Consider the following 99,119-nt stretch of genomic DNA (forward strand, 5'->3'; position numbering starts at 1 on the left):
AGGTAGAACAGGCCCATCTTCGGGTTCAGGGCGCACGAGAGCACCCCGGCACCGAACGCGGATCCGGTCGAGGCTGCGACCGGTCCCGTCGCCGCGGGCCCTGCCGCCCGCCGCCGGAGCAGGGCCCGGACCCCGAGGTAGAGCAGGTACAGCCCGCCTGCGATCTTGACCACTCGGTAGGCGGACGCGGACTGCTCGAGCAGTGCCGCGACGCCGAGGGCCACCACCACCGCCCAGAACAGGCTGCCGATGGACACCCCGACGGCGGCCGCGACGCCGGGGCGGGTGCCGCCGATGCTGTAGCGGAGCACCAGGAACGAGTCGGGTCCCGGCATGAGCGCGAGCAGCAGGCACAGGCCCGCGAAGCTGAGCAGGGTGGCCGTGGTCATGGCGAAAGGAAACCGCGGATCAGGATTCGAATCAAATCGGTGTCATGGGCGCAGCGCGGCGAAGTCGGCGCCGGTCATCTCGACCGACAGCTCCCACAGTTCCCGCGCCAGCTTCGGGTCCCGCGCGCTCTCGTTGCGACCGCACCGGGTCACGGGTCCGCGCATGCCCCGCAGCTGCTCCGGGCCCAGGTAGTCGCCGTTGTCGACATCGGGCATCGTCGCGCCGTAGAGCTGGCTCAGCGCGCCGTCGGCCTCGCTGTTGACGACGATCCGCATGCCGAGCCGGGTGAGCGACGCGAGGCCGGGTATCGGCGGCAGCATCGCGTCGAAGAGGTTGGTCGCGGCCACGCCAGGGTGTGCACCGATCGAGATCAGCGGGCTGCCCGCGGCCGCGGCCCGTCGGGCGAGCTCGGCGCTGAAGATCAGGTTCGCGAGCTTGGACTGCCGGTACGCGGCCATGCGCTCGTACGGACGTCGCTCGAAGTTCGGGTCCTCGAGGTCGATGGTCCCGCCGTAGTGCGCGATGCTCGCCAGGGTGACCACTCGCGGCGCCGGGGCCCGCAGGAGCAGCGGCAGCATCGCGTCGGTCAGCGCGAAATGGCCGAGATGGTTGGTGCCGAACTGGGTCTCGAACCCGTCTGCCGTCGTGCTCTTCGGGATCGCCATCACCCCGGCGTTGTTGATGAGCACGTCGACGGAGTCCACCGCCGCCGCGGTCTCGGCGGCCGCGGCCCGCACCGAGGCCAGGTCCGCCAGGTCGAGCCGGACCAGCACGTGTTCGGCGGTGGATCCGGCGGCGCGACCGGCCGCCCGGACCGATTCCAGCGCGCTCGCGGCGCGCTCGAGGTCGCGACAGGCCAGCACCACCCGGGCGCCCGCGCCCGCGAGCGCGGTCACGGCCTGCAGCCCGAGGCCGTTGTTGGCGCCGGTGACCATGATGGTCCGGCCGCGCTGGTCGGGCAGGTCCGCGACACGGAACCGCGGCTCGGCGAGCGGCCGCCTGGCCGCGCGCCCGGCCTCGATGACCGGCCCGGGGTCCGGTCGGCGGGATGCGGGCGGCTCGGATGCGGGCATGGCTCCTCCAGACGGTGCGGCGCGGTCCTGGCGTGCCCGACCCTACGGCCGACCGCGCCGCCACGCCCGGAGATCGCTCAGCCGCGGCCGAGTCGCTCGTCCGCGGCCGCGTGGGCGGCGGCCAACGGCGTGATGCCCGCGCGCTCCGCCCGGTCGAACAGCTCGCCGAGGGTGCTGCCGATGAGGTTCACCCGGGCCAGAACCTCGTCGTAGCCCCTGTTCTCGCCGTCGGCCAGGATCGCGAACAGGGCACCGCCCGCATTGGCGACGAAGTCGGGTGCCCACAGGATCCCCCGTGCGGCCAGGCGATCCGCGCCGTCCGGGCGAACGAGCTGATTGTTCGCCGGACCCACGACCGCGCGGCAGTCGAGGCCGTCGATCACCTCGTCGGTGAGCACGCCGCCGACGCCGGCAGGGACGAAGACGTCCGCGGGCACGGCCGGGGCGTCCTCGGGCCGGACCCAGCGGGCGCCGATCTCTTGCGCCAGCGCCAGCTTTCCGCCGTCGATGTCGCTGACGGTGAGGACGGCGCCCTCGGCCGCGAGCGTGCGGGCGAGCCGCGAGCCGACCTGCCCGAGTCCGCTGATCGTGATCCTCAGGCCCGCGAGGCCGGAGCCGGGGAACGCGCGGTCGACGGTCGCGCGCAGGGCGGAGTAGACGCCGACCGCGGTCGGCTCGGCCGGTTCGCCGATCCCGCCCGAGGCGGTGGGCAGGCCGAAGACGTGTGCGGTCCGTTCGCGGACGATCTGCATGTCGGCCGCGCTGGTCCCGACGTCCTCGGCGGTTCGGTAGCTCCCGCCGAGAACGTCGACGATGTCGGCCAGGTCGAGCATGGCCGCGCGGCGGCGGTCCCCGTCGAGGACCTCGCCGGGTGCCAGGGTGATAACGGACTTGCCGCCGCCGGTGTCCAGGCCCGCGACCGCGCATTTGAGGGTCATCGCGGCGGACAACCGGAGCGCGTCCTCCATGCCGGACTGCCAGTCCGGGTACTGCCACACCCGGCAGCCGCCGAGCGCGGGCCCCAGCCGGGTGGAGTGCACGGCGACGGTGATCGGGAGGCCCGAGCGCGGTCCGCATTCGAGGGCGACGTGTTCGTGGTCGAAACCGCTGCGCTCGGTGCGGGTGACGGGGCTGGCTTCCAGGGTGGTCATCGTTGACGTCCTTCCGATAGCTGGGCTGGGTGGCGATCAGGGCAGTGTCGAGATGCGCTGTGTGTCGACACCACAGTCGATATGGCTGGCAGAACAGTCAATAGTGAGATTCCTGGCTGATCGCAGTGATCAGTCAGATGGGGTGACCCCGGTCACGGGTGTGACGCAGCGCTCAGTTGTCCGCCGATCGGCGGACCCGAGGTTCCACCGGAGGACCGGCCGATCGGCGGACAGACGCCAGCCCCGCCCCCGGCGAGAGTTGATCCGTACCCGAACCCAGGAGGAAAACCCCATGACGACAACACAGGCGGCGCCGCAGCTCCGGCGGGTGCTGTTCATCGGAACCCCGGCGGCCTTCGTCGAGACCGAGCGGTGGCTCGTGCGGCACGGCCTGGAGTCCACGCGGGCGCTCGGTGACGACCTGCTCGGCGCGATCGTCACCGAGGACGTGCTCGACGGGATCTGCTCGGCCGCCGACGCTGCGGCGGTGCAGCACGTGCGCGCGCTCGGGGTGCCGTGCGTACGGATGGAGCCCGGTGCGCCGGTGATGCTCCTCGCCGCCTGTTAGGTCTGGGTCGGATCAGAAAGGTTGAACAACAAGTCATTTCATTTGAATGAGACAGGCCATCGGGCGTCAGGGGCCGGCTCGCGGATCGCGCGAGCCGGTCTCTGCTGTTGACAACCCGCTTTCCGAACTGCCATCCTCGCCGTAGGTCATGAGTGCCAGCAGATAGCCCCGGCTTGCTGGCCGGCAACCCTCCACCGCGGTGGGGTGCCCCGGGTGACGACCTGGCTGTGGTCCAACACCGGACCCGGCAAGCGCGGGCTCGTTGTCTTCCACAAGCACACGGGTCCCTGACCGAGGGATGTCTGATGACTGCTGTACTCACCGCCACCGCCGTTCGCTCCGACGAGCGCTGCTCCACCGACCGGCCGTTCGCCGAGGTCTCCGGCGCCGACCTGACCGTCCCGCTGTCCGGCGGCGGGACCTGCACGTACGCGAACTTCGACTACGCGGCAAGCGCGCCCGCCCTGGCGCAGGTCACGGCGCGCGTGCAGGATCTGCTGCCGTACTACGCCAGCGTGCACCGGGGCGCCGGGTACGCCTCGCAGGTGTCCACCGCCAGCTATGAGGGAGCACGCGACGTGGTCGCCGGGTTCGTCGGGGCCAGGGCGGACGACGTGGTGGTGTTCACCAGGAACACCACCGACTCGCTGAACCTGCTCGCCGGCTGCGTGCCGGGCGACACCGTCGTCCTCGACATCGAGCATCACGCAAATCTGTTGCCCTGGAAGAAGAACGGCGCGCGGATCGTCCGGTCCGCTGACACCGTCGCCGAGACGGTGCAGCGGATCGTCGCCGAGCTGTGCAGCAAGCCGGCCGCGCTGCTCGCCGTCACCGGCGCCTCCAACGTCACCGGTGAGGTGCTGCCGATCGCCCGGCTCGCCGAGGTCGCGCACGCCTGCGGGGCGCGGATCCTGGTCGACGGCGCCCAGTTGCTGCCGCACCGGCGGGTGGACATCGCCGAGCTCGGCATCGACTACCTGGCCTTCTCCGGCCACAAGCTGTACGCGCCGTTCGGGGCGGGCGCGCTCATCGGCAGGCGGGACTGGCTGGACGCCGCCGAGCCGTATCTGGTCGGTGGCGGCGCGACCCGCGACGTCTCGGCGGCGGGCGTCGACTGGGCTCCTGCCCCGCAGCGGCACGAGGCAGGGACCCCCAATGTGCTCGGCGTCGCGGCGCTGGCGGCGGCCTGCACGGCGCTGGCCGGGCTGGACGCGGACGCCTCGGAGCGGCACGAGCGTGCCCTGTGCGCGCGGCTCGTCGACGGGCTGCGCGGCATCGACGGTGTCGAGCTGCTCCGGATCTGGTCCGACTCACCGGATTCGGTCGGCATCGTCACCTTTGCCGTCGACGGCTGCACGCCGCGTGAAGTGGCGAGCTACCTCTCGGATCGGCACGGCATCGGGGTACGCGACGGTCGGTTCTGTGCGCACCCGCTGCTGGCCCGGCTCGGCAGGCCGGACGGTGCGGTTCGGGCGAGCCTCGGGCTGGGCAGCCATGCGGCCGACGTGGACCGGTTGGTCGCGGCGCTGCGGGAACTGGTGGACGGTCGCCGACCCGCGGCGGGCCTTGCCGGGTAAACTCGCGCCATGGCACCCGTGACGACCGTGGCGACTGACGCTCGGTGGTGCCGTCGGCATGTGGATCTCTGCCGTACCGCGTCGGGCATGTGTCTGGGCTGAGCTCGTCCCCAGCTCATCAGCTCGCACGCATCCCTCGAGGAGACCCATGTCCACCATTTCGACTTTCCGTACCCGGCCGCTGCATGTCGCGGTCGAATTGTCCGGCGCCGGACACCATCCGGCATCCGCGGCGCACACCGACTTCCGGATCCCGCTCGGGCTCACCGACTATTGGGTGGACCTGACCGCGCCTGCGGACCCCGATGCGCAGCTCGACCTGGCCGCGGTTCCCGGCACCGTTGTCCGAATCCGGGCGCACGACCTCCGCGGGGCACAGCAACAGCGTGACCGGATCCGGGCGGACGTCGCGGCGGATGGCCGGGACCCGGACTCGGTCACCGTGCTGCTCGACGTCGAGGTGCTCCTCGGCGATGATTCACGTTCCGCACGAAGGGAACTGGCCCTGCTCGACGGTGGGCTCCGGGGTGCCCGGCTGCCCGACTCGATCTCCTACGTCGGGACGGCATCGGGGCTGGCCGGGCTGATCGCCGACATCAGCGCGGCTGGGGTCGCCGACGGGGTGACCCTGCTGCCGCTGGTCCTGCCCCGCGTGCTCGACCGAGTGGTCGACGACGTGCTGCCGCTGCTGCACGAGCGCGGCCTCACCCGGCCATCGGCGACGCTCGGCGAGGTGCTCGGTCAGTTCGGGTTGACTTCCGGCAGAAGCATTCTCGCCTCGTAACTGGCACATGGTGGCGGGAGCCGTCGGTCGGTCATGCCGGCCGGTGGCTCCCGCCGTCGTATGCGGTCAGGCCGCCACGGGCTCGGTGATGATGCGGACCCGGGGGTCGGGATCGAAGCGGTAGCCGGTGCCGCGGACGGTGGACACCAGCCAGCCGTAACGCCCCAGCTTCATCCGGACCCGGGAGACGTGTACGTCCACGCTGCGCCCCGCCCGCTCGCGCTCGCCGAGATTGCCGCTCAGCTCGAGCAGCCGACGCCTGGAGACCACCACCCGCGGCCGTCGTGCCAGGTGGGAGAGGATCTCGAACTCGGTGTGGCTCAACGAGACCGGCACGCCGCGGGTGAACACCTGACGGGCCGGGAGGTCGATGACCAGCGGCGCGTCGATGACCGCCGGCTTCGAGGGTGCGGCGGCGGGTGTGGGTGCGGTGTCCATCCGGGCCCGGGTGCTGACCCCGGGGAGGAGCTCCTGCGCGGTCGCGCGAAGGGCGTTCGCGAGGGCGACCAGCTGCTGCCGATCGGTGGATCCGGTGTTGCTGAATTGCAGGGTGAGGATGAGGTCGGGATTCGAATCCCGCTGTCCCAGTGTGGAATCAATCATGGGTAACTCCCAGTTCAATTGTGATGGTGTGCGCCGGTCGTGGTTAACGACAGCTGCGACACTCACTCCGAACGGGGGAGGTGAAGGTGGAGGTGGGCATGGTGATGTTCGCCGCCGGGATCATTCGCCGAGCGGGGTCGGGCGGAAGTACTGGCCGTCGTGGTACAGCAGGGGAGCCGCGGCCGCCTCCGCGTCGTCCTCGTCGTGCACCCGCGTGACCAGCCCGATGACCAGCGTGTGGTCGCCGATCGGGATGAGCTGGTGGACGGTGGTCCGCAGCCAGATCGGAGTGCCGTGCAGCACCGGCTCGCCGGTCTCGAGGCGCTTCCACAGCGATTCGTCCGCGAAGCGCTGATCGGCGCTGCGCGAGAAGCGCTGGGCCAGGTGCTGCTGGTGTTCGCCGAGCAGGTGGATCACCAGCGAGTCGGCGCCGTGCAGCGCCTTGATGGACGAGGAGGTGTGCGCGATGTTGAACGAGACCAGCGGCGGGTCCAGCGAGATCGACGCGAACGAGGTGGCGGTGAAGCCGACCGGCCCAGCCCCTGAGTCGAGCGTGACGATGGTGACGCCCGCCGGGTAACGGCGCATCGCCGCCCGGTACTGGTCGGCGGTGATGCCGATCGGGTCCTCGGGGGTGGCTGCGTTCGGCAGGTTCTCGAGTGGCTGTGACAACGGATTCTCCGGATCTTCGGCTGCGCTAGATGCACGCACCAGCGGTGCGTGCGACGAGTCGGATCAGCTCGGACACCGGCTCGCGGAGGTGCGGCACAGGTCGACGTGTCGCCGGCTCCACACTCCGTCAGTCACTTCGCCTCCAGGGATCTGTTTTCGCCCACTATAGGACCCGGGTCAGTCGACGTCGATGGCCAGCCCGGCCGTGATGCGGAGCAGCTCGGTGAAGGTGGTGCGGAACACGGTCGCGGGATGGCCTGCCGCCGCCCACAGTTCGGGGTACTGGGAGAGCGCAGCATCCACATACGTCGGCAGATTCGTCGGGTGCCCGACCGGGGCGACGCCGCCGATCGGCTGGCCGGTCACCTCCAGGACCGTGTCGGCGGGTGCCCGGGTCAGGGCGCCCTCGAGCCGTTTGCCGGTGTGCTCGATGTCGACCCGGTGGGCGCCGGAGACCAGCAGCAGGATCGGGTCGTCGTCGAGCAGGAACACCAGCGATTTCGTGATCGCGCCGACCTCGACGCCCAGCGCGGCTGCGGCCGCCTCGGCGGTGTGGGTCGACTCGTCCTGGGTCACCACCACACCGTGATGGCCACGGGAGATCAGGACGCGCGCGACGTGGGCGGCGTTCGGGTGCAGGAGCCTGGCCATGCCCCACAGTAGGACCGGCACGGCGGCTGCGCACGGCATGCGGGCCGCCGTGTCGCGGCACTCACGCCGCGGCGGCCGTCTGCCTGGTGTTCCTCGCGGTGCAGCCGAGCATGAGCGCGACACCCAGCACGGCGTAGATGACGAGCGTGACGATCGGCTGGCCGACTCCGGTGCCCTGGAAGTAGACGATCGAACGCACGCCCTCGGTGCCCGCTCCAGGGGTGATCCAGCGCCCGATGGCGGCGTAGAAGCCCGGCAGCACGTTGGAGCCGAAAGCACCTCCTGCGCTCGGGTTCCCGAGCACGACGAAGATCAGGATCGCCAGCGGCACCGCGAGGATCCCCACCGACGCCCGCAGGCCCATGGTGAAGATGCCGGTCGCGAAGACCACGCCCGCGCCGAGCAGCGAGAGCGGCAGCAGGTGGCCGGTGAAGGTGCCGAGCAGGTGCGTGGTGATGAGCGCGCCGAGGAATCCCGAGATCGCGGCGTACCCGGCCATGATCGCGATGTGCCTGCCAGCCTCCCGCAGGGTGCGCGGTGCGCCGATGAGCAGTCCGATGGCGGCGGCGAGCAGGTAGCCGCCGACCACCCAGCCGAGCGAGAGGTAGAAGCCGGACAGGCCGCGGTTGTCGTGCACCGCGACCGGCACCTCGTCGCGGACGACGAAGGTGCGGTGCTCGGCGGCGTCGACCTTGGTGAAGATGCCCTCGAGGGCGGTCGCGGCCGAGCTGCCCGCGGCGTTGGCTGTGATGAGGGTGTCGGTGCCGGTGGGGCTGATGACGTAGGCGCCCATGATCTCGCGGTCCCGGATCAGCGAGCGCGCGTCGTAGGTGTTGGCCGCCGTCCTCGCCTCGACCGGGTGGCCGTCGATGAGGTTGAGCTCGTCGGTGACCTGCTGGCCGATGCCGTCGGGCAGGCCGATCTCGGCGACCACCGCGATCGGGATGTCGCGCGGGGTCGGCTGGTGGAACGCGGCCACGTAGCTGGTGATGAAGCCGAGCTGCAGCAGCAGCACGCCGAGGACCACCGCGATCATGATCTGCCGCGGGCTGTAGCGATCGGTCGGGCTGGTGGACCGGTGCGGTTCGGTGGTGGTGGTCGTCATGGCTTCCTTGCTCTCGCGGCGCATCCTTGCCGATACTCTCGGTATTGAATACCGTAGGTATCGTGAATGAGATCGGTCAAGGGAGAGCTGCGTCACCGCCGGGTCCGCTCGCCCGGCCAGGACGCGACGTGGTGCGCCAACGGCTGATCGACGCGGCCGCCGAGGAATTCGTCGAGAACGGCTTCGCCGCGGCCACGCTGGCGGACATCGCCCGCAGGGCGGGGTTCACCAAGGGTGCGGTGTACTCGAACTTCGAGTCCAAGCAGGACCTGTTCGCGGAGCTGTTCGCGCAGCGGTCCCTCGAGCTGGCCGGGCGGGTGCTCGCCGAGATCGCCGGGCTCAGCCCCACCGCCGCCGCGGGGCGTGGCGGCGAGACGATCAGCTCCTGGCTGATCTCCGACCCCGGCTGGGCGCTGCTCGTGCTCGAGTTCGGCCTGCAGGCCGCCAGGGACCCGAAGATCGCGCAGGCCTACCTGCGCGAGCGGCGGCACCTGCGCGGCCAACTCGAGGAGCTCATCGCCGAGCGGGCGGCGGACTGGGGCGTCGGCAGGCGCCTCGACGCCCGCAATACCGCGATCACGCTGATGGCGCTGATCTCCGGGCTGATGCTCGAGCACGCGGTCGACCCCGAGCAGGTCGACCGGCATGCGGTACAGACGGCGGTGTCCGAGCTGTTCGCCGGGGCGATCGCGAGCGCAACCCGCGGTTGAGTGGGCCCGCCCGCCTGCCACCCAACCGCGGCGCCGCGGTCAGTACACCGAGACCGGCGGGCGTCGGTCGGCCCACGGCATGGCCCGCTCGAGATCGCCCGCCAGCGCCAGTAGCGTCCCCTCGTCGCCGTACCGGCCGACGAACTGCATGCCGATCGGCCAGCCCTGCGTCGACTGGGCGAGCGGAAGCGAGATGGCGGGGTGCCCTGTCGCGTTGAACACTGCCGTGAACGACGCGTACTCGAAGATCCGGTCGTACCAGCCCCGCGCGTCCAGCGCCGGGTCGTCGGCGTCGAGGCGCCCGAGCGGGACGGTCGGCAGGCTCGTCGTCGGCGTCAGCAGGACGTCGAATCCGGTGAGGAACCGCGCGACCTCCCTGGTCACGGTGTTGAACACGCGTTCGGCGGCGTAGATGTCGAAGGCGGACAGCGTCTTCCCGTGCTCCACGCACGCGAGGGTGGTCGCCTCGAGGTGTTCCCGCCCTGGGGTCAGCCCCAACTGCGCTGCGGCACCGGTCACGGCATCGCCGAGGAAGCTGCACCACGCATCCAGGTTGGCGCGGTCGAACGCCGCGGAGTCGATCGACGGCGCCGCCTCGTGCACGTCGTGGCCAAACTCCGACAACTGCTGCGCGACCAGCCGCACCGCGGCCGCGCTCTCGGCGTCCACCGCGCGGTCCGGGTCGGCTGGGGTCGTGGTGAAGGCGATCCGCAACCGCCGAGATCCGGTCCGCGCCTGCTCGGCGAAGGGCCGCTCCTGCGCGGGGAACAGGTAGCGGTCGCCCGGCTCGGAGCCGTGCACGGCGTCGAACAGCGCGGCGCAGTCGCGCACGCTCCGCGTGATCGCGAACTCGACGCCGAGGCCCATCAGCGGATCGGCGAAGTCCGGCCCCGCGGTGATCCGGCCCCTGCTCGGTTTGAGGCCGACGGCCCCGCAGGCTGCGGCCGGGATCCGGATCGACCCGCCGCCGTCGTTGGCGTGCGCCATCGGCAGCGCGCCCGCCGCGACCAGCGCGGCCGAACCTCCGCTGGAGCCGCCGGCGCTGCGGGTGAGGTCCCACGGATTGCGGGTCGGGCCGCCGTAGGCCAGCGCCTCCGTTGTGGCGTTGAAGCCGAACTCGGGGGAGGTGGTGGTCGCCATGGTGGCCAGGCCGGCCCGGCGGAAGCGGGCCATCAGGTAGGTGTCGTACGGGTAGGTGACGCCAGGGCCGAACAACCGGCTGCCGCTGCGGGTCGGGACGCCCTCCGCGTGCGCGATGAGGTCCTTGATCGCGAAGGGAACTCCCGCGAAGACGCCGGTCTCGTCGTAGCCGAGCGGGGTCTCGTACCGCTCGCCCGCGATCGCGGACAACTGCGGGTCGACCCTGTCGAGCGCCTCGCCCGCGGCCGCCGCGACCTCTGCCGCGCTGACCTGCCGGTCACGGATCAGGGCCGCAAGGCCCGTTGCGTCCTGTGCCGCGTACTCGCCGATGTCCATCCGGTCCTCCTCGATGTGGTTGCTGGTTCCGCGGACGGTAGGGCGAGGCGGCGCGCCCGGCCTCCGTCGTTCTACGGAGGCGTTCCGCGGACAAGCGCGAACCGCGGCGGTCGCGATCAGGGGCCGGGCATACTCCTGCCATGAGAACGTCGTCCGCGCGCGAGCGTCTTGGTGCCGCCGTACGTCTGCGCGCGGAGGTCGGCGCGGGTTCGCGGGCCCCGGAGGCGGGCAGGCTGCTGTTCGCGTTGCGCGCCGCGGTCCCGCACGACCACGCGGCGCTCTCCCGTTGGGACCCGATGCGGCGACAGCATGTGACCTCGGCGAGCTTCGGCTATCCGCTGGAGGCGGCCCGGGTGGTGAACGAGCGCATGCAGGACCTGGCCCTGTTCGCCGAGCTGCAGCAGCACCGGATCCCGCTGCGGCTGCACGACATCGAGCCCGGCCGTAGGTGTGGGGCGATCTTCGACGACGTCATCGGGGCGCACGGCTACCGCGACGGGCTCAGCCACTGCCTGTTCTCCCCGGACGGACGGTACGTCGGGATGCTGAACCTGAGCACCTATGCGGAGGGCGGCATGGACGACCAGTCGCTCGCGCTGGTCTCCCTGCTCGCGGAGACGTTGGCCGAGTCCATCGACCCGCTGGCCAGCTCCGGGGGTGGCCGGGTTCGCGTCGAGCCCGGCGAGGAGGCCTTCGTTGTGGACGTCGCGGGTCGGCCGTGGCCGGTCACGGCTGGCGCCTCGCCGCGCCTGCTCGGGGCAGGGCAGACGTGGCAGGAGTTGTGCGCGGCGGGCACGGAGTTCCGGATCCTGATCGTCGACGGCGAGGTGTACCGGGTCCGTCTGGAGTCGGTCCGGGCCGGCACGCTCGTCCGGTATCGCGGCGTCGACGCCCCCGCCGAGTTGACGCTGCGCGAGCTGGAAGTGCTGGTGCTCGTCTCCGGTGGCCGATCGAACGCGCAGATCGCCGCCGCCCTCGGCGTCGGCGCCGCCACGGTGGCAACCCATGTCGAGAACATCCTGCGAAAGACCGGCTCGCCGAATCGGACGGCGGCGGCCGTGTTCGCGACGAGGGTCGGCCTCAGCGCCGTGCCCGCGCGTCAGTAGTCGACGTAGCCGCCCTCAGGGCCGAGCATCCGCTCGATCCGGCTCCGGTTGATCTTCGCGAGCTCGCCGAGCATGGTCTTGAGTTCGGTGTCGGGGGAGTTGCCCAGCCGGTGGGTCAGGTCGTCGAGCAGGTCCGTGGCGCCGCGCCCGGCGGCGCACCACAGATAGACGCGCCCGAACTTCTCCTCGTAGCGGGCGGTCGCCGCCAGCACCGCGGACATGGTGGCCTCGTCCGGCGCCCAGACCGCACACTGCTCCTGGCTCGAGGCCGTGGTCTGGGCCCGGCGGGCGATCCCGGGATGACACTCGAGGGCGCGGTCGATGTCGACCTCGGACAGCTCGAACAGCTCGGAGTCCGCCGCGGTGAGCAGGTCGAGGTGCGAGCCGTACGGCCTGCCCGCCGCGACCTGCCGGGCCCAGGTCGCCGAGCAGCAGCACTCGAACAGCGCGTGCACCGCACCCCGCTCGGACAACGCGTTGAACCTGTCGAGCCCGATCCCCTGATGCATCAACATGGCATCTCCGATCTCGCCCGGCCCCGGAAAGCCGATTCTGCGCCTCAGTCTGACCCCGGAAAAGACCCCGCGGGCGGAGTTTGCGCAGCCTTAACGCGCGCCGCCGGGGATTGTTACTCTTGAGTAATGACCGAGCAGACCTGGAACGCCTTCACCGTCGAGCGCAAGGACCGCGTCGCACAGGTGACCCTCATCGGGCCCGGCAAGGGCAACGCGCAGGGTCCCGACTTCTGGCGCGAGCTGCCGCTGATCTTCGCCGAGCTGGACGCCGACCCCGAGGTGCGCGCGGTGGTCCTCGCCGGATCGGGCAAGCACTTCTCCTTCGGCCTCGACCTCGCGGCGATGGCCCCGATGATGGCGCCTGTCCTCGGCGACAAGGCGCAGGCCGCACCCCGGACCGCCTTCCACGACGACATCAAGAAGATGCAGCGCTCGATCAACGCCGTGGCCGACTGCCGCAAGCCGGTCGTCGCGGCCATCCAGGGCTGGTGCATCGGTGGCGCCGTCGACCTCGTCACCGCGGCCGACATCCGGTACGCGAGCGCGGATGCGAAGTTCAGCATTCGCGAGGTGAAGGTCGCGATCGTCGCGGACATGGGCACCCTCGCCCGGCTGCCCGCGATCATCGGCGACGGCCACATGCGCGAGCTCGCGCTCACCGGCAAGGACATCGACGCGGCGCGGGCCGAGAAGATCGGCCTGGTCAACGACGTGTTCGCCGATGCAGACGCCGTCCTGGCCGCCGCGCACGCGACGGCAGCCGAGATCGCCGCGAACCCGCCGCTGGTGGTGCATGGCATCAAGGACGTGCTCGATCACAGCCGGTCGGCAGGAGTGGACGACAGCCTGCGGTACGTGGCGGCATGGAACGCGGCGTTCCTCGCCTCCGAGGACATCGGTGAGGCCATGGCCGCGGTGTTCCAGAAGCGCACCCCGGACTTCAAGGGTCGCTGACCTTCTTTCGACGGTGGGAACCGGCTTCCGGCCGACCTGATGCCGGTTCCCATCGTCGCCGCTTGCCCAACGGCGTGCCCCCGTCACATACTTGCGGCCGGAAACTAGTTGAGTGACGCAAGCATTGGGGTGCGTGATGCGAGACGAGATCGAGCCATACGCCGACGAGATCGGCAATTACCTGGTTCGGCTGCAGCGGGTGCGGGACCGGACCATCGCCCACGCCAAGTCAACCGACGGGATCGACCCGGCGGCCTACGCCTGCCTGTTCCGCCTGCTCAAGGACGGGCCGATGCGGTCGGGCGCTCTGGCGGAGTCGATGTACACCGACCCGTCGACCGTCAGTCGCCAGGTGGCACAGCTCGTCGAACGCGGGCACGTGCAGCGCCAGGCCGATCCGACCGACGGCAGGGCCAGCGTACTGGCCGTCACCGAGTCCGGGCGGGCCGCCGCGGGCCGGATCCGCGACCTGCGCAACGAGCGGCTCGGCATGATGCTCGGCGATTGGCCCATCGAGGACCTGCAGGATTTCGCGCGCCTGATGGACCGGTTCGTGACGGATTATGAGCGGATGCGCCCGCTGTTCACGCCGGAGCGGAGCCTGCGGAGCGACCCTGTGGCAGAGCGGAGCTTGCGGAGCGACAGCGACAGCGAGCGTGGCGTCCGATGACCAATTCGCCCGAACGCACCGCCCCCGCACCCGTAGCGGGAGAGTTCAGCCACCGCGAGATCCTGGTCATCCTGAGCGGACTGATGCTTGGCATGTTCCTGGCCTCGCTCGACCAGACCATCGTCTCGACGGCGATCCGGACGATCGCCGACGACCTGCAGGGTTACGCGCTGCAGGCGTGGGTGACCACCGCGTACCTGATCACCGCCACGCTCTCCACCCCGCTGTACGGCAAGTTGTCCGACATGTACGGCCGCAAGCCGTTCTTCATGGCCGCGATCGTCATCTTCGTGCTCGGCTCGCTGCTGTGCACCCTCGCCCAGTCGATGTACGCGCTGGCGGCGTTCCGCGCCTTCCAGGGCCTCGGCGCGGGCGGGCTGATGTCGTTGGCACTCGCCATCCTCGGAGACATCGTCGGGCCGCGCGAACGCGCCAAGTATCAGGGCTATTTCCTCGCGGTCTTCGGCACGTCCAGCGTGCTGGGGCCGGTGCTCGGCGGCCTGCTGGCCGGCCAGGAGACCATCCTCGGAATCGACGGCTGGCGTTGGGTTTTCCTGGTCAACGTCCCGATCGGCGTGTTCGCGCTGGCGGTGGTCTCGAAGGTGCTGCACCTGCCGAGGGTCCACCGCCCCGGGGTGCGGATCGACTGGTGGGGCGCGCTCGTCCTCGCGATCGGCATCGTGCCGCTGCTGGTGGTAGCCGAGCAGGGTCGCGAATGGGGCTGGGACAGTAGCCTTTCAATCGCCTGCTACGTCATCGGTGTGCTCGGCGTGCTCGGGTTCATCTTCGTGGAACGGGGGATGCGCGACGCCGCGTTGATCCCGCTGCGGATGTTCCGCAATTCCACCTTCGCGATGGGCGTGGTCATCTCGATCGTCGTCGGTGCGGCGATGTTCGGCGGCATCACGCTGCTGCCGCAGTACCTGCAGGTGGTTCGCGGGTCGAGCCCCACCCTGGCGGGCATGCAGATGCTGCCGATGGTGCTCGGACTCATGGCGGGTTCGATCATCTCGGGTCAGCGGATCTCCAAGACGGGGCACTACCGGGCGTACCCGCTGATCGGCGCCTCGCTGCTCACGCTCGGCATGTTCCTGCTGCACTTCGTGCACGCGGATTCGGCGCTGCCGCTCGTCATGGTCTTCATGGCGATCACCGGCTTCGGTCTCGGCAACCTGATGCAGCCGCTGACGCTGGCGATCCAGAACGCGTTGCCCCCGCAGGACATGGGGGTGTCGACGGCGGCCGCGACCTTCTTCCGGCAGATCGGCGGCACCCTCGGCGTCGCGGTGTTCCTGTCGATCCTGTTCACGCAGCTGACCCCGAACATCAGCAACGAATTGCGTTCGGCCGCCACGGATCCGGCTTTCCAGCAGGCGGTCGTGGACGGCCTGCACAGCTCGAACCCGGCCGATGTGGCGTTGTCGACCGGGCTGGCGAACCAGGATGTGACCTCGGCGGGTCAGGTCCTCGAGGACAGCTCGATCATCCAGCAGCTGAGCCCGGCGCTGGCCCAACCGTTCAAGGTCGGGTTCTCCGAGTCGATGTCGACGGTGTTCCTGTCGGTGACCGGTGTCGCGCTGGTCGCCCTGGTGCTGGTCTTCTTCTGGAAGGAGGTCCCGCTGCGCACGGCAGGGGGACTGGCGGCCTCGGCGGCGGCGAGGAAGGAAACCGGCGAGGGCGCCGAGGAGTGAGAACGGTATGTGCACGAGAGGCCTCGTCCGGTAGCCGGGCGGGGCCCTCGTGCGTCGGCGTGGCTCAGACTCGGCGCATCACCGAGACGACCTTGCCCAGCACCACGGCCTCGTCGCCGTCGATGACCTCATAGGCACGGTTACGCGGTTCGAGGTAGATGTGCCCGTTCCTGCGCCGGTACACCTTGACGGTGGCCTCGCCGTCGATCATCGCGGCAACGATCTGACCCGAATGTGCCTCGTGCTGTTGCCGCACGACCACGATGTCGCCGTCACAGATCGCGGCATCGACCATCGAATCGCCGCGCACGCGCAGGCCGAAGACCGTGCCGGAGCCGACCAGTTCGCGCGGCAGCGTCAGCATGTCGTCGGCATGCTCCTCGGCGAGGATCGGGGTGCCTGCCGCGATGTCACCGACCACGGGCACGGTCACCGAACTCTCGGCGGACTCCCGGGTCGACGATCCCCGGAGGAACAGACGCACGTCGATCGGCCGTGAGACCGAGTCGCCGCGCCGCAGAAAACCGTTCTCCTCCAGGCTCTTCAGATGCTTCGACACCGTAGAGGAGGATCGCAGGCCCACCGCGTCCCCGATCTGCCTGGAGCTGGGTGCGTAACCGTGCGCGACCACGAAATCTCGGATGACAGCCAGGATCCGCTGCTGACGGGGCGGCAGCGTCGAGGTGTCGAGGTAGTCGAGATCGTCGTCATATCCGGTCACCCGGCGAATGGTAGTGGTGGAGGGCGACAACCAGCGGACATGGGTGAGGGGCCGCCACCGGGTCTCGCTCTCGGGGCAAACAAAAAATGTGGGATCCCGCCCGGAGAACGGGCGGAATCCCACACTTTCGGTGATTTGGGCTCAGTGGCCGCCGTTGGCCTTCAGGCGCTCGATCGCCTCGGTGATGACCTTCTCGGCCTCCGCGCGGCCGACCCAGTCGGCGCCGGTGACGTGCTTGTTCGGCTCGAGGTCCTTGTAGTGCACGAAGAAGTGCTTGATCGCGTCCAGCTCGAACTGCGAGACGTCGGCGAGATCCTGGATGTGGTCCCAACGCGGGTCGCCCGCGGGCACGCACAGCACCTTGTCGTCGCCGCCTGCCTCGTCGACCATCTTGAACATGCCGACGGGGCGAGCCTCGACGATCACGCCGGGGAAAACCGACTCGGGCAGCAGCACCATCGCGTCGAGCGGGTCGCCGTCCTCGCCGAGGGTGTTCTCGATGTAGCCGTAGTCGGCGGGGTAGCCGAAGGAGGTGTAGAGGTAGCGGTCCAGCTTGACCCGGCCGGTCTCGTGATCGACCTCGTACTTGTTGCGCTGACCCTTGGGGATCTCGATGGTGACGTCGAACTCCACGCCTCTTCCTCGCTTTGTCTCGGTGGATGGTGCGGGGTCAGGGTAGCCGGTCCGGGATAATGTGGAGGTACATAGACGGACCTGCGGCGCAGCGACGGGCCGGAAAAAACAAACGGAGGGGTGTTGGCAAAGCTCGGATCCAAGGACCGGAAGCTGGGGTCCTTGGCGGCGCGACGGCGCAAGCGGGTCCGGCTCCTCCTGTCCGCGGGGCTGGTCCTCGTCGTCGGCGCGGGCGCGGCCGTGTTCGCGGGCCAGCGATTCAACGGCGAATCGTCCGCCGACGCGGCGACAACGACCATGCCCGAGCCGCCGCCGATCCTGCCCGACCCCAAGGTCGCGCCGGTTCCTGCGGACGCCCCTGTGCCGAATCCCGCCGCCCTCGCCGCCGTCCTCGGTCCGGCGCTGGCCGATCCCGGTCTCGGCAACTTCACCGGCGCCGTGTCCGATGCGGCGACCGGCACCGTGCTCTGGAGCCAGCGTCCCGAAGTTCCGATGACCCCGGCGTCGACGACCAAGATCGCCACCGCGACAGCGGCGTTGCTCGCCCTGCCCCCCGAGCACCGGGTGGCCACCAGGGTGGTGCAGGGAGCCGTGCCCGGCCAGATCGTGTTGATCGGCGGCGGCGACCCCACCCTCACCGCGCAGCCGGCAGGGCAGTCCGGCTTCTACCCGGGCGCGCCCCGCGTGGAGGATCTGGCCGCCCAGATCCGGGGCGCCGGGACCCCCGTGGACAGCATCGTGGTGGACACCAGCGCGTACGCCGGGCCGACCATGGCGCAGGGCTGGTTCCCCGCGGACATCGGTGCCGGTTACATCGCGCCCATCGAATCGCTGATGCTCGACGGCGGGCGGCTCAACCCGCTCGAGGACGAGTCGCCCCGCACCGCCACCGCGTCCCTCGACACCGGCCGCGCGCTTGCCGCCGCGCTCGGCGTCGACCCCGCCAAGGTCACGCCCGGGGTCGCGCCTCCAGGCGCGGCGCCGCTGGCCTCCGTCGAATCCGCCGCACTGCGCGACCGACTCGGTCAGATGATGGGCCACTCGGACAATGTGCTCGCCGAGGCCATCGGCCGGGAGATCGCCATCGCGGTCGGGACGGAACCCTCGTTCGGGGGCGCGGTCACCGCGATCGGCCAGACCCTGAGCTCCGCGGGCATCGACACCAACGGGATGACGCTGCACGACGCCAGCGGGCTCTCCGTGGACAATCGCATCCCGGCGCGGCTGCTGGACCAGGCGCTCACCGATGCCGCGGGCGATGCCGACCCGCGACTGCGGCCGATGCTGGACTACCTGCCGGTGGCCGGGGCCACCGGGACGCTGTCCGAGCGCTACGCCTCGGGCGATCGCCGCGGTGCCGGGTGGGTCCGGGCCAAGACCGGGACCCTGTCCAATGCGAGCGCGCTGGTCGGTTACGTCACCGACGTCGACAACCGGGTGCTGACCTTCGCGCTGATGTCCAATGACCGGCCGCCGGAGGTCAGTCGCCCTGCCCTCGACGCGATCGCGTCGACCCTGCGTTCCTGCGGGTGCCTGTGAGCCGCGAGGCGGCGAACTCACCACGATCCGGCGGATTCGCCGGCGTCGTCGACTGGGACCTGGCTTCCCGAACCGGGGTGCGGCTGACCAAGCCGGGCCCGAGCACCACGAGATTTTCCGCGGAGGCGGCGGTCGCGGAGCTGTCCGCGGCCTCCATCCGCGCCGAGGGTCCCGTCCGGGACGTCACCGGCCTGGCCGACGGGCTGCCCGTCCCCGAGGCGCAGGTGGTGGATCGGCCCGGCTGGATCCGGGCCGCGGCCCGATCGATGGCCAACCTCACAGGGGACGACGCGGTCACCGACCGCGGCCTGCTCGGCGGCGTGCCCGCCGGGTTGCAGGCCGGCGCGATGCTCGCGTTCCTGTCCTCGGCGATCCTCGGCCAGTACGACCCCTTCACCGGGGAGCACGGCACGCTGCTGCTGGTGGCGCCCAACGTGGTCAGCGTCGAGCGGGCGCTGAAGGTGGTGCCGAGCGACTTCCGGATGTGGGTGTGCCTGCACGAGGTCACCCACCGGGTCCAGTTCTCCTCCTCGCCCTGGCTGGCCGGCTACATGCGGGACAACGTCGCGGCGATCGGTGAGGGCGGCGACGAGTCCGTCGCCGAGCTGCTCGGCAGGCTGACCACCGTGCTGCGTCAGCGTCGGGGCGACGACGCCGCTCCCGAGGACCGCGGGGTGCTCGGGTTGCTGCGCGCCACCCAGACCGAGTCCCAGCGGGCGGCTCTCGACCGGTTGCTGATGCTCGGCACCCTGCTCGAGGGGCACGCCGACCACGTGATGGACGCCGTCGGGCCCGAGGTCGTGCCGTCGGTGGTGGCGATCCGGCGGGCGTTCGACCGCCGTCGCGCCCGGCAGGTGAACCCGCTGCAACGGCTGGTCCGCGCGCTGCTCGGGATGGACGCCAAGATGGCCCAGTACGTGCGCGGCAAGGCCTTTGTCGACGCCGTCGTCGGCCGGGTCGGGATGGCCGAGTTCAACGCGATCTGGACCGGACCCGACACCCTGCCGTTGATGGCCGAGATCGACGACCCCGAGAGCTGGATCGCCCGGGTCCTCGCATGAGCCGCCCGCGGCTGCTGCCGGAGGGACCGGCGTTGCTGGAGGTGCGGCACGCCGTCCGGCGCTGGGTCGCCGCGCACGGCGCGGACACGGGTGTCGCGGTGGCCCTGTCGGGCGGGGCCGACTCGCTGGCGCTGACCGCCGCGGCGGTCGCCGAGTCGGGACCCGTGCACGCCCTCGTGGTCGACCACCGGCTGCAGGAGGGTTCGGGCGCGGTGGCCGAGCAGGCCGCGGCCCGCGCCCTCGACCTCGGCTGCGCCTCGGCTCGGGTGCTGACGGTGAGCGTCGACCGCGACGGCGGGCTGGAGGCGGCCGCCCGCCGCGCCCGCTACCAGGCGCTGGGCGACGCCAGGGCAGGCAGGCCGGTGCTGCTCGGGCACACTCTCGACGACCAGGCGGAGACGGTGCTGCTCGGGCTGGCCCGGGGCTCGGGACCGCGTTCGCTCGCCGGGATGCGCGACTTCGACGCGCCATGGGGTCGGCCGTTGCTCACGGTGCGCCGCGGCGTCACGGCCAGGGCCTGCGAGGAGCTCGAGCTCGACCCGTACCGGGATCCGCACAACCTCAGTCCCGAGTTCACCAGGGTGCGGTTGCGCTCGGAGGCGTTGCCGCTGCTCGAGCAGATCCTCGGCGGCGGCGTGGCGCAGGCGCTGGCCCGCACGGCCGACCAGCTGCGGGAGGACGGCGAGGTGCTCGATGCGATCGCGGTCCGGGTGCTCGCCGACGCGGAGTCCGAGGGCGGGCTGGACGTGGCCGGGCTCGTCGACATCCATCCGGCCGTGCGGCGAAGGGCGCTGCGTCTGTGGCTGCTCGGGAACGGCGCGCGGGACCTGACCGATCGGCAGCTGCGGGCCGCCGACGACCTGATCGGGCGGTGGCGCGGGCAGGGCGGCGTCGCGATCGGCGGGGGAAGTCCGGGAGCCAGGTTGGTGCTGTCGCGGCGGCATGGCAGGCTAACGCTCGGGCAGACAGCGATCGGCCCCGACCGGTGAATGAACAGTTCCGTCCATGACCAGGTCAGTCGAAACGAAGGGATTCGCGCCGTGTACGAAGGCGACATCGCATCGGTGTTGATCTCCGAGGACCAGATCCAGGACAAGATCACCGAATTGGCCGGGATCATCGCCGAGCGCTATCCGGTCGGCGCACCAGAGGGCGATCTGCTGCTGGTCGGCGTCCTCAAGGGCGCGGTCTTCTTCATGACCGACCTGGCCAGGGCACTGCCGATCCCGACCCAGATGGAGTTCATGGCCGTGAGCTCCTACGGCTCGTCGACCTCCTCGTCCGGTGTCGTGCGGATCCTCAAGGACCTGGACAAGGACATCGCCGGACGGCACGTGCTGATCGTCGAGGACATCATCGACTCCGGTCTCACGCTGTCCTGGCTGATGCGCAACCTGCGCACCCGCAATCCCGCGTCGCTCGAGGTGGTCACCCTGCTCCGCAAGCCGGACGCCATCAAGGTGGACGTCGAGGTCGCGAACGTCGGCTTCGACATCCCCGACGAGTTCGTCGTCGGCTACGGCCTCGACTACGCCGAGCGGTACCGCGACCTGCCGTACATCGGAACGCTCGAACCCACGGTCTACGGCGGCTGACGGGCCATACTCGTGGCATGTCCACGGATCTGACCGCCGCCGCCATCGCCGCGCGGGTGCGCTCCGGCGCGCTGACGCCCCGCGACGCCGTTCAGTCGGCCCTGGCCCGGATCGCCGAGCGGGACCCGGAGCTGGGCGCGTTCGTCACGGTCCGCGCCGAGCAGGCCCTTGCCGAGGCCGATGCGGTCGGCGCGCGCTCCGACCTCGCCGCGCTGCCGCTGGCGGGTGTCCCGATCGCGGTCAAGGACAACGTCCCGGTGGCGGGACTTCCCCTCGGCAACGGCTCGCGGGCGAGTTCCCGCGAGCCCTCGCCCGCGGATCATCCGGTGGTCGCGCGCCTGCGCGCGGCGGGAGCGGTCGTGGTCGGACTCACCTCGGTGCCGGAGCTGTGCCTGTGGGGGAGCACCGACACCCCGGTCACCGTCACCAGGAACCCGTGGAACCCCGGCCGGACGACCGGCGGTTCCTCCGGCGGTTCGGCGGCCGCGGTCGCGGCAGGCATGGTTCCCGCGGCGCACGGCGCGGACGGGATGGGCTCGATCCGGATCCCCGCCGCCTGCTGCGGGCTGGTCGGCATCAAGCCCGGCCTCGGCGTGGTGCCTGCCGAACTGGGCGTCGACTCCTGGTTCGGGATGGCCGAGAACGGCCCGCTTGCGACCACGGTCGAGGACGCGGCGCTCATGCTGTCGGTGATGGCGGACCGCCGGGAGCTGGCGACCGTCGCCGAGCCAGGGCCGTTGCGGATCGCGGTGGCGACCGGTTCGCCGCTGCCGATGGTCCGGGTCGATCCGTACTGGCGGGCGGGCGCAGAGAGCGCGGCCGCGGTGCTGGGCGGGGCCGGCCACCACCTCACGACGGCTCGGCTGCCCTATCCCGCGAACCCGATGGTGATCCTGGCGCGCTGGATGGGCGGTGCCGCGACCGACGCGGCCGGACTCGATCCGGCGTTGCTGCAGCCACGGACGCGCAGGCACGCCGCCGTCGGGCGCGCGCTGATCCGGTTCGTCGACCCGACGCAGGTGCGAAAGGTGGACGCCGCGTTGCGCCGGGTCTTCGCCGACTCCGACGTGGTGATCACCCCGACGCTGGCCCGGTCCCCGATCGAGGCGCTGCGCTGGAGCGAGAAATCCTGGCTCTCGAACCTCGCGGCCAACATCCGCTATGCCCCGTTCCCGTCGCTGTGGAATCTGGTCGGCTGGCCCGCGGCGAGCGTGCCGGTGGGGATCCATCCGGAGTCGGGTACCCCGCTGGGCGTGCAGATCGCCGCCCCGCCCGGTGGGGAGGCGCTGATCCTGTCGGTGGCTGCGCAGTTGGAACGGTTGCGGCCGTGGGAGCGCACGGCGCCTGTCTGACGGGCGCGGTGTCAGCCGACGCCGAGGGCCGTCAGCAGCACCAGCACGACGGTGACGACAGCGAAGAACCCGTGGCCGGCGACGGCTGCCACCGGGAAATGTTTCTCCGGCGCCCCGTTCGGGGCCGTCCCCGGTGCCGAATCTCCGCCGTTCCCCGCGCCAACCCCGGCAGCGCGGTATACGGGAATCCAGCGGATCAGCATCGTGAAACCGAGGAGGGCAACCGGGACCAGCAGCGCAAAGGCGGTCCACGCGAGGGCGTCCTCGTCGACGACGAGATACACGATCCACACGACCAGTCCGATCACGGCCAGGACGAAATGCCCGAAGATCACGGCCGGAGGGAAATGGCTGTTCCGTGGTTGCCGCACACCGCCTTTGGCGATCCAGGTCGCGAGCAGGTAGAAGCCGCCTGCGGCCGTCAGCAGCCAGGTCACAAGAGCTGCGATACCCATGTCATCTCCTAGGCAGTGGTGGACCGATCGGGTCTACGGTGCCGGTCGGGTCGGGAAGGGTGCTCGAATGCGTCGGCCTGGGTCGCTTCGTCCACAACCCGCACACCATCGCGAAAGACGAGGCGGCCGCCGAGATAGCCCGCGGCGGACAGCCCGGCCAGTGACACCGCCGAGAGGACGAGCTGGCCGATGCCCACCGCGTCCGGGGTTCCGTAGTCGGCGTGGCGCCACACGAGGTTCACCGCGTACGAGATGGTCACCGCGAGATTCAGCGACATGTGCGCCACACCGGTTCGGAATGCCGGGGTCCCCGTCGGGATGGCCATGAAGTCGAGGAACCCGATCGTCGCTGCGGCAAGCGCACCGAGCAGGCCGATCGAGATGAGCCACAGCGACCCCTTGGTCAGAAAACCCGGATCCCCGACGATTCGAGAAGCGACGTCGAACACCAGGCTGCTGACCCACGCGCCGATCGGCAGCGTCACCAGGATCGGGTGGAACGGATGCCCATACGGCCCCGCGAGTACCGCGCTCACCGGGCGCTTTCCGTGATCTGCTTGCTCAGACATGCATTCACCGACCTACTGGATCGCAGGCTCATGTATCAGCCTGTTCCTAGCTCAACCGTCGGTCAAGACGCGGGCCCGTAGGAGTCTCGGTGACGACCTCACCGCCCCGCCGGTCATGCGGACCGGGTGGCCGGTTCGTGCGAGACGACCCGCTCCAGCGCGCGCAGGTCCTTCTCCAGCAGCCGGAACAGCCAGTACACGACGATGAAGGCGGCGATCGCCCCGACACACAGCAGGCGGACGGCCACGATCACGGAGGTGATCTCGTCGGGGGACAGGAAGGTCACCCCGGCCACCCCGATCAGCGGCACCGAGGCGGCCAGCGCCAGGTAGCGGACGCTGCGCCTGCTGAGCCCGCGCAGTTTGCGGGCGTCGTCGCTGCTGGTGATCCCCTGCGGCAGCATCATCGGATAGATGCACCGCACCAGGTAGAAGGTCACCAGGAAGAAGGGATAGGCGACGGCGATCGCCCCGCACACGACAAGCGACCCGATGAAATGGATGATGGCGCCCGCCGGGAGGTGGCCCGCGACGATCTGCAGGGAGATCGGGTAGGTGATGCCGGCCAGCAGCCAAGCGCTGAAGATGATGAGGACGGCCCGGTCGGCCAGCAGCAGGGTGTCGCTGCGCGCCTTGGCCAGGGTCTGCTTGTCGTAGATGCGGCCCTTGCGCAGTCCGCGCGGCATCCGCATCGGATATCGGCTCAGGTACACCACAACGGCGATGCCGATCGGGTACAGGATGCCGTTCATGACGGACTGGACCCCTTCGAACTTCTGCTGGGCCTCGAGCGACAGGTTGCTGACGATCAGCGACTTGTTGTGGTGGTAGTTGTAGACGCCCGCCAGCACGTTCGGCACCAGCATGGCCGCAACGGTGATCGGTATCACGTAGCGCCGCAGCCGCATCCGCCAGCTCCGCGGAGGGGGGTCGACGAGGTCGCGGGCCCTTGGGTCGAGGCACAGTTCGAACTGCTGGGCCAGCTCCGCGCCCGTCGACCACCGCCGGTCCGGGTCCGGCGAGAGGCAGGTCAGCAGCACCCGCTTCAGTGCGGCCGGGCAGTCGGGCGGCAGCGTGGCCTGCGCCTCTGGGCCGACGCCGCGCTCGCGGATGTCCAGCATCCGTTCCAGCGACTTCTCCGACTGGCCGCTCGCCGAGCTGTCGTCGAAGGGACGCGAGCCGGTGAGCAACTCCCACAGCATGACCCCGAGCCCGAAGATGTCGCTGCGGGTGTCGAGGTCGCTCGCCGTGCCGGGCAGGCCGGGATGGCAGGCCTCGAGCTGTTCGGGCGACATGTAGGCCAGGGACCCGCCGAAGTAGGCGACGGGGCTCGTGCCTGCCACGGCGTCGCTGAAGCTGATGTTGAAGTCGGCGAGCTTCGGCACCCCGTCGGCGGTGAGCAGCACATTCGCCGGCTTGATGTCGCGGTGCAGCACACCGTGTTTGCCCGCGTAGTCCAGTGCCTCCGCTAGCCGGCGGCCCAGCCACGCGACGGTCTCCGGCCAGCTGAGGGACGCGATCTCGGGCCGGACGCTGGAGTCGCTGGGGCGGATCTCGCCCTTGGCCTCGAGCGATTCATCGATCACGTCCAGCAGCAACTGCCCGCTGCGGTCCTCTGGCGGTGTCGCCTGCACCCGCCGCAGCACCCCGAGCAGGGTGCCCCCGGGGACGTACTGCATGTAGAGCAGCTTCAGCTTGTGTTCGTCGAGGACCCGCTGGTCGAACACCCGGACGATGTAGTCGTGGTCGAGTTGGGCCAGTGTCTGTGGTTCGGTGCCGTGATCGTGGGACATCTTCACCGCGACCAGGCGCTGCATCGAGAGTTGGCGGGCGAGGAACACCCGGGCGAACGCGCCCCGCCCCAGGCCCATCAGCAGGTCGAAGTCGTCCACCCGCTGGCCGACGTCGATGTCGTCGAGCGCCGTCTCCGCGGCGGGCTTCGCGATCAATGTGGACTTCTCGTCGATGGGACGCTGCGATTGTTCGATCACCTGGGACTCCTCCGGGAAGTCCCGCGAGTAGTCGCTCGCCTCCACGGTGAGCCCGGTCTGGCGCCGCAGACGGAACTCCTCCTGGATCAGCGCGGGCGGCAACGGCTCGGACTTCAGTTCGGGGAACTCCTCGCGGTAGGCGGCCAGACGCTTGGGCTTGTCGAAATCCAGCCAGCGGTACCGCAGGTCGACCGCGATCAGTTCGATCAACGCGTCGCGTCGCTGGTCCGCCCGCTCGGGGAGGTAGTCGGGGAGATTCGGGGGAGTGCCGGTGGCCTCCCACTTGGCCGTGAAACGGGCGACCGGGGACTGCGCCACGACCGTCGAGTCGGGCGATGGTTGCGCCGTGACCGTCGAGTCCGGCGATGATGGCGCCGCGACCGTAGGGTCCGGTGCCGGTCGAATGGTCCGTTTCGTCACGAGAACCTCGGACTGTCTCGTGCGCCTGTGGCGCTCGATTCCGTGAGGGATGCCCCTCGTCAGGATAACGCCGCTCGGGCGGGACCGCCGAGGGTGAATGCTGGACCGGGTTCGCCGGACACCACGCGTTCGAGGGCGTGCAGGTCCTGCTCGAGCTGCCGGAACATCCAGTAGGCCGCGACGAACGCGACGATCGCCCCCAGACAGAGCACCCGGATCGGCACGACGATCGCCCCCAGGTCGGCTGCGGGCAGGAACGTCGCCCCCGCGACCCCGAGTAACGGGACGGAGGCGGCGAGAGCCAGGTAGCGGTTGCTGAGCCGCTCCAGCCCCCGCAGCCGCCGGGTGTCGTCCCCGCTGATGATGCCGGGCGGCAGCATCACCGGGTACAGGCAGCGAACCATGTAGAAGGTGACCAGGAAGAACGGGTATGCCATCACGATGGCGCCGCACACCACCGTCGAGGCGAGGAAGTGGACATACGATCCCCGCGGGACCCCGGTGGCGACCTGCATCGCGAACAGGTTCACCACGGTCGAGACCCACCACGCACCGAAGCAGACGACCACCATGCGGGAGCCGAGCAGCAGGGTGTCCGCGCGTGCCTTGGCAAGGGTCGTCGGATCGAAGGTGCGCCCGTGTGACAGTGCCCGGGTCACCGCGATCGGACGACGCCACATGTAGGCCAGCAGTACCACCATTGCGGGGAAGACGATCGCGGTGATGAGCAGCTGGAACAGTCCGAATTGCTGTACCGCCGCAGGGGACAGCTTGCTGACGATCAGCGTTCGGTTGTGGACGTAGTTGTAGAGACCCGCGAGTAGGTTCGGGAACACGAGCCCGATGAAGATGATCGGTGCCGACCACGGCCGCAGTCGCAGCCGCCAGCTGCCCGGAGGCGGATCGACCAGATCACGGGCCTGCGGATCCAGACACAGCTCGAACTGCTGCGCCAGATCCGCGCCGGATTGCCACCGGTCGCGAGGGTCGGGTGCGAGGCAGGTCAACAGCACCCGGCGCAATGTGGCCGGGCAGTTGGGTGGCAGCGCGGCCACCACGTCGGGGTCGATCCGGCGGCTGCGCAAGTCCAGCATGGTGCTGAGCGAGGTGTCCGACTCGTCGGCGTCGATCGCGTCGCGGAACGGGCGCCTACCGGTCAGCAGTTCCCACAGCAGGACGCCGAGCGCGAAGATGTCGCTGCGGGTGTCGAGGTCGGCGGCGCTCCCGGTCGCGTGTGGATGCCGGGCAGCCAGTTGCTCCGGTGACATGTAGGCCAGCGAGCCGCCGAAGTACGCAGCGGGGCTGACGCCGCCGAGCTGGGCGCTGAAGCTGATGTTGAAGTCGGTGAGCTTGGGGACTCCCTCGGCGGTGAGCAGTATGTTCGCGGGCTTGATGTCGCGGTGGATCACTCCTTGCCTGCTCGCATGGTCGAGCGCAAGGGCGAGGCGCCTGCCCACCCAGGCGACCGTCTCCGGCCACGACAGCGTGGCGAGCTCTGCCCGCACGCTGGAGTCGGTTGGCCGGATCTCACCCCTGGCCGCCAGTTCCTCGTCGATCGCGTCCAGCAGCACCTGGCCGCCGCGTTGCTTTTGCGGGCTCCCTCGGATCCGGCGCAACACGGCGAGCAGGGTGCCGCCGGGGACGTACTGCATGTAGAGCAGTTTCACCCCGAATTGCTCGAGATACCGCTGGTCGAAGACCCGAACGATGTAGTCGTGGTCGAGCTGGGCCATCGTCTGTGGCTCGGTGCCGTGGTCCTGCGAGATCTTCACCGCGACCAGTCGGTGCATGGAACGCTGGCGGGCGAGGAAGACCCGGGCGAATGCCCCGCGGCCGAGCCCCATGAGCAGGTCGAAGTCGTCGATGCGCTGGCCGACGTTGATGTCGTCGATCGATCCGGTCCGTACGGCGCGCTCGTCGTCCATCCGTTCGGGCGACAGGGTCCGAACGTGCCCCCTGCGAGTCGGATCCCCCACGATCGTCCCCTCAGGCATCGACCGGCCGGTCCGATCCATCAGCGGCTTACCGCCTTCTTGTAGCGGTGGATCGCCAGCGGCACGAACACCACGAGTATCCCGACGATCCAGGCGATGGAGGCCACCACCGGGTTCTGCAGGGGCCACACGTCCGGCACGACGAGCGCGGGATTGGTGTTGCCGAACAGTTCACGGACCGCCTGTGTCACAGCCGAGACGGGGTTCCACTCCGCGATGACCCGCAGCACCGTCGGCAGATTCGTGGTGGGGACGAAGGTGTTCGCGATGAACGACAGCGGGAAGATCACCATGAAGCTGGCGTTGCTGTACACCTCCGGCGTCCGGATCCACAGGCCGACCACGGCCATCACCCAGGACAGGGCGTAGGCGAACAGCAGCAGCAACACGTACGCGGCCGCGGCCTCGAGCAGGGAGGTGTGGATCCGCCAGCCGACCGCGAGGCCGGCCAACGACATCACGACCAGGCTCACCACGTTGATCAGCACGTCGCTGGTGGTGCGCCCGACGAGCACCGCGGACTGGGCCATCGGCAGTGACCGGAACCGGTCGATGAAGCCCTTCTGGATGTCCTCGGCGAGCCCGAGCCCGGTCCAGGTGGCGCCGAAGATCACCGACTGGGTGAAGATGCCCGCGATCAGGAACTCCCGGTACGACATCCCCGGCACCTCGATCGAGCTACCGAAGACGTACGCGAACAGCAGCACGAACATGATCGGTGACAGGGTCGTGAAGATCAGCAGGTCCGGAACCCGCCTGATCTTGATGACATTGCGCTTGGCGATCGTCGCCCCGTCGCGGACCGCCATCTCGATCCCGTTCACGATGCACGCTCCTTCCGGTGGGCACCACCGACGCGCTCGACTTCGCCGACCGGGCCGGCGCCGTCGGTGTCGTTCCCGTCGGAGTCGTTCCCGGTGCTGTCGGCCTGGTGGCCGGTCAGCGCGAGGAACACATCGTCGAGGGAGGGTCTGCGCAAGGCGACGTCGGTGACGGTCACGTTCCGCCTCGACAGGCTGCCGAGGGCCTCGACGAGAGCGCTCGACCCGTCGGCGACGGGAACGGTGATCCGGCGGGCGTGGTGGTCCACCTGGAGGTCGCCGTCCGACAGCGGTGCCAGCGCCGCCCGCGCATCGTCGAGGCTGGCGCCCGGGTCGAGGGCGAGCTCGATCCGCTCCCCGCCGACCTGGTCCTTGAGCTCGTCCGAGGTGCCTCTCGCGATCACCCTGCCGCGGTCGACCACGGCGATGGAGTCGGCGAGTCGGTCCGCCTCGTCCATGTACTGGCTGGTGAGCAGCAGCGTGGTGCCCCCGGCGACGAGTTCTTCGATGACATCCCACAGGCCGAGCCGCGCCCGGGGGTCGAGGCCGGTCGTCGGCTCGTCGAGGAACAGCACCGGCGGGTTCGCGACCAGCGCACCGGCCAGGTCGAGGCGCCGCCGCATGCCGCCGGAGTAACCCCGGACCGGCCGGTCACCTGCCTCCACGAGGTCGAACTGTTCCAGGAGTTCACGCGCCCGGTCCCTGCTGAACTTGGTGCCCAGGTGGTAGAGGCGCCCGACCATCTCCAGGTTCTCGAATCCGGTCAGGTATTCGTCCACCGCGGCGTACTGCCCGGACGCACCGATCCGCGAACGCAACTCCTTGGCGTCGGCGACCACGTCCAGTCCGTCGACGGTGGCGTGCCCGCCGTCGGGTTCGAGCAGCGTCGTGAACACCCGGACCGCCGTGGTCTTCCCGGCACCGTTCGGGCCGAGTAGCGCGAGGACGGTGGCCTCGGGCACCGCGAGGTCCAGCCCGTCGAGGGCGACGACCTTGCCGTACCGCTTGACCAGTCCCTCGGCCACGATTGCATCAGCCATGCCTACCTCCGCGCGACGTGGATGGTTGGGGCTTGCCCTGCAACGATCGCACTCCGGTCCGGCGGCAGCAACCGTTTTCGCTCGTCTTTGTGGCCACCCGTGGGGTGGTCGATCCCAACCCCGGGGTGTCTGGTTGCCGGCGTCGGGACGCAGGACCATCGAGTGACCAACCAGATGAGGCGGTCAATGCGTATGTACAACTCCTCGGTGGACGCCCTGTTCACCGGCGCCCAACTCGAATTCACAGCTGCCGCGATCGCGGCTCGGGTGCGCTCGGGTGCGCTGTCTCCGATCGACGCGGTCGAAGGAGCGTTGAGCCGGATCTCCGAACGCGATCCCGAACTGGAGGCGTTCGTGGCCGTGCGCGGCGAGCAGGCCCGCGCCGAGGCGGTGGCCTTGGCCGGACGGCCGGGCCTGTCGGCGTTGCCCTTGGCAGGCGTGCCGATCGCGATCAAGGACAACATCCCGATGGTGGGGCATCCGCTGGGGAACGGGTCCATGGATATCGCTGCGGAGCTGTCGACCGAGGACCACCCGGTGCTCGACCGGTTGCGTCGGGCCGGGGCGGTACCGGTGGGGCTGACCAGGCTGTCCGAGCTGTGTGTGTGGCCCTCGACCGACTCGCACGAGTCGATCGTGCGGAACCCGTGGAACCCCGAGCGGAGTGCGGGTGGTTCCTCCGGCGGGTCGGGGGTCTCGGTGGCCGCCGGGATGGTGCCGGTGTCGCACGGGTCCGATTGTCTCGGCTCGATCCGGATCCCGGCCGCGACCTGCGGGCTGGTCGGCATCAAACCCGGCAGCGGCCTTGTGCCCCGTGAGCTGGGCGAGAACTGGTTCGGGATGGCGGAGAACGGCCCGCTGACGACGACGGTCCAAGACGCCGCGCTGCTGTTGTCGGTGATGGCGGACCGCCCGGAACTGGCGGAACTCGCCGATCCCGGTCGGCTGCGGATCGCGGTGGCGGTTGGCTCACCGTCGCCGATGACCCCGGTGGATCGGCACTGGCGGGAAGGGGTGGAACGTGCCGCGCGGGTGCTCGGCACGGCCGGGCACACGGTCACGACCGCGAAACTGCCGTACCCGCTGAATCCGATGCCGCTGGTGGCGCGCTGGACGGCGGGCACGGCCGCCTATGCGGAGGGTCTCGATCACTCGTTGCTGCAGGCGCGCACCCGAACGCACGCCGCGGTCGGGCGCGCGATGCACCGGCACGTCAAGTCGCATCACGTGGACAGGCTGGAGACCGCGATGCGCGGGTTCTTCAAGGACTTCGACGTGGTGCTGACGCCGACGCTCGCACGGCCGCCGATGCAAGCGCACCGATGGAGCAAGCGCTCCTGGGCGTCGAACGTCATGGTCGCCGCGCGTTTCGCGCCGTTCACCCCGGTCTGGAACCTGGTCGGCTGGCCGGCCGCGACCGTGCCTGCGGGGATGCACCCCGAGTCCGGAACCCCGCTGGGCGTACAAATCGTGGCGCCGGCCGGCGGGGAGGCCCGGATCCTGGCGCTGGCCGCACAGCTGGAGGCATTGCAGCCGTGGCCGCGGGTCGCGGTGGGGTGAGCGCCGAGGGTCAGAACGGCCAGGCGGGCAGTTCGGGGAGCCCGGCGCGCGTCGGCCTGCCGACCAGCCAGGCCAGCAGCTCGGCCCTTGGCAGGTCGGGCGGCACGACATCGGGCTCCGCCGCCGCGAGCTCGGGCAGATCCCGCGCCAGGATCTCCTCGACGAACGCATCGGGCCAGTTCCCGGCGGTGTATCCGGTACCGAGATCGAGGTGGTGGATCTCCAGTTCGCACCACCGCAGCACCGGGATGTCGCGCCCTGTGACGGGCTTGCGCCAAGACACCGGGGTGTCGAGCTGGTCGGGCCCGATCTCCCGCAGCGATTCGATCACCCGTCGCCCGGCGAATCGCAGGTCGGCGGCCAGCAGCTCGACGGGGCGGTCCGCCCCCTCCTCGATGGCGGCGCCCCGGGCCTCCCGTTCGCCCGGGTACATCTCGGGTCGGGTCCCGGACAACACGCCAACGGCCAGCCGGTTCAGTGCGTCGGCGTTGCGCGCGACGTGCGTGACGACGTGACCCCGGCTCCAGCCCGGTAGCAGCGAGTCGCCGCGGGCCTGCTCGTCCGACAGGTCGGCGACCGCGGATTCCAGCCGCGCCTGTGAGTGCTCGATCTCCGCCAGGACCTCGGGGTACGGCAGCGTCATGGCCGCAGCCTATCGACATCCGGATCCGGCTGCCGGCGGTGGCGGGGCTCACGGAACCATCCGGTGTGCCCGCGCGTTCTACTTGGCAGAAGCCGCTGCGACAGCTGCTCCGGGCCGATGCCCGCGCTAACGGACACTGCTCGCGGCGGTCGCGGTAACCTTGAACCTCCGGTGAGCAGCCGGAACCCGGCGCACTGTGCTCGACCGGAACTGGAAAGGACTGGCCTGCAGAGGCTGAACCTGTATGAATCGCAAGACTGTGTTTCGCAACCTGGCGATTGTCGCCGGCATCCTGCTGATCATTTACGCGTTCAGCTATTTCGGTAACGACACCCGCGGGTACAAAAACGTCGACACCTCGGTGGCCATCGCCCAGCTCGACGCGAAGAACGTCACCGATGCGCAGATCGACGACCGCGAGCAGCAGCTCCGCCTCACCCTGAAGCAGGGCAACGACGCGACCGACAACTCGGACCAGATCCTCGCGAAGTACCCGAGCGCCGCGTCCGAGCAGATCTTCACCGCCGTCCAGAACGCGGGCGTGGAGAAGTACAACACCAAGGTGAGCCAGGAGAGCTGGCTGACCTCGATCCTGCTGTTCGTGCTGCCGATGGTGATCCTGCTCGGCCTGTTCGTCTTCGTGATGGGGCGGATGCAGGGCGGTGGCCGCGGCGGCGTGATGGGCTTCGGCAAGTCGAAGGCCAAGCAGCTCACCAAGGACATGCCCAAGACCACGTTCGCGGACGTCGCGGGCGCCGACGAGGCCGTCGAAGAGCTGTACGAGATCAAGGACTTCCTGCAGAACCCGGCCCGTTACCAGGCGCTCGGCGCGAAGATCCCGAAGGGCGTCCTGCTCTACGGCCCTCCCGGCACCGGTAAGACGCTGCTGGCCCGCGCGGTCGCAGGCGAGGCCGGGGTGCCGTTCTTCACGATCTCGGGCTCGGACTTCGTCGAGATGTTCGTCGGTGTCGGCGCCTCCCGGGTGCGCGACCTGTTCGAGCAGGCCAAGCAGAACAGCCCCTGCATCATCTTCGTCGACGAGATCGACGCGGTCGGCCGTCAGCGTGGCGCAGGCCTCGGCGGCGGGCACGACGAGCGCGAGCAGACCCTCAACCAGCTGTTGGTCGAGATGGACGGCTTCGGCGACCGCACCGGCATCATCCTGATCGCCGCGACCAACCGCCCCGACATCCTCGACCCGGCGCTGCTGCGTCCCGGCCGCTTCGACCGCCAGATCCCGGTGAGCAACCCGGACCTGGCCGGCCGTCGGGCGATCCTCAAGGTGCACTCGCAGGGGAAGCCGCTCGATCAGCACGCGGACCTCGAGGGCCTGGCCAAGCGGACCGTCGGCATGTCGGGCGCGGACCTGGCGAACGTCATCAACGAGGCCGCGCTGCTGACCGCCCGCGAGAACGGCGCCCTGATCACGGAGGCGGCGCTCGAGGAGTCGGTGGACCGCGTCATCGGCGGCCCGCGCCGCAAGAGCCGGATCATCAGCGAGCACGAGAAGAAGATCACCGCGTACCACGAGGGCGGGCACACCCTGGCCGCATGGGCGATGCCGGACATCGAGCCGATCTACAAGGTCACCATCCTGGCCCGCGGCCGCACCGGCGGACACGCCATGACGGTGCCCGAGGACGACAAGGGCCTGATGACCCGCTCGGAGATGATCGCCCGGCTGGTGATGGCGATGGGCGGCCGCGCCGCCGAGGAGCTCGTCTTCCACGAGCCGACCACCGGCGCATCCTCCGATATCGACCAGGCCACCAAGATCGCCCGCGCGATGGTCACCGAGTACGGCATGAGCGCCAAGCTGGGTGCGGTCCGCTATGGGCAGGAGCAGGGCGATCCGTTCCTCGGCCGGTCGATGGGGATGAGCTCCGAGTACTCGCACGAGGTCGCACGGGAGATCGACGAGGAGGTGCGCAACCTCATCGAGGCGGCGCACACCGAGGCGTGGGCGATCCTCAACGAGCACCGCGACCTGCTCGACGTGGTGGCCACCGAGCTGCTCGAGCGCGAGACCCTCACCCGCAAGGATCTGGAGCAGATCTTCTCGGGTGTGGAGAAGCGGCCGAGGATCACCGCGTTCAACGACTTCGGTGGCCGGACGCCGTCCGACAAGCCCCCGGTGAAGACGCCCCGTGAGCTGGCGATCGAGCGCGGCGAGCCGTTGCCCGACGACTCGGTGCGGCAGCCGACCTTCAGCAAGCCCCGCGAGACGGTTCCGCCGACCGCGCCGGTCCCCGGCCCCCAGAACGGGTACCCGATGCCGGCCCCGAACGGCGGCTACCAGCCGTACCCGGATCCGCGGCAGCAGCCACAGCAGGGCACGATGCCGGACTACGGTGCGCCCGCCGGTTGGTCGGCGCCGGGTTGGCCGCCGCGGGATGCGGGGGAGGGCCAGCACCAGCAGCAGCCGCAGCACGCCCAGAACCCGCAGAACCCGTACGGCGGGTATCCGCAGTGGAATCCGCCGCAGGCGCCGTCCGAAGAGGGCGGGCCGGCAACCGAGCGCTGGGAAGGGCCGAACGGTCAGCAGTAGTCCGGCGGTTACTAGGCTTACCCACTGATCGCGTCGCACCGGCGTGATCGGTGGGTAACGGTCGGCGAGAATGGAGGTTCGATCGGGTGTCGGTCAATCAACTCGGTGGTGCGAATTCCCGTGACGCATCGACGTCACAGGAACGCGACGCGGTGGAGTCCGATGAGCGTGGCGCCGCTGCGCCGCTCGAGTGCATCGAGACCGGGCGCGTCTTCGACCAGCCGCGCGCCGAGGCCGCGATTCGTGAGCTGCTGATCGCGGTCGGCGAGAACCCGGATCGGCCGGGTCTGCTCGACACCCCGGCCCGGGTGGCGCGGGCGTACCGGGAGGTCTTCGCGGGCCTCTACACCGATCCGGATTCCGTGCTCAACACCACCTTCGACGAGGGACACCAGGAGCTGGTGCTGGTCCGCGACATCCCGATGTACTCCACCTGCGAGCATCACCTGGTGTCGTTCCACGGTGTCGCGCACGTCGGCTACATCCCGGGCTCCACCGGCCGGGTCACCGGGCTCTCGAAGCTCGCGCGACTGGTCGACCTGTACGCGAAGCGTCCGCAGGTGCAGGAGCGGTTGACCAGCCAGATCGCCGACGCGATGGTGCGCAAGCTCGATCCCCGCGGGGTGATCGTCGTGGTGGAGGCCGAGCACCTGTGCATGGCGATGCGCGGCATCAGGAAGCCGGGAGCCAGCACCACCACCTCGGCCGTGCGTGGTCTGCTGCAGTCCAGTGCCGCCTCGCGTGCCGAGGCTCTGGACCTGATCCTGCGCAAGTGACGGTGCCGATGCCGGGCCGCTGCGTGGTGATGGGTGTCCTCAACGTCACCAGCGACTCGTTCTCGGACGGCGGCCGCTACCTGGACCGGGACGCGGCGATCGAGCACGGCCTCGCGCTGAGCCGGCTTGGCGTTGACGTCGTGGACGTGGGCGGCGAATCGACCCGGCCCGGCGCTGCGCGGGTGGATCCGGAGGTCGAGGCCGAGCGGATCCGTCCGGTGATCGCTGCCCTTGCGGCCGAGAACATCACGGTCAGTGTCGACACCATGCGCGCCTCGGTGGCTGCGGCCGCGATCGAGGCGGGGGCCACCATCGTCAACGACGTCTCCGGTGGCCGTGCCGATCCGGCGATGGCCGCGGTGATGGCGGACGCGGGCCTGCCCTGGATCCTGATGCACTGGCGCTCGGCGGGCGAGTACGTGCACGCAGGCGGGGTGGAGCACTACGGCGACGTGGTGGCGGAGGTCAGCGAAGAACTGCTCACCCAGGTCGACCTGGCGGTTCGGGCCGGCGTCGATCCGGGCAAGCTGATCCTCGATCCCGGGCTGGGGTTCGCGAAGACCGCCGAACACAACTGGGCGCTGCTCGGCGCGTTGCCGAGGCTCAACGCGCTCGGCTTCCCGGTGTTGATCGGGGCCTCCCGCAAGCGTTTCCTCGGCAGCTTGCTCGCGGATGACCACGGTGACCGCGCCCCCGACGGGCGCGAGGTCGCAACGGCTGTCGTCTCGGCGCTCGCCGCGCGGGGCGGCGCCTGGGGCGTGCGCGTGCACGACGCGCGGGGATCCCTCGACGCGATCGCCGTGGTGAACGCGTGGACCGCGGCTGAGGAGAAGCACGATGGCTGATCGAATCGAGTTGCGAGGGCTGCGGGTTCGCGGCAATCACGGTGTCTTCGAGCACGAGAAGCGGGACGGCCAGGACTTCGTCGTCGACATCACGGTGTGGATGGACCTGGCGCCGGCCGCGGCCTCGGACGATCTCGCCGACACCATGCACTACGGGGAGCTCGCCGAGACGGCCGCCGCGATCGTGGCAGGCCCGTCGCGCGATCTCATCGAGTCGGTGGCCGGGGAGATCGCCGACGCGGTGCTGACCGACGATCGGGTGAACGCGGTGGAGGTGACGGTCCACAAGCCGTCGGCACCGATCCCGCTGACCTTCGTCGACGTCGCCGTCGTGGCGCGCCGTTCCCGCAAGGGCCTGCGCGGATGAGTCGCGCGGTGCTCTCCATCGGGTCGAATCTCGGTGACCCGCTCGAGAATCTGCGGTCCGTCGTCGACGCGCTCGGTGATCGCCTTGTCGGGGTGTCGGGGGTGTACGCCACGGCGCCCTGGGGCGGCGTCGAGCAGCAGGATTTCCTCAACGCGACGCTGATCGTCGACGATCCCGAGTTGGACTGCCACGGCTGGCTGCGGCTCGGGCAGGAGTTGGAGGCCGCCGCGGACCGGGTGCGCGAACAGCGATGGGGTCCGCGCAGCCTGGACGTCGACGTGGTCGACTGCGACGGCCTCGTCAGTGCCGACCCGGAATTGACGTTGCCGCATCCGCGAGCCCACGAGCGGGCGTTCGTGCTCGTCCCGTGGCTGGAGATCGACCCAGATGCCACACTGACCGTGCGTGGAGTGAGGGTGCCCGCGCGAGAGCTGCTCGGCTGCCTCGACGCCACCGAGCGTGACGGCGTGCGGCGGACCGATCTCCTGCTGGTGCGGCCGTGACGGCGGTGTGTCGATGATGTCGACGACTCGGATCCGGGACCTGCTCGGACTCGCGGCCTTCGCGGCCATCGCGACCTGGCTCCTGGTTCGCGCCTTCTACGGATCGCTTCCGCCGATCCCGCTGTTCGCGGGCGCCTCGCTCTACCCCGTCGCCGCCATCGAGGTGGGCGTCGCCTTCATGATCCGGTCGCGGGTCAGGGGGCATCAGCTCGGGCAGGGCCCGCGCCAGCTCCACCCGATCACCGCGGCACGCGCGGTGGCGCTGGCCAAGGCATCGGCGCTGGTGGGGGCCGCCAGCTCGGGAGTCTGGCTCGGATTGCTCCTGTATCTGCTGCCGCAGCGCTCGACGGTGCAGGCGGCCTCCGACGACACCGCAGGCACCGTTGTCGGTCTCGTCGCGGGCGTGGCGTTGGTCGCCGCGGCGCTCTGGCTCGAGCACTGCTGTAAGGCCCCGGAGGAACCGCCGGACGAGCCCGCGCTCTAGCGGCGGCTCAGCGGGATTGGCGCTCGACGACCCACGCTGCGATCTGAGCTCGGGAGTTGAAACCCAGCTTCGCCAGCACGTGCTCGACGTGCCCCTGCGCGGTCCGCTGCGCGATCACCAGCTTGGCGGCGATGGCCTTGTTGGTCAGGCCCTGCGCGACCAGATCGGCGACCTGCAGTTCGCGTGGCGTCAGGGTCGTCGCGGCACCGGTCGGTTCCGGGTTCTCCTCGCCGAGGTCCTCCCCGAGCGCGAAGGCGATCGTCTCCTGCGCGGTCCAACGGGCGCCGTCCCGAAACGCCGACTCGAACGCCGACTCACCCAGTGCCCGGCGGGTCCGCCGCTCGCACTCCTCGTGGTACGACTCCAGCTTCGGCACGACGGCTCCCGGGCTGCCCACCCGCTGCCACATGGTCCGCGCCGCGCCCAGCAGCAGCGCGGCGCGGCGGGCCCGGTCCGTCGCGATGGCGATCCAGGCCTTCGCCTCCACGCACATCGCGGTCGCGAGCATGTCGTCGGTCTGCCGGGCGAGCTGCAGGCCCCTCTCGAGCAGCTCATCAGCCCGCCGCGGATCGGTCTTCCACAGCGCCAGCCCGAGGGCACAGACCGCGTAGGCGCGGTAGACGAATTCGCCGCTGGCCCCGCTGATCGCGAGGGCATGTTCCTGGTACTCGATGGCCCGGGCGGGATCGTCGAGCAGCCCGTATGCCACGGCGAGCCCGAGCAGGGTCGAGATCTGCCGGATGGGATTGCCTTGCGTGCGGAATACCTCGAGGGCCTCCTCCAGACAGGCCACCGCGCGGGGGACATCGCCTGCGAAGGCGGCCAGGTAACCGGCGGCATGCATCACGACCCCACGGACCGCCGGGTCACCGAGATCCTCGGCGAGGCGGAGCGCCTCCTCCGCCTGTGCCGTCGCGGTCGTGATGTCGCCCTGGTTGCCCGTGAGCAGGCAGTTGGCGCACAGCGCCTTGATCCGATGGGCGGTCGGGACCTCTCCCGGCAGGTCGAGCGCGCGGTCGAGCCAGTGTCGGCCCTCGCTGAGCAGACCGCGGGAGAGCCAGAACGGGAACATCGCGATGGCGATCCGCATCGCGTGGTCCGCCTCGCCGGGTTCCTTCGCGCTGAACTCCATGGCCTCGCGCAGGTTCGGTTGCTCCCTGGCGATTCGGACCATCAGTTCCGGCTGCCGGGGACCGATCCACTCGGAGCGTGCTCCCAGCATCAGCCCCTCGTACCAGTCCCGGTTCCGCCGGAGCAGTGCCTCGAATTCGCCCGCTTCGCGTAGCTTCTCGCGCCCGTACGCGCGCAGGGTCTCGAGCATCCGGTACCGCACCTCGGAGCCCGCCTCTTCGCGGATCAGGATCGACTTGTCCACCAGCGAGGCCACCACGTCGAGCAGGTCGGGCGGATCGACCAGGCCGCCTGTACAGACGCCCTCGGCCGAATCCAGCCCGAAGCTGCCCGCAAACACCGCGAGCCTGCGCCACAGCACCTGCTCGGCACGCGTGCACAGTTCGTGGCTCCAGTCGATGCTCATCCGCAGAGACTGTTGCCGGGTCAGCGAGCCTTGCCTGCTGACGGTCATGTACAGGTCGTTGAGTCCTTCCAGGATCTCCTCGGCGGGGATGGACCGCATCCGCCTGGCCGCCAATTCGATCGGCAGCGGCAAGCCGTCCAGCCGCCGACAGATCTGCACGATCTGCGCCAGGTTGTCCTCGGTGAGCGCGAAGCCGGGCAGCGCCGCGGCGGCGCGCTCGGCGAACAGCGCCACCGCCTCGTATTGCGGCACGTTCTGCAGTTCTGGCGTGGGACCCCGGTCCGGGACCGCCAGTGCGGGCACCCGCAGCACGGCCTCGCCGCCGATGACGAGCGGTTCCCGGCTGGTCGCGAGGATGCGCAGGTCCGGACAGGACCGGAGTAGAGAATCCGCGAGCTTCGCGACCGCGTCGATCAGGTGCTCGCAGTTGTCCAGCACCAGCAGCAGGGTGCGGGTGGTCAGGTACTCGGTGAGCAGGACCAGCGGCGGGTGCGCCGGATGTTCTCGCAGGCCCAACGCGGTGGCGACGGTGTCGGGCACCAGCGCCTCGTCCTGGAGCTCTCCGAACTCGACGAGCCAAACCCCGTCCTCGAACGCGCGGCGCGAGTCCTCCGCCACCCGCAATGCGAGTCGGGTCTTCCCCACGCCGCCGATCCCGGTCAGCGTCACCAATCGGGCGCCGGAGAGCAGCCGCTTGGCCTCGGTGAGTTCGGGTCGACGCCCGACGAAGCTCGTCGGTTCGATGGGTAGGTTCCCGATGGCTCTGGCCCGCGTGCCGGGCGGCATCACACCGTCCCTCTCGTCTCGTGATCCCTTCTGGCAACGGTACCGTTCGGCCGCGCATCTCCGGGCGGTCTCCGCCCAGGACATGCCTCCCGAATCACGCCGGCTCCGCTTCGGCCGGACACGGGCCCGGCCCGTTGTGACGGCGGGTGGTCGGTGCGGACGGCTATCCTCGGCTGCATGACTGTTTCTGGTCGCGCGGCCTCGCTTCGGCGGTACAAGCGCAGCACGAGCCAGATGTTCGTCGCCGCGCTGGTGGCACTGGCGGTGATCGCGAGCCTGTTCATGATCTTCAGCAACAGCGTCCAGTTGCTGCGTGTCGGCCTGGTCGTCGCCCTGTGGGCGGCGGTCATCGCGGCGATCGCGATGACGAAGTACCGCCGCGAATCCGCCGCCGACAAGGCGAAGGTGCGCGATCTGCAGACCGTGTACGAGTTGCAGCTCGAGCGCGAGATCACCGCGAGGCGTGAGTACGAGATGGGCGTCGAGGCCAAGGTCCGCAGCGAGGCGGATCTCGATGTCTCCGAGATCGCGGCCCTGCGGGCGGAGCTGGCGGCGCTTCGCGGCAGCCTCGAGGTGTTGTTCGAGGGCAGGCTGCCCGTCGACCGGGTCGCGCTGCAGGCCGACGCCACCCGGATCCCGGAGCTGGCGAGCGCGGCGCGGCCGAAGACGTTCACCCCCGACCCCGCCTACTCGGCCGCCCCAGGCGCGGGGCCGACGTTCGCCACTCCGGACGACGACCCGGTCACCGCCGAGGTCATGGTTGTCGGGGAGCCCGAGACCGAACCGGAGCCCGCCGTTCCGGCAGCGGCATTCCCCATTCCGAGGCAGGTGCCCCCGCCGCGCCCGGCCAGGCAGCCCGCGGCCACGCAGCCGCCGCCCGAGCCGGTGCCGCCGATCCCGGTTCCCGAGCCGGTGCCGCCGACCCCTGACCCCGCACCGCTGCCCGAACCCGAGCCCGTCCCGGTGCCCGAGCCGGGGCCGACGCCCCAGTCCGCGCCCACGGACGAGGTCTCGTCCCGCAGGGCTCGGCGGCGTGCCGCCGAGCCGGAGCCCGCGGCCGAGGCCGATGGTGAGCCTGCCGTTCCGGTTGGCGCGCACTCGAAGGGGCTCTCGGTGGCCGAGATCATGGCGAACATGAAGAGCGCGGAGGCCGAGACGGACGAGCCGAGGTCCGGTCGCCGCCGCCGCGACTGAGCCGGGGCGTGCTTTAGATCACTCTGTTCCGCCATGGCGGCCGTCCCGGCGCTGCGGCTATCCTCGCTGTGAACGTCTGGTACCCGCCCTGCGGGACTGGAACGAACGAGAGGACAACGGTGACCTCCTCCGAGATCACTCAAGACCCCGCGCCCGCACGATTGACCATCGGAATCGTCTCGGCGGGACGCGTGGGAACGGCGATCGGTGCCGCGCTCGAGCGCGTCGGCCACATCGTCGTCGCCTGTTCCGCGGTATCCGATGCGTCGATTCGCAGGGCCGAGACCAGGCTCCCCGAGACCGAGATCCTGCCCGCCGCCGAGGTGGCGTCGCGTTGCGAGTTGTTGCTGCTCGCCGTCCCGGACGATGAGCTCGCTGGCCTGGTCGGCGGCCTGGCGGCAACCGGTTCGGTCAAGCCCGGCACCCTCGTCGTGCACACCTCGGGCGCCAACGGCATCGGTGTGCTCGCGCCGCTGACCGCCCTCGGTGCGCTGCCGATGGCGATCCATCCCGCAATGACCTTCACCGGGCACGACGAGGACACCGCTCGGTTGTCCTCCGCGTGTTTCGGCATCACCGCGGCGGACGAGATCGGCTACGCGATCGCGCAGTCGCTTGTCCTCGAGATCGGCGGGGAGCCCGTCCGGGTCCGCGAAGAGGCCCGTCCGCTTTACCACGCGGCGCTCGCGCACGGCAGCAATCACCTGGTCACCCTGGTCGTGGACGCCGTTGCCGCGCTCCGCGTCGCGCTCGCGGGCGAGGAACTCCTCGGCCAGCAGCTCATCGACGACCAGCCCAACGGGGTGGCCGAGCGGGTGCTGGGCCCGTTGCTGTCCGCCGCCCTCGACAACGCGCTCAGGCGCGGTCCTGCGGCACTGACGGGGCCGGTCGCCCGCGGTGACGCCGCGGCGGTCGCGACCCACCTCCGGGTCCTGCAGGACGTCGACCCCCGGATCGCGGCCGGCTACCGCGCCCTCTCACTTCGGTCCGCTCAGCGGGCCGGGTCCAAGCCCGAACTCATCGAGATCCTGGAGGGCCGCTCGTGAACGGCTACGCACGCGGTGAACTGACCGTGCACCACGAACCCGCCGAGCTGACCAAGGTCACCAAGGCGCTGCGCGGCGTCGGACGCCAGGTGGCATTGGTCCCGACCATGGGTGCGCTGCACGCGGGGCACCTGGAGATCGTCCGTCAGGCCAAGCTCCGTGGCGGCGTGGTGGTGGTGTCGATCTTCGTCAACCCGTTGCAGTTCGGCGCGGGCGAGGATCTCGACGCGTACCCGCGCACTCTGGACCGGGACCTCGAGCTGCTGCGCGAGGCCGGGGTGGAGTTGGTGTTCGCGCCGTCGGTTGCCGCGATGTACCCGGCAGGCCGGCGCACCATGATCCACGCGGGTCCCCTCGGCAGCGAACTCGAAGGGGCGAGCCGCCCGACGCATTTCGCCGGGATGCTGACCGTCGTGAACAAGCTGTTCCAGATCGTCGGACCCAACCTCGCGTACTTCGGCGAGAAGGACTACCAGCAGCTCACGCTGATCCGGCAGATGGTCCGCGACCTGAACCTGGACGTCGAGGTCTATGGCGTCCCGACCGTGCGCGAGCAGGACGGCCTCGCGCTGTCCTCGCGGAACCGATACCTCGACGAGGCCCAGCGCACCGCGGCCGCGACCATCTCCGCCGCACTGGTGGCGGGCGCGCACGCGGCGGCAGGGGGAGCAGAGGCGATCCTCGCCACCGCCCGTGAGGTGCTGGCGACGACCCCCGAGGTGGACGTCGACTACCTCGAGGTGCGCGGCGTCGACCTGGGACCGGCGCCCGAGCGCGGGGACGGGCGACTGCTCGTCGCGGCCAAGGTCGGTGGCACCCGATTGATCGACAACGTCGGCGTCGCCGTCGGCACCGGATTCCTCGAACGGGAAGAGGATTCCCGTACCTCCCAGACGACAGCGGCCGGGTAAGAGCGCCCCTCCACCGACCTGAATTTCCAGCCAGACCCGAAGGACACAACATGTTTCGCACCATGATGAAGTCGAAGATCCACCGCGCCACCGTCACCCACGCCGATCTGCACTACGTCGGTTCGGTCACCGTGGACCAGGACCTGATGGACGCCGCCGACCTGCTCGAGGGTGAGCAGGTGTGCATCGTGGACATCAACAATGGCGCCCGTCTGGAGACGTACGTCATCGCGGGTGAGCGCGGTTCCGGGGTGATCGGGATCAACGGTGCGGCAGCGCATCTGGTGCACCCCGGCGACCTGGTCATCCTCATCGCCTACGGCGTGATGAACGAGCAGGAGGTCCGCGACTACCAGCCGCGCGTGGTCTTCGTCGACGCCGACAACAAGGCCATCGAGCTCGGTGCCGACCCGGCGCACGCCCCCGAGGGGTCGGGCCTGATCACCCCGCGGATGCTCTCCACCCTCGAAGACGCCTCGGCGCTGGTGTAGCCGTGCTGCTCACCGTCGACGTCCGCAACACCAACATCTCACTCGGGTTGTTCACCGGCACGGGCGACCACTCGAAGTTGGTGCGGGACTGGCGGATGCGCACGGATCCGCGGATGACGGCGGACGAGTTGGCCTGGATGCTGCGGGGCCTGCTCGGGGAGCGAGTGGACCAGATCGTCGGGGTGTCGGCGCTGTCCACAGTCCCGTCGGTGCTGCGGGAACTGCGGGTGATGCTGACCCGGTACTGGGAGCACGTCCCGCACGTGGTGGTCGAGCCCGGTGTGCGAACCGGGGTGCCGCTGCTGGTCGACAACCCGAAGGAGGTCGGGGCCGACCGGATCGTCAACAGTCTTGCCGCGCATCACCTTTACGGCGGGCCGTGCATCGTCGTGGACTTCGGGGTCGCGACCTGTGTCGATGTGGTCTCGGCGAAGGGTGAGTTCCTCGGCGGGGCGATCGCGCCTGGCCTGGAGACCTCGACGGACGCGCTCGCCTCGCACTCGGCTGCGCTGCGGAAGTTCGAGCTGGTGCGCCCGAGGGCCGTGGTCGGCAAGAACAGCGTCGAGTGCATGCAGGCCGGGGCGATCTTCGGGTTCGCAGGCTTGGTGGACGGTCTGGTGCGCCGGGTGCGCGCCGAGGTGCCCGCGTTCGCGGGCGACGACGTGAACGTGATCGCAACGGGGGAGAGCGCCCCACTGGTGATGCCGGAGTCGGAGACGATCGCGCACATCGAGAGGGACCTCGCGCTCGAGGGCCTGCGGATCGTCTATGAGCGCAACCAGGCCCGACGGGCCGCGAAGCACCCACCGGTGGCCTGACCGCCGATGGTCGGAGGGTTTGCCAATTCGGGGTTCTGTGCCACACTGGTTGGCGTGAATCGCCGCATGGTTGCTCAGGAGTGTTGTCGAGGCTGAACGCCGCCTCGACTCGTTGAGGCACGTCTCACGGCCTTGACCAATTCACCCTCCTGGAGTTTCTCCCATGCTTTCCACATCTGTGGTCTCTTCTTCGGTGCCGTCACCGGTCACCGCACTGTCCTCGCCGAGCCGCCTGCGGCCTGCCGACCTGCTGCGCATCACCGATCAGGGCGCGCAGGACGTGCTCGACGGCCGCTTCGCCGATCTGCTGCCAGGGGCCGGCTCGTGGCCGACGGACGAGCGCTGGTCCACCCGCCTGCACGCCGACGATGACGTCGACGTCTGGCTGATCAGCTGGGCGCCAGGCCTCGCGACCGAACTGCACGACCATGCCGGATCGCTCGGCGCGCTCACCGTGCTGAGCGGTGTCCTGGCCGAATACCGTTGGAGCGGTGGTGAACTGAAGTACCGCACGCTCGGCGCGGGCGATCAGGCCTCCTTCCCGCTCGGTTGGGTGCACGACGTCATGCAGGCCCCAGGCGACCCGGTGGATCCGGTCGCTCCGACGCTGAGCGTGCACGCCTACTCGCCGCCGCTCACGGCGATGTCCTACTACGAGGTGACCGATCAGGGCACCCTGCGGCGCACCCGCACCGAGCTGACCGATCTCCCGGAAGGACAGTCGGCATGACCATCGACCAGATGCTCGAGAAGGCCCGCGCGAGCTACCGCCGCATGTACGTGTTCGAGGTCGCCGAGGCCGTCGCCCGCGGCGCGATCATCGTCGACATCCGGCCGCAGGCCCAGCGTGCCGCCGAGGGGGCGTTGCCCGGCGCGCTGGCGATCGAACGGAACGTGCTCGAGTGGCGCCTCGACCCGACGAGCAGCGCACGCATCGCGCTGGCCGTCGATCACGACGTCGAGTGGATCGTGGTCTGCTCGGAGGGCTACACGTCCAGCCTGGCGGCCGCGGCGCTGCAGGAACTGGGCCTGCACCGGGCGACCGATCTCGTCGGCGGGTACCAGGCGCTCCGTTCCGCCGGTCTGCTCGGCGTCGCGACGCGGGCCCGGCACTACGTTCGGGAGGCCGCGGCCGTCGCCGCTCACTGAGGGCGCATTATGCTGGTCACCCGTGAGTGATGCAGCAATTCAGCAGGCCGATGACACCCCCGAGCAGCTCCGGATCCGCCGAGAGAAGCGGGACCGGATCCTGGCGCAGGGTCAGGAGGCCTACCCGGTCTCGGTGCCGCGCACGCACACGCTCGCACAGGTGCGCGCGCAGCACCCTGACCTGGAGCCGGACACGGCCACGGGCACCGAGGTCGGCGTCGTCGGCCGGGTGATCTTCGTCCGCAACACCGGCAAGCTCTGCTTCGCGACGTTGCAAGAGGGCGACGGCACCCAGCTGCAGGCCATGATCAGCCTGGCCTCCGTCGGCGAGGACGCGCTGGCGGCGTGGAAGTCGGACGTCGACCTGGGCGACTTCGTCTTCGTGCACGGCGAGGTGATCAGCTCTCGCCGCGGCGAGCTCAGTGTGATGGCCGACGCCTGGCAGATCGCATCGAAGTCGCTGCGTCCGCTGCCGGTCGCGCACAAGGAGATGAACGAGGAGTCGCGGGTCCGTCAGCGGTACGCCGACCTGATCGTGCGGCCCGAGGCGCGGGAGATGGCCCGCAAGCGTGTCGCGGTGGTCCGTGAGCTGCGCAACGCGCTCGAGCGGCGTGGGTTCCTCGAGGTGGAGACCCCGATGCTGCAGACGCTGGCCGGCGGCGCGGCGGCGCGCCCGTTCATCACCCATTCGAATGCCCTCGACATCGATCTGTATCTGCGGATCGCCCCGGAACTGTTCCTCAAGCGATGCGTCGTCGGCGGTATCGAGAAGGTTTTCGAGATCAACAGGAACTTCCGCAACGAGGGCATCGATTCGACGCACTCGCCGGAGTTCGCGATGCTCGAGACGTACGAGGCATACGGCACCTACGACGATTCCGCGACGATGACACGCGAATTGATCCAGGAGGTGGCGCAGGCCGCCTTCGGGACCCAGCTGGTGACGCTCGCGGACGGCACCGAGTACGACCTCGGCGGCGAGTGGAAGACGCTCGAGATGTACCCGTCGCTGTCCGAGGCGATCGGGGTGTCGGTCACCCCCGAGACGACCGTCGACGAACTGCTCGCCCTCGCGGAGAAGGTCGGACTCGAGGTGCCAAAGGACAAGGGGTACGGCCACGGCAAGCTCGTCGAGGAGCTGTGGGAGCACCAGTGTGGCGACCAGCTCTTCGCGCCCACCTTCGTGCGGAACTTCCCTGTGGAGACCTCGCCGCTGACCCGTCAGCACCGCAGCGAGCCGGGCGTGACGGAGAAGTGGGACCTCTACGTGCGCGGGTTCGAGCTGGCCACCGGCTACTCGGAGCTCGTCGACCCGGTGATCCAGCGTGAGCGGTTCGTCGACCAGGCGCGGCTGGCGTCGGCTGGCGACGACGAGGCGATGGCCCTTGACGAGGAGTTCCTCGCCGCGATGGAGCAGGGAATGCCGCCCACGACGGGCACCGGCATGGGGATCGACCGTCTGTTGATGGCGTTGACCGGTTTGGGAATCCGCGAAACTATCCTCTTCCCAATTGTGCGCCCCTCGGCTCGCTGACCTCTTTCAATTGCTGAATTGCTTTTCTCCGGTATTGCGTCCGTCGGAATGGGCGTAGACTCGTCGCAGCCGGCGCGGGGAAGCGCAAAATTGCAGTTCATTGAAAGGAAACTCGATCCATGGCGAAAAAGGTCACCGTCACCCTGATCGATGATGTGGACCAGGAGGCTGCCGCCGACGAAACGGTCGAGTTCGGTCTCGACGGCGTCACCTACGAGATCGACCTGTCGTCAGCGAATGCCGCAAAACTGCGGGAGCAGCTTGAGGTTTGGGTTTCCCATGCACGACGGTCGACCGGGCGTCGGCGTGCCAAGGCCGCGGTGGCCGGCGGCAAGAGTCGGGTGGCGATCGACCGCGAACAGAGTGCGGCGATTCGCGAGTGGGCGCGGCGCAATGGCCACAAGGTTTCGGCCCGCGGTCGTATCTCGGCGGAAATCACCGAGGCGTACAACAAAGCCAACTGATCTCCCTGGAGTTTGTGCTCTCGTTTCGCCCGCCCCATCGCATACAGGCTGTTAGCCTCGCGGTCGGGCGGGCGGACGAGGGAGCAACTCGAGGGGAGTGTCATGCGCTGGCGAATTGTGATCGGTTCATTGATTTCGGCGGCCACCTTGTTCTGGGGCACAGTCGCCGTGGGCGCGGCGCCCCTCCCCGAACCCGATACCTTTCTTTCGGGCGTTCTGCCGGAATTGACCAATCCGGGCGGATCGGCACCCGGCAGCAATGACTGGTCGTGTCGGCCGACCGCGGAACACCCCTCGCCCGTCGTTCTGGTGCACGGCACCGCAGGCAACCGGCAGGACAACTGGGCCGCATACGCGCCGATGCTGGCGAACGAGGGTTTCTGTGTCTTCGCCCTCACCTACGGCAACTTCGCCGATCTGCCGTGGCCGCTGAGCGCGATCGGCGGCATGCTCCCCATCGACCAGAGCACCGAGCAACTCGCGGCGTTCGTGGACCGGGTGCTCACCACGACCGGTGCCGACAAGGTGGATCTGGTCGGCCACTCGCAGGGCACCGTGGTGGCCAACAACTACGCGAGGTTCGGGGGCGGGGCGGCCAAGGTCGGCCGGATCGTGTCGTTGGCACCGCCGTGGGACGGGACCTACGGAGTCGACGGGTTCAGCCTCGGCGCCGCGCTGCGCGGGTTGGGGGTCGACGACGAGTTCCAGCTGGGATTCCCCGCATGCAAGGCCTGTCCCGAGATGATGCACGGCTCCGGATTCGTGGACCACATGCGGTCCGGCGGCCTGTACGTGCCGGGGATCGAGTACACGAACATCGTCACGCGCTACGACGAGATCGTGGTTCCGTACACCTCCGGAATCGAGCCGGGGCCGCAGACGACCAACATCGTGCTGCAGGACGGCTGCGAACAGGACTATTCCGACCACCTGTCGATCGCAGGCGCGCGGCGCGCGCGGACGATGGTGCTCAACGCGCTCGACACCGCGCATCAGCGCGAGGTTCCGTGCGTGTTCGTGCCGCCGGTCGCCGGCTGAGTCCCTCGGCGGGTCCGAGCTGCTGCGCACACCTTCTGGCGCCGCCGCACACGCGTTGGGCGCCCAATCGCCGTGCGATGTCGGGAAAAGGTGTGCGACCGTGACGTCGACATCTGCCCCTGTTCGCTGCTGGCGTAGAGCAGAGCGGAAACGAAACCCCTGGCTGCTGCGTTAGGACCAGTAAGCAGGCACACTGTCCCGCAGTGAATGGGATGGAGGCGGCGCAGGTCGTACCACTGGCCACTAGAGTAGAGGTGCGGCTCGTGGATTCCGTGTAGGGATCTACCCCAAGAAGAACGTGAGGGAGAGCGATGTTCGAGAGGTTCACCGACCGCGCGCGGCGCGTTGTTGTCCTGGCCCAAGAAGAGGCCCGGATGCTCAACCACAACTACATCGGCACAGAGCACATCCTGCTCGGCCTCATCCACGAGGGTGAGGGCGTGGCGGCGAAGTCGCTGGAGTCGTTGGGTATCTCCCTTGAAGGCGTGCGCAGCCAGGTGGAAGAGATCATCGGCCAGGGTCAGCAGGCCCCGTCCGGTCACATCCCCTTCACCCCGCGCGCCAAGAAGGTGCTGGAGCTGAGCCTGCGCGAGGCGCTGCAGCTCGGCCACAACTACATCGGCACCGAGCACATCCTGCTCGGCCTCATCCGTGAGGGCGAGGGCGTGGCCGCCCAGGTGCTGGTCAAGCTGGGCGCGGACCTGAACAGGGTCCGTCAGCAGGTCATCCAGCTGCTGTCCGGCTACCAGGGCAAGGAGCCCTCCGAATCGGGCGGCACCCGCGGCGAGGCGGGCACCCCGTCGACGTCGCTGGTCCTCGACCAGTTCGGCAGGAACCTGACCCAGGCCGCCCTCGAGGGCAAGCTCGACCCGGTCATCGGCCGCTCGAAGGAGATCGAGCGGGTCATGCAGGTGCTCAGCCGCCGGACCAAGAACAACCCGGTCCTGATCGGCGAGCCCGGCGTCGGCAAGACCGCCGTCGTCGAGGGCCTGGCACAGGCCATCGTCAACGGCGAGGTCCCGGAGACGCTCAAGGACAAGCAGCTGTACACCCTCGACCTGGGTTCCCTGGTCGCGGGCAGCCGCTACCGCGGTGACTTCGAGGAGCGCCTGAAGAAGGTGCTCAAGGAGATCAACACCCGCGGCGACATCATCCTGTTCATCGACGAGCTGCACACGCTGGTCGGTGCGGGCGCGGCCGAGGGCGCCATCGACGCGGCCTCGATCCTCAAGCCCAAGCTGGCCCGCGGCGAGCTGCAGACCATCGGTGCGACCACCCTCGACGAGTACCGCAAGTACATCGAGAAGGACGCCGCCCTCGAGCGCCGGTTCCAGCCGGTCCAGGTCGGCGAGCCGACGGTCGAGCACACCATCGAGATCCTCAAGGGTCTGCGGGACCGTTACGAGGCGCATCACCGTGTCTCGATCACCGACGGCGCGCTGGTGGCTGCGGCCACCCTGGCCGACCGGTACATCAACGACCGCTTCCTGCCGGACAAGGCGATCGACCTGATCGACGAGGCAGGCGCCCGGATGCGCATCCGCCGGATGACCGCGCCGCCGGACCTGCGCGAGTTCGACGACAAGATCGCCGACGCGCGCCGGGAGAAGGAGTCCGCGATCGACGCGCAGGACTTCGAGAAGGCCGCGAACCTCCGCGACAAGGAGAAGCAGCTGGTCGCCCAGCGCTCCGAGCGGGAGAAGCAGTGGCGTTCCGGCGACCTGGACGTCATCGCGGAGGTCGACGACGAGCAGATCGCCGAGGTCCTTGGCAACTGGACCGGCATCCCGGTGTTCAAGCTCACCGAGGAGGAGACCACCCGTCTGCTCCGCATGGAGGACGAGCTGCACAAACGGATCATCGGCCAGGAGGACGCCGTCAAGGCGGTCTCCAAGGCGATCCGCCGCACCCGTGCCGGCCTGAAGGACCCGAAGCGCCCGTCCGGATCGTTCATCTTCGCCGGCCCCTCCGGTGTCGGTAAGACCGAGCTGTCCAAGGCGCTCGCGAACTTCCTGTTCGGCGACGACGACGCGCTCATCCAGATCGACATGGGCGAGTTCCACGACCGCTTCACCGCCTCGCGGCTGTTCGGTGCCCCTCCCGGGTACGTCGGCTACGAGGAGGGCGGCCAGCTCACCGAGAAGGTCCGGCGCAAGCCGTTCTCGGTGGTGCTGTTCGACGAGATCGAGAAGGCGCACCAGGAGATCTACAACACCCTCCTGCAGGTGCTCGAGGACGGCCGTCTCACCGACGGTCAGGGCCGCACGGTCGACTTCAAGAACACCGTGCTGATCTTCACCTCGAACCTGGGCACGTCGGACATCTCCAAGGCCGTCGGGCTGGGCTTCTCGTCCGGAACGGGCAGCGAGTCGAACTACGAGCGGATGAAGCTCAAGGTCAACGACGAGCTCAAGAAGCACTTCCGGCCCGAGTTCCTCAACCGCATCGACGACATCATCGTCTTCCACCAGCTGACCAAGGATCAGATCATCCAGATGGTGGACCTGATGATCGGCCGCGTCGAGAAGCAGCTGAAGAACAAGGACATGGACATCGAGCTGACCGAGCAGGCGAAGTCGCTGCTCGCCAAGCGCGGGTTCGATCCCGTCCTGGGTGCGCGGCCGCTGCGTCGCACCATCCAGCGCGAGATCGAGGACCAGCTCTCGGAGAAGATCCTCTTCAACGAGCTCGGTGCAGGCCAGATCGTGCTGGTCGACGTCGAGGGCTGGGACGGCGAGAGCTCCGGCGAGGACGCGAAGTTCACGTTCACCGGTAGCCCGAAGCCGGTCAAGGTGCCCGATTCGCCTGCGGAGGCGCTGGCGGGTGCAGGCGAGGCCCCCGTCGAGGGCGGTTCCGCCGACTAGGTTCACATACGACAAACGCCCCGCGAGCGAGAGCTCGCGGGGCGTTTTCGTGTCTCGTCCGGAGAGCACCGGAGGCGGCGAGGTCACATCACGCGACGGCGGTCCCCTCGAGCTCGACCATCAGGTCGGGGATCGCCAGCCGCGTCACCCCGAGCATCGTGGTGGTCGGTGCCACCCCGGCGGCCCCCAACCGCGACGCCAGCAGCCCGTAGTGCTGGAAGAGCAGATCGACGTCCGTGGTGTAGACGTTGAGCCGGACGAGGTTCGCGAGGGACATGCCTGCCTCGCTGAGGACGGCCTCCAGGTTGTCGATGCTCAGCGCCAACTGCGGGGCCATGTCGCCTGCATGCTGGGGCCTGCCCTCGCCGCTCATCGCGGTCTGCCCGGAGCAGTACAGGGTCCTGGTGTGCCCGGAGACGATCTCGCCTTGGTTGTAACCCAGCTCCGCCGACCACGTCCACGGGTTGACCGCTGCCCGTTTCATTGCCCCATCGGCTCCGGTCGATTCATCGAGAGTGCGTACGTCCATCGGCTCGGTGGCCATCTTCTCTGTCATGCCGGCAAGCCTCGCAGCCAATACACGACACCTTGTGTCATGTATTGCTGCCATAATTTTCGTCATGCGAGCTGACCGGTTGGTCTCGCTGGTGCTGCTGCTGCGCCAGCACGGTCGGCTGTCCGCGGCCACGCTGGCTCGCGAGCTGGAGGTGTCCACCCGGACGGTGCTGCGCGACATCGAGGCGCTGTCCGCGGCAGGCGTCCCGGTCTACGCCGAGCGCGGCAGGCACGGCGGCTTCGCGATGTTGCCCGGTCTCCGTAGCGAGCTCACCGGACTGAACCACGACGAAGCGCTCGCCCTGCTGGTCGCCGGATCACGGCGCGGCGCACAGGCATTCGGCCTCGGTTCGGCGCTAGCCTCGGCCATGCTCAAGGTGGTCGACGCGCTACCGGAGAACTACCGGGACACCGCGACCGGCGCGGCCCAGCGCTTGCTCATCGATCCAGAGGCCGACCTCCTCTCGCGCCGGCTGGTCGCCGAGGAGGTGCCGGACGGCATCGTGGCCGAGGTCCGCCGCGCGGTGCTCGCCGGACACAAGCTGCGCATCCACTACGCGGCCGAGGGGCAGACACCACAGTGGCGCACGGTGGATCCGATCGGTCTGGTCACCGCACGCGACCAGGGCTACCTGCTGGCCACGAGATCGGGCGCGGATCGCACCTACCGGCTGTCCCGGGTCCTGGCCGCCGTGGAGCTGCCCGAGCCCGCACAGCGACCGGACCGGGTCGATCTGGACCGGGCCTGGCAGGAACGCGCCGTGCAGTTCCGGACCGGCGGCGAACAGGTCGCCGTGCTGGCACGGGTGGACCCGACTCGGCGGAAGGACCTGGTTGACACCGCGTTGGCCGTCCTCGCCGAGGAACCCGACGCAGACGGCTGGCTGCGCATGGAGGTGACCTTCCAAGACTCGAGGCACGCCGAATGGGCGCTGTGGCAACTCGCCACGCATGCGGAAGCCCTTGCACCGCAGTGGTTGCGCACCTCATTGCGCACCCGCGCCGCCGCGACCGTCACCCGCTACGGCGCCGACCTCGACATGATCGATGCCCGTCCGGCGCCGGAATCCGGTTGACCCCGAGTGCCGTTCGGGGCGGACACCCCACTCGAGTGCCCGCCCCTGTTCGAGCTCAGGAGAGCGGGGTGATCGGGAACGGCAGATCCGAGGACCCGGCGCCGTCGTCGACCTTGACCTCGACCAGTACGGTCTCGATGCCGCTGCCGGCGACGTCCTGGCCCGCGGCGTAGGCGCGGGTGCCGTCGAAGCCGAAGTCGTTGTCGGAGATCAGGATCAGTCGGTTTCCGCGCAGTGCGGCGCCCTCGATCTTGCCGGGCACGCCCGCGACGCCCGCGAGGTTTGCGAACAGCGTCTTGTCGGCGCTGGTGATCAGCGCGCGGGCCGGGTCCAGGTCGACGGCGTGGAAGCGGGCCTCGGTGTCGGTGCGCTCCTCGACGAGGACCCGGTTCTGCGACAGCGGGATCAGCGCCGAGATCTTCAGGTCGCGCCCCCTGGTGCCTGCCGCAAAGGTGGACGGGTCGTCGAATTGGTACCCGAACTCGTGCACGGTGGTGCGGGTCGCGGTGTCGAAGGTGAGCAGCTCCGTGACGGTGCGGTCCTTGTCGCCGCTGACCACGACCGAACTCTGCAGCGCGACGGCGACGGTGTGGCCGTCCGGCAGTAGGGCGATGTCCTCGAAGCCGCGGTTGACCTTCCTGTCGGCCAGGCCGGCGGGGAGGCTGCCGGTCACCGGGTACGCGACCCCGGCCGCGGTGTAGTCGTCCTCGAGTCCCGCGGGCACGTGCCGGGCGACGACGTGGCCCGTGGCGTCGGCCTCGACGATCGAGGGGCCGTACTCGTCGACCAGCCAGAAGTGGCCGTCCGGGGTGCGGACCACGCCTTCGGTGTCGAGTCCGTTGGGGTTCAACGGGAGCAGCGTCGCGGCATCGGCGGCGTACGGCTTCTCGTCGCGGGGGAGGTTCGAGAGGCCGGTGACGGGCGCGCCTGCCGGGGTGGTCAGCGGCAGCGTCTCGAGCACGGCGATCCGGTCGCCCTGGACCCGGATCCTGACCAGCGCGGGGGTGAACTCGGGGACGACGAAGGTGCGTCGGTCCGCGCCGTCCACCTTCACCTCGCCGTTGGGTCCGCGATCGGTCACGGTCCAGTACTCGCCGCCGCCGATCGGGAAGATGCCGCTGCCGATGCCGCCGAGGTTGACGCCCCGGTCGTCGGTGATCTGCCGCGCCACGTCGGAGAGCGGGGTGGCGGGCAGCGTCGCGGACGACTTCACGATCGGGGCCGCGGGCGGCGCGGCCGAGGCGGGAGCGGCCGCGACGGCGGCGAGGACCGCGGCGGCCGCCGCGGTCAACATTGTTGTGTGAGTGCGCATGAGGGCTGAACCTAGGGGCGCCGGGTGACCATCAGCCGTCGTCAGGGCGAACATCGGGGTGCGGTGCCGGACCGGTCAGGAGGTGCTGGATGACGGGACCCGCCCACCGCGTGATCTCGGCGTGGCTGGCCTCGGCGATGCCGGGGGTGGCGAGCACGTAGCGGGCGGTTGCCAGGCCGATGATGAACGACCCGAGCATGCCGATCCGCCGGGCAGGTTCGTCGGGAGTGACGACCGACAGCGCTGGTGCCACCTGGGTGACGAAGACCGCTCTCATCGTGGCCGCGGCGCTCTCGCTGGTCATCGCCGAGCGCAGCAGAGCGAGGAAGGTGCTCTGCCCCTCCCATACGGCGAAGAAGCGGGGCAGCAGGACCTCGGCCAGCCCGTCTGGTCGGATGCCGCGCAGGTCCGGGAAATCGAGAGTGACATGGGCCGCGGCCGCGAACAGGTCTTTCTTGCTGCCGAAGTAGCGAATCACCAGCGCGGGATCGATTCCCACGTCGGCCGCGACGGCCCGCAGGGTGGTGCGTTCGAAGCCGTCCGCGGCGAAGCGTGCCCTGGCCGCGGCGAGGATGTCCGCGCGGGTCTGTTCGGCGTTCCTGGTGCGGGCTGGTCCGGTGTCACCGATGCGCGTGCCGCTCATGCCCCCGAACCTATCCCGCACGATCCGCTATGTCACCGACCGTGGACTTACCGGCCGGGGCGGCGTAGCGTTTATGTCAACACTCGGTGACATAGCGGGAGTGTGAGTCATGGAAAACGTCGATGTGGTCGTGGTGGGCGGTGGCCCGACCGGTCTGACCATCGCGGGCGATCTGTCCCGCGCCGGCCGCGAGGTCGCCGTTCTGGAGCGCTGGCCGCAGATCAATCCGTCCAGCCGGGCCTTCGCGACGATGGCCCGCACGCTCGAGGTGCTCGACAGCCGCGACCTGGCGGACGGTCTGCTCGCCATGGGCACCACGATTGCCGAGGTGCACCTGTTCGGCGGCGCGACACTCGACCTGACGCGGCTGCCGTCGCGATACCGGTATGCCCTGATCACTCCGCAGACCAACGTGGACGGTGCGCTCCTGCGGTACGCCAGTGAGCAGGGTGCCACCATCCACCGGGGTACCGAAGTCGTTGGTCTGGAGCAGGACTCCGATGGTGTCACCGTCACCACCCAACCCAAGGGCGGCGGCGCCACCCGAGCCTGGCGGGCCCGCTACGTCGTCGGCGCCGACGGCGCCCACAGCACGGTCCGCGAGTTGCTCGGTGTCCCGTTCCCCGGCAAGACGGTCCTCGAGTCCGTCGTCCTCGCGGATGTCCGTCTCACGAACGGCCCAGCGGGCCGCGGGCCCCTTCTCGGCAGCACCGCCGACGAATTCGCGTTCCTGGTGCCGTACGGCGACGACGGCTGGTATCGGTCCGTGACGTGGGACCGCGACCATCGCCTCCCGGACAGCGTCGGGGTGGAGCCCGGCGAGGTCGAGGAGGTCCTCGACCGGACTCTCGGCCGTGCGGTCGGGCTCGGCGAGATCAGCTGGCGGTCTCGGTTCCACTGTGACGAGCGGCAGGTCGAGAACTATCGACACGGACGCGTGTTCCTCGCAGGCGACGCCGCCCACGTCCATTCGCCGATGGGCGGCCAGGGCATGAACACCGGCATCCAGGACGGCGCCAACCTGGCCTGGAAGCTCGACCTCGCGCTCGGTGGCGCCGACGACGCGATCCTCGGCACCTACCAGGCCGAGCGACACCCGATCGGCCGCCTCGTGCTGTTCCAGAGCGGCGCATTGATGCGGGCCGTGACCCTGAAGCCGGTCCTGGCGCGGTGGGCCCGCGACTTCCTTGCGCCGAAGATCCTTGCGATCCGGCCGATCTCGAACCCGATCGCAGGCGCCTTCTCCGGCGTCACCCTGCGCTATCGCCACGGTCGCGGGCAGCACTCCCTCGTCGGCACCCGCGCCACCGAGGTGCCGCTACGGCGGGGGCGACTGACCGAGGTACAACGCTCCCCGGGATTCGTGCTCGTCCGTCGGCGCGGCGCGGCCCGCCGCGACACCGACGTTCTCCAAGTCGAACGAACCGACGCCGGCCCCGATCTGCTGGTGCGTCCCGACGGATACATCGCCTGGGTCGGGACCACGGCAGGCGACGACGGGTGGCGCACGGCGCTGCGTTCGTGGACGGGTGTAGCGGCATAGCTCGTGTCAGGAGTGGTCATCCACGCCCGGGCGTCTGGGGCGAGAGCTCCACCGGATCACCGCCAACGGTGGCCCCGCGTCGCGCGAGTGCGATGGCGAAGGCCGCGGTGCCGACCAGCACGAACAGGCCGGTGTCCCCGGCGAGGTACTCGTTGACGACGACGGGACGGTCGGTGGTGATCGCGTAGGTGGCGAGAACGGCGAACGAGGCGTTGTGCGCGAAGTGCGCGAGGACGGCCGGCCACACACTGCCGGAGCGAATGCGCAGGTACCCGAACAGGAATGAGAACGCGACCACGGTGCTGCCGAACAGGATCAGCACGAGGGCGCGTTGTCCTTCGGCGTGGTAGTTGGGCGTCAGCAGGATGTACGGCAGGTGCCAGCAGATCCACACGACGCCGACCACGAACATGGCCCACCGCTCGCCGAGGAACTCCAGACGCGGCTGCAGGTATCCCCGCCAGCCGATCTCCTCGGCGAACGCGAGGATCGGCCCGGTGATGCAGAGGAGGAGCGAGGACCGCAGCCAGTCACCCGAAGGGGCGGTGAGACTTCCGGCGCCCGCCAGCACGACGCCGACGATCGCGAGTGCCGACACCCCCGCGGTCGCCAGGAGCGTGTAGGGCCAGTACCGCAGGCCGAGGCGGGTCATGCCCAGCGGGCGCCACCCGGCGCGACGGTAGCCCTCGCGGGTGACGACCAGCATCATGACCAGCACCGTCAGCAGTGGCGAGACCGCGAGCAGCAGACCCTCGGCGATGTTCGCGGTGCCGAGCGCGACCGCCAGGACGAGGGCGATGTAGACGATCGACGCGGTGCGATCGGGCAGGCGGGGGAACACGCGGGGAGCTCCTTTCGAGGGACCAACCCGCCCAGCCTCACGCAGGCACCATGCCAGGAGCATCCACCCCGCAGCTGATCTCGTTCCGGCCGATCTCCTACCGTGGGACTACTACGGTCGATCATCGTCCGGGGCAGTCGAACTCGTGATGACGACGATGTGGGCGGCCCGCCGCGTCCGGTCCGCCCCGAACAGCGCCGCCTCCTGCCGGGCCCAGCGGGCCCAGTGCGGCCGGAACATGTCGCCGTCGCGCAGCAGCGCGCGCCGCATCCGTTCGCCCGGGTCGGCGTCGACCCACACCCGCACGGCGTAGTACCCGCGGGCCCGCCCGCTGGTCGCGCCCGCGCCCTCGACGATCAGGTATCGGTGGCGGCGGACCGCGCGCCACTCCGCGTATCCGCCCAGATGCCAGTCGTAGCGCCGATAGCGCGGGACCCGGCCGTGCTCGGCGGGGGAGAGGACCCACCGGACGAGCCGGGGAACGGCCGCGGCGAGGCCGTCCCAGCCCGGGTACAGGTCGTCCATCCGGACGACCGGCGCGTCGTCCAGTGCCGCGGCGACCCGCTCGGCCAAGGTGGACTTCCCGCCGCCCGCGGGACCGTCGATGCCGACCAGGGTCGGGCCGCGCCGCCGACGCCGCCTGCGATGGGCGGCTCGCGCCTGCGCCGCGATCCGGGTGACACCGCCGACCGGCGGCGGGATGGTCGGATCGTCATCGGTGGCCATGGACAGCACGCTATGCCGTCGGTGCGGTCAGTGATCTCCGAGCCGGTCGAGGGGGTTGAGGCGCAGCGGGATCCGCATCCCGCCGCGCCACAGCACCGCCATCGTCGAACGTGGCCTGACCCGGCTCTCGTGCCGGGCGAGCGCGCCGAACTCCGCGCCGAGCCCGTCGCGGGGGAGTGCCGCGATGACGGTGCGCAGAACCTCCGGCGGCAGGTCCCGAACCCGATACCCGGCGACGTCGAGGTGGGCGGCGTCGTGCAGCAGGGCGGCCTCGGGGCCGTGCCCGGTTGGCGTGCGCGGGTCCATGTGGCGCACGATCGCGGTGGCCACCGTCTCCGCCGATGCGGGGGCGCCGCGGGCAGCCACGAACCGCCTGGCCTCCTCGGCCCCCAGCAGTGCGAAGCAGCCGACATGCGCATCGGCGGGGGCGCCGAGCGCCGTGTCGTGCAGGACGCACGCGACGAACAGTGCCTCGGGGTCGGGTTCGAGCCCGTCCACCGCGCGAAATCGCATGGCCCACTGCCAGCACCGCAGGCTGTGCGCGAGGATGGCCGGGCTGAGCACCTCGCGGGCGTGCTCGAGGGCCTCCCTGGCCAGGGCGGAATCCGGCGGATCGAACAGCGGCGGTGCCGCCGGGCCGGACTTCGCCACGCCCGCCAATTGGCTTGGCAGCGCACGGGTCTGGATGGCCGCCGCCTGCAACACGACCCGGAGCCGATCGGCCCGGCCCAGTTCACCTCTGAGCATGTGCTGACTCCTTCAATCTGCGGTCGCCGTCCGCCCGCGCCATCTCGATGAGCGAATCCGCGCTGCCGCGGGTGACCGTGCGGCGATGCTCGAGGCTGAGCACGCCGTTGACGGTCGCCCAGGCCAGCAGCACGATCTCCTCGGTGCCAGGGACGGCGGGGCCGATCGCCGCCACCAGCTCGCGGGTGATCCCGATCAGCGTCGCGTCGATGCGCGCTCGGGCCTGTGCCACGACCTCGGAATCCCGGTCGTCGACGTCCGTCAGACCGAGGATCCGGAAGGCCAGCGGTCGGGAGCGGTGGAACGACACGTACGCATCGAAGGCCACCAGGAGACGGTCCTCGGCGGTGGTGCCGGTCAGCGCCTCTCGCATGCCCTGCGCGTGCTCGGTCGCCGTGCGGCAGGCGAGCGCGGCGTACACGTCGGCCTTGCCGCCGGGGAAGTTCGCGTAGATGGAGCTGAGTGCGACATCGGCCTGGTTCGCCAGGGCGTCGACGCTCGTCGCACGGTAGCCGTCCCGGGTGAACAGCAGATCAGCGGCGTCGAGGACCGCCGTGTGCGTGCGGCGGCGCCTGCGGTCCGCGGGCGGGTCTAGGCTCATGACAGAAACCGTAGTACAGTTCCGAAAACGTAGTCAAACTCTGATTTAGGGGTGAGGTCATGTCCGAGGCAACAATCCAGGCACCCACCACGGGGTCGGAGGCGATGCGGCTGTTCCTCCCGCACTCGCCCTTCGTGCAGCACCTCGGTATCGAGCTCGTCGACATCGGCGACGATCACGCACGCCTGCGCATGCCCTTCCGCGACAACCTGGTCACCGTCGGCGAGATGGTCCACGGCGGCGCGCTCGCCGCGTGCATCGACATCGGCATCATGGCAGCGGCGTGGGCAGGACCGAGGGTCCCCGAAAAGCTGCGGGGCGTCACGGTTTCCATGTCCGTCGAGTTCCTCGAGCCTGCGTTCGCGGAGGACGTCGACATCATCGGAACGCGCGTACGGAGGGCCGTCGCCTGAGCAGCTGCACCGTGGACATCGTGACCACCGGCGGGGGCACGCTGGTGGCCAAGGGCATGGGCACGTATCAGGTCGGCTGATCGGCCTGCGGGGGACTCACTCGCGCTCGAAGCGCTCCCGCACCGCCTTCATCTTCGCCCGGAGTTCCACCTCGTCGATGACACCCAGGTCGATCAGCGCGTGCGCGGTGACCACGGCCGAGCGGGCGCGGACCGGGAAGTCGAGGTAGATGGTCTCGCCGAGTTCGTCCTCGGCCTCGCGGCGCTCCAGGTTGTCCAACGCCCCCCGCCAGGACAGGCACTCGCACGTGGCCTGCATACTCGACTCCCACGGCGCCGGCTTCCCGTCCAGCTCGGCCAGGCTCGACTCGCGCCGCGATCCTGGCTCGAGCGTCTCGAACAGCACCCGGTATCCCTCGCTCATCACGCACCCACCTTCGACGGGGCATCGGAGGCGGTCCAGTCGACCTGGGGCAGCGCGACCCCGATCATGGTGTCGCGGGTGACGATGGCGGCGAGCTGTTCCTCGGTCCAGCCCTCGGTGCCCTCGGGCCGCATCGGCATCACCATGAACCGCGACTTCTGGTTGGAGTCGTGCACCCGCACCTCGACCTCGGGCGGCATGTGTAACCCGAACTCCGCGAGCACCTCTCGCGGCCAGCGGACCAGGCGCCTGCGGTAGTTGGGGGTGCGGTACCAGTCCGGCGACATGCCGAGCACCGGCCGCGGGTAGCAGGAACACAGGGTGCAGACGATCACGTTGTGCACCGTCGGGGTGTTCTCCAGGACGTAGAAGTACGTGTAGTCGCTCGGGGTTCCCGACCCGGTCGGATCCCGCCAGTCGATACCGACCTCCTTGCAGGTCTCGGTGCCGTCGGCGAGCAGTCGCGCCTTGAACTCGGGGTCCGTCCACGCCTTGGCCACCAGCCGCGATCCGCCTGCGGGGCCGACGGACTCGGCCCACTCCGAGAAGCGGCGGTGATCCTCCGCCGAGAACAGGCCTTTCTCGATGGCCAGTTCCCGGACGGCCGTCTCGAGGACCTCGAACTCGCTGATCTCACCGGATTCCTGGATCGGTGCGTGGTGATCGTCGTGTGTCTGGCTCACTTCGGCTCCTCCTCGGCGGGTTCCAGCCACCGCTCCGAGCACTCGGTCTCGAGGGTGTCGGCGTCAAATCCGGTGTATTTGGGCCAGAGGTCGCGCTGCAGGAACCGCACGACGTAGAAGGGTTCCTTGCGACCGTCCTCGCGTCCCCACGCCTCGTCCTCGGGGATCACCCACTCCGGGCGGTGTTCGACCACGACGCCGGTCCGGCCGCGGGTGTACGCCTGGGTCCTGGTGTGGAACATCGAGGTCGCGTCCCTGACGGTCACCCGGTCCCCGATCTGGAACTTCGTCATGACGCCGCCCCCGTCCGTGCCCGCACCTCGTCCAGCTTGGCCGACAGTTCGTCCGGTGTGATCAGGCCCTTGTTGATCAGGGTCTTCGCGGCGACGGTGGCCCATCGGGCGTAGTAGGGGAGTCCGAAGTAGAGCGTCGCGCCGAGATCGTTCTCGGCCCGGCGTCGCTCCTCGGAATTCCACACGCCGCGCCAGCCCAGGCATTCACAGGTGACGTAGGTGCGCATCTCCCATGGCTCTTCGTCCTTCTCCTTGTACTCGATCGGCAGGTCGGGTTGGCCGCCGACGTCGTGGAGGACGTGCCGCAGTGCGGCGAACATCTCGTTGGAGATCTCGTAGGGCGAGTCCAACGGATTGCGGTAGACCGGTGCGATATCTGCGACGCGGGTCTGAAGCGCGTCGAAACTGTTCGGTGAACTCATCGAGATCTCCGTCGTTCGTCGAGCCTCGGCCGGTCCGTCAGGAACGGGGGCCGTGTTGTCCGAACCGGTGGCTCATGCTCGCCGGTTCGGTTAATGGCAGGGCAGGCCGAGCAGGTGCCTACCGTCGTGCATCAGTTCGTGCATGTACATGCCGGAGCGGGAGATCGCCCCCTGGTCGAATCCGACCAGGTAGAGCGTGAGCAACGCGAACAGGATCACGCCGATGGCGAGGACGATCGCGCCCATCGATTCCACTGTCCCGCTTGGCGAATGGACTACTGCCATGGTTCCTCCTGGTAACGGGACGTCCCGTGGTTCCAACGAAGGTCGGCGTGTTCTCGCGGTCGGGGAGCTGATCCCCGATCACAGTGTCGCGGCCCTCTGAGGCTACACCGCCTGCCGTGGCGATCTCGGGTTTCTTCCGGAATGACGACCGCGCCACGGCCCCGCAATTCGCACCGGTGAGCCGTAGATGGTGTGAACTGGGTGCGTGGCAATCGCATCCCCCGGAGACCAGCCCGCACGGCCGCGTCTCGTACTGCTCTCGTTGATCATCGTGGCCGCCGTCGCGAACCTGAACCTGGCGGTGGCAAACGTCGCGCTGCCGGACATCGGGAAGGCCTTCGACGCCAGCCAGACACAGCTCAACCTGATCGCGGTCGGCTACTCGGTCGGGCTCGCCGCGTCCGTGCTGTATCTCGGTGCCCTCGGCGATCGGTACGGGCGCAAGACGATGCTGGTCCTCGGCATGGCGCTCTCGGTGCCTGCCAGCCTGATCGCCGCGTTCGCGCCCAACTTCGAGGTGCTGTTCGCGGCCCGACTGTTCGGCGGCATCAGCGCTGGGTTGGCGTTCCCGACCACGTTGGCGCTGATCACCGCGCTGTGGTCCGGGGCGGCGCGTACCAAGGCGATCGCGCTGTGGTCGGCGATCGGTGGTGGCATCTCGGCGCTCGGGCCGCTTGCCTCCGGGGCGTTGTTGCAATGGTTCGAGTGGGGCTCGGTCTTCTTCATCACGCTGCCCCTCGCGCTGATCGCGCTCGGCCTCTCGGTCGTCTTCGTGCCCAGCCATGTGAACGAGTCGACGGATCCGGTCGACCACTTCGGCGGCATGGTGTCCGTGGTGCTGGTCGCCGCCCTCGTACTCGGCATCAACTTCGCGCCCGTCGACGGGATGGGCGCCACCGCGCTGGGTCTGTTGGCGATCGCACTCGCCGCAGGGGCCGTGTTCTTCTGGCGTCAACTGAGGGCTCCCGCACCGCTTTTCGATCTCCGTGTGGCCCGTCGCCGGATCTTCTGGGTGGCCGCGGTCGCGGGCATCGTGGTGTTCGGGACGCTGATGGGCACGATGTACATCGGCCAGCAGTTCATGCAGAACGTCCTGGGCTATTCCACGCTCGCGGCTGGTTCGGCGGGCCTGCCAGCCGCCGCGGTGATGGTCCTGGTGGCGCCGCAGTCCGCGAAGCTGGTCGAGTCCCACGGCGCCAGGTTCACCCTGTTGCTCGGGTACGTGGCGATCGTGGCGGGACTGCTGGTGGCGCTGCTGTTGTGGAAGGAGGACGCGCAGTACTGGAAGATCGCGCTCGGCTACATCTTCCTCGGCATCGGTGTCGGGCTCGCGGGCACGCCTGCGTCCCGGTCGCTGACCGGCTCGGTGCCGGTGTCCAGGGCCGGAATGGCCTCGGGCACGGCGGATCTGCAGCGTGACCTCGGTGGCGCCATCGTCCAGTCCGTGCTCGGCGCGCTGCTCACTGCCGGGTACACGGCCTCCTTCGCCGCGGCCATCGCCTCGTCGCCCCAGTCGGATCAGGTCAGCTCGGAGGTGGAGTCCGCCCTGGAGAAGTCCTTCGCCGGCGCCGCGGACATCGCCGAGCGGTACCCGCAGTACGCGGAGCCGATCATGAGCGCGGCGCGGTCGGCGTTCCTCGACGGCGACACCAAGGCCTACGCGGCGGCGATTCTCATCGTGCTGGTCGGCTCGGCGTTGGTCTTCTTCGCGTTCCCCAAGCGCGACGAGGAACGCGCCCTGCTGGCGCACTACCACGAGACCGACAACGCTGCGGAGCAGTCGAGCGGCGTGCGGTAGCGCCCGCGACCGGTGTGCCGAATTCGGGTGTTCCCCGGCGCGAACGCGGGAACACTGGTCCTGACCACACTCACGCTCGACGGAAGGAACACCCATGCCGACACGCACCTCCCGCACCGCCTGGAACGGCACCCTGCAGGACGGGTCCGGTCAGGTCGAACTCAGCAGTTCCGGTGCGGGCACCTTCGAGGTCTCGTTCCCCAAGCGTGCCGCCGAGGACGCGGGCGGGACCACGAGCCCCGAGGAGTTGATCGCCGCGGCGCACTCGTCCTGCTACGCGATGCAGCTCTCCGCGTTGATCGCGGAGGCGGGCGGCACCCCGCAGAGCCTGGAGATCACCGCGGACGTGACGCTGGGCCCCGACGACCCGGGATTCAAGCTGACCGGGATCGCGCTCACCGTCCACGGCGAGGTCGACGGGCTCGACGCGGACGGGTTCGCCGCGGCGGCGCAGGCCGCCAAGCAGACCTGCCCGGTGAGCAAGGCCCTGACCGGGGTCCCGATCACCCTCGATGCGGCGCTGGTCACCTAGAAACCAGGAACAGAAGCGCGATGGTGGACGTTTCAACCATCCGTGAGCCTCGAAACGAACAGCCAGCCCGTAACCGCCACCGAGCCCGCCGTGGTGATGGAGGTCTGGTCGGACATCGCCTGCCCGTGGTGCTACATCGGTAAGAGCCGCTTCGCGGCCGCCCTGGAGAAGTTCGAGCACCGTGATCGGGTGCGGGTGGTGTGGCGTTCCTACCAGCTGGCCCCCGAGACGCCGGTCGGTGCCAGGGCCAGCGAGCTCGAGGCGCTGGCTCGGCACAAGGGCCTGCCTGCCGATCAGATCAGGCAGATGTTCGCCCACGTCGCGTCCACCGCGGCGGCCGACGGACTGACGATGGACTTCGACACCGTGATCGCCGCGAACACCTTCGACGCCCACCGGCTGGTCCACCTCGCGGGGGACCGGGGCCAGGACGTGATGGAGGCGCTGTTCCGCGCCCACTTCACCGATGGCCGGGTGGTCGACGACCGCGACGAACTGGTCGCGATCGCCGCCGAGACCGGGCTCGACGCGACCGCGATCCGCGCCGCACTCGAGACCGACGCCGCGGCCGATCAGGTGCGCGAGGACATCGAGGAGGCGCGCCTGCTCGGCGTCACCGGCGTGCCGTTCTTCGCGGCCAATCGGGCGATCGGCGTCTCGGGTGCGCAGCCCGTCGAGGTGTTCACCCAGCTGCTCGAGGAGGCCTACGCGCAGTCGGGGGCGATCGTCACCCTCGGCGACGACGCCGGGAGCTGTGCCGACGACTCCTGCGCCGTCTAGCGGCGCGCGAAGTACCGCCGGGCGTCCGCACCCAACAACAGGTACAGCCCGGCGACCACCGCGATCACGTGGACGGTCCGCGCCAGACCGATGAGGGTCGACGCGACCGTGAGGTCCGCGAGATCGAATCCGTTCGCCGACAACAGCCAGGCCGCCGGTTCGATCACCAGCGACCCGATCCCCACCGTCCCGAGGCCTATCAGCAGGGTCAGCCGGGCGGGGTTCGAGCCGCGCCGCATCGCGACGGCGAGCGCGTACACCGCGCCGTAGATCGCCAGCCGGACCGCGCCCTGGGCCGCCGCCGCGGACGGACTCGCGGCGCCCTCCTCCAGTGCGCGAGCCGCCTGGAGGATCGCCTCGACGATGCCGGCGAGCAGTGCGACGCAGAGCAGGGTGAAGGAGAGCTCCACCTGACGTGGCGGGCGGGTGCGGATCTCGGTGGTGGTCATGGTTTCCGAGCGTGCCGCCCCGATGCGGCGCATGGCATCACCCTGTGGCGTGAATCCTCGCTCACCCCACGGTATCGGTCGGCGCTGCGGCACAACGAGAGAAGCGGTGGAGCCCGATGCAATGCACCGGCCTCCACCGCTTCGCTCGAGTGGTGACCGTCAGCGGGCGGTCAACGCCTCCGACCGGGAGCTCGCCTTCGCGGCGCGCTCGGTGAGGAACGCGAACCCGAGGCCGAGCGCCAGCCACAGCGTGGCCTGGATCGCCAGCGACGAGATGCGGAACTCCCACAGCAGCGTCGCGGGGAAGTCGTCGCCGACCTCGTTGATGCCGGGCAGCACGACGTAGCCGATCGCGACGATCGCCAGGAACGCCAACGCCGGAGCCGCGACCTGCACCGACAGGTACCCGGTCGCGGCGACGAGGCGCGCGACGTACGCCGCGACCGCGACCGCGAACAAGCCGAGCACCACCGACGCCAGCCACAGCCAGGTGCGCTGGTTGATGGTGTCCGGGTCACCGACCGCGGGCGGGTTCGCCGGGTACTTGAAGAACGGCACCGCCTCGATCGCCAGCCAACCCAGACCTGCCAGCGCCAGGGCCAGCACCGGACCCGACAGTGCCGTCACCCGGCGTGCGTAGTGGGCGACAGCTGCGAAGATCGCGCCGAGGGCCAGACCCGCGAGGGTCGTCGCGAGGAACAGGCCGAACCGCTGACCGTCGCGGCTGACGAGTGCATCGTCGCCGTGCGAGTGGCCTTCCTCTGCCGCGCCGCCCGCGTCGTGCGGGTGCTCGTCCGTCGTGGCGGCGTCGTGGCTGTGCTCCTCCGCCGGTGCGGAGGCCGCCTCCTCGATCGCGATGGCCGCGTTGATGTGCGGCTCGCCGATCACGAACGCGACGGCACCGGCGAGCAGTCCGGCGACGAGGCCGGCCAGCAGGCCGCGGATGAGGAGGTTCTTGAAGGTTCCTGTCAGTGGCACGGCAGGCCCAGCAGGTGCCGACCGTCATGCATCAGTTCGTGCATGTACATACCGGTGCGCGAGACCGCACCCTGGTCGAAGCCGACCAGGTAGAGGGTCAGCATCGCGAGCAGGACAACGCCCGCGATGATCATCGCGATGCCGACAGAATCGGTCGCCGTGCTGGGATTGTGTACGAGTGCCATGGTTCCTCCTGGGATTCCGCGTCCCTTAAAAAGCCCATGCGATGGCCCCGGTATCTGGCTGTCGAGGGTGTGCCTCGATCACAGTGGCGCGACCGCTCCGGACTCTCACCGGATTCCCGTCAACCATCGCTATTACCAGCGCACTCTCGCATTGACCCGACTGTGGTGTCAATCGCAACCGTCCGGCCGATCGGCGAGACGTTCGCGCGTACTTCACCGGGCGGTCGGTGACAGTTGGCGGGTTCGCCATGCCGACCGGGATCGATGGGTCGGTGCGAATAGTGCAGCTGGCCAACTTCTACGGTCCCCGATCGGGTGGGCTGCGCACCGCCCTACACAACTGGGGCGCAGGCTATTGCGGACGCGGGCACGAGGTGATCCTGGTCGTTCCCGGCAGGCGCGACGCCGAGGAGGTGATGGCGAGCGGGGTCCTGCGGATCACCCTGGCTGCGGTGCCGATCCCGGGGACCGGTGGCTACCGCGCCGTCAACCCGCGCCGGGTTGCCGATGTCGTGCGGGGGCTGCGCCCGGCCGCGCTGGAGGTGTCGGACCGGCTGACGCTGCGCGGCTTCGGGCAGTGGGCGCGTCGGCGGGACGTGCGGAGCGTGGTGGTGTCCCATGAACGACTCGACCGACTGCTCGGTCAGGTGCTGCCGCCGCGCACGGCGCGATCGTGGGCGGATGTCGCCAACGCCAGGATGGTGCGCAACTTCGATGCGGTGGTCTGCACCACCGCGTTCGCATCCGAGGAGTTCACCCGGATCGGCGCGGGAAACCTGTTCCGCGTTCCACTGGGCGTCGACCTGGCGCTGTTCCATCCGGATCGGCGGGACGAGGGCGTGCGCGAGCACTACGCCCTGCCGTCGCAACGGCTGTTGCTGCACTGCGGTCGGCTGTCGGTGGAGAAGCAGGTCGATCGCAGCATCGACGCGGTCCGGTCCCTCGTCGGGCAGGGCCAGGACATCCGACTGGTGATCGCAGGCGACGGGCCGAAGCGAGAAGCCTTGCGACACAGGGCGCGAAAGCTGCCGGTGCACTTCGCGGGCTTCATCGGCGACTCCGGACGGCTGGCGACGTTGTTCGCCTCCGCCGATGTCACCCTTGCGCCGGGCCCGCACGAGACGTTCTGCCTGGCGGCCCTGGAGTCGCTGGCCGCGGGGACGCCGGTGGTCGCGGCGCGGTCGTCCGCCCTCGCGGAGATCATCACCCCGGGTTGCGGGGCGCTGGCGCACGGGAGGGGCGTCGCGCTGGCGGACGCCGTCACCGAGGTCCTGGCCCTCCCCGCGGGTGCGCGCCGGGATTCGGCCCGGCTGCGGGCCGAACAGTTCAGCTGGTCGGCGTCAGTCGACGGGATGCTGTCGGTCCTGGCGGGGCGCTGACGGCGGGGCGGACAGCGCAAGGCGCAACGCGGCCGCGGCCCGTCCCATCGCCTCGGGACCCGAGCGGCCGACCCCGACCATGTTCGCGAAGGAGTGGATCAGCCCGCGCTCGCACACGTGCTGTACCTCGACCCCCGCCTCGCGCAGCTTCTCGGCGTAGGCCTCTCCCTCGTCGCGCAGCGGATCGAATCCCGCCGTCACGACGTAGGCGGGAGGAAGGCCGGTGAGGTCGCCGTAGATCGGGGACAGCAGCGGATCGGTTCGGTCCACGCCCGCGGGGACGTAGCTTGCCTCGCAGAGGTCCATGAACCGTTCGGTCAGGAAGAATCCGGTCGCGAAGGTCCTCCGGCTGGGCCGCTTCACCGCGACATCCGTCCCGGGATAGATCAGCAACTGGAACACGGGGGGTGCACCCAGCTCCCCGCGCGCGGCACGCTGGGCGAGGACGGCGGCGAGGTTGCCGCCCGCGCTGTCGCCGCCGACGGCGACCCGGTCCGGGTCGATGCCCAAGCCGGCCGCGTTGGCGGTCACGAACGAGTACGCCGCCTCGACGTCGCGCACGGCGGCGGGGAAGGGCGACTCCGGGGCCAGCCGGTAGTCGACGGCGACGACCCGGATCCCGGCCCGCTCGGCGAGGAAGCGGCACACCGCGTCGTGGCTGTCGAGATCGCCGTAGACCCAGCCGCCGCCATGGAGGTAGACCAGCGCGGGCGACGTGGTGGTCAGGCCGCGAGGGGTGTAGAACCGCAGGCGGAGCGGGCCTGCCGGGCCGTCGATGTCGCGGTCGGTGACCGCACCGATCGGCGGATTGCCGCCGACGGCCCTGGAACTGGACAGCAGCGCGCGCCGGCCGCCTGGAATCGGACGCTCCTCGGCGGCCGCGCCCTCGAGCCTCCCCAACGCGAGCATGAGCTGCATCTCGGCGTCGAGGACGTTGCCGTCGATCTCCACCGGCCGCCCTGCCAGCCGGCGGAGGAGGCCCGCTGGCATCGACAGCAGGGTCTGCAACGCGTGCCGCTTCGCGGCGTCGAACGCCCTGGCCATACGGACGAACCTATCCGCTCGTCCCTGGGCGCATGCGCGGTTCGGGGCTCAGGAGTCCTTCGCCGCGGCGGTCACGTCGAGCACGACCTCGAACTCGAGCAGCGAGGCGCCGGTCGCCACCGGCTTCGCGCGCTCACCCGAGTGGGCGGCCCTGGCCGGGCCGTCGGCCCAGGCCTTGAAGGCCTCCTCGGATTCCCACTGCGTCACGACGAAGTAGCGCTCGTCGCCCTTGACGGGGCGCAGCAACTGGAAGCCGAGGAAGCCGGGGGAGTTCTCGACCGCGTGCGCGCGGTTCGCGAAGCGCTTCTCCAGCTCGGGGCCCGCGCCCTCGGGAACCTCGATTGCATTGATCTTCACGACTGCCATGCGGGCGAGCGTACTCCGCTCGGGATCAGGCGCCGGTGGTGTCGGGCTCCGCGAGATGCTCGGTCAGGACGGCCAATTGGATCTTGCCCGCGTCGGCGTGGACCGCACGGCCCGCGTCGGTGACGTCGACGAACACACCGCGACGATCCGACTCGCACAGCGACCGCGCGACGAGCCCCGCCTTCTCCAGCCGCGCGACGCTCCTGGAGAGGGCACTCGGGCTCAGGTACATGTCCGCGGCGAGCTCCTGCATTCGCGGGTGCTTGCAGGTGACGCTCATCAGGCGGTCGAGGGTCTCGAAGTCACTCATGCTCAGGCCGTGCGCGCTCTGCATCTGTCGATCGAGGTCGCACGCGATCCCGTTGTACCGGTCGAGCAGCGCTCGCCAGGTGTCGCGGAGCTCCGCTTCTGACGTCATGGCCGCATCCTAGTGCCGGTCCACCGATTGATGCAAGCGAATTAAATGTTAACGAAATTAGTGCTTGCGCATTGATTGCACGTGCACATACAGTCCTCGACGTGACTATCACCGAAACCACTCCGAACCTCACCGCTTCGCCGGGTTCGACCACTCCTGTCGCAGGGCAGGCATGGACGGCCCGCCTCTGGGGGATCCTCGCGGTGCTGTGCGTCGTGATGTTCCTCGATGGGCTCGACGTCTCGATGGTGGGCGTCGCGCTGCCCTCGATCGGCACCGAACTCGGCCTCGACACCACCTCGCTGCAGTGGATCATCAACGGCTACGTGCTCGGCTTCGGCGGCCTGCTGTTGCTCGGTGGGCGCACAGCCGACCTGCTCGGCAGGCGCAACGTCTTCCTGGTGGCGCTGGCTGTCTTCGCCGTCGCCTCGCTGGTCGGCGGGCTCGTCGACAACGGCACCCTGCTCATCGTGACCCGCTTCGTGAAGGGCCTCGCCGCGGCCTTCACCGCGCCGACCGCGATGTCGATCCTGACCACCACCTTCAAGGAGGGGCCTGCCCGCAACCGGGCGCTGTCGATCTTCTCCGTGTTCGGTGCCAGCGGCTACTCGTCGGGGCTGATCCTCGGCGGGCTGCTCACCAGCGCCGGATGGCGGTGGACGTTCCTGATGCCGGTGCCGTTCGCGGTCGCGACCCTCGTCGCCGCCGTCGTCCTCATCCCGCGGGACCGGCCGGCCGACACCGGCGGGCACGACATCGTGGGTGCGGTCACCCTGGTCGCGGGCATGATGCTCGCCGTCTACACCGTGGTCTCCGCGCCTGCGCGCGGCTGGGCGGACCCGCTCACGCTCGGGCTCTTCGCGCTCGCGGCGGTACTGCTGGCCTCGTTCGTCTTGGTGGAGAAGCGAATTGCGCATCCGCTGGTCCGGCTGAGCATCCTCAGGGTGGGCGCGATCGTGCGGGCCAACCTGAGCATCATCGCGCTCTTCGGTTCCTACCTGAGCTTCCAGTTTATGGTGACGATCTTCCTGCAGTCCGGGCTCGGCTGGTCGCCGCTGAAGATGGCGATGGCGTTGCTCCCGGCCGGACTGATCGTCGCCTTCGGCTCGCCGTTCGTCGGACGTCTCGTCGACCGGTTCGGTACGCCGCGGATGATCATCGCCGCGCTCGGCTCGCTGAGCCTTGGCTACCTGTGGTTCCTGTTCGTCGGCAGCGACCAGCCGACGTACGCGGTGGCCATCCTGCCCAGCGTGATCCTGCTCGGCTTCGGTTTCACGTTCGGCTTCACCTCGATCATGGCCCAGGCCACCTCGGGCGTCGACGACTCCGAGCAGGGCCTGGCCTCGGGTCTGGTCCAGACCTCGATGCAGGTCGGCGCGGCGCTGGTGCTCGCACTGACCACGGCGCTGGTCACCGCGGGGTCGCACACCGGAGCGGGCACCGCGAGCTTCGATCAGTTCCGCCCCGGCCTGATCCTGGTCACGGGTGTGGCGCTGCTCGGGCTGGCGATCACCGTCTGGCCGCTGATCCGCGGGCGCAGGTATTCGGCCGTGCCGGAGGCGAGCCGGGCCTGACCGGGCACACCGACCGCGAGGCAGCACGGCACCGGGATAACCTCGGTGCCGTGCTGCATGACGAGGGTGGGACCGGTCGGCCGATTCTGTTGCTCCACGGACTGATGGGCAGCGCCAGGACCTGGCGCAGGCACGTGCCGTGGCTCCGCGAGTACGGGCACGTCTACACCTTCGACGCGGCCGGGCACGGCAGGCCGGCGCCGGCCGAACTGACCACCGCGGCGTTCGTCGAGGACCTCGCCGCAGCGCTGACGCCGATCACCGAGCCGATGGTGGTGATCGGACACTCGATGGGCGGGCTGCACGCCTGGTGCTTCGCCGCCGCGTACCCCGATCGCGTCAGCGCGCTCGTCGTCGAGGACATGGCGCCCGACTTCCAGGGGCGCACCGCGCGCGACTGGGCCGAGATGATCGGGTCATGGCCGCAGCCGTTCCGCGACCGCGAGCACATGATCGAGTTCTTCGGACCCGTTGCGGCGCAGTACTTCATGGACTCCTTCGAGGAGCGGTCCGACGGCTTCCATCTGCACGGCGAGGTGCCGGTGTGGCGGGACATCTCCGAGGAGTGGGGGACCCGCGACTTCTGGGCGCAGTGGTCGGCGGTCCGGGCGCCCGCCCTGCTGCTGGAGGGCGAGTTCACCATCACCCCGGCCGGGCAGATGCGCGCAATGGCCGACACGGCAAGGGAATCCGCGACGCGGTACGAATTGGTCGCGGGTGCCGGTCACCTGGTGCACGACGACCGGCCGGTCGAGTATCGCGCCGCGGTGGAGGCGTTCCTGGGTGAGTTGCCCGCTCACGCCTCCGGCCGATGATCGGGGCTCCCCGGCGGTCCGGGTAGGCCCTGCGCCGCGCCCGCCGCGAACTCGCGCCCGAAGTCGTCGGCGCCCAGCGCCTGCGTCGCATCGGTCGTGATCCTGTCGACGTCGCCGCGCTCGCCGGACGGTAGGGGTGCGTCGACCGACGCGCGGGCGGCCGATGCGGCGCCGAGCAGCCGGGCGGCGGTGGCCGGGCGTCCGGCCAGCACGTGGGCCCCTGCGAGGCCCTCCATCGCCAGGGCCACAGCGCGGGGGTCGCCGAGGCGCAGGGCCTCGGCGTGGCCCTCCGAGTGCAGGGCAAGCGCGTGGTCGGCGTCGCCGCGCAGTTCCGCGACGAACCCGAGCTCGGCCAGCATGAGCGTGGTGATCGGCCCGAAATCGGTGCGCCTGCCCCAGTCGAGCATCGACAGGAGGCGGGGTTCCGCGTCCTCCAGTCGGCCGGCCCGGCGGTCCGTCAGGCCAAGCCCGATCTCGGCGGAGACCTCTCCATTGCGGTAACCGTGTTCCAGTGCCATCTGTAGGGACCGTTCGTGGAGCTCCCGAGAGCGGGTGAGATCGCCGGTCAGGAGCGCGATTCGGGCGAGACCGCACAATCGATCGGTCGCCTCACGCCACAGGCCGAGTTCCTCCGCCGCACGGAACCCGTCGGCGTGTAGGTCCCGTGCTCGCCCGTAGTCGCCCGCGATTTCCGCGAGGGAGGCGAGCGGGTAGGCGGCCTGTGCCTGACCCCAGCGGTCGCCGAGTTCACCGAAGATCGCCATGCTCCGCTCGCCATCGCGGGCGGCCGCGGCGAGCCCGTCGGGCCCGGTGCGGAACTGGGCGCGCGTGCACAGGGCGGCGGCCACCGCCCACGGATCGTCCTCGGTCTGAAGCTGGGTGAGTGCACGCTCCACCAGCTCCCTGCTGCCGTCCATGTCGACCGCCCCGTACCTCGCGTACGCCAGGAACCAGATGGCACGGCCGTGGCCAGGGAACTCGACTGCGCCCCGCGTCGGCGAGAGGTCGAGGCCATTGGATGAGTCGGGTGCGTGACGTAGCAGTCGAATGCCACTGTGCCAGTGGGCCGCTCGAATCGCGATCGGGCCTTCGGGGCTAGCCGTGCTCCGCCGTGCCGCGTCGAGCCAGCGGTCGGCCTCGGTGAATCGGCCGCGCAGCACCCAGTACCAGGTCAACGCGTCGACCAAGCGCAGCCCGAGATCTGGGTGGTCGAGGACGGCGACGGACAGTGCGCCCCGGAGATTCGCGCTCTCCGCGTCGAGCCGTGCCAGCCAGGTCCGCTGCGATCCCCGATGCAGATGCGGCCGGGCGGTCTCGGCGAGTGCCGTGTAGTACCGGCAGTGCCGCTCGCGCAGTGCGCCGAGTTCGCTCGCCTCGCCGAGACGTTCGGCGGCGTAGGCGAGAATCGACTCCAGGAGCCGGTACCTCGGTCCGTCGGCAGAATCGGACACGACTACCAGCGACCGGTCGACGAGACCGGAGATCAGGTCGAGGACGCCGGCTGCGTCGATGCCGTCACCCGAGCACACCGCTTCCGCGGATTCGAGTGTGCAGCCGTCGGCGTAGACGGCGAGGCGACGAAGCAGGGTGCGCTCGGCGGTGGTGAGCAGTGAACTGCTCCAGTCGATCATCGCGCGCAGGGTCTGCTGTCGCGGCGGAGCGTCCAGGTAGCCGGTCGTCAGCAGGCTGAATCGGTCCTCGAGGCGTTCGAGCAGGCGAACGGCGCCGAGCACCCGGATGCGCGGCGCGGCCAGTTCGAGGGCGAGCGGGATGCCGTCGAGTCGTGTGCAGATCGCGGCCACCGTCGAGGCGTTGTCCGCCGTCAACTCGAAGCCGGGGGCGGATGCCGCGGCGCGGGACACGAACAGCTGCACCGCGCTCGATTCGGCCACCGACTCGGGGTCGCCGGGAAGGCTCAAAGGTTCTACGGGCCAGAGGGTTTCGCCTCGAATCGCCAGCGGCGTCTGGCTGGTGGCGAGGATCCGCAGGCCGGGCGCGGCGGCCAGCAGGTGCCCGGCGACCAGACCCACCGCGGCCGCCAGGTGCTCGCAGTTGTCGATCACCAGTAGCATGCTCCTGGTCCGTAGGGCCTCGGTCAGGCGCGCAAGCGGATCGGTGGGTTCCGGTGCGGTAACGGCACGAGTCGGGGTGTGCTCGCGGATGGCGAGGACCGTCAGCATCGCATCGGCGATCGCCGCGGTGCCCGGTTCGGTCTCGCGTGTCAGCGCGGCCAGTTCCACCAGCCACACGCCGTCCGAGATCGAATCCTCCAGCTGCCATGCGGTTTCCATGGCGAGTCGGGTCTTGCCGACGCCGCCGGGGCCGGTGAGCGTCACCAGTCGGGAGCCATCGAGTGCGGCGCGGATGCCCGCCACCGCCTCCGTTCGCCCGATGAGCTCGGTGACCGGTCTCGGCAGGTTGCCGTGCACCGATGGCCTGCTCGCGCTCGTCGGGCCGAGCGCGGGGTCCCGGCGGAGGATCGCGCCGTGCAGCGCGACGAGTTCCGGATCGGGGTCGAGGCCGAGATCCTCGGCCAGGATCTCGCGAAGGCACGCGTAGCTCGCGAGCGCCTCTGCCTGCCTCCCCGCGCGATAGAGCGCCCGCATGTGGGCGCCGCGCAGCCTGTTCCGGTGGGGATGCCGGTCGACCAGGCCGGCCAGCTCGGCGACGAGCGCCGCATCCTCGCCGGTCGCGAGGCGGGCCTCCGCCTGCTCCTCCAGCGTGGTCAGTCGCCCCTCCTCGAGCCGGGTGGCGGCGGCTCGGGCGAACGATTCCTCGGCATGTTCGGCGAAGGCAGGACCGCGCCACAGCGCGAGGGCCTGATCGAGCAGCGCGACCCGCGCCGCCGGGTCGGGTTCGGTTCGCGCCCGGGCTGCCAACCGCTCGAATCGGGTCGCATCCACCGCATCGTCGTCCACCCTGAGCAGGTAACCGGATGTCTGGAACGCGACGAGCTCCCTGCCGCCCGGCTCGGCCTGCTCGAATGCGCGGCGCAGCAACGAGATCTTGGTCTGGAGGGTGCTCGGCGCGGTCGGAGGCGGCTCGTCGCCCCACAGTGCCTCGACCAGTCGATCCACGGAAACCGGCTTGCCCGGATGCACGAGCAAGGCCGCCAGCAGCGCGCGGACCTTGCGCTCGGTGATGGCGATCGGCCGGCCGGGTGCGGTCTCGGCGCGTAGGGGGCCAAGGACTCCGAACCGCATACCGACACGGTAGTGCAGGTCACCGACACCGGCGGCGGGGGCGAGTACCGGGTACCGACGGCCCGCGCCAGCCGACCACAAGCGATACGCAAGGACGGCCGCGCAGGCTCGGATCCGTCAACAGCACACAGCCGAACGAACGAAGGGCACACGATGAACGACAGCGCGCACACCCCGGTCACGGTCATCGGACTCGGACCGATGGGGCAGGCCATGGTCGGCGCATACCTTGACAGGGGGCATCCCGTGACGGTGTGGAACCGGACGGCGAGCCGAGCCGACGGACTGGTCTCGAGAGGAGCGAAACGAGCGGAGACACCCACCGAGGCCGTGCTGGCGAGCGAGTTGGTGATCCTGAGCCTGACCCACTACCGCGCCATGTACGACATCCTCGACACGGTCGGGGACGCGTTGGCCGGACGGGTGGTGGTCAACCTCAGCTCCGATACCCCCGAGGCGGCAAGGGAAGCCAGCAGGTGGCTCGCCGATCGGGGCGCCGATCTCCTGGTCGGCGGAGTGATGGTGCCCGCCCCGATGGTCGGGGGAGACGGCTCCTACGTCTTCTACAGCGGCGCCGAGGCGACGATGGACGCACATCGGCAGACCCTGGCCGCGATCGGCAGGCCCGATTACCGCGGCGAGGACCCTGCGCTCGCGCAACTCTGGTACCAGGCGCAGCTCGATGTCTTCCTGACGGCGTTGTCGAGCTTCGCCCACGCCGCCGCGCTGGTCGGATCGGCCGGCGTCACCGCAACCGAGTTCTTTCCTTACGCGGCGGAGACTTTCACCCTCGCGGTGTCGATGCTCGAGGAGTCAGCCGAGCGTTTCGACGCGGGTGACCACCGCGACGAGGGTGCGAAGGTGACGATGATGGGGGCCACGGCCGATCACATCGTCGGGGCCAGCCGCGATGCCGGGATCGACGTCGAACTCCCACTGGCGATCAGGGCCCACTACGACCGGGCCATCGCCGCCGGCCGGGGGAGCGACAGCTGGACCACACTGTTCGAGACGATCAGGAAGCCCGCGATTTCGAATCGGTGATCCGCGCAGGCGTCAGAGGGTCTGCGGATGGATGTCCCAGCAGCTCGTGTGACACGGGTGACGATGCCCTCGCTGATGCCTCAGGTGACGGTGGCGCACGACACCACGGCACTGTCGCACCGCCTGGGTACGGTCGCGGCATGGCAACCTCAAGCGATTTCGACGCCCTCCGGCCGGTCCTCTTCGTCTCCGGCGACAGCAGTTCCAGCATCATCTACTCGCCCGGCGGCCCGGAGTACCACCAGCACCGGTCGGCGTTGGAGGCGCACGGCATCGAGGGCTCCGGATACGACTTCTCCGGTGCCCTTCAGGCGGTGCTCACCGACCAGGCCCCCGCCACCCTCGACGCGGTCGGCTTCGACCCGGAGGGCGGCATGGTGAGCGTCTACGGCAACGATCTCGACGCGCTGCTCGTGGCGGCGAGGACCCTGCACACGTTGGTGACGGACGCGGACGCGCTCGGCGCAGCGCTGGCCCGCTCCGTCGAACTCGGCCTCGACGACTAGGCCGCCTCGGCGTAGCGACATCCGTCAGCGGTCGGAGCCGCCCTCGCCCGCGAGCGCGAACAACCCGTCCGCGGTCTGCTCGACCAGCCCGTCCACCAGCAGCGAGTCCAGCGCCCTGTCCCGCTGGGCGGGGTCGGTCAGCCACACCTGGTCGAGCCGCGCCCGTTCGACCGGTGCATGGGTCTCCCGCAGCACGTCCAGCAAGCGGCCGCGGACCTGACGGTCGGTGCCCGCGAACTTCTGCACCTTGCGCGCGGGTCCGGTGTGGGCGGGGCGACCCGCGCCGACCCACGCGCAGTCGGTCAGCGGGCAGCGGTCGCAGTCGGCGTTGCGCGCGGTGCAGACGGTCGCGCCCAGTTCCATCAGCGCGGCCGAGAACACCGCGGCCCTCGCCCTGGTCCTCGGGAGCAGGGCGTCGACGTCGGCGAGGTCGCGGGTGGTGGACGGGTTGCCCGGCTCCGCGGCGCCGTGCACCGCCCTGGCGACAACGCGCCGGACGTTGGTGTCCACCACAGGGACCCGCTGCCCGTAGGCGAAACAGGCCACCGCGCGGGCGGTGTACGCGCCGATCCCCGGCAGGCCGAGCAGGACGTCGACGTCGGCTGGGACCTCGTCGCCGTGGTCGGCGGCCAGCACCCGCGCGCACTCGTGCAGCCGCAGGGCCCGGCGCGGGTAGCCGAGCTTGCCCCACGCGCGCAGCACCTCGCCCTGGCTCGCCGCCGCCATCTGAGAGGGGACCGGCCAGCGCTGCACCCACTGTTCCCAGATCGGCGCGACGCGGACCACCGGCGTCTGCTGCAGCATGATCTCGCTCATCAGGATCTGCCACGCGGTGACGCCCTCTCGCCTCCATGGCAGGTCACGGGCCTGACGCTCGTACCAGGCGATCAGTGCGGAGGTGTTCACTTGAACTTCACACCTCCCGTTCCACGGTTTTGCCAGGTGGCCGACGACACGCGAAAGGCGCCGGGTGCACAATGACTGACATGCCTAATTCGAACCCCATCTCGGCCTGGAAGGCACTGAAGCAGGGTAACGACCGCTTCGTGAACGACGCCTCGCTGCACCCCAGCCAGGGCATCGCCGACCGGGCAAAGCTCGTCGACGGACAGCACCCGACCGCGGTGCTGTTCGGCTGCGGTGACTCACGCGTCGCCGCAGAGATCATCTTCGACCAGGGCCTCGGCGACATGTTCGTGGTGCGCACTGCAGGCCACGTCATCGACAGCTCCGTGCTCGGTTCCATCGAGTACGCGGTGGAGATCCTCAACGTGCCGCTGATCGTCGTGCTCGGTCACGACAGCTGCGGCGCCGTCGCGGCCACCCTCAAGGCACTCGACAAGGGCGCCATCCCGAACGGCTTCATCCGTGACGTCGTCGAACGGGTGGCCCCGTCGATCCTGATGGGCCGTAACGAGGGCCTCTCGACGGTGGACGAGCTCGAGGCGCGCCACGTCGTCGAGACGGGCGAGCTGCTCCAGCAGCGCTCCCGGATCATCGCGGACCGGGTGGCGGAGGGGAAGTGCGCCATCGTGGGCGTCACATACAAGCTCTCCGACGGCCGCGTGCAGCTGCAGGCCTCCGTCGGCGACATCGGAGAGGTTGCCGACTGAGCGACACGCCGGGGTTGGTGGAGGTCCGCCCGGGCCCGGGGACCTAACGTGGGTTCTGTGTTGGAACCAAACGGGCCGCTGCCCCCCGAGATCTACTGGCGACGACGCGCGCTCGCAATCGGGGCGAGTGTGGTCGCGCTCATCCTCTTCGTCTGGATCGTGACGTCGCTCGGCGGCGGAGACGATGACCCCTCGGCCGAGGCGGCCGCCGCCAGCAGCTCGCAGAGCAGCACGTCCTCGGGCCAGGCGGCGCCCAGTTCCGCAGGCGACGGCGGCGGGTCGGGGTCCGGTTCCGGATCCGGTGAGGCGTCCGCATCCGGTTCGGGATCCGGCGGTTCGGGCGGGGGCTCCTCGGTGTCCGGGTCCGTATCGGGTGAGGCGGCAGCGTCCTCGTCGGCCGTGGTCCCCGCGGGCCAGTGCCCGGATCAGTCGCTCGCCATCAAGGCCAGCTCGAACCAGCCGAACTATCCGGCCGGCCAGGAGCCGCAGTTCGGCATCGTGGTCACCAACATCGGCTCCGCGACCTGCGAGCGCGATCTCGGCGCGGGCATGCAGCAGGTGCTGGTCTACAGCCTGGACGGGCAGCAGCGGATCTGGTCGAACACGGACTGCTTCCCCAACACCGCGCCGGACATCCGCTCCCTCAAGCCCGGCGAGCAGGCCGCGTTCACGGTCAAGTGGTCGGGCGCCACGTCCGAGCCCGGCTGCACCGCGCCGCGTAACCCGGTCGGTCCCGGCGCCTACACGGTCGTCGGTCAGCTCGGCGCGCTGCGCAGCACCCCGGAACCCTTCAACATCAGCTGACGCCACTCCGCGGCCCGTGCGCGATCCGCACCCCGGTCGGGGTACGGATCACGCACGGTTCGCGGTCAGTCGAACGGGCCGGAGATCGACGTCTCGGCGAGGCGGGACAGGCCCTCCCTGATGTGCCGGGCCCAGAGCCCGCCGATGCCCTCCACCGACTGCAGGTCGGCCGCGGTCGCGGCGAGCAGGCCCTGCAGGGTGCCGAACGACCCGACCAGCCGGTGGATCTGGTGGAACTGCAGCCGCGGCACCCGGGTCAGCACCCGATAGCCGCGCGGGCTCATCGGCGCCTCGAGCGCCTCGATCGTCGCCGGGTACCCGTAGGCGCGGGCCAGGGTGGTCAGGTCGAGCAGATCCGCGTCGGTGAGCTTGTCGAGCGCCGCGAGGGTTCGCTCGACGGCCTCGGTCGGAGCCTGCCCCTGGCCTGCCAGGTAGTCGCGCGCCACGAGCTGGCGGGCGATGTCGTTGTCGCCGACCAGTTCCTCCAGCTGCAGGGCGAGCTGCCTGCCGTCGGTGCCGAGCTCGAGCACGTCGCGCTCGATCTCCACCGACACCCGGCGGACCATCTCGAGCCGCTGCACGACGGTGAGGGCATCACGAAGGGTCACGAAGTCCTCGATCTCCACGACGGAGAGCTGGTTGGTGACCTGATTGAGCCTGGATTTGTACCGCTCGAGCGTCGCGACGGCCTGGTTCGCCCTCGACAGGATGGTCGGCGAGCCCTCGAGCACGTGCCGGATGCCGCCGACGTACACGCTGACGATGCTCATCGATTGGCTCACCGAGACCACCGGGTAGCCGGTCTGGATCGCGGTCCGCTCCGCCGCGCGGTGCCGGGTGCCGGATTCCACGGTCGGGATCTTGTAGTCGGGGACCAGCTGCACGTTGGCCCGCACGATGCGGGTGCCGTCGGTGGACAACACCACGGCCCCGTCCATCTTGGAGAGCTCCCGCAGCCGGGTCGGCGCGAATTCGACGTCCAGTTCGAAGCCGCCGTCGCAGAGTTCCTCGATCTCCGCGTCGTAGCCGAGCACGATCAGGGCGCCGGTTCGGCCGCGCATGATCCGTTCCAGGCCGTCGCGGAGCTCGGTCCCCGGCGCCAGTCGAGCAATCGTCTCGCGGACGGCGGCAGACGGCGTGACGTCGTCCATTGCCGTCCCCCTCGTTCGCGGTGCGCGGCGCCTCATCGCCGGGCGGAGTCGTTCGATCCGCCATCGCTTCGCGTCAAGGTTACCCAGCGGGGGAGAGGCGGCGGGCTCCCCGGGGCCGGACGCGCCGGTGCGGGCCCGGCCAGGGGTGAATCGGGACCGCGATCGGGGAACCGATACTTTGTTAGCCGTGAGTAGTACCTGGACCCTGCCCGATGATCTCGTGTTGCCGCCTCGCCCGGACTTCTTCCCGGCGCCGGGCGGGGCCCTTCCGCAGCACTGGTCCAAGTGCTTCGGATGCGGCGACGACCAGCCCGCCGGGATGGCGATGACGTTCACCGCGGGCGAGGGCCTCGAGGTCTCCGGCCGGCTGACCGTGGCGAACCGATACCAGGGCGGACCAGGGGTGATCCACGGCGGCATCCTGTCCGTCGCCTTCGACGAGGTCCAGGGCATGGCCTGCATGGTGCTCGGCGGGCCCGTGGTCACCGGTCACCTGGAGATCGACTTCGCGAAGCCGATCCCGCTCGGATCTGTGCTCGAGTTCCGCTCCCGGATCGACGGCATGATCCGGCGCAAGGTCTACACCACCGCCGAGGCCAGGATCGTCGAGGGACCGACCGCAGGTGACGACATCGTCGCCACCTCCCGCGGGCTGTTCCTGACCATCAAGCCCGAGCACTTCGCGCCGATGCAGGACTTCGTGGACGGCGACGCGACCTCACCGTTCGGCACGTCCTCCTCGCTGTAGGCCCGCTCAGGCCCGGGGCAGCACCCGCAGGGCCTCGCCGAGGTTGGTGACCTCGGTGGCCCGCATCCCCGCAGGCGGCGTCCCGGAGTCGCGGGGCACAACCGCGTGGGTGAAGCCGAGCCGCTTCGCCTCGGCCAGCCGTCGATCGACGCCGGTGACCCGTCGCACCTCGCCGGCCAGCCCGACCTCGCCGAGCACCACCACCCCCGGCGGCAGCGCGGCGTCCTTGAACGCGGACGCCACCGCGACGGCAAGGGCCAGGTCCGCGGACGGTTCGGTCAGCCGCATTCCGCCGACCGTCGCCGCGTACACCTCCTTGTCGGAGACCTTGACCCCGCAGCGCCGTTCGAGCACGGCCAGCACCATCGACACCCGTGCCGAGTCCATGCCGCTGACCGCGCGCCGGGGTGAGGGGTTGTGTGAGGTCGCGACGAGCGCCTGCACCTCGCCGAGCAGCGGGCGCTTGCCGTCCATGGTGACGGTGACGGCGGTACCGGGAACGGTGTCGTCGCGGTGGTGCAGGAAGAGCCCGGACGGGTCGCTGACGCATTCGATGCCGTCCTCGCGCAGCTCGAAGCAGCCCACCTCGTCGGCCGCGCCGAAGCGGTTCTTCACGCCTCGCACCATGCGCAGGGTGGAATGCTTGTCGCCCTCGAAGTGCAGCACCACGTCCACCAGGTGCTCGAGGGCGCGCGGCCCGGCCACCGCGCCGTCCTTGGTGACGTGGCCGATCAGCAGCACCGGGATGCCGCTGGACTTCGCCAGCGAGGTGAGCGCGCTGGTGATGGCCCGGACCTGGGTGACGCCGCCGACCACGCCCTCGACATCCGCGGCGAGCATCGTCTGCACGGAGTCCACGATGAGAAGCGTCGGGCGGACCTGTTCGACGTGCCCGAACACGGTGGCCAGGTCCGACTCGGCGGCCAGGAACACCCGCTCGTGCACGGAGTTGGTCCGGTCGGCCCGGAGCCGGACCTGCCCGGCCGACTCCTCGCCGGTGACGTACAGCGCGCGGTCCTGCGGGTCGCGCTGGGCCCAGCGGTGCACGACCTCGAGGAGCAGGGTCGACTTGCCGACGCCCGGCTCGCCTGCGAGCAGCACAACCGAGCCGGGGACCAGGCCGCCGCCGAGCACCCGGTCGAGCTCGGGCACGCCGGTGGGTTTGGCCCTGGTGGAGGTGCCGTTGATCTGTGAGATGGGGGTCGCGGGGGACGTCGGCACCATGGACGCGCCGCGGGCGGCGGTGGCGCCCGGCCTGCTCGCGACCGCCGCGAGGACCGCCACCTCCTCGATCGAGCCCCATGACCCGCAGTCGGGGCAACGGCCGACCCATTTGGCCATCGAGTGCTGACAGGACGAGCAGCGGAAGCTCGATTTGGGTTTGGCCACCTCCGCAGCCTAGGGGTGGGGTCCGACAGCGATCCCGAGCGGCGTGACCCGGTGTGTCGTCGGGGTCGAAATGTGCTGCGCCGCAACGACGAGAACGGCCCCGACGCTGAGCGTCGGGGCCGTTCTCGTGAACCGTGGGGACTAGTGTCCGCCGCTGCCGAGGGGCTCGGCGTCGGCATTGCCGGACTTGTCCGACTCGTGCCGCTCGGCCTTCGGCCCGGCATCGACCGGCACCGAGACGACGATGTCGCCCGCGTGCTCGAAGCTGAAGGTGATCGGGACCGTCAGTCCGGGGTAGACGCCCTCGTTGATGTCGTTGAGCACCACCAGGATCAGCTGGGTGGGGTCCTCGGGGTCGTCGAGGACGGTCGCGGCGCGGACGCCTGCGCCGAGGGAGGTCTGCGGATCGATGATCCGGCCGCCCACCTCGCCCGCGATGGTGACCGAGTCGGCCGCGTCGGTGGTGATCTTGGTCAGGCGATCGGCCTTCACCTCGCTGTTGTTCACCGCGGTGAACGCGAGTGCGGCCTTGCCGCCGGGCTCGAGGCTGTACTCCTCGCTGTCGGGGTACAGGATGTGCACGTTGCGCAGGGAGATATCACCCTGGTTGGCGTAGTTGCCGTTCACGGCCGCGACCTGGGTCGCGGTCTGGGTGATCTGGCCCGCGCTGCAGGCGGACAGCGAGATCGCCGCGGCTGCGGCCAGGGCAACGGCGGTCGCGACTCGTCGAGTCGGCGCATTCAGGGCTGTCACGGGTTGTCCTCCACGGCGTCGGGTCGTACTCCACTAGGCAGAGTAGTAGTCAGGTCTGCGGACCGGGTCCCGGGGTCGCCCTTCGGGGCTTCGCGGCGGGGTTCGCGGCGCCGAAACCTGAGGCCAGATGGTCGGTTTGGGCGCCGTTGGATGCACGTTCGGGTCTGGCTGTCAACCCCTCCGGTCACCCCACTGTGCCCCTGACCAGGGCCGTTGGAGACTGTGCCGTCTGGCCCCGTGTTAAACTGTGAAGATCGAAAGGGGCACGGGACAGATGATTTTTAAGGTCGGAGACACCGTCGTATACCCCCACCACGGAGCGGCGCTGATCGAGGCAATCGAAACTCGCACCATCAAGGGTGAACAAAAGGAATATCTCGTTCTCAAGGTCGCTCAGGGCGACCTGACCGTCCGGGTCCCCGCGGATAACGCCGAGTACGTCGGCGTCCGTGATGTTGTTGGGCAGGAAGGCCTGGACAAGGTCTTCCAGGTGCTGCGCGCGCCGCACACCGAGGAGCCGACCAACTGGTCGCGCCGGTACAAGGCCAACCTCGAGAAGCTCGCCTCCGGCGACGTGAACAAGGTTGCCGAGGTCGTCCGCGACCTGTGGCGTCGTGAGCAGGACCGCGGGCTCTCCGCGGGCGAGAAGCGGATGCTCGCCAAGGCACGTCAGATCCTCGTCGGTGAGCTCGCGCTCGCCGAGGGCACCGACGACGCCAAGGCCGAGATCATCCTCGACGAGGTTCTCGCAGCAGCGTCCTGACACATGAGCAACGTGACTGACCCGGCCGAAGTGCGCAGCGGAGGCCGGGTCATTGCATTGGTGCCCGCTGCCGGGCGCGGTGAGCGTCTCGGGGAGGGCATCCCGAAGGCGTTCGTCACGCTGCGCGGTGTCTCCATGCTCCGGCTCGCGGTCGACGGGCTGATCGAGTCCGGTGTCGTCGACCGCGTCGTGGTGATCGTGCCCGCGGACCGGATCGACTCGGTGCGTTCGGAGCTGCCCGATGGCGTCGACGTCGTCGCAGGCGGCGCCGAACGGACCGACTCGGTGCGTGCGGGGCTCGCGGCCGCCGAGGACGCGGACCTGCTGCTCGTGCATGACGCGGCCCGGGCACTGACCCCACCGCCCCTGATCGCCCGCGTCGTGGCGGAGCTGCGCGCCGGCCGTGACGCGGTGGTGCCCGCCCTGCCGGTCTCCGACACCATCAAGACGGTTGACCTGCTCGGCGCGGTGACCGGCACCCCGGAACGCTCGGAGCTGCGAGCCGTGCAGACGCCGCAGGGATTCACCGCGGATCTGCTGCGGCGCGCCTATGCGGCCGCCGACTCGCTGGCCACCGACGACGCGGGCCTGGTCGAACGGATCGGCGGGCGGGTCAGGACCATCGTGGGAGATCCGCTGGCCTTCAAGATCACCACACCGCTGGACCTGGCCCTGGCCAGGGCGCTGGCGAACGACGAACCGATCGAGCAGTAGGGAGCCGGGCAACCGTGCGAGTGGGAATCGGCACCGACGTCCATCCGATCGAGGTCGGCAGGCCGTGCTGGATTGCCGGGCTGTTGTTCGAGGAGGAGAACGGCTGTGCCGGTCACTCGGACGGCGATGTCGCCGCGCACGCGCTGTGCGATGCGCTGCTGTCCGCAGCGGGCCTCGGCGACCTCGGCTCGGTGTTCGGCACCGGCAGGCCGGAATGGGACGGGGCGAGCGGCGCGGTGCTGCTGACCGAGGTGCGCAGGCTGATCGAGGGCGACGGCCTGCGGATCGGCAACGCCGCGGTCCAGGTGATCGGGAATCGTCCCAAGATCGGTCCCCGACGGGTGGAGGCGCAGGACGTGCTCTCCGAGGTGCTCGGGGCCCCGGTCTCCGTCTCCGCGACGACCACCGACGGTCTCGGGCTCACCGGCCGGGGCGAGGGCATCGCGGCAGTCGCGACCGCGCTGGTAGTTGACGCCGGTTCGGGCCGGTAAGATCGCACGTCGTGACCCTGCGCCTATTCGACACCGAGACGCGGGCCCTGCGTGACTTCGTTCCGCTGGCCCCCGGACACGCGTCGATCTATCTGTGTGGTGCGACCGTCCAGGGCGAGCCGCACATCGGCCATGTGCGCAGCGGCGTCGCGTTCGACGTGCTGCGGCGCTGGCTGCTCGCGCACGACTACGACGTCGCGTTCATCAGGAACGTCACCGACATCGACGACAAGATCCTGAACAAGGCCGCCGATGCCGGGCGGCCGTGGTGGGAGTGGGCGGCGACCTACGAGCGCGCCTTCGACTGGGCCTACGACCGGCTCGGCGTGCTGCCGCCCTCCGCGGAGCCCCGTGCGACCGGCCACGTCACCCAGATGGTCGAGATGATGCAGCGCCTGATCGACGCGGGCCACGCGTATGCCGCCGCGGGCGACGTGTACTTCGACGTGCGCAGCTACCAGCAGTACGGCGCGCTGTCCGGGCACAAGCTCGACGACGTGCACCAGGGCGAGAGCGCGGCCGAGGGCAAGCGCGACCCGCGCGACTTCACGCTGTGGAAGGCAGAGAAGCCGGGGGAGCCCTCCTGGCCGACGCCGTGGGGACGCGGACGCCCCGGCTGGCACCTGGAGTGCTCGGCGATGGCGGAGGCCTACCTGGGCGCGGAGTTCGACATCCACTGCGGCGGGCTGGACCTGGTGTTCCCGCACCACGAGAACGAGCTGGCGCAGAGCCGGGCGGCGGGCGACGGGTTCGCCCGGTACTGGCTGCACAACGGCTGGGTCACCATGGGCGGCGAGAAGATGTCGAAGTCGCTCGGCAACGTGCTGTCGGTGCCGAACGTGCTGAAGAAGGTGCGGCCGCAAGAGCTCCGGTACTACCTGGGCGGGGCGCACTACCGCTCCATGCTCGAATACTCCGACCACGCGCTCGAGGTGGCCGCCGAGTCCTACCGCGGCCTCGAGGCCTTCATCCTCAAGACCCGCGAGCGGGCCGGTGAGATCCCGGTCGGCAAGTGGACCGAGGGCTTCGCCGCCGCGCTCGACGACGACCTCGCGGTGCCGAAGGCGCTGGCCGAGATCCACGGCAGCAAGACCGAGGGGAACAAGGCGCTCGACGCAGGCGACCTGACCGCGGCGCTGGAGATCGCCGGACAGGTGCGGGCGATGATGGGCATCCTCGGGGTCGACCCGCTCGATCCGCACTGGGCGGCCGATGCCGACGACGGCTCGGCGGCCCACGCGGCGCTCGATGTTCTGGTCCGCGCGAATCTCGATGCGCGCCAGAAGGCGAAGACGGACAAGGACTGGGCCGCCGCCGATGAGATCCGGGACCGGCTCGCCGCGGCGGGCGTCGAGGTCACCGACACCCCGAACGGACCCGAGTGGTCCCTCAAGACGAACCACAACGAAGCAGGACTGTGATGGCTGGCAATTCGAGCAGGCGCGGCGCGATCCGCAAGAGCGGCACCAAGAAGGGCCAGGTCGCGGGCTCCGGAGGCAAGGGGAGGCGCAGCCTCGAGGGCCGCGGGGCCACCCCGCCCGCGGTCGAGCGCACCAAGCACCCCGCCGCCAAGCGGGCAAGGGCGGCGGCCAAGGCGGCCGCGAGCACCAGCGGCAGGCCCGGTGGCAGCGCCCCGCGCGGTCGCGGCGGTTCGCCGCGCAAGGGCGTCGAGGGTCCCGAGAACGTATTGGGCCGCAACCCGGTCGTGGAGTGCCTGCGAGCGGGCGTGCCCGCGACCGCGCTGTACGTCGCGGTCGGCACCGAGAGCGACGAGCGGCTCACCGAGAGCGTGCAGCTGGCGGCCGAGGCGGGCATCTCGATCCTCGAGGTCCCGCGCACGGACCTGGACCGGATGAGCGCCAACGGGCTGCACCAGGGCGTCGCCCTGCAGGTTCCCCCGTACCGGTACGCGCACCCCGACGACCTCATCGCCGAGGCGCGCAAGCAGCAGGAGCCTGCGCTGCTGGTGGCGCTCGACAACATCACCGACCCGCGCAACCTGGGCGCCGTGGTGCGTTCGGTGGCGGCGTTCGGCGGTCACGGCGTGGTCATCCCGCAGCGTCGCAGCGCCAGCGTGACCGCTGTCGCGTGGCGCACCAGCGCGGGCGCGGCGGCCCGGCTGCCGATCGCGCAGGCCACCAACCTGACCAGGACGCTGAAGGACTGGGCGTCCAAGGGCGTGCAGATCGTCGGCCTCGACGCCGGTGGCGACACCACCCTCGACCAGTACGACGGCACCGGACCGGTGGTCGTGGTCGTCGGGTCGGAGGGCAAGGGCCTGTCCCGCCTGGTCCGCGAGACCTGCGACACCATCCTCAGCATCCCGATGGCGGGCCCGGTCGAGTCGCTCAACGCCTCGGTCGCCGCGGGCGTCGTGCTCTCCGACATCGCCCGCCAGAGAAGGCGCTGACGCGCCTGTGAGTGAGTTGCACCCCTATAGGGTTGCAATTCACTCACAGTGCCTGACCAGGAGGTTTCCGTGGTCGACCCGACGCTCTGGCGGGAATTCGGCACGCCCCTGGTCGCGCCGACCGGGAGGGGACCGCTGGACGGGATGACCGTCGCGGTCAAGGACCTGTTCGATGTCGCCGGGTACCCGGTCGGCGCGGGCAACGAGCAGTGGCTAGCCGAGGCCCGGCCGGAGGCGGCGACTGCGCCCGCCGTGGCAGCCCTGCTCGAGGCGGGCGCGGCGATCGCCGGGATCGCCCGCTGCGACGAGTTCGCCTACAGCCTGGCCGGCACCAACCCGCACCACGGGACACCGCCCAATCCGATTGCGCCCGATCGGATTCCGGGCGGTTCCAGCTCCGGATCCGGCAGCGCCGTCGCCACCGGTGCGGCCACGGTCGGGCTGGGCACCGACACCGCCGGGTCGATCCGGGTCCCCGCCTCCTATCTCGGGCTGTACGGGATCCGGCCGACGCACGGCGCGATCGATCGTGACGGCGTGCTCCCGCTGGCCCCGAGCTTCGACACGGTCGGATGGCTGGCCCGCGACCCGGACACGCTGCTCGCAGTGGGCGAGGTGCTGCTGCCCGCGGCGCAGGAGCGGCCGTTCGGACGGGTGATCGTGTCCGACGACCTGACCGCGATCGCGTCGCCGCCGGTGCGCGCGGCGGTCGACGCGGGCGTGGCCGCGTGGGAATCCGGTCCGGGTCTGCCCGCGATCGAGCGACTGCGACTGGACGTCGGCGGGCTCGGGGGCTGGGCGCACGCGTTCCGGATCGTGCAGGGTGCCGAGGCCTGGCGGGCGCACGGCGCATGGATCGCCCGGCACCGCGACAGTCTCGGCGCCGACGTGCGGTCCCGGTTCGAGGCGGCCTCGAAACACACTCGGGCGCAGTGGATCCGGGCGTCGGACGAGGTGCGGCGGATCGGTGCCGCGATCGACCACCTGCTGGGCGACGACCTGTTGTTGCTGCCGTCGGCGTCCTCGCCGCCGCCGACCCGGGAGCAGGCGACGATCGGTGGGCCGGTGATCGAGGCGGCCCGCGCCGCGACATTCGAGCTGACGTGCATCGCCGGGTTGAGCGGACGGTGTGCGGTGAGCGTGCCGCTGCCCACCGACGACGGGATCCCGGTCGGGCTGTCCGTCATCGGGCCGCGCGGGCGCGACCTCGATCTGCTGCGGCTGGCCGGCGCCCTGACGCGGGCCTGTCAGCCCGGCTGAGGCGAGCTGCTCGCGCGCTCGAATCGCACCTGTGTGCCGGGCACCAGCTGCGCGGCGGCGCCCAGGTCGGCGTCGACGACCACCGCGATCACCGGGTAGCCGCCGGTCACCGGGTGGTCCGCCAGGAACAGAACCGGCTGCCCGCCGCTCGGCACCTGCAGCGAACCCGGGACCATCCCCTCGCTCGCCAGCTCTGCGGTGTCCCGGCGCCGCAGCGGCTCGGCGCCCCGCAGCCGCGCGCCCACCCGGTTGCTGTCCGTCGTCACCGTCCACGGTTGGCCGAACAGCGTGTCGACGGCGGCCGCCTGGAACAGCTCCGAGCGCGGCCCGAGCCGAACCCGCAGCCGGGCGGGGGAGGGGGGTTCCGGGGGCGGCGGGATGATCTCGTCGGCAGGCCAGTCCGAACTCAGTTCGCCGACGGCCAGCCGGTCGCCTGCCCGCACCGGTTCCGGGCCGAGCCCGGCTAGGGTGTCGGTCGCGCGGCTGCCGAGCGTCGGCGGGGTATCCACCCCGCCGCGCACGGCGAGGTAGCAGCGCAGGCCGCCGGTGGCGTAGCCGAGGGCCAGCACGTCGCCGTCGGTCAGGTGCACGGCGCTGTAGTCCGCGGTCGGGGTGTGGTTGACCGACAGCGGGACCCGGGCGCCCGTCACCGCGACGGTCAGGCCGCCGTGCGCCCGGACTGCGAGCCCGCCGAGCGTGACCTCCAGCGTCGCGGCCCGGGGGTCGTTGCCCACCAAGCGGTTTGCGCTGTCGTGGGATCCACGATCGGCCGCCCCCGACGCGCCGACGCCGAGCGCGCCGAATCCGGGCCTGCCACGGTCCTGGACCGTGGTCAGCGCCCCGGTGCGCAACACTTCGAGCCAAGCCACCCAACGATTGTCGCGCATCCGTGGGCCGCGACAGTACGATCGCCCGATGGTCACTGCCGCGCTGTACGGGCTGGGAACCGCCGTGCCCCTGCTGATCGGGGCAATTGTCGGGCTTCGCTACGACCTGCCCCGCCCATTGTTGGCAGCGCTGATGGCGTTCGGCGCGGGCACCATGGTCGCGGCGGTGTCGACGGAGCTGTTCCAGCCCGCATTCGAGGCCGAGGGCGTGCTGGTCGCCGGAACCGCCCTGATGGCTGGCGCGCTCGTCTACGTGGTGTCCGATCACCTCATCGAGAACAAGCTCGGTGCCGCGGCCCTCGGCTGGGCGTTGATGCTCGGCACGCTGCTCGACGGGATCCCGGAGAACACCGCGCTCGGTGTCTCGCTGAGCGGGGGCGGTGGCGTCGTGCTGCTCGTGGCGGTCGCGGTCGGCAATGTGCCCGAGGCGGTCGCGGGCGCGGCGTCGATGCGCAAGCAGCCGAACTTCAACCGCCGCAGGGCGATTCTGCTGTGGACGGTGACCGCCGTCGTGCTGGTGCTTGTGGTGATCGCCGCGAATGCGGCCGCCGACGCCATCCCGGACCGGCAGATCGCGGTGATCCAGGCGTTCGCTGGCGGCGCGACGATCGCGGTGCTCGCGGATTCGCTGATGCCGGAGGCGTACCGGGAGGGCGGCTGGTGGGTCGGGCTGTCCACGGCGCTCGGCTTCCTCGTAGCGTTCGCGCTCGGCGGCTAGCGCTCGGCGGCCCGCACTCCCCGTCCGCCGACTGTGCACCTGCCGTCGCCGCTTCCCGGGCGACGCCCCGATAACTGCACACTCGACGGGGCCACCCGGACATTTGACCTCGACTGCACTTGAGGTTTTAGCCTGGTTGTCATGGCGCCGACCGACACCACGACCCCTCGGCTGGACCGCGGCTGGCGGCAGTTGCTGGGCCCCGACTACCTCGGGCCGATGGTGGTGCTTGCCGGCGGCGTCGCGCTGTACGCGATCAACATCTATCTGACCACCAGCCTGCTCCCGTCCGCCGTCGACGAGATCGGGGGAGCGCGGTTCTACGCGTGGGCGACCACGATATTCCTTGTCGCCTCGGTGATCTCGGCGGTCCTGGTGAGCCGGCTGCTCGCGGCCGCGGGGCCGCGGGGCGCCTACCTCGCCGCGATCGGGTTGTTCGCGGCAGGCACGGTGGTGTGTGCCGCCGCGCCGGACATGTTCGTGTTGCTGGCGGGCCGTGGCCTGCAGGGCTTCGGCGGCGGGCTGCTCAGCGGGCTCAGCTACGCGCTGATCCGGTCCACGCTGCCGCAGCATCTGTGGGCCCGCGCCTCGGCGCTGGTCTCCGGGATGTGGGGCGTCGGGACGTTCGTGGGTCCCGCGCTGGGCGGGGTGTTCGCCCAGTTCGGCGCCTGGCGGCTCGCGTTCGTCGTGCTCGCGGTGCTGGCGGCCGGTATCGCGGCGATCGTGCCCCGGTACATCGCGGCCGATCGGATCGAGGGGCCCCGGGTCGGTGTCCCGGCCGTGTCGATGTTGCTGCTGTCCGCGGCGGCGTTGTTGGTGAGCGTGGCGGGCATCGCGACGAGCGTGGCACTCACGGTGCTGGGGGTTCTCGCGGGTGTCGTGCTGCTGGTCGTCTTCGTCGCGCACGAGCGACGCGCGGGCACCAGGGTGCTGCCCGCCGTGACCTTCACCCCCGGCAACACCCTGAAGTGGACCTACGCGACGTTCGCGCTGTTGGCGGTCGCCTCGACCGCCGAGACCTTCGTGCCGTTGTTCGGTCAGCGGCTCGGTGGCCTCGAGCCCCTGGCTGCCGGCTTTCTCGGGGCCGCGCTCGCGGTCGGCTGGACGCTGGGCGAGATCTCCAGCGCCGGTGCCTCGCGCAGGTCGACGGTGCGCGCCCTGGTCGTCGCGGGCCCAGCCCTGGTGACGATCGGGTTCCTCGTCGCGGCGGCGACGCAGCAGGAGGGCGCGACGGCGTGGGTGATCGGGACCTGGGTCGCTGCGTTGGTGCTGGGCGGAGCGGGCATCGGCATGGCCTGGCCGCACCTGTCGACCTTCGCGATGGGTGCCGAGGACGACGAGGTCGAGGGCGGGAAGGCAGCCGCGGCTATCAACACCGTGCAGCTGGTCGCCAACGCGGTGGGGTCGGCGTCGGCGGGCGTCCTGGTCAATCTCGGCGGGTCGATGGCGGATTCGGCGAGGCTCCTGTTCGGGTTCTTCGCCGTGTTCGCCGCCGCCGGTGTGCTGACCGCCTGGCGCAGCACCCGGCCGCGCCCCTGACCCCCGCCGAGTGTGCACCTGCCGGGGCATCGGCCGAGTGGATGCGCCGGCAGGTGCACACTCGGCGAACAGCTCAGACCGCGACGAACCGGACCGTGTCTCCCGGCCGGAGCAGCGCCGGTGGCTCGCGATCGGCGTCCCACATCAGTTCGGTGGTGTGACCGATCAGCTGCCAGCCGCCCGGCGACTTCCGCGGGTAGACGCCGGAGAACTCGCCCGCAAGCCCGACCGCGCCGGCAGGCACCTCGGTGCGCGGGTCGTCTCGGCGGGGCACCCGCAGCCGGGGATCCCCACCGATGAGGTACCCGAACCCGGGGGCGAACCCGGCGAAGGCGACGGTCCAGTCGCTGCCCGTGTGTGCCGCGACGACACCGTCCGGCCCGAGGCCCGTCAGTTCACCGACCGTGGCCAGGTCCGGCCCGTCGTAGCGGACGGGAATCCTTACCAGCGCACCGGTTTCCGTGGCGGTCCCGGTCTCGGGGTCGGTCTCGCGCAGCCAGCGCGCGATGCTGGCTCGATCGGTGTGCCCGGGGTCGAATCGCACCAGTATGGTCCTGGCGGCAGGGACCAGGTCGACGACGCCCGCCGGGCGGTTCGCGTCCAGTGCCCGGTAGTGCGCGAGCACGGTGTCCAGGTCGTCGAACTCGGCGAGCACCCCGCCGTCGCCCGCGTCGAGCAGGCGCATCAGACGAACGGCTCCACGCGCACGCCCGCGAGGTCGAGTCGCGCGCGGATGGCGGTGGCCATCGCGACCGCGGACGGCGAATCCCCGTGCACGCAGACTGATTCGGCTGGCGCGGTCAGGACGGTGCCGTCGACCGCCTCGATCTCCGCGTGCTCGACCATCCGCAGCACCCGCGCGGCGACGGACTCCGGGTCCGAGAGCACAGCCCCGGGCAGTCCGCGGGGCACCAGCTCGCCGGTCGGGGTGTAGCCGCGGTCGGCGAACGCCTCGGCCACGGTGCGCAGGCCCGCGGCCTCCGCCTCCGCCAGGAAGACCGAGCCGGGCAGCCCGAGGACAGGGAGGGTGGGGTCGTACGCGACGACGGCCGCGACGACGGCGCGGGCCTGCCCGCGGTGGTGCACGATCGCGTTGTACAGGGCGCCATGGGGTTTGACGTAGCCGACGGCGGAGCCGACGGTCTGCGCGAGGGCGTCGAGGCCGCCGATCTGATAGATCACGTCCGCGGTCAGGTCCGCGGGGGCGATGTCGATGAAGCGGCGCCCGAAACCCGCCAGGTCCCGATAGCCGACCTGGGCGCCGATCCGCACCGCCCGCTGTGCTGCGGACCTGCAGGTGCCCAACAGTGTGGTCGGATCGCCCGCATGGAACCCGCACGCGACGTTGGCGCTGGTCACCAGCACGAGCATGGCCTCGTCATCGCCGAGCTGCCAGGCACCGAAGCTCTCGCCGAGGTCGCTGTTGAGATCGATGGATGCCACGCCTCGAATCCTAGGCCGCACTGAGCGAACTCAGGCCGTGACCGCGACCCGTCCGGCGTTGCGGGCCCGGCGCGGTCCGAAGAACCGGCAGACCAGGTAGATCACGAACGAGATGGTGGTGACGAAGCTGGACACCGGCACGCCGGGGGCCAGCGACAGCAGGATGCCACCCACGGCGGCGATCTCGGCGAACAGGATCGACAGCAACGTCGTCCGGAGCGGGCTCGAGGTGATCCTGGCCGCGGCGGCCGCGGGGGTGATCAACAGCGAGAGCACCAGCAGGGCGCCGACGATCTGCACGCCGAGCGCCGCGGCAACGCCGACCAGCACCGCGAACACGATGGCCAGACCGCGAACCGGCACGCCGCGGGCCACCGCGACGTCCGGGTCGGTGCTCGCGAACAGCAGCGGGCGGTACACCACGACCAGGACCGCCAGCACCGCGACCGCGCACACCAGCAGCAGCTGGAGGCCGCTGTTGCCCACCCCGACGATCTGGCCGACCAGCAGCGAGAAGCTGGTGCCGGTGCGCCCCGGATAGAGCCACATGAACAGCACGGACAGGCCGAGCCCGAACGAGAGGACGACGCCGATCACCGAATCCCGTTCGCGCACTTTGGATCCGAGTAGTGCGAACAGCACGGCGGCGAACACCGATCCGACGATGGCGCCGAGTCCGACGCTGATCCCGGCGAGCAGCGCGGCGGAGGCGCCGGTCAGCGACAGCTCGCTGGTGCCGTGCACGGCGAACGACATCTGCCTGCTGATGATCAGCGGACCGATCGCCCCCGCGAGCAGCCCGAGGATGGCGGCGGCGAGCAGGGCCTGCTGCACGAAGCCGTACTGCAGCAGGTCGATGGTGGCCTGCCAGTCGAACATCTGCGACAACGTGTCGGCGAGCTTCTCGTTCATTCGTGCGCCTCGTGGTGGATTCCGTCGGCGCCCGTGGAACCGAGCGCGTCGATGGCGTCGCCGGTGCCGACGACGACGAGCCGCCCGCGCACGTGCAGCACCTCGACGTCGGTCTGGTACAGCTCGGAGAGCACCTCCGAGGTCATCACCTCGGCGGCCGTCCCGATCCGGAACCGCCCGTCGACCAGGTACAGCACCCGGTCGACCAGGGGCAGGATCGGATTGATCTCGTGGGTGACGAACAGCACGGCGGTGTCGTGACCGAGCCGGCGCTGGTTGATCAGGTCGGAGACCCGGTGCTGGTTGGCCAGGTCGAGGCTGAGCAGCGGCTCGTCGCAGAGCAGCACCTTCGGATCGCCGACCAGTGCCTGCGCGACCCGCAACCGCTGCTGCTCGCCGCCCGACAGCGAGCCGACCGGGGCGTCGGCGAAGGCCCGGGCGCCCACCTGGTCGATGGCGTCGTCGACGACGATCCGGCGCGAGCGGCGGGAGCGGAACCCGGTGCCCCAGCGGTGGCCGTCCACGCCGAGCCCGACCAGGTCGCGCCCGCGCAGCGGCAGGCCCTCGTCCATCGTCTTCTGCTGCGGCACGTATCCGACATGGGAGTTCCCTGTCCGCGCCGGCGTTCCCGCGATCGTGGCGGTGCCCTCGGACAGCGGGAGCTGACCGAGCAGGACCTTCAGCAGCGAGGTCTTGCCGGACCCGTTGGGACCGAGGACCGCGATGAACTCGCCCTGCTCGACGCTCAGGTCCAGCCCGGACCACAGCGTGCGGTCGCCGTAGGCCAGCCGGGCGCCTCTCAGCTCGACGGCGGGTGTTCGGCTGACGCTCGATGCGTCGGGGGCAGGGTGGGTCACGGGGCCATTCCGGGTCTGGGTGTCACGAGGCTCATCGGCGAGCGTGACCGGTGGATTCGTTCTTCGGCGCGCGGCGGTTCTCAGTGCGCGGCGTTCATGGCAGCGGCGAGCGATTCGGCGGTGCGGGTCTGCCACTGAATGTAGTCGAACCCGTCGGGGAGGGTCTCGGTGACTTCGACGACCGGGATGCCGGCCGATTCGGCGGCCTCACGGATGTTCTGGGTCGCCTTGTCCTGGGTCTGGCTGTTGTAGATCAGGACCTTCACCTTCTTGTCGGCGAGCAGATCTCGCGTCGCGGCGACGGCCGCGGGCGGCGGGTCGTTGCCGTCCTCGATGGCCTTCGTGAAGTCCTCCGGGGTCTCGTCCTTCAGGTCGGTCGCCACCAGCAGGTAGTGGGCGATCGGCTCGGTCTGAGCGACCGGTGCCTGCGGATGCGCGGCGGCGATCGAGTCGGTGATGGCCGTGACGGCGTGCAGTTGTTCGTGGAAGGAGGCGGCGTTGGCGGTGTAGGCCGCGGCGTTGGCGGGGTCGATCGCGCCGAGCTCGGCGGCGATCTGCTTGGCGACGGCGTCCACGGTCGGGGTGTCGTACCAGACGTGCTCGTTCACACCGCCGTGGTCGTGGTCGTGGCCGTCGTGCGAGTCGTGCTCGGCCGCGGCGGGTTCGACGGGGGCGGCAGCGGCCTCTGCGGCGTGGTCGTGGTCGCCGTGCAGGTCGGTCTCGGTACCGAACAGGGCGAAAGCGTCGACCGTCCGTTTGCCGGGCGTGCCGGCGAGCACGTCGTCGATGAACTCGTCGTAGCCGCCGCCGTTGTAGACGACCAGGTCGGCGTCGGTGATAGCGGCGGCGTCCCTTGGACTGGCCTCGAACGAGTGCGGATCGGCGAACGCGTCGTTGATGATCGACGTGACGTCGGCCCGATCGCCCGCGACGGCCGCGGCCACCGAGCCCCAGACGTCGGTGGAGGCCACGATGTTGGCGCGCTGCCCATCGGCGAGCGGGGCGGTGCCTGCGCCTGCGTTCGGGTCGGACGAGCAGGCGGCAAGGGTCAACGCCCCCACGAGCGCCAGGCCGGCGGTGACGACCGCCGCGCGGCGCCGGGGCCGGGTCGGGGCGGTGAGCGGCGTCAGATCTCCCTGGGGCATGGCCTAGATACTAATGGAAATCGTTTCCGTTGTACATTGGAGGGGGCGTGCTGATGGTCACTCGCGGCATTGCGTACCGTCCCGTTATGCCCAGGTCCCGTCATCCGCGCCGTCAGGCGACGCTGGCGTCCCTCGCGGCGGAGCTCAAGGTCTCCCGGACGACGGTCTCGAACGCCTACAACCGCCCCGATCAGCTCTCGACCGAGCTCCGCGAACGGGTGCTGGAGGCGGCCAAGCGGCGCGGCTACCCCGGGCCGGACCCGGTTGCGCGCTCGCTGCGCACCCGCAAGGCGGGTGCGGTCGGCCTGCTGCTCACCGAGGCGCTGAGCTACTCCTTCCGCGACCCGGCGGCGATGAGCTTCCTTGCCGGCCTCGCGGAGTCGTGCGAGGCGGCAGGGGAGGGCCTGTTGTTGATCCCGGCCGGGCCGGGGCGCGACGACGTCCAGGCCGCAGCCGCGGTGCAGCAGGCCGGGGTGGACGGGTTCGTCGTCTACTCCGTGGCCGACGACGACCCGTACCTGGCCGCCGTTCTCGAGCGCCGCCTGCCGATGGTGATCTGCGACCAGCCGCGCGAGATCGAGGGCGCGTCGCTGGTCGGGATCGACGATCGCGGCGCGATGCGCAAGATCGCCGACTACCTGGTGTCGCTGGGGCACAAGGACATCGGCGTGATCTGCATGAGGCTCGGCCGGGACCAGCGGAACGGCGTGGCGGACTCCGCCCGTCTCGATTCGCCGAACTTCCACGTCCAGCGCGAACGAATCGCCGGGGTGCGCGACGCCCTCGCCGCCAGCGGGCTGGACCCGCGATCGTTGACGGTGATCGAGCGCGCGGAGCACAGCTCCCGGTCCGGTCACTCGGCGGCCGAGCAGGCGCTCGCGACCAATCCTCGGATCACCGCGCTGCTGTGCACCACCGACGTGTTGGCGCTCGGTGCCCTTGACTTTGCCCGTTGGCGCGGCATCGACGTGCCCGGCCAGCTGTCCATCACCGGGTTCGACGGCGTCGACGAGGCGCTGCGCGAGGGCCTGACCACCGTCCGTCAGCCCGCCGAGGAGAAGGGCAGGCGGGCGGGGGCGCTGCTGCTGACGCCCTCGCACTCCGGGGTGGCCACCGTCGAGATGCTCGAGACCGAACTGGTGCGGGGGCACACCGCGGCGCCGCCGCCCGCCTGACCTCACGACATCGCGCTGCCGGTCTCTACCCCCGGAACACCAGCAGTGGCACGTGCAGCTCGGCCGAGGTGAGCGATCCGTGGTGGCCGATGAGCATGGACTGCAGCGGCTCGGCTCCGGTCCGGATCAGCGCGCTCGATCCGCGGGCTATCGCGATCACGTCACCGATCCGTTCGGTGGCGGCGGGGGAGACGGTCGGCCCGAACCAGCCGTTGTCGATCGCCTCCGCGCGGGTAAGCACCGCGAACCCGTCGTCGAGCCGGTCTCGCCAGGCCGCGGCCACCCGGTCGGCTGCGCCGTCGTCCGTGTAGACGTGGCGGGCCCGGGGCTCGCCGCCGATCAGTCGGACGCCGTCGGTCAGTTCCGGGGACGCGTCGATGTCGACGGGGGAGCGCACCTCGACCATGCCGTGGTCGGCGGTGACGATCAGCGCGCCGTCGCGCGGCAGCCGCTCCGCGAGCTGGCGCGCCATCAGGTCGACCTGAGCCAACTCGAGGGCCCAGGCGGCCGAGGCAGGGCCCCTGGCGTGCCCGGTCAGGTCCAATTCGCCGTGATAGACGTAGACCAGGGAACGAGAACCCAGCCGGAGCGCGCCTGCCGACGCGTCGACCAGGTCGCCGAGCGAGAAGCTGGGGCGGAACTCCCCGCCGCGCAGCGCGGCCCGGGTCAGCCCGGAACCGCCCTGGTAGGGCGGGGCAACCCTGGACACGGAGATGCCGTCAGCGGCGGCGCGTTCGAAAGCGGTCGGAGTCGGCTGAAACTCCTCGGGCACCAATTCCTTGAGGAGGTCCACGCGGGGTCCCTCACCGTGCAGGCGCCATTTCAACGGGTTCATCAACCGGTCCTGCCCGGCCGCGGGGATGAGGTAGCCGACAACACCGTGCTGCCCCGAGGGCAATCCCGTGCCGAGCGAGGCGAGGCTGGTCGCGGTGGTGGTGGGGAAGCCCGCGGTCAGGATGGGGCCGAGTCTGGCGGAGAGAAAGGGTGCCGCCTCGGGGTGCGACGCCAACAGCTCGGCGCCGAGTCCATCGATCAGCAGTACGCAGACACGTGAGACACCCGAGAGATCGAGGCCGATCCGATCCGTCTCGCCGGCGACGCCGAGATGTGCGAGCACGGACGGGACGAGGTCGGACAGCGTCGCCTGGCCATAACGGGGTGCGAGGAGCATGACGCCAGGCTATCCGCGCCTTCCGAAAGCAGGGCCGCAAGCGATGCCATTTCTCTCGAATGGCGCTGACCAGGCGATTTGACGCTGTGTTCTTGTT

The 99,119-nt window shown here is 70.2% G+C and carries 103 protein-coding genes, 1 pseudogene and 2 riboswitches (1 of these 106 running past the window's edge); of the genes and pseudogenes, 55 read left to right on the top strand and 49 right to left on the bottom strand.

Annotation, left to right across the window (positions count from 1 at the left end):
- From RM1_RS06480 to RM1_RS06490, 3 genes are all read right to left on the bottom strand, one after another.
- Window positions 1-389, bottom strand: the 5' portion of a protein-coding gene (locus RM1_RS06480; RefSeq protein ID WP_072750515.1) for a LysE family translocator. 229 nt of this gene lie to the left of the window's left edge; the window shows 389 of its 618 coding nt (coding positions 1-389); its start codon is at window positions 387-389; its stop codon lies off the left edge, out of view.
- 42 nt (window positions 390-431) lie between these two features.
- On the bottom strand, window positions 432-1,463 hold the full coding sequence (locus RM1_RS06485; protein WP_083576559.1) for an oxidoreductase: 1,032 nt from the start codon (window positions 1,461-1,463) through the stop codon (window positions 432-434).
- 77 nt (window positions 1,464-1,540) lie between these two features.
- Window positions 1,541-2,614, bottom strand: a complete 1,074-nt coding sequence (locus RM1_RS06490; protein WP_072750516.1) for a Glu/Leu/Phe/Val dehydrogenase family protein — start codon at window positions 2,612-2,614, stop codon at window positions 1,541-1,543.
- Between the two features lie 292 nt (window positions 2,615-2,906).
- Here RM1_RS06490 and RM1_RS06495 point away from each other — a divergent pair, with 292 nt between their 5' ends.
- The 4 genes from RM1_RS06495 (at window position 2,907) to RM1_RS06505 (ending at window position 5,543) form a co-directional block, all read left to right on the top strand.
- Complete coding sequence (locus RM1_RS06495) at window positions 2,907-3,182, top strand: hypothetical protein (protein ID WP_072750517.1); 276 nt, start codon at window positions 2,907-2,909, stop codon at window positions 3,180-3,182.
- A 144-nt stretch (window positions 3,183-3,326) separates the two neighbouring features.
- Window positions 3,327-3,442: riboswitch (SAM riboswitch) on the top strand.
- Between the two features lie 45 nt (window positions 3,443-3,487).
- The gene (locus RM1_RS06500) at window positions 3,488-4,759 is read left to right on the top strand and encodes an aminotransferase class V-fold PLP-dependent enzyme (protein WP_072750518.1); all 1,272 of its coding nucleotides are present in this window, start codon (window positions 3,488-3,490) and stop codon (window positions 4,757-4,759) included.
- A 9-nt stretch (window positions 4,760-4,768) separates the two neighbouring features.
- Window positions 4,769-4,861, top strand: coding sequence for a putative leader peptide (locus RM1_RS27140; protein WP_354578721.1), 93 nt, complete (start codon window positions 4,769-4,771; stop codon window positions 4,859-4,861).
- A 46-nt stretch (window positions 4,862-4,907) separates the two neighbouring features.
- The gene (locus RM1_RS06505; protein WP_072750519.1) at window positions 4,908-5,543 is read left to right on the top strand and encodes an LLM class oxidoreductase; all 636 of its coding nucleotides are present in this window, start codon (window positions 4,908-4,910) and stop codon (window positions 5,541-5,543) included.
- A 66-nt stretch (window positions 5,544-5,609) separates the two neighbouring features.
- Here RM1_RS06505 and RM1_RS06510 read toward each other — a convergent pair whose 3' ends face one another.
- The 4 genes from RM1_RS06510 to RM1_RS06525 form a co-directional block, all read right to left on the bottom strand.
- Complete coding sequence (locus RM1_RS06510) at window positions 5,610-6,146, bottom strand: winged helix-turn-helix domain-containing protein (RefSeq protein ID WP_072750520.1); 537 nt, start codon at window positions 6,144-6,146, stop codon at window positions 5,610-5,612.
- 120 nt (window positions 6,147-6,266) lie between these two features.
- On the bottom strand, window positions 6,267-6,818 hold the full coding sequence (gene dszD / locus RM1_RS06515; RefSeq protein WP_027500460.1) for an NADH:FMN oxidoreductase DszD: 552 nt from the start codon (window positions 6,816-6,818) through the stop codon (window positions 6,267-6,269).
- Between the two features lie 177 nt (window positions 6,819-6,995).
- Window positions 6,996-7,469 (bottom strand): YbaK/EbsC family protein, encoded by a 474-nt coding sequence (locus RM1_RS06520; protein WP_072750521.1) that lies wholly within the window; start codon window positions 7,467-7,469, stop codon window positions 6,996-6,998.
- Between the two features lie 61 nt (window positions 7,470-7,530).
- Entirely contained in the window at window positions 7,531-8,574 is a 1,044-nt protein-coding gene (locus tag RM1_RS06525; protein WP_072750606.1) for an ABC transporter permease, read from the bottom strand.
- A 71-nt stretch (window positions 8,575-8,645) separates the two neighbouring features.
- Between RM1_RS06525 and RM1_RS06530 the strand changes: the two genes are divergently transcribed.
- Complete coding sequence (locus RM1_RS06530) at window positions 8,646-9,284, top strand: TetR/AcrR family transcriptional regulator (RefSeq protein ID WP_245816110.1); 639 nt, start codon at window positions 8,646-8,648, stop codon at window positions 9,282-9,284.
- 39 nt (window positions 9,285-9,323) lie between these two features.
- Here RM1_RS06530 and RM1_RS06535 read toward each other — a convergent pair whose 3' ends face one another.
- Complete coding sequence (locus RM1_RS06535) at window positions 9,324-10,760, bottom strand: amidase (RefSeq protein WP_072750522.1); 1,437 nt, start codon at window positions 10,758-10,760, stop codon at window positions 9,324-9,326.
- 140 nt (window positions 10,761-10,900) lie between these two features.
- Between RM1_RS06535 and RM1_RS06540 the strand changes: the two genes are divergently transcribed.
- Window positions 10,901-11,866: a helix-turn-helix transcriptional regulator gene (locus tag RM1_RS06540; protein ID WP_072750523.1), complete on the top strand. Its 966-nt coding sequence runs from the start codon at window positions 10,901-10,903 to the stop codon at window positions 11,864-11,866.
- Here RM1_RS06540 and uraD read toward each other — a convergent pair.
- Window positions 11,860-12,381: a 2-oxo-4-hydroxy-4-carboxy-5-ureidoimidazoline decarboxylase gene (gene uraD / locus RM1_RS06545; RefSeq protein WP_072750524.1), complete on the bottom strand. Its 522-nt coding sequence runs from the start codon at window positions 12,379-12,381 to the stop codon at window positions 11,860-11,862. The genes RM1_RS06540 and uraD overlap by 7 nt on opposite strands.
- Window positions 12,382-12,507: 126 nt before the next feature.
- Between uraD and RM1_RS06550 the strand changes: the two genes are divergently transcribed.
- The 3 genes from RM1_RS06550 to RM1_RS06560 all read left to right on the top strand — a co-directional run bounded on the left by RM1_RS06550 (window position 12,508) and on the right by RM1_RS06560 (window position 15,696).
- Window positions 12,508-13,335 (top strand): crotonase/enoyl-CoA hydratase family protein, encoded by an 828-nt coding sequence (locus tag RM1_RS06550; protein ID WP_072750525.1) that lies wholly within the window; start codon window positions 12,508-12,510, stop codon window positions 13,333-13,335.
- 112 nt (window positions 13,336-13,447) lie between these two features.
- Window positions 13,448-14,005: a MarR family winged helix-turn-helix transcriptional regulator gene (locus RM1_RS06555; protein WP_245816093.1), complete on the top strand. Its 558-nt coding sequence runs from the start codon at window positions 13,448-13,450 to the stop codon at window positions 14,003-14,005.
- A complete protein-coding gene (locus RM1_RS06560) occupies window positions 14,002-15,696 on the top strand; it encodes an MDR family MFS transporter (protein WP_072750527.1) in 1,695 nt (564 codons plus the stop codon). The genes RM1_RS06555 and RM1_RS06560 overlap by 4 nt, the downstream gene beginning before the upstream one ends.
- Window positions 15,697-15,760: 64 nt before the next feature.
- Here RM1_RS06560 and lexA read toward each other — a convergent pair whose 3' ends face one another.
- Entirely contained in the window at window positions 15,761-16,417 is a 657-nt protein-coding gene (gene lexA / locus RM1_RS06565) for a transcriptional repressor LexA (RefSeq protein ID WP_072750528.1), read from the bottom strand.
- A gap of 141 nt (window positions 16,418-16,558) precedes the next feature.
- The gene (locus RM1_RS06570; protein ID WP_027500471.1) at window positions 16,559-17,050 is read right to left on the bottom strand and encodes an inorganic diphosphatase; all 492 of its coding nucleotides are present in this window, start codon (window positions 17,048-17,050) and stop codon (window positions 16,559-16,561) included.
- A 120-nt stretch (window positions 17,051-17,170) separates the two neighbouring features.
- Between RM1_RS06570 and dacB the strand changes: the two genes are divergently transcribed.
- From dacB to RM1_RS06595, 5 genes are read left to right on the top strand one after another with little or no spacing between them, the layout of a single operon-like run.
- Entirely contained in the window at window positions 17,171-18,589 is a 1,419-nt protein-coding gene (gene dacB, locus RM1_RS06575) for a D-alanyl-D-alanine carboxypeptidase/D-alanyl-D-alanine endopeptidase (protein ID WP_083576560.1), read from the top strand.
- On the top strand, window positions 18,574-19,650 hold the full coding sequence (locus RM1_RS06580; protein ID WP_072750529.1) for a zinc-dependent metalloprotease: 1,077 nt from the start codon (window positions 18,574-18,576) through the stop codon (window positions 19,648-19,650). Before dacB ends, RM1_RS06580 begins: the two co-directional genes overlap by 16 nt.
- Window positions 19,647-20,639, top strand: a complete 993-nt coding sequence (gene tilS, locus RM1_RS06585; RefSeq protein ID WP_083576561.1) for a tRNA lysidine(34) synthetase TilS — start codon at window positions 19,647-19,649, stop codon at window positions 20,637-20,639. The genes RM1_RS06580 and tilS overlap by 4 nt, the downstream gene beginning before the upstream one ends.
- Window positions 20,640-20,690: 51 nt before the next feature.
- Window positions 20,691-21,245, top strand: coding sequence for a hypoxanthine phosphoribosyltransferase (gene hpt / locus RM1_RS06590; RefSeq protein WP_027500475.1), 555 nt, complete (start codon window positions 20,691-20,693; stop codon window positions 21,243-21,245).
- A gap of 17 nt (window positions 21,246-21,262) precedes the next feature.
- Window positions 21,263-22,597: an amidase gene (locus RM1_RS06595; protein ID WP_072750531.1), complete on the top strand. Its 1,335-nt coding sequence runs from the start codon at window positions 21,263-21,265 to the stop codon at window positions 22,595-22,597.
- An 11-nt stretch (window positions 22,598-22,608) separates the two neighbouring features.
- Here the strand turns inward: RM1_RS06595 and RM1_RS06600 are convergent, their stop codons facing one another.
- From RM1_RS06600 to RM1_RS06625, 6 genes are all read right to left on the bottom strand, one after another.
- Window positions 22,609-23,052 carry a hypothetical protein gene (locus tag RM1_RS06600; protein WP_072750532.1) on the bottom strand — a complete coding sequence of 148 codons (444 nt, stop codon included), beginning with the start codon at window positions 23,050-23,052 and terminating at the stop codon, window positions 22,609-22,611.
- An 8-nt stretch (window positions 23,053-23,060) separates the two neighbouring features.
- A complete protein-coding gene (locus RM1_RS06605) occupies window positions 23,061-23,621 on the bottom strand; it encodes a DUF2231 domain-containing protein (protein ID WP_072750533.1) in 561 nt (186 codons plus the stop codon).
- 113 nt (window positions 23,622-23,734) lie between these two features.
- The gene (locus tag RM1_RS06610; RefSeq protein WP_245816095.1) at window positions 23,735-25,930 is read right to left on the bottom strand and encodes a serine/threonine-protein kinase; all 2,196 of its coding nucleotides are present in this window, start codon (window positions 25,928-25,930) and stop codon (window positions 23,735-23,737) included.
- Window positions 25,931-26,091: 161 nt separating this feature from the next.
- Complete coding sequence (locus RM1_RS06615; RefSeq protein WP_245816111.1) at window positions 26,092-27,957, bottom strand: serine/threonine-protein kinase; 1,866 nt, start codon at window positions 27,955-27,957, stop codon at window positions 26,092-26,094.
- Between the two features lie 89 nt (window positions 27,958-28,046).
- Complete coding sequence (locus RM1_RS06620; RefSeq protein WP_081830374.1) at window positions 28,047-28,835, bottom strand: ABC transporter permease; 789 nt, start codon at window positions 28,833-28,835, stop codon at window positions 28,047-28,049.
- 11 nt (window positions 28,836-28,846) lie between these two features.
- Window positions 28,847-29,887, bottom strand: coding sequence for an ATP-binding cassette domain-containing protein (locus RM1_RS06625; protein ID WP_083576563.1), 1,041 nt, complete (start codon window positions 29,885-29,887; stop codon window positions 28,847-28,849).
- Between the two features lie 186 nt (window positions 29,888-30,073).
- Between RM1_RS06625 and RM1_RS06630 the strand changes: the two genes are divergently transcribed.
- A complete protein-coding gene (locus RM1_RS06630) occupies window positions 30,074-31,447 on the top strand; it encodes an amidase (protein ID WP_245816096.1) in 1,374 nt (457 codons plus the stop codon).
- A gap of 10 nt (window positions 31,448-31,457) precedes the next feature.
- Here the strand turns inward: RM1_RS06630 and RM1_RS06635 are convergent, their stop codons facing one another.
- Window positions 31,458-32,090 carry a maleylpyruvate isomerase family mycothiol-dependent enzyme gene (locus tag RM1_RS06635; RefSeq protein ID WP_072750535.1) on the bottom strand — a complete coding sequence of 211 codons (633 nt, stop codon included), beginning with the start codon at window positions 32,088-32,090 and terminating at the stop codon, window positions 31,458-31,460.
- A 244-nt stretch (window positions 32,091-32,334) separates the two neighbouring features.
- Between RM1_RS06635 and ftsH the strand changes: the two genes are divergently transcribed.
- The 6 genes from ftsH to RM1_RS06665 all read left to right on the top strand — a co-directional run bounded on the left by ftsH (window position 32,335) and on the right by RM1_RS06665 (window position 37,613).
- Window positions 32,335-34,638, top strand: coding sequence for an ATP-dependent zinc metalloprotease FtsH (gene ftsH, locus RM1_RS06640; protein ID WP_072750536.1), 2,304 nt, complete (start codon window positions 32,335-32,337; stop codon window positions 34,636-34,638).
- A gap of 152 nt (window positions 34,639-34,790) precedes the next feature.
- Window positions 34,791-35,414 (top strand): GTP cyclohydrolase I FolE, encoded by a 624-nt coding sequence (gene folE / locus RM1_RS06645; protein WP_072750611.1) that lies wholly within the window; start codon window positions 34,791-34,793, stop codon window positions 35,412-35,414.
- Window positions 35,415-35,422: 8 nt separating this feature from the next.
- Window positions 35,423-36,259, top strand: a complete 837-nt coding sequence (folP, locus tag RM1_RS06650; protein WP_072750612.1) for a dihydropteroate synthase — start codon at window positions 35,423-35,425, stop codon at window positions 36,257-36,259.
- Window positions 36,252-36,626, top strand: a complete 375-nt coding sequence (folB, locus tag RM1_RS06655; RefSeq protein WP_072750537.1) for a dihydroneopterin aldolase — start codon at window positions 36,252-36,254, stop codon at window positions 36,624-36,626. Before folP ends, folB begins: the two co-directional genes overlap by 8 nt.
- On the top strand, window positions 36,623-37,129 hold the full coding sequence (folK, locus tag RM1_RS06660; RefSeq protein WP_072750538.1) for a 2-amino-4-hydroxy-6-hydroxymethyldihydropteridine diphosphokinase: 507 nt from the start codon (window positions 36,623-36,625) through the stop codon (window positions 37,127-37,129). The genes folB and folK overlap by 4 nt, the downstream gene beginning before the upstream one ends.
- Before the next feature lie 13 nt (window positions 37,130-37,142).
- On the top strand, window positions 37,143-37,613 hold the full coding sequence (locus RM1_RS06665; RefSeq protein ID WP_072750613.1) for a DUF3180 domain-containing protein: 471 nt from the start codon (window positions 37,143-37,145) through the stop codon (window positions 37,611-37,613).
- Between the two features lie 7 nt (window positions 37,614-37,620).
- Here RM1_RS06665 and RM1_RS06670 read toward each other — a convergent pair whose 3' ends face one another.
- Window positions 37,621-39,936 carry an ATP-binding protein gene (locus RM1_RS06670; RefSeq protein WP_072750539.1) on the bottom strand — a complete coding sequence of 772 codons (2,316 nt, stop codon included), beginning with the start codon at window positions 39,934-39,936 and terminating at the stop codon, window positions 37,621-37,623.
- 177 nt (window positions 39,937-40,113) lie between these two features.
- Here RM1_RS06670 and RM1_RS06675 point away from each other — a divergent pair, with 177 nt between their 5' ends.
- From RM1_RS06675 to RM1_RS06725, 11 genes are all read left to right on the top strand, one after another.
- Window positions 40,114-41,130 carry a DUF6779 domain-containing protein gene (locus RM1_RS06675; RefSeq protein WP_072750540.1) on the top strand — a complete coding sequence of 339 codons (1,017 nt, stop codon included), beginning with the start codon at window positions 40,114-40,116 and terminating at the stop codon, window positions 41,128-41,130.
- A gap of 119 nt (window positions 41,131-41,249) precedes the next feature.
- Window positions 41,250-42,176: a Rossmann-like and DUF2520 domain-containing protein gene (locus RM1_RS06680; RefSeq protein ID WP_027500488.1), complete on the top strand. Its 927-nt coding sequence runs from the start codon at window positions 41,250-41,252 to the stop codon at window positions 42,174-42,176.
- Window positions 42,173-43,087, top strand: a complete 915-nt coding sequence (gene panC, locus RM1_RS06685; protein ID WP_072750541.1) for a pantoate--beta-alanine ligase — start codon at window positions 42,173-42,175, stop codon at window positions 43,085-43,087. Before RM1_RS06680 ends, panC begins: the two co-directional genes overlap by 4 nt.
- Window positions 43,088-43,137: 50 nt before the next feature.
- A complete protein-coding gene (gene panD, locus RM1_RS06690) occupies window positions 43,138-43,578 on the top strand; it encodes an aspartate 1-decarboxylase (protein WP_027500490.1) in 441 nt (146 codons plus the stop codon).
- 2 nt (window positions 43,579-43,580) lie between these two features.
- Entirely contained in the window at window positions 43,581-44,396 is an 816-nt protein-coding gene (locus tag RM1_RS06695; RefSeq protein WP_072750542.1) for a type III pantothenate kinase, read from the top strand.
- Window positions 44,397-44,559: 163 nt separating this feature from the next.
- Complete coding sequence (locus RM1_RS06700; protein WP_083576564.1) at window positions 44,560-45,126, top strand: cysteine dioxygenase; 567 nt, start codon at window positions 44,560-44,562, stop codon at window positions 45,124-45,126.
- Window positions 45,123-45,545, top strand: coding sequence for a rhodanese-like domain-containing protein (locus RM1_RS06705; protein ID WP_027500493.1), 423 nt, complete (start codon window positions 45,123-45,125; stop codon window positions 45,543-45,545). Before RM1_RS06700 ends, RM1_RS06705 begins: the two co-directional genes overlap by 4 nt.
- Before the next feature lie 22 nt (window positions 45,546-45,567).
- The gene (gene lysS, locus RM1_RS06710; RefSeq protein WP_072750544.1) at window positions 45,568-47,079 is read left to right on the top strand and encodes a lysine--tRNA ligase; all 1,512 of its coding nucleotides are present in this window, start codon (window positions 45,568-45,570) and stop codon (window positions 47,077-47,079) included.
- A gap of 119 nt (window positions 47,080-47,198) precedes the next feature.
- Window positions 47,199-47,543: a histone-like nucleoid-structuring protein Lsr2 gene (locus RM1_RS06715; RefSeq protein ID WP_027500495.1), complete on the top strand. Its 345-nt coding sequence runs from the start codon at window positions 47,199-47,201 to the stop codon at window positions 47,541-47,543.
- Window positions 47,544-47,645: 102 nt separating this feature from the next.
- Entirely contained in the window at window positions 47,646-48,581 is a 936-nt protein-coding gene (locus RM1_RS06720) for an esterase/lipase family protein (RefSeq protein ID WP_072750545.1), read from the top strand.
- Between the two features lie 311 nt (window positions 48,582-48,892).
- Window positions 48,893-51,445, top strand: a complete 2,553-nt coding sequence (locus tag RM1_RS06725) for an ATP-dependent Clp protease ATP-binding subunit (protein ID WP_072750546.1) — start codon at window positions 48,893-48,895, stop codon at window positions 51,443-51,445.
- A gap of 88 nt (window positions 51,446-51,533) precedes the next feature.
- Here the strand turns inward: RM1_RS06725 and RM1_RS06730 are convergent, their stop codons facing one another.
- Complete coding sequence (locus RM1_RS06730) at window positions 51,534-51,929, bottom strand: Rid family hydrolase (RefSeq protein WP_072750547.1); 396 nt, start codon at window positions 51,927-51,929, stop codon at window positions 51,534-51,536.
- 136 nt (window positions 51,930-52,065) lie between these two features.
- Here RM1_RS06730 and RM1_RS06735 point away from each other — a divergent pair, with 136 nt between their 5' ends.
- Window positions 52,066-53,076: a helix-turn-helix transcriptional regulator gene (locus RM1_RS06735; protein ID WP_072750548.1), complete on the top strand. Its 1,011-nt coding sequence runs from the start codon at window positions 52,066-52,068 to the stop codon at window positions 53,074-53,076.
- 55 nt (window positions 53,077-53,131) lie between these two features.
- On the opposite strand, the gene RM1_RS06740 is transcribed toward RM1_RS06735, so the two are convergent.
- Together RM1_RS06740 and RM1_RS06745 are read right to left on the bottom strand one after the other, a co-directional pair.
- A complete protein-coding gene (locus tag RM1_RS06740; RefSeq protein ID WP_143069387.1) occupies window positions 53,132-54,388 on the bottom strand; it encodes an esterase-like activity of phytase family protein in 1,257 nt (418 codons plus the stop codon).
- Window positions 54,389-54,419: 31 nt separating this feature from the next.
- Window positions 54,420-55,031: a TetR/AcrR family transcriptional regulator gene (locus RM1_RS06745; protein ID WP_072750550.1), complete on the bottom strand. Its 612-nt coding sequence runs from the start codon at window positions 55,029-55,031 to the stop codon at window positions 54,420-54,422.
- A gap of 109 nt (window positions 55,032-55,140) precedes the next feature.
- Here RM1_RS06745 and RM1_RS06750 point away from each other — a divergent pair, with 109 nt between their 5' ends.
- Entirely contained in the window at window positions 55,141-56,574 is a 1,434-nt protein-coding gene (locus tag RM1_RS06750) for an FAD-dependent oxidoreductase (RefSeq protein WP_072750551.1), read from the top strand.
- Window positions 56,575-56,590: 16 nt separating this feature from the next.
- On the opposite strand, the gene RM1_RS06755 is transcribed toward RM1_RS06750, so the two are convergent.
- From RM1_RS06755 to RM1_RS06770, 4 genes are all read right to left on the bottom strand, one after another.
- A complete protein-coding gene (locus tag RM1_RS06755; protein ID WP_072750552.1) occupies window positions 56,591-57,415 on the bottom strand; it encodes a CPBP family intramembrane glutamic endopeptidase in 825 nt (274 codons plus the stop codon).
- A gap of 111 nt (window positions 57,416-57,526) precedes the next feature.
- Entirely contained in the window at window positions 57,527-58,141 is a 615-nt protein-coding gene (locus tag RM1_RS06760; protein WP_072750553.1) for a nucleoside/nucleotide kinase family protein, read from the bottom strand.
- Between the two features lie 27 nt (window positions 58,142-58,168).
- Window positions 58,169-58,888: an HD domain-containing protein gene (locus RM1_RS06765; RefSeq protein ID WP_072750554.1), complete on the bottom strand. Its 720-nt coding sequence runs from the start codon at window positions 58,886-58,888 to the stop codon at window positions 58,169-58,171.
- Window positions 58,875-59,489 (bottom strand): TetR/AcrR family transcriptional regulator, encoded by a 615-nt coding sequence (locus tag RM1_RS06770; protein ID WP_072750555.1) that lies wholly within the window; start codon window positions 59,487-59,489, stop codon window positions 58,875-58,877. The genes RM1_RS06765 and RM1_RS06770 overlap by 14 nt, the downstream gene beginning before the upstream one ends.
- Before the next feature lie 59 nt (window positions 59,490-59,548).
- Here RM1_RS06770 and RM1_RS06775 point away from each other — a divergent pair.
- A pseudogene (locus RM1_RS06775) lies at window positions 59,549-59,982 on the top strand (PaaI family thioesterase).
- Between the two features lie 16 nt (window positions 59,983-59,998).
- On the opposite strand, the gene RM1_RS06780 reads toward RM1_RS06775, so the two are convergent.
- From RM1_RS06780 to RM1_RS06800, 5 genes are all read right to left on the bottom strand, one after another.
- Window positions 59,999-60,325 carry a ScnB gene (locus tag RM1_RS06780; protein WP_072750556.1) on the bottom strand — a complete coding sequence of 109 codons (327 nt, stop codon included), beginning with the start codon at window positions 60,323-60,325 and terminating at the stop codon, window positions 59,999-60,001.
- Complete coding sequence (scnC, locus tag RM1_RS06785; RefSeq protein ID WP_072750557.1) at window positions 60,325-61,008, bottom strand: thiocyanate hydrolase subunit gamma; 684 nt, start codon at window positions 61,006-61,008, stop codon at window positions 60,325-60,327. The genes RM1_RS06780 and scnC overlap by 1 nt, the downstream gene beginning before the upstream one ends.
- The gene (locus tag RM1_RS27145; protein ID WP_027500507.1) at window positions 61,005-61,301 is read right to left on the bottom strand and encodes an SH3-like domain-containing protein; all 297 of its coding nucleotides are present in this window, start codon (window positions 61,299-61,301) and stop codon (window positions 61,005-61,007) included. Before RM1_RS27145 ends, scnC begins: the two co-directional genes overlap by 4 nt.
- Window positions 61,298-61,723: an SH3-like domain-containing protein gene (locus tag RM1_RS27150; protein WP_072750558.1), complete on the bottom strand. Its 426-nt coding sequence runs from the start codon at window positions 61,721-61,723 to the stop codon at window positions 61,298-61,300. The genes RM1_RS27145 and RM1_RS27150 overlap by 4 nt, the downstream gene beginning before the upstream one ends.
- 90 nt (window positions 61,724-61,813) lie before the next feature.
- Entirely contained in the window at window positions 61,814-62,008 is a 195-nt protein-coding gene (locus RM1_RS06800; protein ID WP_072750559.1) for a CbtB domain-containing protein, read from the bottom strand.
- 205 nt (window positions 62,009-62,213) lie between these two features.
- Between RM1_RS06800 and RM1_RS06805 the strand changes: the two genes are divergently transcribed.
- From RM1_RS06805 to RM1_RS06815, 3 genes are all read left to right on the top strand, one after another.
- Window positions 62,214-63,806 carry an MFS transporter gene (locus tag RM1_RS06805; RefSeq protein ID WP_072750560.1) on the top strand — a complete coding sequence of 531 codons (1,593 nt, stop codon included), beginning with the start codon at window positions 62,214-62,216 and terminating at the stop codon, window positions 63,804-63,806.
- Between the two features lie 94 nt (window positions 63,807-63,900).
- On the top strand, window positions 63,901-64,338 hold the full coding sequence (locus tag RM1_RS06810; RefSeq protein ID WP_072750561.1) for an OsmC family peroxiredoxin: 438 nt from the start codon (window positions 63,901-63,903) through the stop codon (window positions 64,336-64,338).
- Window positions 64,339-64,434: 96 nt separating this feature from the next.
- Window positions 64,435-65,118 (top strand): DsbA family oxidoreductase, encoded by a 684-nt coding sequence (locus RM1_RS06815; RefSeq protein ID WP_083576572.1) that lies wholly within the window; start codon window positions 64,435-64,437, stop codon window positions 65,116-65,118.
- On the opposite strand, the gene RM1_RS06820 is transcribed toward RM1_RS06815, so the two are convergent.
- The 3 genes from RM1_RS06820 to RM1_RS06830 all read right to left on the bottom strand — a co-directional run bounded on the left by RM1_RS06820 (window position 65,115) and on the right by RM1_RS06830 (window position 66,730).
- Window positions 65,115-65,567 carry a hypothetical protein gene (locus RM1_RS06820; protein ID WP_072750614.1) on the bottom strand — a complete coding sequence of 151 codons (453 nt, stop codon included), beginning with the start codon at window positions 65,565-65,567 and terminating at the stop codon, window positions 65,115-65,117. The two genes, RM1_RS06815 and RM1_RS06820, sit on opposite strands and share 4 nt — an antisense overlap.
- Before the next feature lie 159 nt (window positions 65,568-65,726).
- A complete protein-coding gene (locus tag RM1_RS06825) occupies window positions 65,727-66,545 on the bottom strand; it encodes a CbtA family protein (protein ID WP_072750563.1) in 819 nt (272 codons plus the stop codon).
- Entirely contained in the window at window positions 66,536-66,730 is a 195-nt protein-coding gene (locus tag RM1_RS06830) for a CbtB domain-containing protein (protein ID WP_027500515.1), read from the bottom strand. The genes RM1_RS06825 and RM1_RS06830 overlap by 10 nt, the downstream gene beginning before the upstream one ends.
- Window positions 66,731-66,756: 26 nt before the next feature.
- Window positions 66,757-66,893: riboswitch (cobalamin riboswitch) on the bottom strand.
- A gap of 109 nt (window positions 66,894-67,002) precedes the next feature.
- On the opposite strand from RM1_RS06830, the gene RM1_RS06835 reads away from it, so the two are divergent.
- Entirely contained in the window at window positions 67,003-68,109 is a 1,107-nt protein-coding gene (locus RM1_RS06835; protein ID WP_072750615.1) for a glycosyltransferase, read from the top strand.
- Here the strand turns inward: RM1_RS06835 and RM1_RS06840 are convergent.
- From RM1_RS06840 to RM1_RS06850, 3 genes are read right to left on the bottom strand one after another with little or no spacing between them, the layout of a single operon-like run.
- A complete protein-coding gene (locus RM1_RS06840) occupies window positions 68,071-69,153 on the bottom strand; it encodes an alpha/beta hydrolase (RefSeq protein WP_072750564.1) in 1,083 nt (360 codons plus the stop codon). The two genes, RM1_RS06835 and RM1_RS06840, sit on opposite strands and share 39 nt — an antisense overlap.
- 48 nt (window positions 69,154-69,201) lie before the next feature.
- Complete coding sequence (gene mhuD, locus RM1_RS06845; protein ID WP_072750565.1) at window positions 69,202-69,519, bottom strand: mycobilin-forming heme oxygenase MhuD; 318 nt, start codon at window positions 69,517-69,519, stop codon at window positions 69,202-69,204.
- Window positions 69,520-69,544: 25 nt separating this feature from the next.
- Window positions 69,545-69,937 (bottom strand): MarR family winged helix-turn-helix transcriptional regulator, encoded by a 393-nt coding sequence (locus RM1_RS06850; protein ID WP_072750566.1) that lies wholly within the window; start codon window positions 69,935-69,937, stop codon window positions 69,545-69,547.
- Between the two features lie 101 nt (window positions 69,938-70,038).
- Between RM1_RS06850 and RM1_RS06855 the strand changes: the two genes are divergently transcribed.
- Together RM1_RS06855 and RM1_RS06860 are read left to right on the top strand one after the other, a co-directional pair.
- Window positions 70,039-71,511, top strand: a complete 1,473-nt coding sequence (locus tag RM1_RS06855; RefSeq protein WP_072750567.1) for an MFS transporter — start codon at window positions 70,039-70,041, stop codon at window positions 71,509-71,511.
- Window positions 71,512-71,561: 50 nt separating this feature from the next.
- Entirely contained in the window at window positions 71,562-72,326 is a 765-nt protein-coding gene (locus RM1_RS06860) for an alpha/beta fold hydrolase (RefSeq protein WP_072750568.1), read from the top strand.
- Here the strand turns inward: RM1_RS06860 and RM1_RS06865 are convergent.
- Entirely contained in the window at window positions 72,308-75,529 is a 3,222-nt protein-coding gene (locus RM1_RS06865; RefSeq protein WP_072750616.1) for an AfsR/SARP family transcriptional regulator, read from the bottom strand. The two genes, RM1_RS06860 and RM1_RS06865, sit on opposite strands and share 19 nt — an antisense overlap.
- A 153-nt stretch (window positions 75,530-75,682) precedes the next feature.
- Here RM1_RS06865 and RM1_RS06870 point away from each other — a divergent pair, with 153 nt between their 5' ends.
- Entirely contained in the window at window positions 75,683-76,573 is an 891-nt protein-coding gene (locus RM1_RS06870; protein ID WP_072750569.1) for an NAD(P)-dependent oxidoreductase, read from the top strand.
- Between the two features lie 140 nt (window positions 76,574-76,713).
- A complete protein-coding gene (locus RM1_RS06875) occupies window positions 76,714-77,079 on the top strand; it encodes an Imm51 family immunity protein (protein WP_072750570.1) in 366 nt (121 codons plus the stop codon).
- Between the two features lie 24 nt (window positions 77,080-77,103).
- Here the strand turns inward: RM1_RS06875 and RM1_RS06880 are convergent, their stop codons facing one another.
- Window positions 77,104-77,985 carry an HhH-GPD family protein gene (locus RM1_RS06880; protein WP_174562924.1) on the bottom strand — a complete coding sequence of 294 codons (882 nt, stop codon included), beginning with the start codon at window positions 77,983-77,985 and terminating at the stop codon, window positions 77,104-77,106.
- 80 nt (window positions 77,986-78,065) lie between these two features.
- Here RM1_RS06880 and RM1_RS06885 point away from each other — a divergent pair, with 80 nt between their 5' ends.
- Both RM1_RS06885 and RM1_RS06890 read left to right on the top strand, forming a co-directional pair.
- Window positions 78,066-78,692: a carbonic anhydrase gene (locus tag RM1_RS06885; protein WP_072750618.1), complete on the top strand. Its 627-nt coding sequence runs from the start codon at window positions 78,066-78,068 to the stop codon at window positions 78,690-78,692.
- A gap of 57 nt (window positions 78,693-78,749) precedes the next feature.
- Complete coding sequence (locus RM1_RS06890) at window positions 78,750-79,496, top strand: hypothetical protein (RefSeq protein ID WP_072750571.1); 747 nt, start codon at window positions 78,750-78,752, stop codon at window positions 79,494-79,496.
- Between the two features lie 65 nt (window positions 79,497-79,561).
- Here RM1_RS06890 and disA read toward each other — a convergent pair whose 3' ends face one another.
- A complete protein-coding gene (gene disA, locus RM1_RS06895) occupies window positions 79,562-80,647 on the bottom strand; it encodes a DNA integrity scanning diadenylate cyclase DisA (protein WP_072750572.1) in 1,086 nt (361 codons plus the stop codon).
- A 187-nt stretch (window positions 80,648-80,834) separates the two neighbouring features.
- Between disA and RM1_RS06900 the strand changes: the two genes are divergently transcribed.
- Window positions 80,835-81,395: a PaaI family thioesterase gene (locus tag RM1_RS06900; RefSeq protein WP_027500525.1), complete on the top strand. Its 561-nt coding sequence runs from the start codon at window positions 80,835-80,837 to the stop codon at window positions 81,393-81,395.
- A gap of 6 nt (window positions 81,396-81,401) precedes the next feature.
- Here RM1_RS06900 and radA read toward each other — a convergent pair whose 3' ends face one another.
- Both radA and RM1_RS06910 read right to left on the bottom strand, forming a co-directional pair.
- Complete coding sequence (gene radA / locus RM1_RS06905; protein ID WP_072750573.1) at window positions 81,402-82,784, bottom strand: DNA repair protein RadA; 1,383 nt, start codon at window positions 82,782-82,784, stop codon at window positions 81,402-81,404.
- A gap of 141 nt (window positions 82,785-82,925) precedes the next feature.
- Entirely contained in the window at window positions 82,926-83,537 is a 612-nt protein-coding gene (locus RM1_RS06910) for a copper chaperone PCu(A)C domain-containing protein (RefSeq protein WP_072750574.1), read from the bottom strand.
- A gap of 274 nt (window positions 83,538-83,811) precedes the next feature.
- Between RM1_RS06910 and carD the strand changes: the two genes are divergently transcribed.
- The 6 genes from carD to RM1_RS06940 all read left to right on the top strand — a co-directional run bounded on the left by carD (window position 83,812) and on the right by RM1_RS06940 (window position 89,175).
- A complete protein-coding gene (gene carD, locus RM1_RS06915; RefSeq protein WP_007528440.1) occupies window positions 83,812-84,300 on the top strand; it encodes an RNA polymerase-binding transcription factor CarD in 489 nt (162 codons plus the stop codon).
- Window positions 84,301-84,303: 3 nt separating this feature from the next.
- Window positions 84,304-85,014 (top strand): 2-C-methyl-D-erythritol 4-phosphate cytidylyltransferase, encoded by a 711-nt coding sequence (gene ispD, locus RM1_RS06920; RefSeq protein WP_072750575.1) that lies wholly within the window; start codon window positions 84,304-84,306, stop codon window positions 85,012-85,014.
- A gap of 14 nt (window positions 85,015-85,028) precedes the next feature.
- Window positions 85,029-85,505, top strand: coding sequence for a 2-C-methyl-D-erythritol 2,4-cyclodiphosphate synthase (gene ispF / locus RM1_RS06925; protein WP_072750576.1), 477 nt, complete (start codon window positions 85,029-85,031; stop codon window positions 85,503-85,505).
- Window positions 85,506-85,516: 11 nt separating this feature from the next.
- On the top strand, window positions 85,517-86,926 hold the full coding sequence (gene cysS, locus RM1_RS06930) for a cysteine--tRNA ligase (protein WP_072750577.1): 1,410 nt from the start codon (window positions 85,517-85,519) through the stop codon (window positions 86,924-86,926).
- Complete coding sequence (gene rlmB, locus RM1_RS06935; protein WP_072750578.1) at window positions 86,926-87,915, top strand: 23S rRNA (guanosine(2251)-2'-O)-methyltransferase RlmB; 990 nt, start codon at window positions 86,926-86,928, stop codon at window positions 87,913-87,915. The genes cysS and rlmB overlap by 1 nt, the downstream gene beginning before the upstream one ends.
- Window positions 87,916-87,984: 69 nt before the next feature.
- Complete coding sequence (locus RM1_RS06940; RefSeq protein WP_072750579.1) at window positions 87,985-89,175, top strand: amidase; 1,191 nt, start codon at window positions 87,985-87,987, stop codon at window positions 89,173-89,175.
- Here RM1_RS06940 and RM1_RS06945 read toward each other — a convergent pair.
- The gene (locus RM1_RS06945) at window positions 89,163-90,044 is read right to left on the bottom strand and encodes a 5-oxoprolinase subunit C family protein (protein ID WP_174562925.1); all 882 of its coding nucleotides are present in this window, start codon (window positions 90,042-90,044) and stop codon (window positions 89,163-89,165) included. The two genes, RM1_RS06940 and RM1_RS06945, sit on opposite strands and share 13 nt — an antisense overlap.
- Window positions 90,045-90,090: 46 nt before the next feature.
- On the opposite strand from RM1_RS06945, the gene RM1_RS06950 reads away from it, so the two are divergent.
- Both RM1_RS06950 and RM1_RS06955 read left to right on the top strand, forming a co-directional pair.
- On the top strand, window positions 90,091-90,780 hold the full coding sequence (locus tag RM1_RS06950; RefSeq protein WP_072750581.1) for a ZIP family metal transporter: 690 nt from the start codon (window positions 90,091-90,093) through the stop codon (window positions 90,778-90,780).
- Between the two features lie 141 nt (window positions 90,781-90,921).
- Window positions 90,922-92,319 carry an MFS transporter gene (locus tag RM1_RS06955; protein WP_072750582.1) on the top strand — a complete coding sequence of 466 codons (1,398 nt, stop codon included), beginning with the start codon at window positions 90,922-90,924 and terminating at the stop codon, window positions 92,317-92,319.
- A gap of 73 nt (window positions 92,320-92,392) precedes the next feature.
- Here RM1_RS06955 and RM1_RS06960 read toward each other — a convergent pair whose 3' ends face one another.
- The 5 genes from RM1_RS06960 to RM1_RS06980 all read right to left on the bottom strand — a co-directional run bounded on the left by RM1_RS06960 (window position 92,393) and on the right by RM1_RS06980 (window position 96,676).
- Window positions 92,393-93,004, bottom strand: coding sequence for a 5-oxoprolinase subunit B family protein (locus RM1_RS06960; RefSeq protein WP_072750583.1), 612 nt, complete (start codon window positions 93,002-93,004; stop codon window positions 92,393-92,395).
- Entirely contained in the window at window positions 93,004-93,762 is a 759-nt protein-coding gene (locus RM1_RS06965; RefSeq protein ID WP_072750584.1) for a LamB/YcsF family protein, read from the bottom strand. Before RM1_RS06965 ends, RM1_RS06960 begins: the two co-directional genes overlap by 1 nt.
- Before the next feature lie 30 nt (window positions 93,763-93,792).
- Complete coding sequence (locus tag RM1_RS06970) at window positions 93,793-94,674, bottom strand: metal ABC transporter permease (RefSeq protein WP_072750585.1); 882 nt, start codon at window positions 94,672-94,674, stop codon at window positions 93,793-93,795.
- Window positions 94,671-95,531, bottom strand: a complete 861-nt coding sequence (locus tag RM1_RS06975) for a metal ABC transporter ATP-binding protein (RefSeq protein WP_072750586.1) — start codon at window positions 95,529-95,531, stop codon at window positions 94,671-94,673. The genes RM1_RS06970 and RM1_RS06975 overlap by 4 nt, the downstream gene beginning before the upstream one ends.
- Before the next feature lie 80 nt (window positions 95,532-95,611).
- Window positions 95,612-96,676 carry a metal ABC transporter solute-binding protein, Zn/Mn family gene (locus RM1_RS06980; protein WP_083576567.1) on the bottom strand — a complete coding sequence of 355 codons (1,065 nt, stop codon included), beginning with the start codon at window positions 96,674-96,676 and terminating at the stop codon, window positions 95,612-95,614.
- 86 nt (window positions 96,677-96,762) lie between these two features.
- Here RM1_RS06980 and RM1_RS06985 point away from each other — a divergent pair, with 86 nt between their 5' ends.
- Window positions 96,763-97,851: a LacI family DNA-binding transcriptional regulator gene (locus RM1_RS06985; protein ID WP_072750587.1), complete on the top strand. Its 1,089-nt coding sequence runs from the start codon at window positions 96,763-96,765 to the stop codon at window positions 97,849-97,851.
- Between the two features lie 25 nt (window positions 97,852-97,876).
- Here RM1_RS06985 and RM1_RS06990 read toward each other — a convergent pair whose 3' ends face one another.
- Window positions 97,877-99,022, bottom strand: a complete 1,146-nt coding sequence (locus tag RM1_RS06990; protein ID WP_072750588.1) for an alkaline phosphatase family protein — start codon at window positions 99,020-99,022, stop codon at window positions 97,877-97,879.
- Window positions 99,023-99,119 lie beyond the last annotated feature (97 nt).

This window comes from Rhodococcus maanshanensis NBRC 100610 (genome assembly GCF_001894865.1).
GTDB classification, from domain to species: domain Bacteria; phylum Actinomycetota; class Actinomycetes; order Mycobacteriales; family Mycobacteriaceae; genus Rhodococcus_G; species Rhodococcus_G maanshanensis.

Bases quoted from the DNA above. Each gene is read 5' to 3' on its own strand.
- RM1_RS06485 (WP_083576559.1), bottom strand. From the start codon at position 1,463: ATGCCCGCATCCGAGCCGCCCGCATCCCGCCGACCGGACCCCGGGCCG.
- RM1_RS06490 (WP_072750516.1), bottom strand. From the start codon at position 2,614: ATGACCACCCTGGAAGCCAGCCCCGTCACCCGCACCGAGCGCAGCGGT.
- RM1_RS06495 (WP_072750517.1), top strand. From the start codon at position 2,907: ATGACGACAACACAGGCGGCGCCGCAGCTCCGGCGGGTGCTGTTCATC.
- RM1_RS06500 (WP_072750518.1), top strand. From the start codon at position 3,488: ATGACTGCTGTACTCACCGCCACCGCCGTTCGCTCCGACGAGCGCTGC.
- RM1_RS27140 (WP_354578721.1), top strand. From the start codon at position 4,769: ATGGCACCCGTGACGACCGTGGCGACTGACGCTCGGTGGTGCCGTCGG.
- RM1_RS06505 (WP_072750519.1), top strand. From the start codon at position 4,908: ATGTCCACCATTTCGACTTTCCGTACCCGGCCGCTGCATGTCGCGGTC.
- RM1_RS06510 (WP_072750520.1), bottom strand. From the start codon at position 6,146: ATGATTGATTCCACACTGGGACAGCGGGATTCGAATCCCGACCTCATC.
- RM1_RS06520 (WP_072750521.1), bottom strand. From the start codon at position 7,469: ATGGCCAGGCTCCTGCACCCGAACGCCGCCCACGTCGCGCGCGTCCTG.
- RM1_RS06525 (WP_072750606.1), bottom strand. From the start codon at position 8,574: ATGACGACCACCACCACCGAACCGCACCGGTCCACCAGCCCGACCGAT.
- RM1_RS06535 (WP_072750522.1), bottom strand. From the start codon at position 10,760: ATGGACATCGGCGAGTACGCGGCACAGGACGCAACGGGCCTTGCGGCC.
- RM1_RS06540 (WP_072750523.1), top strand. From the start codon at position 10,901: ATGAGAACGTCGTCCGCGCGCGAGCGTCTTGGTGCCGCCGTACGTCTG.
- uraD (WP_072750524.1), bottom strand. From the start codon at position 12,381: ATGTTGATGCATCAGGGGATCGGGCTCGACAGGTTCAACGCGTTGTCC.
- RM1_RS06550 (WP_072750525.1), top strand. From the start codon at position 12,508: ATGACCGAGCAGACCTGGAACGCCTTCACCGTCGAGCGCAAGGACCGC.
- RM1_RS06560 (WP_072750527.1), top strand. From the start codon at position 14,002: ATGACCAATTCGCCCGAACGCACCGCCCCCGCACCCGTAGCGGGAGAG.
- tilS (WP_083576561.1), top strand. From the start codon at position 19,647: ATGAGCCGCCCGCGGCTGCTGCCGGAGGGACCGGCGTTGCTGGAGGTG.
- RM1_RS06595 (WP_072750531.1), top strand. From the start codon at position 21,263: ATGTCCACGGATCTGACCGCCGCCGCCATCGCCGCGCGGGTGCGCTCC.
- RM1_RS06600 (WP_072750532.1), bottom strand. From the start codon at position 23,052: ATGGGTATCGCAGCTCTTGTGACCTGGCTGCTGACGGCCGCAGGCGGC.
- RM1_RS06605 (WP_072750533.1), bottom strand. From the start codon at position 23,621: ATGTCTGAGCAAGCAGATCACGGAAAGCGCCCGGTGAGCGCGGTACTC.
- RM1_RS06615 (WP_245816111.1), bottom strand. From the start codon at position 27,957: ATGGACGACGAGCGCGCCGTACGGACCGGATCGATCGACGACATCAAC.
- RM1_RS06620 (WP_081830374.1), bottom strand. From the start codon at position 28,835: ATGGCGGTCCGCGACGGGGCGACGATCGCCAAGCGCAATGTCATCAAG.
- RM1_RS06625 (WP_083576563.1), bottom strand. From the start codon at position 29,887: ATGGCTGATGCAATCGTGGCCGAGGGACTGGTCAAGCGGTACGGCAAG.
- RM1_RS06630 (WP_245816096.1), top strand. From the start codon at position 30,074: ATGCGTATGTACAACTCCTCGGTGGACGCCCTGTTCACCGGCGCCCAA.
- RM1_RS06635 (WP_072750535.1), bottom strand. From the start codon at position 32,090: ATGACGCTGCCGTACCCCGAGGTCCTGGCGGAGATCGAGCACTCACAG.
- ftsH (WP_072750536.1), top strand. From the start codon at position 32,335: ATGAATCGCAAGACTGTGTTTCGCAACCTGGCGATTGTCGCCGGCATC.
- folP (WP_072750612.1), top strand. From the start codon at position 35,423: ATGCCGGGCCGCTGCGTGGTGATGGGTGTCCTCAACGTCACCAGCGAC.
- folB (WP_072750537.1), top strand. From the start codon at position 36,252: ATGGCTGATCGAATCGAGTTGCGAGGGCTGCGGGTTCGCGGCAATCAC.
- folK (WP_072750538.1), top strand. From the start codon at position 36,623: ATGAGTCGCGCGGTGCTCTCCATCGGGTCGAATCTCGGTGACCCGCTC.
- RM1_RS06665 (WP_072750613.1), top strand. From the start codon at position 37,143: ATGATGTCGACGACTCGGATCCGGGACCTGCTCGGACTCGCGGCCTTC.
- RM1_RS06670 (WP_072750539.1), bottom strand. From the start codon at position 39,936: ATGCCGCCCGGCACGCGGGCCAGAGCCATCGGGAACCTACCCATCGAA.
- RM1_RS06675 (WP_072750540.1), top strand. From the start codon at position 40,114: ATGACTGTTTCTGGTCGCGCGGCCTCGCTTCGGCGGTACAAGCGCAGC.
- panD (WP_027500490.1), top strand. From the start codon at position 43,138: ATGTTTCGCACCATGATGAAGTCGAAGATCCACCGCGCCACCGTCACC.
- RM1_RS06700 (WP_083576564.1), top strand. From the start codon at position 44,560: ATGCTTTCCACATCTGTGGTCTCTTCTTCGGTGCCGTCACCGGTCACC.
- RM1_RS06705 (WP_027500493.1), top strand. From the start codon at position 45,123: ATGACCATCGACCAGATGCTCGAGAAGGCCCGCGCGAGCTACCGCCGC.
- RM1_RS06715 (WP_027500495.1), top strand. From the start codon at position 47,199: ATGGCGAAAAAGGTCACCGTCACCCTGATCGATGATGTGGACCAGGAG.
- RM1_RS06720 (WP_072750545.1), top strand. From the start codon at position 47,646: ATGCGCTGGCGAATTGTGATCGGTTCATTGATTTCGGCGGCCACCTTG.
- RM1_RS06725 (WP_072750546.1), top strand. From the start codon at position 48,893: ATGTTCGAGAGGTTCACCGACCGCGCGCGGCGCGTTGTTGTCCTGGCC.
- RM1_RS06730 (WP_072750547.1), bottom strand. From the start codon at position 51,929: ATGAAACGGGCAGCGGTCAACCCGTGGACGTGGTCGGCGGAGCTGGGT.
- RM1_RS06735 (WP_072750548.1), top strand. From the start codon at position 52,066: ATGCGAGCTGACCGGTTGGTCTCGCTGGTGCTGCTGCTGCGCCAGCAC.
- RM1_RS06740 (WP_143069387.1), bottom strand. From the start codon at position 54,388: ATGCGCACTCACACAACAATGTTGACCGCGGCGGCCGCCGCGGTCCTC.
- RM1_RS06745 (WP_072750550.1), bottom strand. From the start codon at position 55,031: ATGAGCGGCACGCGCATCGGTGACACCGGACCAGCCCGCACCAGGAAC.
- RM1_RS06750 (WP_072750551.1), top strand. From the start codon at position 55,141: ATGGAAAACGTCGATGTGGTCGTGGTGGGCGGTGGCCCGACCGGTCTG.
- RM1_RS06760 (WP_072750553.1), bottom strand. From the start codon at position 58,141: ATGGCCACCGATGACGATCCGACCATCCCGCCGCCGGTCGGCGGTGTC.
- RM1_RS06765 (WP_072750554.1), bottom strand. From the start codon at position 58,888: ATGCTCAGAGGTGAACTGGGCCGGGCCGATCGGCTCCGGGTCGTGTTG.
- RM1_RS06770 (WP_072750555.1), bottom strand. From the start codon at position 59,489: ATGAGCCTAGACCCGCCCGCGGACCGCAGGCGCCGCCGCACGCACACG.
- RM1_RS06780 (WP_072750556.1), bottom strand. From the start codon at position 60,325: ATGAGCGAGGGATACCGGGTGCTGTTCGAGACGCTCGAGCCAGGATCG.
- RM1_RS27145 (WP_027500507.1), bottom strand. From the start codon at position 61,301: ATGACGAAGTTCCAGATCGGGGACCGGGTGACCGTCAGGGACGCGACC.
- RM1_RS27150 (WP_072750558.1), bottom strand. From the start codon at position 61,723: ATGAGTTCACCGAACAGTTTCGACGCGCTTCAGACCCGCGTCGCAGAT.
- RM1_RS06800 (WP_072750559.1), bottom strand. From the start codon at position 62,008: ATGGCAGTAGTCCATTCGCCAAGCGGGACAGTGGAATCGATGGGCGCG.
- RM1_RS06810 (WP_072750561.1), top strand. From the start codon at position 63,901: ATGCCGACACGCACCTCCCGCACCGCCTGGAACGGCACCCTGCAGGAC.
- RM1_RS06815 (WP_083576572.1), top strand. From the start codon at position 64,435: ATGGAGGTCTGGTCGGACATCGCCTGCCCGTGGTGCTACATCGGTAAG.
- RM1_RS06820 (WP_072750614.1), bottom strand. From the start codon at position 65,567: ATGACCACCACCGAGATCCGCACCCGCCCGCCACGTCAGGTGGAGCTC.
- RM1_RS06830 (WP_027500515.1), bottom strand. From the start codon at position 66,730: ATGGCACTCGTACACAATCCCAGCACGGCGACCGATTCTGTCGGCATC.
- RM1_RS06840 (WP_072750564.1), bottom strand. From the start codon at position 69,153: ATGGCCAGGGCGTTCGACGCCGCGAAGCGGCACGCGTTGCAGACCCTG.
- mhuD (WP_072750565.1), bottom strand. From the start codon at position 69,519: ATGGCAGTCGTGAAGATCAATGCAATCGAGGTTCCCGAGGGCGCGGGC.
- RM1_RS06850 (WP_072750566.1), bottom strand. From the start codon at position 69,937: ATGACGTCAGAAGCGGAGCTCCGCGACACCTGGCGAGCGCTGCTCGAC.
- RM1_RS06865 (WP_072750616.1), bottom strand. From the start codon at position 75,529: ATGCGGTTCGGAGTCCTTGGCCCCCTACGCGCCGAGACCGCACCCGGC.
- RM1_RS06870 (WP_072750569.1), top strand. From the start codon at position 75,683: ATGAACGACAGCGCGCACACCCCGGTCACGGTCATCGGACTCGGACCG.
- RM1_RS06875 (WP_072750570.1), top strand. From the start codon at position 76,714: ATGGCAACCTCAAGCGATTTCGACGCCCTCCGGCCGGTCCTCTTCGTC.
- RM1_RS06885 (WP_072750618.1), top strand. From the start codon at position 78,066: ATGCCTAATTCGAACCCCATCTCGGCCTGGAAGGCACTGAAGCAGGGT.
- disA (WP_072750572.1), bottom strand. From the start codon at position 80,647: ATGGACGACGTCACGCCGTCTGCCGCCGTCCGCGAGACGATTGCTCGA.
- carD (WP_007528440.1), top strand. From the start codon at position 83,812: ATGATTTTTAAGGTCGGAGACACCGTCGTATACCCCCACCACGGAGCG.
- ispD (WP_072750575.1), top strand. From the start codon at position 84,304: ATGAGCAACGTGACTGACCCGGCCGAAGTGCGCAGCGGAGGCCGGGTC.
- rlmB (WP_072750578.1), top strand. From the start codon at position 86,926: ATGGCTGGCAATTCGAGCAGGCGCGGCGCGATCCGCAAGAGCGGCACC.
- RM1_RS06950 (WP_072750581.1), top strand. From the start codon at position 90,091: ATGGTCACTGCCGCGCTGTACGGGCTGGGAACCGCCGTGCCCCTGCTG.
- RM1_RS06955 (WP_072750582.1), top strand. From the start codon at position 90,922: ATGGCGCCGACCGACACCACGACCCCTCGGCTGGACCGCGGCTGGCGG.
- RM1_RS06960 (WP_072750583.1), bottom strand. From the start codon at position 93,004: ATGCGCCTGCTCGACGCGGGCGACGGCGGGGTGCTCGCCGAGTTCGAC.
- RM1_RS06970 (WP_072750585.1), bottom strand. From the start codon at position 94,674: ATGAACGAGAAGCTCGCCGACACGTTGTCGCAGATGTTCGACTGGCAG.
- RM1_RS06980 (WP_083576567.1), bottom strand. From the start codon at position 96,676: ATGCCCCAGGGAGATCTGACGCCGCTCACCGCCCCGACCCGGCCCCGG.
- RM1_RS06985 (WP_072750587.1), top strand. From the start codon at position 96,763: ATGCCCAGGTCCCGTCATCCGCGCCGTCAGGCGACGCTGGCGTCCCTC.
- RM1_RS06990 (WP_072750588.1), bottom strand. From the start codon at position 99,022: ATGCTCCTCGCACCCCGTTATGGCCAGGCGACGCTGTCCGACCTCGTC.